Source organism: Serratia sp. CY47280 (genome assembly GCF_052168655.1).
GTDB lineage: Bacteria > Pseudomonadota > Gammaproteobacteria > Enterobacterales > Enterobacteriaceae > Serratia > Serratia bockelmannii.
The window spans coordinates 1,185,292-1,296,973 of the sequence record NZ_JBJNMG010000001.1 but is presented as its reverse complement, the minus strand read 5'-3'; the positions used below and the strand labels follow the sequence as shown (position 1 = coordinate 1,296,973).

The following is a 111,682-nucleotide window of genomic DNA, read 5'->3' as shown; positions in this document are numbered from 1 at the left end:
GGAAGCAGCAGAACGATTTATGCCATACGTTCACCTCTGCTCAATGGCTCGGGCGCCTTCGAGAGCATCGAACAATTGGCGGGAGAGTATCTGGCTTTGCTGAAGCCGCATCTTGAGCGAGGCGAATGTTGCCTGGCCGGTTCTTCGTTCGGCGGTATTATCGCGTTTGAAATGGCGCGGCAGTACCAAGAGGGAAAACATGTGTCTCTGCCGGTAGTGATGATTGATTCCCCAGGACAGGGAAATCTGCCTGCGGCCATGACGGATGAACAGATTTTGGACTACCTGCTTTCATTTGGCCTGGTGTCACTGGACATTGATTGGGATGCCTGGAAGGCGATGACCCAAATGGCGGATAAAATCCATTATTTATCTGAGATCACCAAAGGAACTGCGGCCGAAACGCTCTTTTCCTCGGCGTTCTTACCTCGTTACTTGAGCACCTGGCAACGGCATAACGTGATGATGCAGCGTTACCACCCGCATGCGTTGATGAGTGATGTGCTGTTTTTCTCTCACCGTGAGGTGATTGCAGATTTTCCTGAAAATCAAAGCAAGTTCTGGCATCCCTGGGTGTTGGGCCGCTTCGAGGTGCAGGTAATTCCGGGGAACCACCTGACGATGAACGCGGGAGAAGGCGCGGCAATGATGGCGGAAAAAATGACTTCGTGGTTAGGGCATTGGACGCTGGCTTGATGGCGCAGCGTGTTCGCTATACCTGAGGGGAAATCAGCGGGATAAACTATCCCGCTGATCCCGCTACGGTATTGATTTTGATTACGCCGCTCCCGTTCTCCGCGGTGGCGGATAGCGTCATATTCTTGCAAAGCAGAGGAAGCCGTATGTGGTTTGAGCAAATAAAAAGGGGTACCGGTGGGGATGATGAGCATATTTTATTTTGTTTCCCTTATGCCGCCGGAAATGCCGAGGTATTCGTGCCATTCTCTCACTACGTCAATAGCAATACGTCCGTGTACGCCATGCAACTGCCCGGCAATGGGCGCCGCTTTTCAGAGGCGTTGTGCAATGATGTCTACAAAATTTTGGATGAGGTTGAACGAGAAGCCACGAGCCTGATGTCGGGAAAACCGTACTCATTTCTTGGTCACAGCAATGGCGGATTATTCGCCTTTGAATTGGCGAGTCGTTTTATCGCTAAGGATAAACCGCCGGCGCGAATTTTTATCGCCGCAGAAGCACCGCCGCACATTACGGATTTTAAGCATGATCCGATGCATTCAGATGATGATGAAATGGCCGAAGTATTGCGTCGTTATGGCGGAACTCAACCTGATATTTTGGATGACGTTGATTTCAGAAGCTTATTTTTTCCTATTATACGCAACGAGCTGTCGATTAATTTTCATATGAAACGGGCGTTGAAGGAGAAGACAATCAATTATCCTTTGGTGTTGATTCACGGCAGCCGCGACAGCACTGTTTCCAAGACGGACATGGCGGCTTGGGCGCGCTATACAAGCGCGCATATCGGTCTGCACACCGTTTCGTCGGATCATTTCTTCATCAATCATCAGCCGAAAGAAGTGGCGGATATCGTGAATCAGCAGCTGGCGTAAAGCGCAGGTATGGCGGTTGGGGCACAACCGCCATTAACGCAATGGCGTCATCACACCACCGGCGCCACCGTCAGCAGCAGGTTGGCGAAGCGGCGCTGTTCGCCGGAGGCGATCACCAGCAACGTCCGATCCGATTTGACCGCGGCGTAAAACGCCTCGCGCGGCAGGTATTCGATCGGACAATGTTCTGGCAGCAGCTGCCGGTATTCGGCTTCGATAGTGTTGGTGAAGTCCGGCGGGCAGGCCATCAGCGCCGCGCTTTCCACGTTGATGCAGGCCAGCAGTTTTTCCAGGATCGGCGGAGCGGCGAGCGTGCCGGGCGCCAGGTTCAGATAGACCACGGTGGCGTCTTTCGGCGCGTGGGTCATGCAGGCGTAGTTGCCGTCGGCGATCAGCACCTGGGTTTTATGCCCGCATTGCGCCAGCGCGGCGAGCAGCGGCGGGTGGGTGATGGCGGATTTAATCATAAGGCGATACCTGAATAGGGGGCGGCAGCCGTGCCGCCCGCAGCTGAATTACATGCGGTAGATGCCGCCGTTGATATCAAGAGTGGCGCCGGAGATGAAGCCGTCGTATTCCGCTGCCAGAAAGGCGATGGCGCGCGCCACGTCGTCCGGCGTGCCTGCGCGGCCCAGCGGGATGGCGCGAACGGTTTCCTCCGCCGATTCTTGGGTGGTGTGGCGATTATGGAAGCGGGTGCCGAGGATCAGGCCGGGCGCCACCGCGTTTACCCGGATGCCGTGCTCGCCCAGCTCCGCCGCCAGCGAGCGCGTCCAGGTGAGCACCGCGCCCTTGGTGGCGGAATAGACCAGCGAGCCGGAGTGGCCGCCGGCGCGGCCGGCCTGCGAGGCCAGGTTGACGATGCTGGCGCCGTTTGCCGCCGCCTTCAGGAACGGTAGCGCGCTCTGCGTCACGTTCAGCATGGTGGTCATGTTCACGTCGATCACGGTTTGCCAGAAGGCGCGGTCGATCTCGCCCAGCCATTTGCGCCCGACGATGCCGCCGACGTTATTGACCAGAATATCGATGCCGCCGAGAAACTCGGCGCCGGCCGCGACGCAGCGCAGCGTTTCGTCGGTATCGATGAGATCGGCGTAGCCGTAAGCGGCTTTTTGCCCCAGAGAATGGGCCAGCGCCACCAGCGCCTTGGGGCCGCTTTCGTCGCTGTGATAGTGAAAATAGATGTCGCAACCGGCCTTGATCAGCCGCTCCGCAGTGGCGCGGCCAATGCCCTGTTCCGCTCCGGTGATAAAGACCTTTTTGCCCGCAAGATCGCCCATGATTGACTCCTTATTGGTTCGTTAAGAATTGATGACGCCTTCACGCTGTTTGGCGCAGTAGAAAATGCAGATCAGCCCGGTGGCCAGCAGGCACGAGGCCAGGAAAAACAGCCCCGGCGCGCTGCTGCCGGTCAGATCGTTCAGCACGCCCACCGCATAGGGGGCGACAAAACCGCCGATATTGCCGATGCAGCTGACCACCGCCAGCCCGGCGGCCGCAGCCGCGCCGGTGGAGATATTGGCGGGCATGGATAAAAACGGCGGCACGGCGGTGTAGATACCGATGGCGGCGATGCACAGGAACGACAGCGCGACGAGCGGGTCGTATTTAAAAAACGTCACCGCCCCCATCAGGCCGATGGCGGCAACCACCATGCTGAGGCCGGCAAATACGCCGAGCTTTTTGGTTTTGCTGGCCCACAGGCTCCACGGATAGACCAGCAGCGCGGCCAGGCCGTAGGGAATGAGCGCCAGTAGGCTGACGCGGAAGATATCGCCGCCGGAGAGGGCGCTGATGATCGACGGCAGCCAGGTGCCGAAGCCATAAATGCCGCACACCATGCCGAAGTTGAGCAGCGCGTAGAGCAGGTATTTCTTGTTTTTAATCCCCTTCAGGAAGTCAGCCAGCGTGATTTTAGAGCCGGATTTGGAGCGGCCGGCGTTGCTCATCAGCCAGGCTTTTTCCTCCACGTTCAGATAGCCGACGTCTTTGGGGGAGTTCTTGATCAGGAACGGGATCAGCAGGCCGATGACGATCGGCGGCAGCCCTTCGAGGATAAACAGCAGCTGCCAGGGGGCGAACCCGAACCAGTCATGCTGAATATTGAGAATAAAGCCGGAAATCGGCGAGCCGACCGCGTTGGACAGCGGCTGGACGATGATAAACATGCCGAGAATTTTGGTGCGGTATTTCTCCGGAAAGAAAACCGTGAAGTAATACACCACCGAGGGAAAGAAACCGGCTTCGCACACGCCCAGCATAAAACGGCAAATATACAGCTCCAGCGGCGTGCGCACAAAACCGAGCAGGGTCGCGAAGATGCCCCAGGAAATTAATATTCTGGCGAACCAGATGCGCGGGCCAAATTTAATGGTGCCGGCGTTGCTGGGTATTTCAAACAAGAAATAGCCGATAAAGAAAATCCCGGAGGCGAAGCCGAAAGCCGAGGCGGTCAATCCCAGATTATCTTCCAACGCTTTAGCGGCGTAGGCCATATTGTTGCGGTCGAGAAAGGCCAGGAAATACAATAAGATCATGAGGGGGACAATATGCAGCGTCAATTTCCTGATGGCGCTGCGTTCAATATCCGTTGGCATTGTTTTTTTCATCATGGTTTTTCCCATGTGGTTAATCGGAATAATAGCGGCCCAGCCCAAAGTCATGAGCGGCGTGCTGAATAACGACGTTGCGTGCATAAAAGCGTCGCGCCGTTTATTTATTGCGACGATTCTATTTTTTCTGCTTTTAGCTGCGACGATCCGGACGATGCCGGCTGCGCATCGTCTGGGAAAGTCGTTTTTACCGTATTAACCGGCGGTTTTGACCGAGCGCCGGCTGATGACCGACGGCGGGAAGAGAAACTCGCCGGGCGGTTGCAAATCATTGTTGATACGGCCGATCAGGCGTTCGACCATCAGCTGCGCCATCTCCGCCAGCGGTGGGCCAATCGACGTCAACCCCGGTTCGGCCAGGCCGGCCAGCGCGATATTATCGATGCCGATCACCGAGATGTCTGCGGGCACCTGGATGCCGGCGGCGCGCAGGCCCACCATCAGCCCGATGCCCAGCGCATCGTTAATCGCCACGATGCCGTCCGGGCGCGGTGCCAACGCGAGAACGCGCGGCGCCAGCGTCAGCCCCAATTCGAACATTTCCGTGTCGCCGTAGGCGCTGTTGGCTTTGCCTTCGATCACCCGTTGGCGTTCGCTCAGGCTGTGCCCCAGCGCGCTCAGAAAACCGTCGATCTTGTGGCTGCGCCCGACGGTTAGCGTCGCTTCGGTGGCGAACACGATGTGTCGGCAGCCGCGCTCGAGCAGGTGCTGCGCGGCCAGGCGCCCGGCGGCGATATTGTCCATCGACACGCTGTCGAACAGTCGGGTATCGGTGGCCATCGGCTCGGCGAACGGGCTGTCGTAGCTGACAATCTTCATGCCTCGCTCGGCGGCCCGAACAAAATGAGTCTGGCGAATGTCGCTCGCCGCTACGATGATGCCGCGCACGCCGTGCAGGAACATATCGTCGATAAACGCGGCTTCTTCCTGTTCCTGGCGGTAGGCGTTGCCGAGCAAAACGCGGTAACGGTGAACCCGCGCCGCGCCGTCGACCGCATGCGCCAGCGCCGAAAAGCTCGGGTTGACGATCGACGGCAGCAGCAGGCCGATGATCTTCGCCTGCGGCGCGGGCACCGCCGCTCGGGCCGGCCGGTATCCCAGGGTTTCCATCGCCCGTTCGATGCGCTCACGGGTCTGCGCGCTCATCTGGTGGCTGCGATTGTTCAGCAGGTTCGACACGCTGCTGATGGACACGCCGGCCAACCGCGCCACATCACGAATATTTGCCATTTGCCGATACCTTGCTGCCTGCCGTTAGCCTGCAATCTATAAGGGAAGCCGGCCGCAGGCAAGCTGGAACCGGGGCGCTGCGCACATGGGATTGCGCATTTGTGAGAATCGTCAGGCGGCAGCCGTGTTGTTTACTAAACAACACAGGGGGAGAGGGGCAATGTGTTAACGCAGATGAGTGAGATCTGCGAAGCACCTCTCGTTTATCGCCCTTCGGGGCGGCGGGTTCTGTACTATTGTTTTCTCTTTGCGGCACGTTCCAGGCCGATGGGGCGCTGGGCGCAACGGAGAGAACAGATGAACAAACGGGAATTAGAAAGCGCGATTGTCACCGATTTTTCCAAACGCATGAGCTATGGCGACTACCTGTGCCTGGACTCGCTGCTGGACTGCCAGCACCCACTCTCCAACCCGCCGCATCATGACGAAATGCTGTTCGTGATACAGCACCAAACCTCCGAGCTGTGGATGAAGCTGATGCTGCACGAGCTGCAGGCGGCGGTGCGGCTGGTGCAGCAGGACAAACTCAGCCACTGTTTCAAAATCCTCGCGCGCGTCAAACAGATCCAGCGGCTGCTGTTCGAACAGTGGGCGGTGCTGGAAACGCTGACGCCGTCGGAGTACGTCGAGTTTCGCGACGTGCTGGGCAGCTCATCGGGCTTCCAGTCGCACCAATACCGATCGATCGAGTTCCTGCTCGGCAACAAGAACGCCGCCATGCTGGCGGTGTTTAGCAGCGATGCGGAAAAGCACGCCGCGCTGAAGGCGATCCTCGAAGCGCCGAGCCTGTACGACGAATACTTGCTGTACCTGGCACGCCACGGCCTGCCGATCCCGCAGGAGTGCCTCGAGCGTGACTGGACGCAGCCCTACCAGCGCAACCCGGATCTGCTGCCGGCGTTCAAAGTGATCTACGACAACCCGCAGACCTACTGGGAAGCCTATGAAATGGCGGAGAAGCTGGTGGATATCGAGGAGAGTTTCCATCTGTGGCGTTTCCGCCATATGAAAACGGTGGAGCGGATCATTGGCTTTAAGTCAGGTACCGGCGGTTCCAGCGGCGTCAGCTTCCTGAAAAAGGCGTTGGATCTGACCTTTTTCCCCGAGCTGCTGGACGTGCGCACCGAAATCGGTGCCTGAAATAACGTGGGAGGATAAGGGCGATGAGCGTGAGGATTATCGATAAAGCGGCGGAGAAGGTGGTGGGAGTGAGAGTCGTGGGGCCGTATCCGCAGACCATCCCGCAGGGCTCGCAGCAACTGCTGGCATGGCGGAAACGCCAAGGCGTGCCGTTTGGCAAATGGCTGGTGCTGTATTGGGACGATCCGGCGGAAGTGGCGCCGGAAAAGCTGCGTGCCGACGTAGTGATAAGCGTGGCGGACGATTTCGCGCTGCCGGCGGGCAGCGAGGGCGTGACCGTGCAGACGCTGCCCGCCGGGCAGTATGCGGTCTACCACGTGCGCATCAGCGATGGCGATTTCGAGCGGGTGTGGGGCGAGTTCTATCAGAAGCTGCTGCCGGCCAGCGGCTACCAGCCGGTTGAGGGGGTGAGCTATGAGCACTATCTCAACGACTGCGAGGCCGACGGCTATTTCGACCTCGAGATTTACCAGACGGTGAAGAAGTGGTGAGGGGGCTAACGGCGCGGTAGCATATCAAAAGGCTCTTTGGGAGCCTTTTGATGGGATATTTAAAGATTCATTTAAAAGAGGAACAGTCATAAGATAATTATTCCATGTCTATATCATAGAATGTATATTTAAGGTTTTTATAAACCTACTGTTTTCAGCAAGCGCCCCTAATAGAGCGCTAGTGAAAAATGAAACCCAGCAACTTTATCTTATATCTTGCTGGTTGTGATTCACCCGTCGCCGTGATTATTGTTATTCTGTTTTTGTGCATTTCCGACTCTACTTTCTGAATATAGATATCCAGATTTTCATTTTTATATGAAGGTATTGGGTCATATGGGTACTCTATGACTTTTATCCCGCTTATTTTTTCTGCGATCGCCTTCCTGATGTTTTCATCTATATCCCATATGGGTATCGCAGAGCTGTTATCATAAAGTACTTTTTCGTTAGAGTTAGGGATGGATACTTCTTTTTTAAATAAACGAAACTGCTCTTCGTTACCATTAAACAGTTGGCTGTTTGATGGGGTAATGACAATTTTCTCTTTGTTCATAATATTTAAATAGATCTAATGAATAAATGATTCATGCCTTTATTGATTGTTAGTGTGCGAAGTGAAGATGTAATTATTTGCGATATTCGAGGGGGGGGTGAAAAATCACACACACTCTGCATTATGGAATGAGTGTGTGAATTTTATATAATATTGTGGATGAGTTTCCTCTTTTTTAATAAATTATGTTATTCCTTTTGCAATATTTTCGCCATTCATCCTCAGTATGAAATGCACTGCGATAGTTGCACACTATTGTTCCCGTTAAATTATGTGGGTCATAAGCAGCGTCAATATGCCCCCATGAACCACTAACTGGAAGTTGTATATGAGTTTTTTCATAAAACCATGTTCGAAGATTTTTGGTAATAGCACCTTCTACTTTTTTTTGTATTCCCATCATGAGTTTTTCAGGCGCAAAACGCCAACTGCAAAGCACTGCATCTGTAATGAAGGCCCCGGAGAAGTCGGCAATTATATATATATCGCCGGCTTTTTCTTTTTTTGTACTGATTATTGTTCTGTATGATGTAGTCCTACCATCTGACTTTTCTGGCCAACCCTCCCACAATCTGGAGCCTTTTATTAGCATTTCTCGGGTTGTCGCTGTACCTAGCGTTATTCCCGCGAGTTCTAGTGTTCCGTCATAAGTATCTAGTTGCATTTTACAATCCAATTTCAAAAGGCTTATCAATTGGCTCAAGAACAGTTTTATAGTTAGAAAGGAAAAATTGAGTTCCTCCGCCTTCGCCGAATCTCGTTGGGTCTTGAGATATCGCTTTACCTGTTCCTGCAATCGTTTCTCTTTTTACTCTATATGCTTGTATTTTAGATCTATAACCAAATTTTTCATGTGGAAGCACCTGCAAACTTTCCCATAGCTTGGCTCTACTGCCACCTGCAGCATCTAGCGTCGCCTTGTTGAAGTAAAAACCAGATTGCCCTGGAGCGCCGCCATAAACAATGTCACCTTCTTTCAACATGATATTTGACCAAGAGTCTCGTCCTTTGTAGATACCTCGACCTTGCCATTGTCGACCAAAAGCTGCCTGATTATGATCGTTGGCTTTGGTTGCTGCGCATCGTGGCTTCCATCCCCAAGGATCCACCCAACCCAGCGGATTCGGCGCGTATTGGTACAGGTTGATCCCGCCGGCCAAACCTATCGGATCGTGCTGGGTAAATCTGCCGATATCCGGATCGTAATAGCGGAACAAATTGTAGTGCAATCCCGTTTCCCGATCCAGGTATTGCCCCTGCAGGCGCAGGTTTTGGGAATAATCCAGATCTTGCTGATTTTCCTCATACTTTATGCGGCCCCAGGCGCTGCTGTGACTCTGCCAGCGCAGCGTTCCGTCGCTGTCGGTCAGGCTTTCCGGTTCGCCGTTCGGCGCCGTGTGGAAGTAAAATACTTGGGCCGGCGTGTGGCCGTCGATGCGCGCCAAAGGTTCATAGCTGCCCTGATCGGCATAGACATAGGTGAGGGGCATGCCGTCGCGAGTTTCCTGCAGCAGCCGGAAACCTTCCCACAAAAACGTGGTGGTTTGGCATTTGCCGGCCGGTTGGCGCAGATCCTGACTTTGCTGCCACACCCGCTTTTGCGTGCGCCGCCCGAGCGGATCATAGTGGAACTGCACATGCTGCTGGGCTTCGCTGCGATGTTGGCTGTAGCGCACCACCTCGCAGAGGCGATGATCGGCGTCGTAGAGATATTGCCAACGGTAGTGGCCTTTGCGTTTTTCCACCGTGCGGCCAAAGACATCGTATCGGTAATCAATTCCCTGATAATGCAGTACGCGGTTGTGCCGCTGGCGGAATTGCCCCTCATCCAGCAGGTTGGATGCCGGATCGTACCGGTAGCGCTCGGTATCCGGCAGCGTGCCGTCCCGGCTCAGCAATCGACAGGTGGCATCGTACTGATAACGCTGGTAGGAGAACGGGTTGGCGTTGTGTTCTTCGCGCGTCAGGTTGTTTTGATAGTCGTAGGACCACTGGCGCGAGCTGCTGGCCGGCGCCGGGCGCTGGCGGTTGTCATTGAAGATCTCCCGCCGGTCTTTGCGCCCCAGCCGATCATAATGCACTCGGCTGGTCAGGCGACCCTGCGTACGGCTCAGCTCGCGGTGCAGATTGTCACGCTCGAACTCGCTGAGGGTGATATCGTCCAGCGCCAGCTGCAGCAGGTGGCCGCTGCCGTAGTACAGCGCGCGCAGCGCGCGTCCGTCGGGCAAGGTGGTTTGCGTGCGGTTACCCATCGGATCGTAATCATAGCGCAGCGTACCGTTGGCACCTTGTTCACGGGTTACCCGCCCCAGCAAGTCATAGTCAAAACTGACCTCGCTCTGAGCCGTTGTCGGCTCGTCATGCCATGCGTTGCCGCGGTCACTGGCGGCATGCAGCAGTTGGCCGAGCGGACTGTAGCGGTAGCGGGTTTCTCCATCGGGCGTCTGTTTGCTCACCAGTTGGCCGGCGCCGTCATGGTTGAAATAGTGCGAGAAGGCGGCGGAGGTATTGGCGGCGAAGCGGCGCTCGACGACCCGGCGGCATTCGTCGTAACGATAGCGGGTGCTGACGCCGTCCAACCCGATTTCTTCCTGCAACAGATTGCAGGCCGTCCAATGGAACAGGTAACTTTCGGCATTCTCGTTGCGCAGCGCCGTTAATCTGCCGCGGGCGTCGTAGTGGCGCACCACCTCGCCATCGAGCGGATTGCGCGTGGCCAGCAGGCGGCCGGCTGCGTCATAGCGATAATGCGTCAGGCGCCCATCGGCCCCCTGATAGCGATCCAGCTGGCCCTGCGCGTTCCAGCTCAGCGTCTCTTGCCAGCCCTCGGCGCGCTGCAGCTGTGTCAGGCGGCCGGCGGCATCGTAGCGGTAATGGACGCGTTCGCCGGCGGCGTCGGTCACCTCGCTGAGCCAGCCTTGAGCCGTATATTTGTAGAGGGTTTGTTTGCCGGAGCAATCGCGGGCGCGCAATAATTGCCCGTGCTCATCATAAGCGAAATGGCTGATGCCGCCGTTGGCGTCGACGGCTTGCACCACCTGGCCATAGCCATCGCGCAGGTAGCGCTGGGTATGGCCGAGCGCATCGATCTCGGCAATCAAGGCATGGCGCTCGTCGTAGTAGAAATGCTGTGTGGCGCCGTTGGGCTCCTTGACGCTGATCGGCAGTGCGCGCTGCGGTAGCCAACCGGTGAGGCGGATATGGCCGAGCGGATCCTCTTCCTCGACCAGATTACCGGCTTCATCGTAGCGGAAATGCCAGCCGTGGCCGAGCGGATCGCGCGTGGCGATCAGCATGTCTTCGTCATTCCATTGGTAATGCCAGACCTCACCACGCTCGTCGGTATATTCGACGATCAGCCGTTGGGCGTTCCAGCGGTGCTGGTGCCGCAAGCCGTCATTCTCGGTGACCGTCGTTAACCCGGCGGCCAAATCGTAGTCGATTGTACAGCCGCCGCCGGCGCTGTCGCGGTGTTCCACCACGCGCCAGTCGTCGAACATCGCCCAGTGATACTCGAAGCTGGGCCCACCGGCCTGTTGGTGGCGGGTCAGCAGGTGTTGGGCGTTATAGTGAAATTCGCGTGTGACCAGGCCGCCGGCGTCGATCACCTGATGCAGATCGCCGCCGTCGTCATAACGGTAGCGCACGCGTGGTTCGTCGTTATGCCGCAAGGCGGTGACGCGATCGTCGAAGCGCGGATCGCCGTATTCCAGCCGCAATGTCATGGTGCCGGCGCTGTCGACGATGTGGCTCAGGCGCTGTCGTTCGTCGTAGTTCAGCAGCAGCGCATTATCGTACTCATCGCTCAACGACACCAGCCTCAGGCGGGAAGGGGTCTGCGGCAGCGGCACGAACAGCCGCCAGACGCTGCCGTCGGTGTCGGCGATCAGCAGCTGTCCCTCTTCACCGCGGCGGAACATCAGCCCTTCACCGGCGCTGAAGCTCGGCTGGTTCACCTCAGGCAGCGGGAAGCGTAGCTCACGACCGGTTTCATCATGCAGGCAACACTCAATGACGCCGTCCCGGTCGTTAAGATCGACCCAAATTTCAAAAGGCGTGCGCCAGCCGTGGCCAAACAGTCCCTGATAGCCATTGCGGCTGTTGTAATTGCGCTGCCAGATCAGCGGAAAGCGCGCCGGCAGCAACAGGTCCAGATCTTCTTCGTCGTTCAATACCTTGGCGCCGGTGGCGGCATGCACCGGGTTAAAGGCGGCGTGGATCGCTTCGCCGAGGGCGTTAACGCCCGCCGCCGCCAGACCGCCGCCGATCATGCAAGGCAGGTTCTTAACCAGCTTGGCCGGATTACCGAGCAGCAGCGGCAGCACGGTCAGCGCCAAACCGATACCCGGCAGCTTGCCGCTCTTGATGTCGCGTACCACCACCGTGCCGCCGCCGATCTGCACATTTTTGGAGACGTCGGTCGAGACTTTCGCCTCGCAGGTTGAACGGTCATTGCTGCGTACGGCCGGTTGGCCGTTGATAAATACTTTACTGGAGCCTTCCGCCAGGTATTGCGGAAGCGGGTGTTTGTCGCAGCTGATTTTATCTTCTTCCAGCGGTTGGCTGGGCTGGCTGGGGCCGGCGACGCCGGGCTGCCATAGCTGCGAGAGGATATTACCGCCGGCGGCCAGCAGCTCGGCGCCATAATCCCAGAAGCTTTGCGGCGGCTGTGGCGCCGGTAACGCTTTGATCTCTGCGGGCGTGAGTAAACGACCTGCGGCGCGTGCCGCCGGTTTGGCGTTGGTGAAGACGTTGGGGGAGCCCGTGAGAATGACGCCGGAGACGGAAGGCGGGAAGAGCCAGTTGGCCACGGCGTCGCAGCCGTTGCTGATATGTTCTCCGACGCCGGTCAGGCTGGTGGCAAAACCGACGATCAGCCCGGCGCCGACGCAGCCGGAGGCCGCCGTCGCCGCTGCGCCGAGCACCGCCACCCCTGCCAATGCCGGCGCTGCGGCGGCGGCGGCTGCGGACACGGCGGCGGTCGCCACCGCATACACCGCGACTTCGGCGACGGCGCTGGCGATGTCCGCCAACGCGCTGGTGTGGATCAGTTCATCATCCTTTCTTGCTGCCCAGATCTCAGCCATGGCTATTGTTCACTGTGTTCGGTCAAGACCAGCGACGCTTTCACCTGCTGCCAGTGAGCGTCATCCTCGGGGGTGAAGGGGCGCATGGCGGCATAGGTGACGATCAGTAACGTCTGGCTCTCGTCCGGCTGCACCGCCAACTGATGCTGATGATGGTGGTGTCCGGCGCGGATAAAGCGACTGGTGACTTCAATCGCCTTGAGATGGCCCTGCGGCCCGGCGCTGATGCGCCGGCGCGGCGACTGTTGCAAATCGCTGATCTGTGGCAGCAGTGCTTGCCACTGCTTCTCGAATTCGTCCTCCAGCGTGGCACCTTGCGGAATGATGCCGCGGGTGATGACCAGCGAGGCGCCGGTTTGCGGGTTTTTGAGAATATTGACCGTGCAGTCCTGCCAGGCGATGGCGGGGAGGGTGAAATGGCCTTCCTGGAAAAGGTAATCCATGGATGTCCTTGCAAGTAATCAGGGGAAAGGACGCGGCGCAGGGCCGCGTCGGCATCAGGATTTCGGGAACAGCTGATCGACGGCGCTCCGGATTGCCGCCTGATGGCCACCGCCCGGTGCGGCGGTGCGCGCGGCGCCGCCAGGCTGGTTGAGATCCAGCTGGCCGCCGGTATTGATCTCTCCGTCCTCTTTCACCGTGATATTGAAGCTGGTGCCGGTGATGTTGATTTGGCCGTTCGCCAGCAGTTCGATCACGCTTTCGCCGCACTCGAGCCGCAGCGATTCGCCGGAGCCGAGGGTAAAGGCGTTAACCACGGCGTCGCTGCGCGTTTTGCCGGTCAGCGCGGAGGATTCGCCTTTGACGCCGGTTGCCTGATTGAGCACCACCCGTTTGATCTGGTTACCGCCCACCAGATGCGTGTGGTCGTTAGCGATGGTGTGGCTTTCATCGTTTTTCACCTGGGTGTCCATGTTGCGCTCCGCCTGGATCCACACTTGTTCGGCGCCGGCCTTGTCTTCGAAACGCAGGGCGTTGGCGTTGTCGGCGGTGCCGTCCTTGGTGCGGCTCATAAAGCCCATCTGGGTGGCGGCGGCCGGCAGCGCCCACGGCGGCATGCTGGCTTCGTTATAGACGCGCCCGGTGACGATCGGCCGATCCGGATCGCCGTTGATAAAGTCCACCACCACTTCGTCGTTCACGCGCGGGATCTGCACGCCGCCGTAGCCTTGGCCGGCCCAGGCGCTGGAGACGCGCACCCAGCAGGAGCTGCCGTCGTCTTTCGGCCCGAAGCGGTCCCAGTGGAACTTCACCTTGATGCGGCCGTATTTGTCGGTCCAAATCGATTCGCCGGCCGGGCCGACCACCCGGGCGGTCTGCGGCCCGTGGGTTTTCGGCCAGGTAGCCTGCTGCGGCGGGTGCCAGGGCACGTCCGCCGGTAGCACGATGAAGTCGATACGGTGTTCGCTGCTCTGATCGTCGCCGCTGGCATAGCGGTTCTCTTTCAGATGGTAGTTGGCCTGCAGCGTCAGGTACTCGCGGTTGTCGTCGGCGTGCGGGGCGTTATACAGCGTAAAGGTGCTGCCGGGAGCAATGCCCAGCGCGGTGGCGGTACCGCGGATCTGCTGATGTTCGGCCTGCCAGGCCTCCTGGCGCACGCGGGCGTAGAACTCCCCCTGCTGATGCTCGGTGTAGCGGCCCGGCCAGTCGTAAACGTCGATCTGCCCCGGCGTCGGCGAGACCGGGTTTTGCCGTGCCTGGAACAGCCAGGCGTTCGGCTTGCGGAAATCGTAGTCGTCCAGGCTGTAGATACCCGGCGTGACGCGATCGGACAACGTCCACTGGCTGATGCCTTCCTCGCTGGTGCTGCCGCCGGACGGCGTCAGGTGGTAGGGGATCATCTCATAGCCGGGATAGGGCTGGTGGTGGTGGGGGGCGTCCCCGAGCACCAGCGTGTGTTTGCCCATCTCGTGTTTGAAATAATAATAGATGCCCTCCAGCTCCATCAGGCGGCTGATGAAGTTGAAACTGCTTTCGTTGTACTGCACGCAGTAGCTCCACAGGCGATAGTCGCCGGTCAGCTGATCTTCCAGCTGCACGTTGTGCTCCGCCAGCAGGGTCTTGACGATCTGCGGCACCGTCTGTTCCTGGAAGATGCGGAAGTTGCGGTCCTTGGTCATCGGCCAGAGATCCGGCTGCACGTGCAGGTTATACACCGCGTAGCGCGTGCCGCCGATCTCTTCGCTGCTGACGGCGATGGCGGTGATCTTGCCGTTCAGGTAGCGCGGGGCGCTGAGGAAGCCCTGGGTTGGGATCTCCAGCGTCAGCGGTTGGCCGAGCAGCGCTTTGCGATCGAGCCGCGCGTCGGTGCTCAGCAATTCAATAGAGAAGTCAAAAGGGGTGGAAAGCGCTTCGATACCGTCCAGTGAGCGGAACAACAGTTGCTCCTGGCCCAGCGGCGTGTGCGCAATAATGCGGTCCAACATGAGAACGTCCTCTGTGATTGACGTCATGCCCTGCATACTCCGGCGTTGCAGCGGCCTTGCCGCGCGGCCAATGAGGATGGGCAGTGGTGCGTCAGTCTCATGAAATAGGGAAACCCCGCCGCGGCGGAGTTTCAGAACGGGATTAACCGGCGGTGGCCGGATTGACCAGCCAGGTGCCGGCGGTGTCGATGCTGAGTTGCTGCCGGCGGAGTCGATCGTCGTGGCGGATTTCCAGCTGATAGCGGCCCGGCGCCAGGTTCAGGCTGGCGAAGCCGTTTGCGCCCGGCGTCACCTGCTGCGGCTTGCCGTCGAGGCTGACCTGTTCGCCCGGTTGCAGTTTGAAGTACACCAACGCCACCGGCTGCGGTGGCGGTGCCACCTTTTCAGGTTCCGCGGCTGCAGGCTGCGCGGTTTGCGGCGCGCTCGGCTGTTCCGCCAGGGTTTTCCGCGCCGGTGACGCCTCAGTGTTTTGGGTCACGGCCTGGGTATCGTCCTCGCCGCCGCTCAGCCAGGCGACGGCACCGATCACCAGCAGCGCAGCGACGCCGGCGCCGGCCATCATCGGCCGCGAGAATTGGGTGCCGCGCGCGGTAACGGCGCCGGCGGCGGCCGCAGCGGCAGCCGGGTTGGCGGCGACCAGCAGGTTCTCCGGTGCAGCCGCAGGGGTGCTGATGATTTCGTTCTCATCGGCGATTGGCAGATGCAGCAGCTCGGCCATTTCATCGATGGTCTGCGGGCGGTCTTCCGGCTTCAGCGCCAGCGCGCGATCGACGGTGCGCAGCAGCTCCGGCGAGTAACCGGCGGGGCGGCGCTCGGCCAGCGGCTGGTAGCTGTCTTCGATGCTGCGCACCACGCTGACCGGCGGCGGCGAACCGACGATCAGCGTGTGCAGCACGGCGCCCAGCGCGTAGATATCGGTCCAGGGCCCCTGTTCGCCGTCGCTGTTCTCGGTGTACTGCTCGATCGGCGCGAAGCCCGGTTTGAGCATGATCTCCGTTTCGTCTGACAGGTTGCCGATCTCTTTACGCGCCGATCCGAAGTCCAGCAGCACCGGCAGTTGGCTTTCCTGGATCTGGATGTTATCCAGCGAAATGTCGCGGTGCAGATAGCCTTCCTGGTGGATGGTGTTGATGGCGCTGAACAGCGGCGGCAGCAGCCGCCGGATCCACGCCTCGTCGATTTTCTCCGGTTGCTGCGCCTGCAGGTTCTTCAGCGTGGTGCCGCTGTAAAACTGGGTGCCCATGTAGGCGGTGCCGTTCTCTTCCCAGAAGCGCAACACGTGCAGCAGGCCGGGGTGCGAGAAGCGCGCCAGCAGACGCGCCTCCTGAATAAAGCTGTTCAGCCCGGCCTGGAAGGTTTTGCTGAAGCGTTCACCGCGCAGCCCGATGCTGAGATCGTCGTTGCGTTTCGCCAGCGAGGTTGGCATGTACTCCTTGATGGCGATGGTGCGTTCCAGTTGGTGATCGTAGGCGCGGTAGACGATGCCGAAGCCGCCTTCGCCGATCGCTTCCTGGATCTCGAATTCATTGAATCGATAGCCGCTCGGCAGGCTGTTCGAATTCGGTTTGGTTATCCCGGTTCCCGACATAGTGATGACTCTCTGTGTTCAAAGGGCCGCCGTCTCGGCGGCCGCGGCGTTATGCCTGAAATTGACAAATGAATTCGTGGTTCTGCAGCGCGATATGCAGCTGGCGATAGCGCTGGTCGTTGGCGCTGCCTGTCAGCAGGGTGTGGCTGATCTGCGGCAGCAGGGTGTTGGTCAGGATGGCGTCGACCATGCGGCCACCGGACTCCACCTCGGTGCAGCGGCTGACGATCTGCTCGATGACCGCGTCGTCGAAGGTGCAGACGATGTCGTGATTCTCCGCCAGGCGACGCTGGATGCGCCCCAGCTGCAGGCGCACGATGTTGCCCAGCGTGGCGTCGGTCAGCGGGTAATACGGCACCACCAGCAGGCGGCCGAGCAAGGCGGCCGGGAACACCGACAGCAGCGGTTGGCGCAGCGCGCCGCTCAGCGCTTCCGGCTCCGGCAGCAGCTCCGGATCGCTGCACAGCCCGGCGATCAGATCGGTGCCGACGTTGGAGGTCAGGATGATAATGGTGTTGCGGAAATCGATATGGCGGCCTTCGCCGTCCTCCATCCAGCCCTTGTCGAACACCTGGAAGAAGATCTCATGCACGTCCGGGTGCGCCTTCTCGATTTCGTCCAACAGCACCACGCTGTAAGGGCGGCGGCGCACCGCCTCGGTCAGCACGCCGCCTTCGCCGTAGCCGACATAGCCGGGGGGCGCGCCTTTGAGCGTCGAAACGGTGTGCGACTCCTGGAATTCGCTCATGTTGATGGTGATGACGTTCTGCTCGCCGCCGTACAGGGTTTCCGCCAGCGCCAGCGCGGTTTCGGTCTTGCCGACGCCGGACGGCCCGGCCAGCAGGAACACCCCGACCGGCTTGTTCGGATCGTCCAGCCGCGCCCGCGAAGTGCGCACCCGGCGGGCGATCAGATCCAGCGCATGGCGTTGGCCGATCACACGCTGGTTCAGGGTGTCGGAGAGCTGCAGCACCGCCTCAATCTCGTTTTTCACCATGCGGCCCAGCGGGATGCCGGTCCAGTCGGCCACTACCGCCGCCACGATGTTGGCGTCGACGGCGGCGAAGATCAGCGGCGCCTCGCCCTGCAGCGCGTTCAGCTGCTGCTGAAGTTCACCCAGCTGGGCGCGCAGCGCGTCGGCGTCAGGGGCCGCCTCTGTTTCTTCGCCGGTAGGCTCCGCTTCCTGCTGATGCAACTGGGCGCGCAGCGTGATGATCTCTTGGATCAGCGCCAGCTCCTGCTGCCAGCGGTCGGTCAGCTGTTCCAGCTCCTGGCGCAGCGCGGCCAGCTGAGTTTCAATCTCCTGCGGGCGCTGGGGATCGCCGATGCCGACTTTGGCCTCGCGGCGGGCGATATCCAACTCTATCTGCAGCGCATCGATGCGGTGGCGGCAGTCTTCGACCTGGGCAGGCTCGGCGTGTTGGCTGACCGCCACGCGCGCGCAGGCGGTATCCAACAGCGCCACCGCTTTGTCCGGCAGCTGGCGGGCAGGAATATAGCGATGCGACAGCCGCACCGCGGCGTCCACCGCTTCATCCAGCAGCAGCACGCGGTGGTGTTGTTCCAGCGGACTGACGGTGCTGCGCAGCATCAGCAGCGCCTTGTCTTCGCTTGGCTCGTGCACCTGCACCACCTGGAAACGGCGGGTGAGCGCCGGGTCTTTCTCGATGTATTTCTTGTATTCCGACCAGGTGGTGGCGCCGACAGTGCGCAGTTGGCCACGCGCCAGCGCCGGTTTCAGCAGGTTGGCGGCGTCGCCGGTGCCCTGGGTGCCGCCGGCGCCGATCAGGGTGTGAATTTCGTCGATAAACAGGATGATCGGCGTCGGGCTGGACTGCACTTCGTCGATCACCGCCTGCAGCCGTTTTTCAAACTCGCCTTTGACGCCGGCGCCGGCCTGCAGCATGCCGATGTCCAACAGGCACAGTTTCACGTCGCGCAGCTGCGGCGGTACGTCGCCGGCCACGATGCGCAGCGCCAGGCCTTCCACCACCGCGGTTTTGCCGACGCCCGCCTCGCCGGTCAGCAGCGGGTTGTTCTGGCGGCGGCGCATCAGGATATCGATGATTTGCCGGATTTCCTCATCGCGGCCGGCCACCGGGTCGATCTCGCCGTTGCGCGCTCTGGCGGTCAGATCCTGGGCATACTGCGCCAGCACGCTTTCACCGCTGCGCGGCGCGCCGGATACGTTCTCGGCGCCGCTTTCCGCCGGCGCATCCTGGGCGTTTTCCGCCGAGTGAGCGGTGATGGCGGCGAACTGATCCATCAACAGATCGGCGTTGATGCGCTCGAACTGCGGGGAAATGGCCTTCAGCAGATGGCGCAGGCTGTAGGTTTTCAGGATACCGAGCAGCAGGTGGCCGCCGCGGATGCGCGCCGCGCCGAATTTCAATGAGCCATAGACCCAGGCGCGTTCTACCGCGCTGTCGATGTGCTCGGACAGATCGGAAATGGCGCTGGCGCCGCGCGGCAGGCGATCGAGCGCCTCGACGATGTCGCGCGCCAATTGCGCCTCGTCCAGCGCGAAGTGGCGAACGATTTGCTGCAGATCGCCGTCCGGCGATTGCATCAGCTGATGCAGCCAGTGCGCCAGTTCGACGTAGGGGTTACCGCGCAGCTTGCAAAACGCCGTCGCACTTTCCAGAGAGGTGAATAACAGGCTATCCAGTTTGCCAAATAATACCGAGCGGCTGATTTCAGACATGGTTTTCCTCAGGTCTCAGAGTGGCCTGGCGCCGCAGGGCGCCGGCCGAAATAGGGTCAGAACGGGTTTTCCAGCGGTTCAGGGCTGAAGATCAGATCGTCGAGATCGCGCTGTCGCCGATGGTCGGCCAGCCAACTGCTCAGGCCCAACCGCTGCGCGCCGCCGAGCTGGATGCCGTGCGCCTGTTCCTTCGCCAGGATCAGGCGCACTTCCCAGACGAACTCGATGCCCAGGTATTGGCGCACCCAGTCGCGCAGTTGCCGGCACAGATCGGCGCCGGGCAGAAAGCGGTCATAGTCCCGCTGCGGCATCGGCCCCAGCTCGATGCGGAACTTGTGCTGGATATCCCGCACCGCGATGCCGAGAAAAGCCGACTCGCCGAGCCGTGGCGCGCCGCGTCCGGCCTTGAGCCGCGCCTGCTCGCGCGGTTCTACCCGCAGCCAGTGCGGCACGTTCTCGACGATGCGCACCGGCACCTTGAAATACTGCTGCAAAATCTTGCTCAGGCCTTCCGGATCGCGGCTGTGGCGAATCAGATGACCGGCCATAAAATGTTTGGCGTGGGCGTTGATGCTGTCGCGTTCCTGCTGCGCCGGCTGGCCGAGGCCGATCAGGCTCGACAGGTACTCGTCGAAGCGCCGGTTGTCCGGGCGATCCAGCGATACCGTCGGTTGCGCGTCGGCCCAGGCGCGGTAAAACAGCAGCGTCAGCCGGTGATGGAACAGATTGGTGAACGCCAGCAGGGTGGTGTCCTGATGGTGATACACCCGTTCGCGCACGTATTCGGTCAGGTGCAGCGGCAGCGGCCCGTTGGGGCCGAACAGACCGAAACTGAAGATCGAAACGTCGTGCAGCGGGCTGTTGGCGCGCGGCGTCACCTGCGCCAGCGTGGAGGGTGCGAACGACAGCGAAGGTTCCTGCCCCAGGCGCAGCATCTCGTGGCGCGGCAGCGGCGCGCGTCCCAGCAGGTAGGGCTGGCCGCCCTGGGCGTCGATGCGGCGCAGCAGCTGAAACAGATCGTGCTTGTAAGGCGCGCTGCGCAGCCGCGGCCAAAAGTCGTCCGGCAGGCGATACAGCGCGTTGATCTGCGGCGGCGCCAATTCGGTGGCGATCATCTCCGCGTTCATATCAGCGTCCTTTTGCCCATGCGCGCCTGCCAGTAGGCGATTTCGCCGCGTTGCTGGCTGGAGAGCGTCATCTCGGTGAAGGTGTTCATCGCCACCAGGCGCGAGAACAGGCGCTCCAGCACGCTGCCGAGCAGGTAAGGGCTGTTGCCCGAGAACGCCTGCTCATCGACCGTCAGATCGATGGCGATGCCGCGCGCGAACACGATGGGGCCGGGTTCAGGCACTCGCCGATAGACCGGCCGCAGGTTGCAGTGGCGCACGCCCTGGATCTGTTTGGCGATCGCCGGCTCGCTCAGGTTGCCATACAGCCCCAGCAACTGGCGCAGGCTGGCGGCGCCCTGTTCCGGATCGCCGTCCATCATGCTGAGGTAATTCAGCTGCAGCTGACTGATCAACCGCCAGGTGATCATCCCTTCGGCCAGCGCCGGGCGTGGCGGGGTGGGGCCTTTGCGCAGCGAGACCTGCTTGATCGGGATTGAATCGGGCATCACGAAGTTGCCCTGATCCTGCTGCAGCAACATCAACGGCAGGTCGCGGCTGGTGCACAACACGTCGGCGGTGAGGTATTTCAGATCGCTGTGCCACGGCGATTGCCGTTCGTCCACCAGCGATACGAACACTTCCGAACCGGCATAGCCGGTGCGGGTGCCATAGCGGCGGGCGTGTTCCGACAGGGTGCGCTGTTCGCGCCGCAGCGAGAAGTAGGCGCCATAGTTGCCGTCGTCCGCGCTCAGGGTGCTGTAAAACGGCCGAAACTCTTGCTCGTAGCGTTTTTCGCTGGCGCTGCCGCCGAGCCGCTGCACCGAGAACACTTCGTAATCCAGCGGCCGGATATTGTCGACCACCAGATGGTATTCGTGGTTTTTTTCGTTGATCGCGATGCGTTCGGCGATCTTCGGAAACAGGTTGATCACCGGCGTGCAGTGCAGCGCCAAATGGGCAACGTCGACCACCCGTTCTAGCGCGGCGTCGTGCCGATCCAGCAGCACCACGATCTCGAACTGGCGCAGCGCTTTTTTCCCTTCGCGCACGCTCTGCAGCAGCGGACGCAGGCCGTTGACGCTGAAAAACTGGAAGCGCGCCGGGAAGGCGAAATACTCCTGCAGCAGCCGGTAGCCTTCAAAGTTGCGCAGGTCGTTGGGCAGCAGCGCCTGCTCGGCGGCGAAGCCCTCCTGCCGCAGCCCGTCCAGCGCCAGCGCCCGCCGCTGCGGTTGCGCCTCCACCGTTTGGCAGACAAGCCCGACGCTGTGCTGCATCAGCAACTCCAGCAGCTGCTGCGCCTGCATGTCCGGCCCGGCCAGGTAAAACATCAATTGGTCCAACTGCAGGTTGTTGAGCGTTACGCTTTCGTAGCACTCGAGCCGAATGCGCAGCGCGCTGACGCAGCCGCTGTGCTGCAGCCCCAGCGAGGCCAGCGGGATATCGGCCGGAATGCCACCCAGCTCGACGCCGGCGATGCGCACCGGCTGCAGCGTGACGTCATGGGCGGTGGTGTAGCTGCAGGTGATGCCGCTTTTCTTCAGCGTCTGGCTGTCCATCATGGTGCCGCGCGGCACCACGAAACCGTTGCTGATGTCGCCTTTGCTGCTGTCCGGCTGCAGCTCGGCGATCGCCATCGACGGCGTCGGCGACAGGTAATTGGGGTAGATGATCTCCAGCAAGCGCTGAGAAAAGCGCGGGAACTCGGCGTCCATTTTCAGCTGCACGCGCGAGGTGAGGAAGGCGAAGCCTTCCATCAGGCGCTCGATATAAGGGTCCGCCACGTCGATGCCGCGCATGCCGAGACGGCCCGCGACCTTCGGGTACTGTTCGGCGAACTCGGCGCCCATCTCACGCAGATAGGCCAGCTCGCGGTTGTAATAGTCTAACAGTTTACTGTCCATCGCCTTACCCTATGTCTTTCAGATCGAAGTGGCCGTTTTCCAGATCCACGTCGGTACGGAACAGAAACTCCAGCGGATAGGGCACGCACCACAGGCGGCCCTTGATTTCGATCGACAGCACGTTGTGCAGTTCCAGCGAACCGGTGTCCGAGATGCAGCGCACCTGCAGCCCTTCGGGCAGAATGCGCGGTTCGAAATGGAGGATGGAATCGGTCAGCGCGCGCTGAATGTCGAGCCATTCGATGTCCGACATGCGCTTGCCCGCCAGCGAGGCGATGCCGTAATTCAGCGTGGAGCGCCGCACCTGCGGAAAATCGCCGAGATCCAGATTGGATTCGCTGTTGACGCAGTTGAACAGCCACTGCAAATCGCGCAGCACCCGACGGCGCAACTCGCTGTGCGACACCAGGTTGCGCACCTGCGCCTCCTGTTTTTTCTGCGGTTCGTCGTCGGTCAGCATGTCGAGCAGCACCGGCTGCATTTTGTCGCGTGAAGTCAGGCGCTCGCTGTCCTGACGATTGCGATAGCCCTGGCGGCGCAGATCGCCGCCGTCGTAGTGGGGTGGGCGTTTATCGTTCATGTTCAGGCGCTCGCGTCGAAGCTCAGCTGCCGCAGGCTGTGCAGCGGGAATTCGTCGCTTTCGCTGAGCCAGGTCTTCAGGCCTAGCCCCGCATAGTGGGTGCCGTCGCCCAGCGGTTGCCATTCGGTGCGTTTGCCCAGCAGCAGCGCGTCGTCGCTGCCTTCGGCCAGCGGGTAACGGGCGGGCAGTTGGCATACCTGTTCGCGGCCGTCGGTCAGGCGCACCAGTGCATGGCTCCACACCAGATCGATGGCGCTCTGCGGCGCCTGGAACTGGATCGCGGCGATATCGGCGAACGGCAGCCAGTAGTAAACGCCGTTCAGCGCCAGCTCGCATACCGGCCCGAGGCGGCCGTCACCGTCGGTCAGCCAGTCGAAACTCAGCTGCCGCTCTTGGTTCCCTTCAGCCAGCGTTAACTGCCCGGCGCCGGCCGGTGCGGCCTCCAGCGCTTCGTCGCGCAGCGTCTGGGCCTGTTCGGCCGCCCCTTGCGCATCCTGATGCAGCGCCTGCACCAGCAGTTGCAGCCAGGGCTGATCCTGCCGCAGCAGCGCCGGCGCGGCCGCGCCGGCAAACACCGCCTGGCGTTGCAGCTCGGCGTTGACCGACTGCATCAGCAGCAGCGTGGTCGGTTGAGCGATCGGTTTCAGCGCCTGCCAGGATTTCAGCTGCGCGTTGGCGCGCGTCCAGTTGCCGCTCAGGCACAGCAGTTGCACCAGCGCAGCGCGCAGGTCGGCATCCGCCGGTTTCGCCTTGATATCGTTTTCGACGGCGGTGATGGCCGCGGCGATCGACTGGCCTTGCAGCATGCTTGCTAATGATTTCACAGGCTTTCCTTATAATCAGTGAGTGGCGCCGTTAACCGACAGGTAGCTGCCGCTGGCAGGATCGACGCGGTCTGCGGCCAGCTTTTCCACCAGCTTGAAGGTCAGCGGGGCGGGGGCGCTTAGCAGCGGCTGCCAGGCGGTTTGCGCCTGCTGTACGCGCTGTTTGACCTTGTTCTCGTCGGCGGCATCGACGCGCGGCATTTCAACGATCGCTTCACCGTTGAACGCCCAGGCGTGCAGCTTCGGTTCGAAGCTCAGCAGCAGGAAGCTGCCCGGCGCCTGCGGGTTGCCGCCCAAAACCAGCCGTTGGGCGTTGGCGCTGACGACGGTCAGCGCGCGATCGCCGCCGTTCACCTTCGCCAGCGGGTAACCTTGCAGGAACCACAGCGTCGGCGAGAGGGTTTGGCCGCCCTGTTGCAGCGTGACCGCGCCGCTGCCCTGCAGCCAGCCGTCCTCGCCGCAGCGCAGCGCTTCACCAGCGGGAATGAATAGCGCGCCGCCGTTGGCTTCGTCACCCCAGAAGGTGCGGAAGTGGCAGCCCTGCGGCAGGCTGAAACGCTGAGGCGGCGCGGTGTCCGCCTGCGGAGAAGTCACGGCCACTGCAGCAGGGATAGCCGGCTGCGGCGGGGTTTCCGGCTGCTCGACGGCCTCCTGTTTGACCACCGGTTTCCAGCCGCGCGCTTTGGCGGCTTCGCCGCTGGCCAGCTTCTCACCGCGCTTGTCGGTCAGCGTCCAGGGCAGGTGGCCGGCTTTCGGGCACTGCTTTTCCAACAGATTGCCGACGCGCGGCAGGAAGTCGTTCAGCACCGCCGGATCCTGGCTTTGCGCCGAGACGATGCGCAGCGGGATGCTCTTGCCGCACCAGCTTGCCGGATTGCTGTTTTTGACGTCATCGATAAACACTTCCAGCTTCTGGCTGGGGGAGTAAACCAGGCGATAGTTCATCGCCTGCGCGGTCGGCACCGCCATCAGGGCGACGAGCCCCGGCATCCAATATTTCATAGTGAACCTTGCTGTGAATGTGCGCTGCTCAGTCGCGGCTCAGAAACCGCTCCGCATCCGCCAGCGAATGCAGCAGGGTGGTTTCCTGCGGTGAGCCAATCCAGACGGCGATAGCGCTGTAGTTATCGCTGTTATTGTTTTTCTTCCATGCCTGCTGCATCAGGGCGATCCACTCGCTGGGGGAGTTGACCATATGCAGCGACTGTTCCAGTTCGGCCTGGCTGAAGCTGTGCCAGAAGCCGTCGGTGCACAGCAGGAAAACGTCGCCGTCTTCCAGCTGCAGCACGTCGCTGTAGGTGGCGTCGCGCTCTTCGTTGAGCCCCAGCGCGAAATACAGCAGGTTGCTGTTGATGCCGTTGGTCTGGTAGCCGGCGTCCTGCATCTGTTGGATCAGGCTGTGGTCGGTGGTGACGGTATGCAGGTAGCCGCGGCGGAACAGGTACAGGCGGCTGTCGCCGGCGTGCGCCCAGTAGGCCAGCTGGTAATCGCGATCGATAAACAGACTGACCAGCGTGGTGCCCATCTTGCTGTATTCGTCCGACTGCCGCTGCTGCTGGTGGATGGCGGCGTTGGCGCTGGTGATGTGCTGGCGAATGCTCTGGGCGTTCAGGTGCTTTTCGCCGTCGAAGTTTTGCAAAATGGTGTCGCGTGCCAGTTTGGCGGCGATATCGCCGCCCGGAAAACCGGCGATGCCGTCGCACACCACGAAGCAGGCGGCGCGGTTGCCGAGCACCTCGCCGGTCTGATCCTGGTTGGAGGCGCGGCCGCCCTGGTTGGAGGTAGAGGCTATGGTGATATTCATTACGCGTCCGGTTTGGTCTGTGAGTCTTTGTATTGATTCACTTCAACGTCATAGGCGTGCAGGAAGGCTTCGCCGAACAGGGTGTGGAAATCGTCCTCGATTTCGCCGGAGGTTTGCTGATAGTTCTTCACGAAGTAGTCCCACAGCGCGGCCTTGCGGTTGGCGGGCAGCGACAGACGCGGCGCCACGCCTTCCTTGCGCGCTTCTTCTTCGAGACGCTCCGGGTTGAACGACTGCAGCATGGCGGCGATGATGGCGCGAATACCGGCGATCATCCCCAGCTGGTGCGCCTGCAGGTCGATCAGCGCGTCACGCACCGCCTGTTCCGGCGGCATAAAGCCCGGCATCTGGCTACCGAACATCTGCATCAGCACCGTTTTTCCCGAAGGCAGCAGCTTGAACGGGTTGTTGGCTTCGTCGAGGATCATGGTCATCTCGGCCTTCACGCCGCGCTTGAGGATCGAGCGGGATGAGAGCAGGGCGACGGTGCCTTGCGAGAACAGGCTCAGCAGGCGACCGGCCTGGCGGATCTGTTGTTCGTCAAAGTGAGGCTGCGGTTGCAGATCGTCGAGACCGATGCCTTGCAGCAGCGCCGCCAGCAACGGCCCTTCCAATGCGTCGCCACTTGGCGCGGCGGCGTGCTGCCGCTGGGCAGACTGGTAGGCAACTGGATCGATGCCCAGGCGGTTGCCCTGGCGCGGGCGCGGCGGCTGTGCAGGCGGTTCCTGCTGGCTGAACTGCGGCGCAGGTTGGGGCTGTGGCTCAGGCGTCTGCACGGGCGGCGGCGTCGGCTGTGGGCGCAGCGCCTCCGGTTGTGCGGCGATCGGCGCCGGTGACGGCGGTGCGGGCGGCTGTACCGGCTCCTCCGGCTGGGCCAGCGGCACGGCGCCGCCCATCAGCAGCCCCAGCGGATCGTTGCTGTTTAACGTCTCTGGCGAAGCGGGCGCGGATGAACCGCCGAACAGCGCCAGTGGATCCAGCTCTTGTTCCGGTTGCTGCGCATTCTGGACGGGGGGAGCCGGGCGCGGTGGCGCAGCCTGCTCCGCCAGCAGCGCGCTGGGGGTGGTGTCGGCCAGAATGTGTTCGCGCTCAAAGGTGGTGTCGGTGTTGAACAGCGCCGCCGGATCGGTTTGTTGCTGCTGCAGCTGGCGCAGATCGACCTCGCCCGCCAGCTGCGCCAGCGGATCGGCCGGGTTCAGCTCGCGAGCGGGGGTCTCCAGCAGCGGATGATTGTCCGGATTGGTGATCGGCGACGGTATGACGGCGGCCGGCGCGTTCGGCGTAAATTCTTCCACCAGGCTGTCCCAGATTTCGTTGGGGATCGGCGCGGCGGATTTTTCTTTGGCGGCGGCTGCAGGGGCCGCAGCCGCGGCAACGGCCTTGGCCACCGGTTGAGCCTGCGGCGCGGCGTGCTGTTGCAGCGCGCTGACTTCAATCTGGTAATCGTCGATGCCGAGCACGTCGCCGTCCTGCAGTTCAACCTGGCGGCCACGTTCCAGCGGAATGTCGTTCAGCAGCACGCGGGTAACGTTGCCGCGATTGGTGATGCGGCATTCGCCGTCAGCAGAAATGTGCACGATCGCCTGCAGGCGGGAAATGGCGCGCTCTTCGTCCGGCAGCACCAGGTTGTTGTCCACGCTGCGGCCGATGGTGCCGCCCGGCGGCAGAAAATCGCAACTGCTCTGCGGCGGAACCTGGCCGCTTTTATTTTTTACAATGGAAAATCGCATAAGGCATTCCTGCTGATGGGGATTGTAGACTGCTTTGGGCGTATGTTGATTTAGTCATCTAATCTGATGGCTAACTTCTATTCTGTTCTTTTTTGTAATAGGTGTTTTTTGGTAGTTGAGTTAAGTAGATAAAGGTGAATATCAAACTGCCATAGTGTATAGAGTCATAGTCATCGTTGCCTAGTGGGTAGAAGAGATTAAGAAAATCATTCCCGTATGCAAAAATTGAGAGCTGTATGACGCCCATGACAACTACAATGAGACAGTTGAAAACAAAAAATGGATAATTGTGTTTGCGAGCCGATAATTTTTTTAAGTAATATAATGCCACTAAAATTATGAGTGACAATGAAAAATAGGAAGGTAAGAATCCATATGAGTAAGTTGATAGCGTGACGTCTGGAGTCATGTTAATAATCAATAAGTTTTAATTCTCTTGAGTTGATAACTTTATGAAATTGGATTCAACAATCCTGACTATTACTTAGAGTAACGTTCAAAAATGGTTTCAGCTTCACTGGCGTTCTGCAGTGAAAGACAATCTAAAGTATGGTAAGTCCCTTGAACTGAGCCTTGGCTATTTTTATTTGCGTACTGTTCAGCCAGTTTTTCACCTTGTTCAAATGCATCCATCGGCAGTTTACTCAATTCTAAATAGGCGGAAGCGGAACGGAAGGCGTCTTGCTTGGTTCTTTCTGAGTCAGTGGACTTCCCAATGCAGCGGCTGGTTAACCAATTTTTATAAAGTGCCTCTTGCGATAAAGCATTGAGCGAGTTTTCAGCAAGGACTACATGGCTTCCGAGCAGCAGAGACATTAAAAAGTACGTGTATCTTCTCATCCGAGATAACCTTTGATATGAGCCGTCGTTTGAGCAACTCTGATATCAGTTGTCGTCTTTTCCTTGGTATTTCTTGATGATGGCTTGCAGCTCTTGGCTGTGTACAAGATCGATGCACTTGGCCATCGTCATCGGCTCCCCTGACATACTGTCATAGGGCTTTGCCAGAAATTCTTTTGCCAGCGCCCTGACGGCGGTATGCGCTTCCAGAGAATAATCGCCGAATTCCGTGTAACCCCGAGCGGCGGCGGCGGCATCGTTTTTGACTTCTTTTGCTGAGTACCCCTCGGCGATGCAAACGCTAAGCGCGTAGTTTTTTAGGTACTCTTCGGGGGTATAGGTTTCTTTGGCTTGAGCCGATTGAATACATCCCAAAAATATCATGCTTGCAACACACAGGGATTTTATTTTAGTAACCATATAGATGCCTCGCTGGATTTTGGAAAGTAACAATGATCTGAGCAGGTTGTACCGTTCCATAATGTTGCGTGTCCGCTGGCATCATTCCATCCTGGAACAGTGAAAACCAATATCCCTTTGTCTTTTGAAAAATCACTAGGGGTAGGGTTTTTAATCGTTTTATCAGGTTTGCCGAACTTATAATTCAAAAAGTTAATAATATCTCTGACGCGATAAATGTACCAATTTTTATCTTTGCCTGAAACGGTCTTCCACGCTCCTCGTTCAACTTTAAAACCAGAATAATTGAGCGTGTAACTCATGCGTATTGCGCAGGCATTGGTGAATCCTTGCAATGGGTCATTGACGCCAAGCTCAATGTTAAGACCTACATTTCCACCTATCTTTTTGCCAACGTCAGTAATATCTACGTTGATTTCGCTAAATCGTTGCCACGCTTGCTGGAATGAAGGGCGACTCATTATAACGTCCTCTGTTGATAGATGCCCCTAAGTCGGGGCATCTGTGTGGGAAGATTAAGCTTCGCGGTTTTCCTTGATGTTCCAACCTGCGCTGCTTTCGGCGCCTTTGCCGCCTTTGTCGCTCTGCTCCCAGTATTGCTGTTTCACTTTCGCCGCCTGGAAGGAGTAGGTGACGCCCACGGTGTCTTCGCCGCCTGCGCCGGTGTACTGCACGGCGGTGACCAGCACGTCGTCCAGGGTGATTTTAACGTACTCAACCTGAGTACCGCCCGCCTTGCAGACAGACAACTCAACCTTGGTCAGATGCTTACCGCTGGAGCAGTGCTTCAGCAGCGCCGGGGTTGACTTGTCGACCAGCGCGTTAACGTGCAGATCGTTGAAGCACACTTTGCCGGCGCCACCGCCGCCGCCAACGCCCATATTGCCCGGTTGAGAAGCGCCCCAGGAGAAAGAAGTAATGTCGGTCCAGCCTTTGTGATTCGAATCTTTGGATTCGCCGCTGGCACCTTCAACTTTCAGGAACATATCAATAGCCATAGTTTCTTCACTCTTTATTAAGGGTTAACAGTAGTATTAACGTTACGTTGAAAAACTCAGGTAATAGCAGCAGGAATTGCAAGTGTGGTAATGCATTACCAATTTATATCCTTGTGCCATGCACCTTCTTAAATACCGAAAACTATCGGTACGGGTTACCGAGCCACTATTAAGTGCTAATGGCTCAATGCTTAATTATTTCGCGTTATCTTGATTCCACGTGCGATCTGGGTTGCCTGCTATGAGCTGTCGAGAAAGCTTGTCCAATTCAGGGCTATGGTACAACCGCAGGCAGTTTAGGGTGACACCTTGACTCTTGTCTTTAGTTTCGCTGTGAAACTCATTGATTCTGGATTTATATTTGTCGATGAGAACATTGATTTTCTCATCACCTGATTCGATATCGAATGGCATCCATTCTCTCATCGCATTCGCCGTTCTGGCTGCATCAAGAGAGAATGCTTTATCCGAATCGGAGACCTGTGCCAGGCAGCGTGACAATGCCAGTTCTTTTACGACCTGGTGATAAGGCATCTGTTTGATAAATGCCACCGGATCCTGAATCGGCGCTGCTTGCAGCCTTAATGAGGTGATAAGCAAGCATGCAGTTAAACCAAACCTCATGCATTTACTGATAAGCCGATGGAACACTAGCTCAACTCCCAAAACCAGACCTCTTTGCAGTTAAAATAGCAATGGGAATGGCAGGTTAATAGCGAGTTTTCTGGTTCGATAAGATCAATGTGTCCGCCATCATAGTTGGTGATCTTATTGAAGAACACGACTCCTTTTTTATTGCCAATACCTTTCTCTGCATCTGGAGCATTAAAGAAAATTTTGGCTTTGCCAAAACTACTGGAGCGATGCAACTGATCGGCCAGCAATTTGGCTCCCGGTTCAATCGTTTTACCCTTATAGGCGCCTTTCTTGATTGGCAGGCGGCCTTTGAAGCTGATACCGGTTTTCAACAGCGCCAGGCTCATGCGGACGGCACAGGTATTGGCATAACCAGGATTTTGCTTTAGAAGCGTATCAAGCTCATAGCCAATCTCAGCGTAAACGGCTTCTGCTGCCAAATATCCCGGGCTAGAGTAATCAGAGGAGTAATGGCTGCTTTTTAGCTGACGATATAAAGGTTTCATGCTTTGCCTCCTTTGCAGGGGAAGCGAGTCGCCAGAGCCTCTTCAATCAGGGGGGCAGCCCTTTCGTGCAGGCGCGCAGCGGGAAGTTTATTAAAGAATTCGAACACAAACTCCTGCAGAGTGACGGTTTGTAGCTGGCTGTATTGGCACCAGCTTTTTCCTTCCGTCGCGTCCAGCACGCCCAGCAAATAAATCCGCGCTTTCTCTTTTTCCTGTTTATCTGCACTGCGATAGAAACGGAAAAAGTCGCTGCCTGGCAGATTGACATCATCGGACGTCAAATGCGCTATCGATGTCTGCTCTGCGAAAGCTGGCGGCGCGGCGGAGAGCGAGCAGACGACTGCCAACAGCGATGCCAGATAAAACCGTTTTGTCTTCATCTTTCTTTCCCTGTGATGAGGTTAATGTATCAGCCAGGCCGCACTACCGCGGCCTGACTTCAGCCCATCAGGACGCGTCGTTTTGTTTCAGCGAAGGCAGCTTCGACACCAGGCGCAGGGAGACGGTCAGGCCTTCCAACTGGTAGTGCGGGCGCAGGAAGAACTTGGCACTGTAATAGCCCGGGTTGTCTTCGATCTCTTCCACCTGCACTTCCGCCGCGGCCAGCGGTTTGCGCGACTTGGTTTCCTGCGAGGAGTTGGCCGGATCGCCGTCCACGTAGTTCATGATCCAGTCGTTCAGCCAGCGCTCCATGTCGTCGCGCTCGCGGAAGGAACCAATTTTGTCGCGCACGATGCACTTCAGATAGTGCGCGAAGCGGCAGCAGGCGAACAGGTACGGCAGGCGCGCGGAAAGCTGGGCGTTGGCGGAGGCGTCGGCGTCGTAGTATTCCGCCGGCTTCTGCAGCGACTGCGCGCCGATAAAGGCGGCGAAGTCGGAGTTTTTGCGGTGCACCAGCGGCATAAAGCCGTTTTTGGCCAGCTCGGCTTCGCGGCGATCGCTGATGGCGATCTCGGTCGGGCACTTCATGTCCACGCCGCCGTCGTCGCTCGGGAAGGTGTGGCACGGCAGATTCTCCACCGCGCCGCCGGATTCCACCCCGCGAATGGCGGTGCACCAGCCGAACTCTTTGAACGAACGGTTGATGTTGGCGGCCATGGCGTAGGCGGCGTTGGTCCAGGTGTAATTGCCGTGGGTCGCGCCGTCGGTGTCTTCTTCGAAGTCAAACTCGTCCACCGGGTTGGTGCGGATGCCATACGGCAGGCGCGCCAGGAAGCGCGGCATCACCAGCCCCAGGTAGCGCGCGTCTTCCGATTCGCGCAGGCTGCGCCAGGCGGCGTACTCGGTGTTCTGGAAAATCTTGGTCAGATCGCGCGGGTTGGAGAGCTCCTGCCAGGACTCCATCTGCATCACGCTCGGCGCGGTACCGGCGATGAACGGGCAGTGCGAGGCGGCGCCGATCTTGGCCATTTCGCCCAGCAGCTCCACGTCCTGCGGGCTGTGATCGAAGTAGTAGTCGCCCACCAGGCAGCCGAACGGTTCGCCGCCGAACTGGCCATACTCTTCTTCGTAGACTTTCTTGAAGATCGGGCTCTGGTCCCAACCCACGCCTTTATAGCGCTTCAGCGTGCGGCCCAGCTCCTGCTTGGAAATGCTCATGAAGCGGATCTTCAGCATCTCGTCGGTTTCGGAGTTGTTGACCAGATAATGCAGGCCGTGCCAGGCGCCTTCCAGCTTCTGGAAGTCGTCGTGGTGAATGATCTGGTTGATCTGCTGCGACAGCTTTTCGTCGATTTCCGCGATCAGCGCCTGGATGGTGCGATAGGCGTCGGAAGAAACGGTGACGGTGTTTTCCAGCGCCTGCTGCGCCAGGGTTTTCACCGCGTTCTCGACCGCTTCTTTGGCCTGATCGGTCTTCGGCCGGAACTCTTTGTTCAGCAGCGCGCTGAACTCATCGCTGGAAAAAGTCTCGGTGGTTTGCAACGCATTCTGTTGCTGAGGCGAGTTGCTCATCGATTAATCCTCACGCTCGTTGTTGTCGTCGTTAACCGCCGGCTTCGGCGCGTCGGTCAGGGATTGCAGCAGCGCCGGGTTTTGCAGGATCTTGGAGATCAGCTCTTCGGCGCCGTTCTTGCCGTCCATGTAGGACAGCAGGTTGGAAAGCTGGGTGCGGGCGTCCAGCAGATTGTCCAGCGCGTCGACCTTGCGGGCGATAGCGGCGGGGGAGAAGTCTTCCATGCTTTCGAAGGTCAGATCGATGTTCAGCTTGCCTTCGCCGGTCAGGGTGTTGTCGACCTGGTAAGCGACGCGCGGCTTCAGCGATTTCATACGCTCGTCGAAGTTGTCGACGTCGATTTCCATGAATTTGCGCTCTTCCACGCTGGCTTGCGGGTCGACCGCTTTCCCCACCAGATCCGCCATCACGCCCATCACGAACGGCAGCTGGATTTTGCGCTCTGCGCCATAAATTTCGACATCGTATTCAATCTGTACGCGCGGCGCGCGGTTGCGGGCGATGAATTTCTGCCCGCTGCGGGATTTCGAGTTTGACATGATTTACTCCATCTAATGGCGATTGGGAACGCGCCTCGTCCGGCTGGGAGAGTCAGGTTCTGATTCGGGTCTGCGCAGGGCAGACGGTATCGGATGCGTCAAGAGAACAAAGGTCGGCGGCTAGCTGTTCTCCTCGTTGTCGGGGCGACCGAGAATGGTCTCCAGTTGGTTAAGCCCATCGGGCGCCAAATCGCGGACGATTTGCATAAAGTCCAGCGTAATCAGTCGCTGGACTCGATCGATCATCAGTGGCGCCGGGTGGCTCGGCTCATGAAGACGAAAATAGTTTTTCACCTTGTCCAGCATCAACTGGGCGTCGTCGCGCGACTGGATCTGCGCGCTGCGCCAGTTGAGTGGAGCGGTGGCGCTCTGTACGGCGGCCGGTTGCTGCATGGCAGCCGCTTCAGGCGTCGCGTCTGGTTCGTCGGCGGCCGGGGCATCGCTCTGGCCGGCGAGCGCCACCAGAGAAAACACCTTGGTCAGCGCGCTCATTTCCGGCAGCGCGCTTTCCCCCAGATGGCGGGTCACTTCGCTGCGAATGGCGCTCAGGGTGTTGGCGATGCGCGTCACCAGGGCGCCTTCGGGGCGATCCTGCTGCGCCAGTTCATCCTGCAGCCGCGCACGGCCGCCGGGAAAGTTGGGGCACTCCTGTTTGCTGCCGTCGAGCAGGGCACCGGCATCGCGCAGCGAGATTTCTCCGGCGGCGCTTTTCAGCAGCGGCGCGGCGCGTACGCTGGCGGCCAGCGCCGCTTTGTCGCCAAGGTCGGCCAGCGCGTTGATGCGAAACAGCGGATCGGCTTCTCCATCGAACTCCAGCGGCGGCTGCAGGGTGTTCCAGTAACGGGTCATCGACTGGTGGACCAGCGTCAGCCCGTCGGCGTAGCCCGGCAACCCGCGCAGCTGGGTCCAGGCGCGGGTGAGATACAGCATGATGCGCAGGTCTTTGGTGCGCGTTAGCAGCGAGGTCGCGAGGCGCTCGACCTGCACCCAATCCGGCGCTTCTTCCGGAATGATGGTGCTGCCGAACTGTTGTTCGGCCTTGCCGGTGGCGGCTTGTTCCATCGCCAGAAAGTCGGCGTCGTATTCCAGGTTGTCGCCGCAGGGATTGTCCGCGTCAACCGGGGCCAGCAGGGTATCGGTATCGATAGCCATAGAATTTCCTTCAACGAACGATGTTAATCAAACATTTGCGGGTACTGGCCGCCGCGGCCGGGGCGCGCCCAGCCGTTGGGTTCGAACAGCAGTGAAAACAGCTGCACGGTGAGGTTGCCGCTGTGCACGTGGGTGTAGAGCGGATGTCCGTCGGCCTGATTGGTCCACCAGAAGCTGGTGTACTGCGCCGGATCGAAGCAGTCGGCGGCCTGTTGCCAGCCGAGGCCCGGTACGTCCGGATGCTGGAAACCGATAATCGACAATATCTCGGAATCCGCTTCCGCCGGTGGGCTGGGCAGCGCCGGGATCGCCTGCAACGTGCGGTCGATCTGCTCGGCGGAGAAACCGTTGCGCACGCCGTTCAGCAGGGTATGGCCGAGCTGTTGATACCAGCTCGCCGCCATGTTCAGCTGTTGCGGGCGCCATTCTTGCAGGCTGAACAGGCGCAGTGCGCAGATGGGGTAGCGCCGCCCGACGCGATCGCGCGCCGGCAACAGGCAACCCATCTGCACGTACGGGCTGCCGAGCGTGGCGGGGATCACGAAGTTCCACACCGGTGCGTTGCTGAACGGGTGGCCGTTCGGCCCCTGTGCATCGCGCTGTAAATTCACCAGCCCGTTATGGAACCAGTGGGCCCAGTTGTTGACCACCGGGTCAGGCAAACGGCGTTGCAGGAAGTCACCGGCGGAAGGAAGTTTGCCGTACCAGCCGATGCTCGTCGGGGCGCTTGAATCAGTGCTCATGGTCATGTCCTTTCGGGGCTACGGGCACGAGAAGGCCGGCAGTTGGAACGGATTGCGGATGCTGTTGGGCGTGAACTCCAGCGTGATGCGGTGGCCGTCGAGATTAAACGTCGCCTGGCGGCCGAGGCCGCCGGTGCCCGACGATTGCGCCATGTCGACCAGGCGATTCAGCGCCCATGGTCCGCTGGTCACCAGGCTGGCGGTGGTGCCGTTGGCCAGCGCCAGCTGCAGATGCACCTGGTTGGTATTGCGGGTGCCCGGCCAACTGACCACCAGCGGTACCTGTGGGCCGTGGCTGTATTTGAACAGCTGCCCGTCGATATCCAGCGTCAGGTTGAGGATGTCGTTATCCATCCGCACCGGCCGCACGGTCACGCGGTAGGAGGGCGTCGCCGTGCCGTTGGCGAAAAAGGCGTCGCGGATGCGCTGCGCCTGCTGGAACGACCGCAGGATGCCTTCGCCGCCGGGCAGCGTCTTGCCGTCCACGCCGGGCGTGAAACGCCAGTTGGCGCGGGTGGTATCGACCTTGCCCTGCAGATTGTCGCGGAAGAAGCTGTCCATCAGCCCGCTGTTCGGCGCGAACATGCGCGCCAGATCGTCCGGCGTCACTTCCTGCCGCGCCCGGGCCACCAGCGGATAACGGCCGGCGATCGCCTGGCGGCAGAAGCTACCGACCTCGAAGCTGATGCGCTTTTTCACGTTCTCCATCTCTTTGCGCTGGGTATCGCTGCTGGCGCCGATCGCCAGCGACAGCAGCATCTGTTTGAACGGCACCGGCAAGCGGCCGGATTCGGCCTGCAGACGCGGGATAATGTCGCTCGGCGGCGCCGACATGCCGCTGTTGGCCGCGCCCTGCACCGCCGTCAGGTAACTGTACAGTTCATCGACCTGTTTCAGCACGCTGTCGAAAGGGATCGCCTTATTGCCTTCGCCCTGGCTTTGCGCCAGCTCCAGCAGCGGCGCGAAGTGCGCCATCACCAGCTGTTCCGGCTGGGCCGACACGTCACCGTCGGCGTTGGCCGGTCGGTTGGTGAACAGCGCTTCCAGCGTGCGGTTGGCATTTTGGTTCAGCTTATCTTCGGTTTTTGCCAGCAGCGAGCGCGAATCGGCGTCGTTTTTTTCGTCGCGCAGGGTGACGTTTTTGCTGACGTTGACCAGCAGATTGCGCATTGGCGACGGGTTGCCGGACAGCAGGCGCGCGCTGCTGATGCGCTGGGTCAGGTTGCCGATGTTGGCCAGTTGGATATCCCCCAGCAGCTCATCCCAGGCGCTGATGAAATCTTGCATGTACAGCTGGCGGATGGTCTTGGTCAGATCGGCGCTTTTCTGCTCCGGCGTCTGGCTGTTCAACACCCAGACGTCTTCCTTGCGCAAGGTGTCGGTCACCGGGTCGATGTTGTCGTTGAACGCTTTCCAGTACCCTTGTGAGGTGAACAGGCCCGGTACGCCGTCGGTGACCGGTTTGCCGCTTTTGCGGCTGAACGCCAGTTCGGTCTGCGGGCCGGCCAAATCGACCAGGCTGACCGGCTTGATGTCGGTCTGTTTCAGCAGCAGGCGCTTGAGGCGGCCATAGACGCGCTGCGACAGCGGCGCCCGATTGAGTGCGGCCTGCGCCTGCGCCACCAGCTGTTCGTCTTTGGCGTAAGGCGAGGCCTGGATCTGCGCATCCAGCAGTTGGCTGAGGTGCCATTCGATCTGCTGCAGCTGTTTCTGCGTGCTGCCCTGCGGCAGGTTGCGTTGCAGGTTGAGCATCACCCAGGCGCGCAGGAATTTACCGTCGTACTGCTTTGGCAGATACAGCATCTGATAGGCCTTCAGCGCTTCGTAGCTGAAGTCCGCGTCGCCGTGGTTGTCGTTGCGCAGCGTGGTGGCGATCTGTTGCGCCACCTGCGGCAGCAGCAGCTCTTTCAGCGCTTTTTGGTACAACGCATTGCCGGCGTCGCCCACCTGATCGCCGCGGAACAGCCCCATGCGGTAGGTGAACGGCGGATCGTCCAGCGAAAAGTTCTGGCTGTCCGGCAGATGCAGCAGGCTGTTGAGGAACGGCAGCAGCGAGAACATGTCGCCGTTGCCCAACGGGGTCAGGCTTTGCCCCTGTCGCTCGACGCCGGGCACCTTGGCGGCCACTTCCGCCAGATAGGCCTTGTTGTTGCCGTAGCTGGTGAACCACAACATCGCCAGCACCGCCAGGATCACCGCCAGCGCGATGTACCCTGCCCAGTGCAGGGCGCGGTTGCGGTATTCCCACCAGCGGTTGCTGCCCGCCAGCCCGGACTCCTGGAAGACCACCGATTCCAGCGTCTCTTTCAGGAAGAAGCTCTGGCCTTTGGCTGCCGGGATCGGCGTTTCCTGCCCCACGCTGTCCCAGGCCGCGTTGGCCTGCACCCCTGAGTTGGCCGTCGGCAGCTGCAGGTAGCGGTTCAGTTCGCCCATCACCCGGTCAAACGGCAGACCTTCCTGCGTGCCGCTGGTGAAATAGATGCCGCGCGGGGTAAAGCGGGTTTCAAAACTGGAGGTGGCGAACACCTGTTCCAGATATTGGCCGAGCAGCGGGCGCAGCGCGGCGAACTCCTGCGGGAACAGGTAGCTTTCGGCGCGTTGGCGCGCGTCGTGCTCCATCAGCAGCGTATCCGGCAGCGCCGCATCCAGCCGTTGTTGCAGCAGGGCGTATTGTTGTTCGAAGGCGGCGTTCAGGTTGAAGTCCGGCTGCCGTGAGCGCTCGTAAGGGAAGGTGAATCCCCAGATCTGGTCGCGCTGCGCTTTATCGAAGCTGCCGAAGTAGGCCATAAAGCCGTTGAGCAGGTCGGTTTTGGTCACCAGCACATAGACCGGGAAGTGAATGCCCAACTGTTCGTGCAGTTCAATCAGGCGTTTGCGCAGTGCGCTGGCCTGGGCGGCGCGTGCTTCGGCGCTGTCGCTCAGCAGATCGGCGACGCTGATGGTCACCATCACGCCGTTGATCGGCTGGCGGGTGCGGTATTTTTTCAGCAGCGCGACGAAGCTTTGCCATTCACCGGCGTCTTCTTCGCGCTGGCTTTCCTGGGTGGTGTAGCGGCCGGCGGTGTCGAGCAGCACGGCGTCGTTGGTAAACCACCAGTCGCAGTTGCGGGTGCCGCCCACGCCGCGCAGCGCGGCTTTGCCGAAGCGATCCGCCAGTGGGAAGTGCAGGCCGGAGTTGACCAGCGCGGTGGTTTTGCCGGCGCCGGGTGCGCCGATGATCACATACCACGGCAACTGGTACAGATATTGACGGCTGAAGCGGGTCATCCAGCGATGTTTACCGTCGCCCTGGCCCGGTGCGAAGCGCGCCTTTTTCAGCAGCTGCGCCGCTTCGTCGAAACGCTGCGCCAACTGATCGTCTTGTTTGACCTCGGGCTTGCCGTCTTCCGCCGGCACCGCTTCGGCGGCGCGCAGATTGCTCAGCAGGCGGCTGTTGAACCAGGCACTGTAGAGGCGCGGGATCAGGCGGCACAGGAACCAGATCAGGTAAATCACGCCGATGGCGATCTGGCGGTTGAGTTCCGGCTCCAGCGGGCGATAGTCGCCGATGGCCACCAGCGGGCCGATCGTCCAGATGATGAACGCCAGCGCGGTGATGCCGACAAAGCCCCACAGCAGGCGGCTGGTGATGATGGAGAATAACGTACTGAGCATTACTTTCCGGTTCCTTGCGGCAAGCCGTTGATTTCCGCCTGGGTATTTTCAGGGGCGACCAACAGCGTAATTTCTACCCGGCGGTTCAACGCGCGGTTCACTTTGTTATCGTTCGGCGCGACGGGGTTGCTCTCGCCGCGGCCCTCGGCCTTGACTCGCTGCGGGTTGGCGAGGTGTTTTTGCAAGCGGGCGCTGACCGCTTCGGCGCGCGCCAGCGACAGCTCCCAGTTGGAGGCGAAACGGGCGCTGCGGATCGGCACGTTGTCGCTGTAGCCGGTGACCAGGATCTTGCCGCTGACGCCGTTCATGGCGGCGGCGATGCGGTCGATGACCGGAATATAGTTGGCGCGTACCGTGGTGGCGGCAGAGTCGAACAGCCCGTCGCCTTTGAGGATCACCACGCTTTGCTGCGCTTCGTCGCGCACCACCACCAACCCCTCGGCGATCTCTTTACGCAGGAAACTTTTCAGGCTCAGCGTCGGCGGCGCGGCCGGCGCCGGGTTACCGATCGCCACCTGCGGCAGATTGGTTTGGTAAATCGCCGCCAGCACCGGGCTGGTGTTGTCGCCCAGTCGCCAGTTGAGGGCGATGAACAGCAGCGAAGCCAGGAAGCCGGTCAGCGCCACGCAGGCCCACAGCGGCACCAGCGGCCGCCACAGCTTCTGCTGTACCGGCAGATCCAGCGCATGAGGCGACAGCGGCGGGGCATAGCCGCCACGAACCGACCGGATCAGTTGCAGCAGGCGCTGCTTCATGGTTTCCAGCTGTGAGCGGCCGTTTTCCATCACCCGGTAGCGGCCTTCAAAGCCCAACAGCAGGCAATAATTGATCAGCTCCAGCAGGTTGATGTGCTCGCGCGGGCTTTGCGACAGCTTGGCCAGCAGCTGGAAAAACTTCTCGCCGCCCCAGGTTTCGTTATGGAAAGTCACCAGCAGCCCGCTGCCGGACCACACGCTGTTGCTGCCCCACGGGGTCAGCGCCGCCGCTTCATCCAGCGCGGTGCACAGACAATAACGCGCGCCGATGATCACCTCGTAAGGCAGGTTGGCGCGTTGGCCGCGGATCTCGAAGCGGCGCATTTCGTCAATCAGCTGTTGGCGCAGCTGCGCCGGGTTGGCGTGCGTGGCCGATTGGCGGATCTGCGAAATGGCGTTCAGCAGCGGGTTGGCGGCGTCTACCAGCGGGTTGGCCGCCGGCGCCATGCTATTTTCCTGAGTCATAGGTTACCGGTCCGTATGGCTGCGAATCGCCCAAAATTCCATGTCCAGCCCCGGGAATTCGCCGGCCAGGTGCAGGGCGAAGGCGCTGGATTTTTCCATCTGTTTCCACAGGTCGCCGCCTTTTTCCAGCTCGAAGTAGGTGTAGCCGGCGTGATAGGGGATCTGGCGCGGCGCAGCGGGCATGGTGCGCAGACCGATGCCCGGCAGCTGCAGCTGCACCAGATCGCGGATGCGCGTGACCGGGGCGATCTTCATCTGCGCCGGGAAGTGGGTCAGCAACACCTCGGCGGCCACGTCGGCGCGCACTGCCAGCACGAAGCCAAAATCGCGCATCATTTTGGCGTCCTGCACGGTGGCGACGTTCAGCCCGTGGGAGCGTTCGACCAGCGTCAGCTGAATGGCGTTGTCTTCCAGCACCACCGACAGCCCCTGACGCAGCAGCAGCATCAGCTTGCCGAAGCACAGCGCCAGGTTGTCGTGGTCATACACCGGCAGGCGGCCTTCCGGGGTGCGCTGCGCCGAGAAGCTGGCGAGCTCGGTGGCGAACTGCAGCCAATCGGCGAACAGGCGCTCCGGGTGCAGATGATCGAGGTGGTAGGCGTGGCTCACCTGGCCGAGATGGCGGTTGATCAGCTGCAGCAGCATGAAATCGACCATTTCGGAACTGCCGCCGCGGCCCGGCTGCAGCAGGCGCTGGCTCATCTGCTGGCTGCGCTGTTGCAGCAGGCCCTGCAGATCGTTGATGAAGGTTTTCAGTACCGGGTTGCCCTGGCAGTTCAGCATCGGCGGGATCTGCGTGGTATCGAGACGCAGGCTGTTGTCGCCGCGCTTTTCCAGCACGCGGGTAACGCCGAGCGCCGTCCATTCGGCGTTGAGCTCACTCTCCAGCATCAGCCGCAGGCGCAGGCGACCGAACTGCAAGGCCGCGCTGCCCACCGAGACGGCGTTGAGATCGTCGACTTCGTTCTCATAAGCCAGATAGCGCGCCAGCGCCTCCGGGCTTTCCTGAAAGATCACGTCTTCACGCCCCGCGCGGTAGGTCGGCAGAGCCAGCACCACGTTTTCACCGGTCTTGTTTTCAGCGATGGTCAGCGGCGCGGGCGCCTGCTGGGCGCCGGAGAAGCGAAACGGCGTGCCGTCCGGCATGATGCCGCTGGCGGCGTTGAGCGCAATCTTGCCCTGGCGCAGCAGCGTTTGGTCCAGATCCAGGGTGAGGAACCCCCAGAAACAGCCGCTGTGGGCCTGGCCCCAGTTGCGCATATAGCCTTCGAGATAGTTTTCCGCCTGCTGGAAATGGTGAGGGCGCAAAAACATCCCCTCAGTCCAGACAACCTTATGAGCATCTTTCATCATCACACCTATAGTTACTTCGCTTCAGCGCAGCGGTAGGTCAGTCGACCTTTTTTACGGGGCGCAGGCCACTCACGCCCGCGACGATATGCGCTTCCAGCTCATCCGGCGAGAATTGCCATACCTTGTAGAAATTGGTTTCGGTAGGTTCCGGCAGCGGCAGTGACATGCGCCAGGTCTTGCCGTCCAGATTTTGATATTCGGCGATCACGCCGATGTAACGTGCGTCCAATGCGCTTTGCCCACCGAGCTTCTTGCCGGTCTGGCCTGGCGTCAGGAAGAACTGATCGCTGTCCAGCAGGCTGTTGCCGAGCACGCTTTTGGCGTCGTTTTGCAGACTGAAGAAGTCGGCATCCATGAATTCCGCATCCGAGCGCAGCAGCAGCACGCGAATTTTGATCGGCGCAGGTTGCGCGCCGGCGGCGGCGTTGACCTGGCGGTCAGCGTCAAACACCAGACTGTAACGCGATGGCACGCTTTTGGCGGAAGACATGCAGCCGCCGAGCGCCAGCGCGCCCAGCAGCAGAAACAGCATCCCGCACCAGCGGGAAGCGATAGGGGTCGTCATCATAGGAATCTCGTCGCCCGCAGGCGTGCTGACTACTGGAGGATCCAGGTGGCTGAGCCGGCGTTTTTACACGCCTTGCTGTCGCCGCCGACTTTGACGCAGTCCTGTTTGGCGGCGCGCGCGCGACGCGGCAGATCTTTGCGCAGCGTTGATTTGTAGCGCGCTTCCGGCACGCCGGCGTTGGCCTGGATATACCCCATCAGATCGCCCCCGCGGATGGCGGAGATCGCCAGCCAGTTGTTTTCCACTTCGCCCAGCGCATAGAACGCGGCGGCGTTGTCCAGGCTGCCGACGGCGGTGCCGGTATAATTCGGGCTACTCATGATGCTGGCGGCATACAGGCTGCGGTACTCCTCACCGATCGGCTTGAACTGTTTCGGCGCGCTTACCGCGGCGCGGTGCTGCAGGGTGACGCCGTTGACTTCACTGCTGATGAGGGCGTCGTTATTGAGCGCCGGCGGCGGTGGCGGCGGGGTGGAACAACCGGCAAGCGTCAGGGCGGTCAGCAGCGTCAGGGTAATCCGTGTTTTCACAATGTCCTCTTTTTCTTGATTGAATGGCTGTGTAATAAGGCGCCGTCATCAGGGCGCAAGCAGCAACACTTTTAATTGGCTCGGCACGATGCGCATGCCGAGCGCGTTGGTGGAATTCTGCAGGCTGAGGCTGGTCAGCCGGGTGGCCGGAGTGCCTTTGAGCAACACGGTAAAGGCGCCGGTCAGGTGGCGGGATGGCCCCATCACCGTCCCGGAAGCGACACCGGTGGCTACGCCGGGGTTGTCGCCGTTGGTCAGGGGCGTTACCGTCGCCATGTTGTGCGCCGGGGTACCGACGAACAGAATGTTGAACGCGTTCGGGATGGCGGTCGGCGCGAGGGCGATATCCGGGTAGGGTACGGGCACCGGCGCCGGGCTTGGCGTCAGACAGACGTCGGGAAACGCCAGGTCCACGCCGATCATTTGGCTGTTGGCAAACATAAAAGGCCTCCGCAGGTTATCCGACGTGGATTTGTTCCGAATCCAGCTTGGTGATGTCTTTTGAGGTAATGAGCGTGTTGCGGGCATGAATGCGGGCGTAATCTTCCGCCTGATAATCCAGCTGCCCGGCGCGCACGTGCTCGGTTTGGCGCACTTTGCGGAACAGCGAATGGCTGATCTGGCTGACCGAATGCCACAGCGACTCGCAGCGTTTACCGACCAAACGGCTGATGCTGACGAAGGCCGACAGCTCTTCGCCGCTGTATTTCATCTTGTCGACGTGGCAGTCGCCGCTGTTCGCCTGCAGCGTCATGGCGTCGCCGCTCAGTTTCAGCGCCTGCGCGCTGTGCAACGACAGCGAGCCGTTCGGCGTTTCAATCTGCAGATCGCCTGCGACGCAGAGCCGCGCCGTGCTTTGCGGCTCTGCCCGCTCGAGGACGGCGATCGCCCACAGCTGGTGGCCGCAGCCGGCGACCAGCACGTTATCGCCGAGGGCCGGCGTCAGCAGGCAGCTCGCCGCCCGGCGACAATGCCAGCCACGACCTTCACATTCCACCACCAGACTGCCGTCCGGCAACAGGTTGACGACCTGGCCAGCGGCCTGTTGGGGCGGTGCGATGTTGACGGCGCGAGTTGTGTTGGCAACGCTCATGGTGATCCCCTCGTGAAGTGGTCAATGCATTCAGATTCGGCTCTGGCGCTGTGCGCTCCAGGTTTCGGCGGCGTACAGCTCTTCGTCGCTCTCGAGGATCCCGCTGCGATCGCTCCAGCGCGTTTGCTGCTGGTGGGCGCGATGCATACGGGTGCGCATAAAGCGCGCGCGCCGGAAATCGGCGGCGCCAATGTCGGCATAACAGAAGTCGGCGTAGGTCAGGTCGCTGTCGCTGAAATCACAACGCGCCGATCGGCTGTGCTGAAATACGCATTGATACAGGCGCGCCTGGCTGAAGTTGGCGGCATCCAACGTCGCTTCGCTGAAGATCGCCTGATCGAACTGCCCGCCGCGACACTGCGCCTGAGTCAGATTGGCCTCCAGCCACAGCGACTGCTGCGCCTGTACGCTGGTCAGGTTGGCGCGCCGCAGCGAAGCGCCCTTGAAATTGCTCTGGCGCAGCGTCGCCTGGCTGAAGTCGACGTCGTCCAATTGGTTATCGGTAAACTGGCAGGCGATCAGGCTCTGCCCGGCGTAACTTTTGCCGCGGTGGTCACATTCGAAAAACGTGACGCGGTCGAAGTTCACGCCTTCAAACTGCGTTTTACAGAGATTTAATCGAAAGAACGTGACAAGGCATAAGCGCGCCTGATTCAACATGACGCCGTCGAGCGGGCTTTCGTAAAAGGTAGTGCGATCGTGCTGAGTGGCGGAAAAATTCGCGCCGGCCAATTGGCACGACATCCAGTGACTTTGGTTGAGCGACAGCCGGCTGAAGTCGCTCTGTTCAAGCCGACAATCGTTGAACATCGTCAGTTCGATATGGCTCTCGTTGAAGCGGCTGGCCGACATGGCGCACTGATTGAAGGCCGTTTGCTTCAGATCCGCCCGCGTAAATTGTGCGTGTTCGAGCTGGCAATCGCTGAAAACGCTGTCGCGCAGATCGCAGTCAGAGAAGTTCACGCCGTTCAGGTTCAGTTCGTTGAACATGCCGCCGGCCAAATCCAGACCGGCGAATGACAGACCGTGCAAGTCCTCTCCGGCGATCGGCTCGCCGCGTTTTACGCGCTGGCGTATCTGCTCTGGTTTTGAGGTCATACTTCCTTCCCGTTGTGGCGAGGCAATGTTTTCACCCTGGCGGTATAGGCGCTCTCGAGCCGGGTTGCCTGATCTACTTGCGACTGCGACAGGTCAGCCCGGAACAGATTGGCGCCCTGCAGGTCGGCGCCTGACAGCACGCATTTTTGCAGGATAGCCGCAATGAAATTGGCATCGCGCAGGCTGGCGCGAGACAAATCGCTGCGGATGAACAGGCTGCCACTGCCGTTGGCCTGGCGGAAATCGGCCTCGTTCAATCGGGTTTCCGACAGATCGCAATTATTGAGACGCGCCCGACTAAAATTGGCCCGCTGCAACGGCATCTGGCGTAAATTGCACTGGTTTAGCGTCGCGTCGCTGAAATCCGCCTGCGGCAACAGTGTCTTCGCTGCAAAGGCGCAGGCCGTGAGACGTGCGGCGTGGAAGCTGAGGCTTTGCGTCTCGGTGTCAACCCAGGCGCAACTTTCCAGCCGCGCCTGACTGAAGTTCACCGCCAGCAACCGGCATTTGACGAAGCTGACTTTGTCGAGCCGGGCGTGGCTGAATGTCAGCTGCTCCAGCTGCAGTTCCATCAGGGTAATGTTGGCCAGCGTGGCGCGGCTGAAATCACATTGTCCGAGCAAGGTTTCGTATCCCAGCAAATCGCGTAATGACGCCATCGTGAAATCGCAGCGTTGAAACAACGTTTGCTGAATATTGGTCTCATGCAGCTGCGCGCCGCCGAAATCTGTCGCTTCGCATTTCGCCAGGGCCAAAGAGGCGTGGCTCAGATCGGCCTGCTGCAAGACGGCGCCGCTGAGATCGGCGCGCGCCAACATCGCCTCGCGAAGATCGCAACCCACCAGTCGGGTTTGGCGTAGATTGGCGTTTTCCAATAAAGCGCCGCGTAAGTTAGCCTGGCAGAGATCCATGCCGGACAGATCGGCGCCGGTGAGATCAAGGCCGCTGAGATCTTTATCGCGCAGCATGGCGGCGGCGACGCGTTGGCGAATGATTTGCGCCAGATCGCCACTTAAGCGCAGTGCAGGGCTTTGCGCCTGCGCTGACATTAAATACATTTGGTGCAGCGCGCGCTCGCTTTCCCCCAGCTGCTTCTCGCTGAACGCGTCGGGATGCTGGCGCGCCTCCTGGAACAGCAGATCGCGCTGCTGCTGGTAGCTTTCCGCACCGGAGGGCGACACGTGATCCCCTCCGGGGTTAAGCGGGTCGATACCCTCGGCGTGCGCCAGCTTGAGCATGTCCTGATACTGCACCTCGGCCTGGCTTTCCAGACGCTCGACGAATTCGGCGAGTTGGTCCAGCTTCGGCGGCGCTTCTTGCGACGGTAGCGGGAACAGTTCATCGATGTCCTGGCCTTCACGCAGCAGGCGCTGGCGATGCTCTTCGCGCTGCTGGTGCTCGTAGGCGGCGATATTTTCCGCCATTGGGCTTTGCTGCGTCGGCGTTTCCGTATCCAGCCAGGCACCGATGCACGCCTCCGGCAGCAATTCTTGTTCGCGAAAAGCGTGCAAAGCACCCTGTTCTTTATCCAGCCGCTGGGCCAACACCTGCCGATAATGCGCGGTGGAACGGGGCTCCCCTTCGGTTTCCAGGGCCGGCATCAGTTGCATCACGTCGGCGGCATCGTCCTCATTGATGCGCGAGCTACCCTGATAGATCAACAGCATCTGTTCCCGATGCGGGAAGAACCAGACGGTGGTATGGCGCATCGCGATCTCTTCGAAATGCGTTTCACCGCCGCGCAGTCGGTTGATGAAGCAGCGCGCGCGCCACGGCGGTAAATGCCCTTGCTGCACCGGTTCTGAAGGGTGCATATTCCAAATCCGATAGGCAGCCCGCGGCGGCAAGCTATCACGTTGAGGAAACTGCTGATCGCTTTCTGCCATGTTGAACAGGCGCCAGTCGATATCGTTGGCGAAGCCGGGAAAGCCGTGCTTCAACCAGTCGGCGTCGTAGTTTTTACCGATGCGGGAGAAGCGACGCGGCCAGGTGATATCCAGCGCGTCAAAGCTTGCCGGCTGGGCGCTTTGCCGAGGAGACGCAAGGCGTCCCTGCAGCGGTTCAACATTGGGTAGGCGATGGATGCGGCCCTGTGGAAATGTTTCGGGAGTGGCGCCGATGCCGTGCGGATTATCGGCGAACTGAGTACCGCCGTAAGCCCGGCGCCAGTCCAGACGCATTTCTGCAAAGGGTAGAGGCGTGGAGGGACGATCGTTGATCCAATGGCGATCGCCGAAAACCACCAGCGTTTTCTCCAGCGAATCAAACTGGATCTTCACGGCGCAGGCGGTTTTGTCTTGTTGATGGTGGGTGTAGGCGTTGCCAGTGGCGAGAAACTCCGCACAGGCTTTTGGGATAGCCAGATCGAGCACGCCGCCACTTAACGTAAGTTCGTCGGCGGCCAACTGCCACAGTTCCGGTTCGGGGCGCAGACGCGGGGAGGCCCCCATGTCGGCCAAGGCCAAAACGGAAACGCCCAGATGATTTTGCCCTTGCCAAGAGAAGGGGCGATGAAGCGCGCTGAGGCGCAGAGGTTTTACGACTTTCATTGTGTGTGTAAAGCTTCCTGTGGATATCAGCTGGCAGCCAGGCTGCTTGCTCAAAAACAATCCGTTTTTCGGTTTAATAGATATCAGGCTATGTCACAACAGATGAAGAAAACGATGCGGCGTTCAGCGCCGATCGCTAATGCGGGGAGAGTCCCACTTCGAAATGGATGATCAAGAGGACAGTGCGTTGTCCTTCCCGTTTATTCCGCGAGCCAGCAGCACGGCGGCGACGGACAATGACGCGGCGATCGCCTTGGCGGTAAATTGGCCGGTGCTCTCCAGGTGATAGGGCGCAAAAAATCCGATGCCGGCGGTGCTCAGAACCAGCAGCGCGACGAGCGCCGCAAAACAGGGCAACTCTATCGCCAGCGTCAGTCTGCCGGGTGTCGCCGCACCGAGGTAACGCATCAAAAAACCGGGCAAAATCAGGAACCCGATCAGCTCTGCGGGAGCATTCACCGCAGACATCACCTGCTGATTGTATTTCAGGAGCGCCAGCATCAGCGCGACAAAGATCAGCAACCGCATGGGTAAGGCGGCCGCTCGGCTTGCCGACAAAAAGGTTTTGCCGATCGCAGCGAGCAATACGCAGCCGACCAGGATGCCAAAGACGGTAAACAGGATCTGTCCCCAGAGGCTGTCCTGCGTCGAAAAGGCAATGAACGCGCCCATCGTGACACTTCCTTATGCAAGGTGATTTAGCGAACTGATGAACGATAAGCCGTTTGCAGAACGTTGAAATCGGATCGCGTGATTGAGGGATCCTTTTCGCTTAAAGCCGGGAAAGCTCTTCGATCACCGCTTTTTTGGGGTTCTTCGGGTCGTACTTTATCGCGGTGAAATGGCCCGGTTGATAACGCGGCAGATCCACGACGCTGATCGGGCCTTTCGCCACGGCCGTATGGTTTTTTCCGTCTTGGGCGATGTACTTGACTTCGACTTCGCAGACCGGCCGATTTCCGTCCCACAGGTTGGTCTGGCGAATGCTGACGATTTGCCCGGAAGCGGAAATACCGTTCTCCATCACGCTGAGGGAAGAACCGATATGTTTGAAATAACCCCAGATATCGACCGTGATGAATTTGAAAAAACCCACCAGACTGAGGATGGGAGCCAATAAAATCAACCCGATAACGGTGAAAACATTTTTGGCCTTCGACATGGGAGTCCCTTTACAAGAAGATCGCCAGCGCCTTGGTGCTCAATCGTAAGGCACCGTTGGTGACCAGCGCGCCAAGCTGAGTGAACGTCATGGGATCATTACTGAGCTTGAAATTGGTTTTGCTGATCGACAGCGGGTTATGCGAGATATCCAGCATCGTGTGTTTAAGGCTGGTCGCCGTCAACGACAGATTGGAGCCGTAGAAGGCAAAATTGGCCCCGGTCGCCACCCATTTCCAGCCGTGGCAGTTATCTTTCCAGTTCGGCGTTTGTACCGAGACGCCGTCCGCACTGGTGATATCAATGGTTTTCGCCTTGATGGTCAGCGTGCCGGTGATCGTCGTGTTCTGGTTATTATTATAGGTTTCGGTGACATCCCCGGTCACGGTAGCGGTCTGGCCGCCCGCTTCAATCGTCAGGACTTGCCCGCCGGCAGTAATGGTGGTGTGCTGACCGCCGGCGGTGATGTTGACGGTCTGCCCCTGCTTGATGGTGCTGGTCTGTTGCCCTTCGGTAATGTCGAGGGTCTGGTTGCCTTTCACCGTGACATGCTGGGTTTGCGTAATGTTTTGCGTCTGCGCGCCGTCAAGCTTGAAAGACTGATTGCCGGTGATGTCGATTTTATCGCCGCCGTCGATAATCGTCAGGTCGCGGCCGCCTTTGATGTTCACCGTCTGGTGAGCGTTCAGGTTGGCGGTGTCCAGCCCATTGACGGTCGTCGTGCGTTTCGCTTTGTACAGGAACGTGGCGTCGCCGGTGACGGTGTCGTCCTGCTGGCGGCCGATGGTGGTGGTGCGACTGCCGTCAATATTGACGTTCTTGTCGTTTTCCACCGTCATGTTCATGTTGCGTTCGGCATGCATGTCGAACGATTCGTTGCCGGGCGAGTCTTCCAGGAACAGGAAGCTGGCGTTGTCGGCGCCGCCGCCTTTACTGCGGCTCATAAAGCCCATTTTAGTGGCGTCGCCGGGCAGATCCCACGGCGGCATGCTGTCTTCGTTGTAAACGCGGCCGGTGATGATAGGGCGATCCGGATCGCCGTTGATAAAGTCGACCACCACTTCCTCACCCACGCGCGGGATCTGGATCCCACCGTATTTCCAGCCGGCCCAGGCGCTCGAGACGCGCACCCAACAGGAACTGGTTTCATTGCCGCTGCCGTGGCGATCCCAACGGAATTTGAGTTTCACCCGGCCATATTTATCGGTCCAGATGCTTTCGCCTTCCGGGCCCACTACTTCGGCAGTTTGCGGGCCGTGGGTTTTCGGCCAAGGCGTGGTGCGCGCCGGGCGCCAATTGATGTCCGCCGGAACGACCTGAAATTCGGTTCGCTGCTCGCCAACATCATTATCGTTGCTGGCGTAGCTGTTTTCCTGCATGAAGTACTGCGCGCTGACCACCAGGTAGGCGCGGTTGTCTTCCATACGCGGCGCCTGGGTCAGTTGAAAACGGTAGCCGGGCGCAATGCCCTGCGAATTGCCTTCGCCGCTCATCTGCTCGTGCTGCGCTTCGAACTCCTGTTGGCGAACCTTGACGTAAAACTGGCCGTGGGCGTGATCGGTATAGCGACCGGGCCAGTCGAACACCTCGGCTTTGTCCTGCGCGAACGAGGCGGGATTCTGCCGGGCCTCCAGCAACCGCGCGCGTGGCTTACGAAAATCGTAGTCATCCAGGCTATAGAGGCTGGGCGTGATGGCGTCAGAAACGCTCCAGCTATTGATGCTGTCCTTGTTTTCCACCAGGCCGCCTTCCGCGAGCTGGTAGGGAATGCTGGCGTAGCCGGCGAGTTCCTGATGGGCCGCCGGCGCGTCAGCCAGCACCAGCGTATGGCCGTCTTGCTGGTGCGTGAAATAATAATAGATGCCTTCGTGTTCCATCAGACGGCTGATGAAATCGAAATCGCTCTCCTGATACTGCACGCAGTATCCCCAGATGCGGTAGTCGTAACTCAGGCGGTTATCGATTTTCACCTGATACTGCCCCAGCACCTGAGTCAGGATGTCGGGAACGGTTTTTTCCTGGTGGATGCGAAAATCGCGGTTTTGCGTCAGATACCACAGCGTGGGGCGCAGCACGGCGCGGTAGATATAGTAACGGTTGCCGCCAGCTTCTCGGCCGGAGAGGGTCATGCGCGTGATATTGCCGTTGAGATAACGCGGTGCCAACGGATTGCCCCGCAGCTCCAGCGTGATTTTTTGTCCCAGCAGCGCTTTCAGATCGAGCCGATTGTCGGGGCTGAGCAACTCGACGTCGAACTCGAACAATCCGGCCAGTTTTTCCTCGCCGGAAAGGCTTCTGAACAACAGCTGATGGGAGGGCAAGGGCGTGTGCGCAATGATAAGACGATCCATACTATTCCCCGCTTTAGGCATAGCTACCGCACGAGAATTGACGCGCGATCCCGATGGCGTATCTGTCACGAATAGAGACAGGAACTGACGAAAGATTTAACAAAGTTTACACAAAGGCACGATTTGTGCAGTCTACAATAGAGCTCTGCATTTGCAAAATAGCCTTGTGGATCAATGCTCAATTCGTTAACTTGCTCACGATCTTGTTTTTTATTATCTAAAACATATAGATGCGAGCAGATCATTTTTTATCTCAAATTATTGGGAAATTGGTAATACCAAAGAATAAATGTGTAACACATAAGTCAACGTGCTTATAAAACAACTCTTTTTTTACGTAAAAAAAGTCGCTGACTGTTTTTTATCCTTACCATTTGCCAGTTAAAGATGATCAAATATATAAATTTGGCGAATGTTAATTCGGATGATTCCTATTTGGTGGGCGTCCCAGGGCCCACCGACGGGCCTGGGAACATGCGTTTGAACGGTTGAAAATGCAGCGAATACCGTCGTTAACGTGGAGAGGAGTCGAAGGAGAGTTGACCTACCAGCTCGCAGAGCCAGATTAACGCCGGGTCGCGTTGCGCCTGCCGGCCGGCGATCAGCTCAATGGGGAAAGGCGCGATGGCCAACTCGTCAGGCAGCGGGAGAATGCGTACGCGTTGCGGATCGGAAAAATGCCGGGCCGCGCTGGCGGCCAGCGTGGCGATCAGATCGCTGTCGGCGACCACGGCCGGCAGAGCGGCAATATGTGAAAAGGTCACGGCGACGCGCCGCTGACCGCCGATTTCCGCCAGACGCCGGTCGACCAGCCCTCTGGCAGAGCCATCGTCTGCCGGTGCGTACAGCCCATGCGGCAGGCTGAGGTAGCGTGCCAGATCCCAGCGGCCATCCGCCAGCTGGGGGTGTGAACGGCTGGCGATACACACCAGGTGCTCTTCAAACAACGTGCGCACATAGTGGCTTTCCGCACCGGAAAGGTGCCCTCCCAGCGCGATATCCACCTCGCCGCGATCCAGTTGCCGATAAATATTGTGGCGATCCAGACGCGAAACGCGAATATCGATGCCGGGGGCGGTCTGACGCAACCGGCTGATGAGGGTGGGCAGCAGCAAGATATCGGCATAGTCGCCGGCCGCCAGCGTAAAACGCCGCTGCCCGGCGGTGGCCGGATCGAAACGGGCAGGGGGGGCCAACGCCAGATGGATCTGTTCAAGCACCTGCTGTATTTGCGGCATCAATTGGTGGGCGCGCGGCGTGGGTGACATGCCGCCGCCGCTGCGCACAAACAGGGGATCGTTGAGAAGAATGCGCAGCCGCGCCAATGCATTGCTGACGGAGGGCTGAGCGCGGTTAAGACGCCGGCCTGCGGCGGTGACGTTGCGCGTCTGATACAACGCCTCAAACACCACCAGCAAGTTGAGATCGACGCTGGCTAAATTCATTTTATGAATACTCTATATACAGATAATCCATTTCCAGAATCATACTGTGTTCTTTAGGCTGAAAGCACACAAATTTAGCCTTCAATCAGGGGAAATGATGAACAAAGTCTTGGTCACCGGCATTGAGCCGTTCGATGGCGATGCGGTGAATCCTTCCTGGCAAATTGCGCAGGCGCTGGCCGGTGAACATATTGCCGGCGCGGAGATCGCGGTGCTCGAGCTGCCCTGCGTATTGGGCGTGGCCAATCAGCAATTGATCGCGGCGATTGAGGCGCTGCAGCCGCTGGCGGTGATTTGTCTGGGCCTGGCCGGCGGCCGGGCCGAGATTTCGCTGGAACGGGTGGCCATCAATCTGATCGATGCCCGCATTCCCGACAATGCCGGTAAACAGCCGATCGACGTACCGGTGGTGGCGGGCGGGCCGGTAGGGTATTTTAGCACGTTGCCGGTGAAGGCCGCAGTGCAGCAGCTGCGCCGACAGGGGATCCCGGCGGCTGTCTCTTATACGGCAGGTACCTATAACTGCAACCATATTTTTTACGGTCTGCGGCACTATCTGGAGACGCAGCACGTGAGTGTCAGGGGGGGATTCGTACATATTCCGTACAGTCATGAACTGGCGGCGTCCCATCCGGGCAAGCCGAGCATGGCGCTGGCGACGATGGTGGAAGCGGTGCGCACGGTCGTACAGGTGACGCTGACGGTAGAGGAAGATGTGCGATTCGGCGACGGCGCCGTACATTAAAAGCAGGGCGTGGTGTACCACGCCCTGCTACGGGTTATTCGTCGGCGACGCGGATCACCAGTTTGCCGAAGTTTTTGCCCTGCAGCAGGCCGATAAACGCCTGCGGCGCCTGCTCCAGCCCATCAACGATGTCCTCGCGGAACTTGATTTTCCCCTGTTCGACCCAACTGCTCATTTGTTGCAAGAATTCGTCAAAGCGTGAGCCGTAGTCGTCGAAGATGATAAAGCCCTGCATACGGATGCGTTTGCGCAGGATCAGCCCTTCCAGCAGGGGCAAGCGGTCCGGCCCCGCAGGTAATCCGGTGGCATTGTAATGGGCGATGATGCCGCACACCGGAATGCGTGCTTTGGTGTTCAACAGCGGCAGCACGGCGTCGAACACCGCCCCACCGACGTTTTCGTAATAGATGTCGATGCCTTTTGGGCAGGCGGCCGCCAGCTGTTCGGCAAAGTCAGGGGCGCGGTGATCGAGACAGGCGTCGAAACCCAACTCTTCCACCACATAGCGGCATTTTTCCGCACCGCCGGCGACGCCGACGACGCGGCAGCCTTTCAGCTTCCCGATTTGGCCGACCACCGAACCGACCGCACCGCTGGCGGCGGCGACCACCAGCGTTTCACCTGCCTGCGGTTGGCCGATGTCGAGCAACCCCATGTAAGCGGTAAATCCCGGCATGCCCAGCACGCCCAGCAGGCGGGAAGGATGCGGCAGGTGCGGGCCTAGGTTGCGCAGGCCGCTGCCGTCAGACAGGGCGTAATCCTGCCAGCCGTCATAACCCAACACCCAATCGCCGACGTTGAAATCGGGATGCTGTGAAGCCGCCACGCGCGATACCGTACCGCCCACCATGACCTGACCGATCTCCACCGGCGGCGCGTAGGAGGGGGCATCGCTCATGCGCCCGCGCATATAAGGATCCAGCGACAGATAAACAGTGCGCAGCACCAGCTGCCCGGCGGCGGGCTGCGGTGCGGGGACGGTATCGAGACGGAAGTTGGCCGCCGTCGGTTCGCCGTGCGGACGCGAAGCCAGCAGGAAGCGGCGGTTCTGTTGAGAAGGGGACATCGAAAGCTCCTTTGCGTTGCGACAAACAAGATTCGTTAAGCCTAGTCCAGGGGCGGCAAGGCAACGTTACCGAATGTGCTTAGCCTTAGAGCGGAACGATCAGCACGTCGATATGGCTGATATTGATAAAGCGGGCGGCGGAACAGGAGACCTTATTCATCATGCCGTCGCGATGGTTGCCGCAGAGCAGCAGGTCGAACGGCTGACGGCGGCTGGCGTATTCCAGGCTATCACCCAGCTCGCCGTGCACGATCAACGTATCGGCGATCGGGTAACCGGCGCGTTGACGCAGTTCCTCCATAAACAGCCGGGTTTCCTCCTCCATCAACGTGCGTAAATCGCCCAGCATTGGCCCGGCGAAATTATTGTACATTTCCGGGTTGGCGAGCGTGCTCAGCAAGGTGATGCTGCCGCTGTAAGGGCGGACGATGGAGACGGCCTTTTCCACCAGACGGTGGCTGTCAGGGGCAACGGCAACGGTGACCAGAACGTTTTGATACCCCATATCCTACTCCTTGTTGTATCCATCGTGTTTCAGGCTGCCGCATCGGTGGCCTTGGTGGAAGTCTTGCGTCGGATAAAGGGTAGAACCTGGCGGGTGGAATAAATGTGTTTCGCATCACGCGCGGCAATAAAAGCTGAATTTGCACCGGTTATATAGCAATAAAAGATAAAACCGTTGCCGCACGTAATTTCACTGAATTAAAGCACCTGCGTCCACAGCGTTTTCGGCACCTTGCCCAGATCGAACAGTTTACCGGCAACCAGCTCAGCGCGACGGTGGTCGGCAGCGCGGTACATATTGCTCATTTCTGTATCATTTTCAATGGAGTAGTTCAGTTTGTCGTACACCTTCTCCAGGCTGTCCAAAGAGGAGCATTTACGGAATGTCAGCAGATATTCGAGCGTATCGGTCATGATTAAAATATAGCCTGTTAATAGTTAAAGCCGGGTGAATAACACATCGGCGGCTCACGGCGACGCCGTCGAGGTAGCGATGTACGACCTGACAAAAATCATTTCAAGTAGATAAATTGCACTGGGTAATGATGTCACGCCGCCCGTAGCGACGCTTTGATAAATCATAATATGCCCGTGCGCCGTCAGCAATCTCATCCTGCTGATAAATGGAGAAATAGGGAAAGTCTCAGGGTGGCTGACGGCAGACGCGTCGTCGTCGCTGCTGTGCACAAGCACGCGCCGCCGTGCCAGGCCTCATTCTGCAGTGATTTTTTCACCCAGCCGCGGCATTGGGGGGTGTTTTTCGCCGCCGCTGACGTTAAAACGCCGTTTTTCTCTATGGAGAAATATGAAGAGTAAAACAAAACTGCGTTTTATTTTATGACCATAAGGGGATGAAATCGTAAGCCATGTAAATAATCATCTGGGGATGAGGGGAAATTATCACGACGACAAAAAAGAAATAAAAAGCATTAAAGTTTTATGGCGTGCTGCCGATATATCGTTTTGGCGGAATTTAACGCAAAAAAAGTATTCTTGCATCGTGCTAATACGGAAACATATCGTTACGTCTGTGAGCTTGTTCACTACGCCCGCGAGTCATTGATAAGCCATAATCACCTGATGTTGAAAATTAAAACAGCCTCAGGCTGGGGGCTTAAGTCAAATCCGATAGCTAATAACCTTATAGTTTACACTGGTTATTTTTCAGCTTGGATATTTTTTAGTAACTCAACTGGTTATTTATACTGAGTTTGTTGCCTATATACAGATTTTTGTTCTGTTATTTTGGTTTGGTGATGCTTTTGTTCGAATTGATCTAAAAAAGATAATTTTTTGGCGGATAAACATTGTTTTTAAGACGTTTTTTTACCTATGGTTGTTTTGTGTACAAAATGGCGGTCAATAAGTGAGCGTATTTGGGGGTGTTTGGCTTAATTATTTTTTATTTTTGTGATCTATGTCACATTGTATTTAAAATTGCCTCTCACTTACATTGTGTGTGCTAATGGTTCGGGGGTAGAGTTGCGCTGCTTTAGGAATAATCTTATTAAATTTGTAAAAATAGTTTCATGGTGACTAAACACTATCGAAGCAGAATGCTGTACATCCATACACGTAGGTTTACGCTCGTAGCAAATACTGAACAGTGGTCGAATTTAGCGATTGTAGAAAATTATAGCAGTCGTTTTTGAGAGATTAATTTGCCAACTTTGGGAAACAACCCAAGTCACGGGCGATAAAATTTATCACCCAGCGTATGTTTTTAAACATAGTCTGTCGGGATGGGGAATATGGGTACGTCTGAATTACTTAAGCATATTTATGACATCAATTTGTCATATTTACTTTTAGCACAGCGTTTGATCAACGATGAAAAAGCGTCCGCGATGTTCCGCCTGGGTATTGATGAAACCATGGCCGATGCGCTGGCGCAGCTGACTTTGCCGCAAATGGTCAAACTGGCCGAGACCAACCAGCTGGTTTGCCACTTCCGCTTTAACGAAAGCCAGACCATCGAACGCCTGACCAAAGAGTCGCGCGTCGACGATCTGCAACAAATCCATACCGGCATTTTGCTATCAAGCCATTTACTGCAAGAGCTATCGAGTAAAGACGCTAGCCCGACGAAGAAAAGAGCCTGATGATGGTTGAGAAAAGTATCGTTCAAGAAGCCAAGGACATTCAGCTCGCTATGGAGCTGATTTCGCTGGGAGCCCGACTGCAGATGCTGGAGAGTGAAACTCAGCTCAGCCGCGGGCGCTTGATTAAACTTTACAAGGAGTTACGCGGCAGCCCGCCGCCAAAAGGAATGTTACCGTTCTCAACCGACTGGTTTATGACCTGGGAACAAAATATTCACTCGTCGATGTTTTACAACGCCTACCTGTTTCTGATGAAAAGCGGGCAGTGCAGCGGAGTGGAGGCGGTGATCAAAGCCTATCGCCTCTATCTCGAGCAGTGTCCGCAGCAGGCCGGTGAGGCGCCGCTGCTGGCGCTGACCCGTGCCTGGACGCTGGTGCGTTTCGTCGATAGCGGCATGTTGCAGCTCTCCGCCTGCAGCTGCTGCGGCGGCGCATTTATCACTCATGCGCATCAGCCGCTGAATGGTTTCATCTGCAGTTTATGCCAACCTCCATCCCGCGCCGTAAAAAGACGTAAACTTTCGCCGCAACTGGCCGATATTATTCCTCAACTGCTGGACGAGCAGGTCAAACGCGCCATTTGAGCCGCCACGTTGCCGGCTCTCGGCAATGAATACCGACGTGTGATACGCAGGGGCGGCATGCCGCCCCCAGACACGCAGCCTGGTCTGTCGCGCCAGGGCGCGTTTGCCCCACCTTCCATCCACATTGTTAATTTAAGGAATGCGTGTGCTAGTTATTTTGGGTTATCTCGTGGTATTGGGTGCGGTGTTTGGCGGCTACCTGATCGTGGGCGGTCATCTCGGTGCGTTATACCAACCGGCGGAGTTTCTGATTATCGGCGGGGCGGGTGTCGGCGCTTTCATCGTCGGCAACAACGGCAAGGCGATCAAGGCCACGCTGCGCGCGCTGCCGCGGCTGATGCGCCGTTCCAAATACAACAAAGATCTGTACATGGATCTGATGGCGCTGTTGTTCCGCCTGCTGGCCAAATCGCGTCAGCAAGGCATGCTGTCGCTCGAGTTCGACATCGATAATCCGCAAGAAAGTGAAATTTTCTCTAATTATCCGCGCATCCTTGCCGATAACACCCTGGTGGAGTTCATTACCGACTATTTACGGCTGATGGTGAGCGGCAATATGAATGCGTTCGAGATCGAAGCGCTGATGGACGAAGAGATCGAAACCTACGAGCAGGAAAGCGAAGTGCCCGCCGGCAGTTTGGCGATGGTGGGTGACTCCTTGCCTGCGTTCGGTATCGTCGCGGCGGTGATGGGGGTGGTACACGCCCTGGCTTCGGCCGATCGGCCGGCTGCGGAACTGGGGGCGCTCATCGCTAACGCCATGGTTGGTACTTTCCTCGGTATTCTGCTGGCCTACGGCTTCATCTCGCCGCTGGCCACGTTGCTGCGCCAGAAGAGCGCCGAAAACGTCAAGATGATGCAGTGCATCAAGGTCACGCTGCTGTCGAGCCTGAACGGATACGCACCGCAGATCGCGGTCGAGTTTGGCCGCAAAACGCTGTATACCACCGAACGTCCTTCTTTCGTTGAGCTGGAAGAACACGTGCGCCGCGTGAAAGCGCCGGCGCAGCAGGCGACGGAAGAAGAAGAAGCATGAAACAGAATCATCCGGTCGTTCTGGTCAGAAAGCGCAAGTCGCATCATGCCGCCCATCACGGCGGCTCCTGGAAGATCGCTTATGCCGACTTTATGACGGCGATGATGGCGTTCTTCCTGGTGATGTGGCTGCTGGCGATCGCCAGCCCGCAGGAGCTGACGCAAATCGCCGAATATTTCCGCACGCCGCTCAAGGTTGCCCTCACCAGCGGCGACAAGAGCAGTTCCGAAAGCAGCCCAATCCCGGGCGGCGGCGACGATCCTACGCAACAGCATGGCCTGGTGAGAAAGCAGGTCGACTCGCCGGACTCGCGCGCCGAAGAGCTGCGCCTAAACAAGCTGCGCGAAAAGCTGGATGAGTTGATTGAGTCCGATCCGCGCCTGAAGGCGCTGCGTCCGCATCTGTTGATCAACATGATGGATGAGGGGCTGCGCATTCAGATTATCGATAGCCAGAACCGGCCGATGTTCAAAACCGGCAGCGCGCAGGTCGAGAGTTATATGCGCGATATTCTGCGGGCGATAGCGCCGATCCTCAACGACCTGCCGAACAAGATCAGCCTGTCCGGCCACACCGATGATATCCCTTACGCCACCGGCGAGCGCGGCTACAGCAACTGGGAACTGTCGGCCGATCGCGCCAACGCCTCCCGACGCGAGCTGATTGCCGGCGGCCTGGCGGAAGGCAAGGTGCTGCGGGTGGTGGGCATGGCGGCCACCATGAGCCTTAAACAGCACGGCGCCGATGATGCGATCAACCGTCGTATCACCGTGCTGGTGCTGAACAAGCAAACGCAAGAGGGCATCGAACACGAAAATGCCGAAAGCAACGCGATGGATATCGCCCAGCCGGATAGCCTGAAGCAGCTGGCGCCGTCGGCGACTGCGCCGGCCAGCCAAACGCCGGAACCCCAGGCGGTAACGCCGACCGATCAAGCGACGCCGCCGGCGATGGACCCTGCCGCCCAATCGCAGACATCCCCGGCGATAGCCCCGGCCGGCCAAACGCCGGAACAATCGGCGGCTGCGCCCGCACCGACTAACCGCGACTCACAGCCAGAGGTGACCCCGTGAGCATGGACATTAGCGATTTTTATCAGACCTTCTTTGATGAGGCGGACGAGTTGCTGGCCGACATGGAGCAACACCTGCTGGAGCTGGATCCGCTGGCCCCCGATATCGAGCCGTTGAACGCCATCTTCCGCGCGGCACACTCGATCAAGGGCGGTGCGGCGACCTTTGGCTTTTCGGTGCTGCAGGAAACTACCCACCTGCTGGAGAACCTGCTGGACGGTGCAAGACGCCAGGAAATGAGCCTGAGCACCGAGATTATCAACCTGTTTCTGGAAACCAAAGACATTATGCAGGAGCAACTGGACGCCTATAAAACCTCGCAACAGCCTGACGCCGAAAGCTTTGAATACATTTGCCAGGCGCTGCGCCAGCTGGCGTTGGAAGCGCAACAGCAGCAGGAGGCGCCCGCGGTTCAACCGGCCGTTCAGCAGCCCGTTGTTCAGCACGCAGCCGCGCCGGCGGCGATCGAAGGCGGCATGCGCATCAGCCTGAACGGGCTAAAAGCCAGTGAAATCCCCTTGATGTTGGAAGAGCTGGGCAACCTCGGCGAGGTTAAAGACCCGCATCAGACGGAACACAGTCTGGACGTGACGTTGCTCACCTCCGCCAGCGAAGACGACATCAGCGCCGTGCTGTGCTTCGTGTTGGAACCGGAACAAATCAGCTTCTCGACGCCGACGCAAAGCGAACCGGCCGCCGTGGAAGCGAGCTTACCGGAAGCGGTCGCCGTGCCGGAACCTGCGCCAGCGCCGGTCGCCAGCGCCGTGCCGCCCGCCACTAAACCGGCCGCCGCAGCGGCGGAAGCGCCAAAAGCGCGCGCCAAGGCGAGCGAATCCACCAGCATTCGCGTGGCGGTGGAAAAAGTGGATCAGCTGATCAACCTGGTGGGCGAACTGGTGATCACCCAGTCGATGCTGGCGCAACGCTCCGGCACGCTGGATCCGGTGAACCACGGCGATCTGCTGAACAGCATGAGCCAGCTGGAGCGTAACGCGCGCGATCTTCAAGAGTCGGTCATGTCGATCCGCATGATGCCGATGGAATATGTCTTCAGCCGCTACCCGCGCCTGGTGCGCGATTTGGCCGGCAAGCTGAACAAGCAGGTGGAACTGACGCTGCAGGGCAGCTCCACCGAACTGGACAAGAGCCTGATCGAACGGATTATCGATCCGTTGACGCACCTGGTGCGCAACAGCCTCGATCACGGTATCGAAGAACCGGCCACCCGCATCGCCGCCGGTAAATCGGCGGTGGGCAATCTGGTGCTGTCGGCCGAACATCAGGGTGGCAACATCTGTATTGAGGTCATCGACGATGGCGCCGGCCTGAACCGCGAAAAAATTCTCGCCAAGGCCGCGTCGCAAGGGCTGGCGGTCAGCGACAGCATGAGCGACGAAGAGGTCGGCATGCTGATCTTTGCTCCGGGCTTCTCTACCGCCGAGCAGGTGACCGACGTTTCCGGCCGTGGCGTCGGCATGGACGTGGTGAAACGGAATATTCAGGAGATGGGCGGCCACGTCGAGATCCGTTCACAGGCCGGTAAAGGCACCACCATCCGCATCCTGCTGCCGTTGACGCTGGCGATCCTTGACGGCATGTCGGTCAAGGTGAACGACGAAGTCTTCATTCTGCCGCTGAACGCGGTGATGGAATCGCTGCAGCCGCAGGCGGAAGATCTTCATCCGTTGGCCGGCGGCGAACGCGTGCTGCAGGTGCGCGGCGAATACCTGCCGCTGGTAGAACTGTATCGGGTATTTGAAGTGGAAGGCGCCAAAACCGACGCTACGCAGGGCATCGTCGTCATCCTGCAAAGTGCCGGCCGCCGCTATGCGCTGCTGGTGGATCAGCTGATCGGCCAGCATCAGGTGGTGGTGAAGAATCTGGAAAGCAACTACCGCAAAGTGCCGGGCATCTCCGCCGCGACCATTTTGGGCGACGGCAGCGTGGCCTTGATCGTCGATGTCTCGGCGTTGCAAACCTTGAACCGTGAAAAGCGTCTGACGGACGCCGCCGCATAATAATGAGTTTATTGATTTAAAAGGTGAATGATATGGCAGGATTGGCAGCCGTCAGCAAATTGGCTGGCGAAACGGTAGGGCAAGAGTTTCTGATTTTCACCCTGGGCAACGAGGAGTACGGCATCGATATCCTCAAGGTGCAGGAAATTCGCGGCTACGATCAGGTGACCCGCATCGCCAACACCCCGGCGTTCATCAAGGGGGTCACTAACCTGCGCGGCGTGATCGTCCCGATCATCGATCTGCGGGTGAAATTCTCCCAGCAAAGCGTGTCTTACGATGAGAACACCGTGGTGATCGTACTGAACTTTGGCCAGCGCGTGGTGGGTATCGTGGTCGACGGCGTTTCCGACGTGCTGTCATTGACCGCCGAGCAGATTCGCCCGGCGCCGGAGTTCGCGGTGACGCTGGCGACTGAATACCTGACCGGCCTCGGTTCGCTGGGCGAGCGCATGTTGATCCTGGTGGATATCGAAAAGCTGCTGAGCAGCGAAGAGATGTCGCTGGTCGACAGCGTGGCGAAAAGCGTCTGATTCATGACCTCAGGGGGGCAGGGCGCTGCCCCCTTCATCCATCACTCTTCCTGACCTGTCGCGATGCCGCAGACCGTGCCCGGAACCCCCACTAAAAATAGTTACTTTCCCGCATAAAGTTTTGCCGCACGGCGCCGATAACTCTCACATTCAACGTCATCAGAGCCTGTCTGCGCGGGCTTCAACAAGGGAAATCATGTTAAATCGTATGAAGGTGGTCACCAGCCTGTTGCTGGTGTTGGTGCTGTTTGGCGCCTTGCAGTTGATTTCGGGCGGACTCTTTTTCTCCTCGCTGAAAAGCGATAAGGAAAACTTTACCGTCCTGCAAACTATCCGCCAGCAGCAGCTGCAGCTGAGTGAAAGCCGCGTTGACCTGCTGCAGGCGCGCAACTCCCTGAACCGTGCCGGTATTCGCTACATGATGGATACCAACAAGATCGGCAGCGGCGCCACCATTGATGAACTGCTGGCCAAGGCGAAAGAAGAGCTGGGCGAAGCGGAAAGACACTACGCCGCGTACGAGAAAATCCCTCAGGATCCGCGCCAGGATCCTCAGGCGGCGGAGCGCCTCAAGCATCAGTACGATGTGCTGTACGGCGCGCTCTCCGAGCTGATCCAACTGTTGGGCGAAGGCAAAATCAACGCGTTCTTCGATCAGCCTACGCAGAGCTACCAGGACAACTTTGAGCAGAGCTACAACGTTTACCTGGAGCAAAACGGCAAGCTGTACCAGATCGCAGTCGACGGCAGCAACAGCTCCTATAACTCGGCCATCTGGACGCTGATCGTGATCCTGGTGGTGGTGCTGGCGGTGATCGTGCTGGTCTGGACCGGTATCCATCACATCCTGGTGCGCCCGCTGAACCGCATGATCGATCACATCAAACAGATCGCCGCCGGCGACCTGACTCAGCAGATCGTCGTCAACAGCCGCAACGAAATGGGCGTGCTGGCGGCCAGCCTGAAACACATGCAAGGCGAACTGATTGAAACCGTCAGCGGCGTACGTCAGGGCGCGGATGCCATCTACAGCGGCGCGTCAGAAATCGCTGCGGGCAACAACGATCTCTCCTCCCGCACCGAGCAGCAGGCAGCGTCGCTGGAAGAGACCGCCGCCAGCATGGAACAGCTGACCGCGACGGTGAAACAGAACGCCGAAAACGCCCGTCAGGCTTCACAGCTGGCGTTGAGCGCCTCCGAAACCGCACAGAAAGGCGGCAAGGTTGTGGCCAACGTGGTGCAGACCATGCATGACATCGCCGGCAGCTCGCAGAAAATTGCCGATATCACCGGCGTGATCGACGGTATCGCCTTCCAGACCAACATCCTGGCGTTGAACGCCGCGGTGGAAGCGGCGCGTGCCGGCGAGCAGGGCCGCGGCTTCGCGGTGGTGGCCGGCGAAGTGCGTAACCTGGCGCAGCGCAGCGCGCAGGCGGCGAAAGAGATCAAAGGCCTGATCGAAGATTCGGTCAGCCGCGTCGATATGGGCTCTGTGCTGGTCGAAAGCGCCGGTGAAACCATGGGCGACATCGTCAATGCCGTCACCCGCGTGACCGACATCATGGGCGAAATCGCCTCGGCGTCGGACGAGCAGAGCCGCGGTATCGATCAGGTTGGCCAGGCGGTAGCGGAAATGGACCGCGTCACCCAGCAGAACGCCTCGTTGGTGGAAGAATCCGCCTCGGCGGCGGCGGCGCTGGAAGAACAGGCCAGCATGCTGACCCAGTCGGTGGCGGTATTCCGCCTGAGGCAGGAAGGCCAGGAAGAGTTTAAAGCGCCTGTCACCAGCAAGGCGACGGTAACACCGGTAATCAATCATAAGAAAATGAACGCCAGCGATCTGCAGGATAACTGGGAAACGTTCTGACCGGTATCGGGCCTCTCTCGCAGGGGCCCTTTTCCCTACGTAGGCCGGTCGCCGGCCGGCTGCAAGGAGGTTCACAGTGTTTAACCGAATCCGTATCTCTACCAGCTTATTCCTGTTGTTGATGACCTTCTGCGTTCTGCAGTTGGCCAGCAGCGGCCTGTCGTATTCCGCGTTTCGCTCCGATAACCACAACCTCGACATCATCACCCTCGGCAGCCAGCAGCGCGATTCGCTCAGCCTGAGTTGGGTGTCGCTGTTGCAGGCGCGCAATACGCTGAACCGCGCCGGCACCCGCGCGGCGCTGAAGCTGCCGCAGGAGCAGGTGAACGAACTGATGAGCAGCGCCCGCAGTTCGCTGCAGAAGGCCGATCTCTATTTCAATCAGTTCATGGCGGTTGAACGCAGCAGTGAACAGCAAAGCCAGCAGACGGCCACCACCAAGGCCAGCTACGAGCGGCTGCGCGGCGCGCTGCGTGAACTGATCGGTTTCCTGGAAAAGGGCGAGCTGCAGGCGTTTATGGATCAGCCGACGCAGAAAACCCAGGACCTGTTCGAGGCCGACTTCGTGCAGTACCTGCAGTTGGTCAACGGCGACATCAGCGAAGCCAGGGACGCCAACCAGTTCTCCTTCACGCTGGCGGGCCTGATGCTGGCGGGGGCGGTCTTGATGCTGATCGTGGTGACCGGCAGCGCCATGTGGTGGTTGCGCACCATGTTGGTACAGCCGTTGAACCAAATCCGCAGCCACTTTGAACGCATCGCCGCCGGCGATTTGGCGACGCCGATTCAGGTGTACGGCCGCAATGAAATCAGCATGCTGTTCGCCAGCCTGCAACGCACGCAGCAGTCGCTGATCGGCACCGTCGGCGCGGTGCGCGACGGGGCGGAGTCGATTCTGATCGGCCTGCAGGAAATCTCCGAAGGCAATAACGATCTGTCTTCCCGCACCGAGCAGCAGGCCGCTTCGCTGGAAGAGACCGCCGCCAGCATGGAACAGCTGACCGCGACGGTGAAACAGAACGCCGACAATGCGCGGCAGGCCTCTCAGCTGGCGCGTGACGCCTCGGCCACCGCGGCCAAGGGCGGCGAGCTGGCCGGCGATGTGGTCACCACCATGCACGATATCGCCAACAGTTCGCAGAAAATCGGCGCCATCACCAGCGTGATTGACGGCATCGCCTTCCAGACCAACATTCTGGCGCTCAATGCGGCGGTGGAAGCGGCGCGCGCCGGTGAACAAGGGCGCGGTTTCGCCGTGGTCGCCGGCGAAGTGCGCAACCTGGCGAGCCGCAGCGCGCAGGCGGCGAAAGAGATCAAGGGGCTGATCGACGAATCGGTCAGCCGCGTCAAACACGGCTCGGTGCTGGTGGAAAACTCCGGCGCCACCATGCAGGACATTGTGCGTTCGGTGACCCGCGTGACCGACATCATGGGCGAGATCGCGTCGGCGTCGGATGAACAGAGCCGCGGCATCGAGCAGGTGACGCAGGCGGTGACCCAGATGGATCAGGTCACCCAGCAGAACGCCGCGTTGGTGGAAGAGTCCGCTTCTGCCGCCACCGCGCTGGAAGAGCAGGCCATTACCCTGGCCGACGCGGTCGCGGTATTCCGTCTGGCGGACGATAACTTCGTCGCGCCAGGTAACAGCAGCAACGCAGTTTCACCCGTGGTAAAGGAAGCCCAAGATTGTTAAACCGCATAAGCAGCACGTTTTTCTCCGGTGAAGCGGCATGAAACAGGCGCCGTCAACTTCTAACCGGGATACAGCGTCGATGTTGACGCAAATGGTGCAGCGTCTGCCGCTGTCGGACGTGCATTTTCGCCGTATCAGCCAGTTGATTTATCAACGCGCCGGCATTGTGCTGGCGGAGCATAAGCGCGAGATGGTTTACAACCGCCTGGTGCGCCGGCTGCGGCTGTTGGGATTGCACGATTTCGGCGACTACTTGGCGCTGCTGGAAAGCGATCCGAACAGCGCGGAGTGGCAGGCGTTCATCAACGCGTTGACCACCAACCTGACGGCCTTTTTCCGCGAGGCGCATCACTTCCCGATCCTGGCGGAGCATGCGCGCTCGCGGCCGAACGGCTACAGCGTCTGGAGCACCGCGGCCTCGACCGGTGAAGAGCCGTATTCGATCGCCATCACGCTGAGCGATGCATTGGGCCAGCGGGCCGGCAGTTGCCAGGTCTGGGCCAGCGACATCGACACGCAGGTGCTGGAAAAAGCGGAAGCGGGCGTTTACCGCCAGGAAGATCTGCGCACCCTGACGCCGACCCAAATGCAGCGCTATTTCCTGCGTGGCACCGGGCCGCATCAGGGGCTGGTGCGCGTGCGGCCGGAGCTGGCGGCGCGGGTGAACTTCCAGCCGCTGAACCTGCTGGCGCCGGAGTGGGCGCTGCCGGGGCAATTCGACGCCATTTTTTGCCGCAACGTCATGATCTATTTCGATAAGGCGACGCAGGAGCGCATCCTGCGCCGCTTCGTTCCCTTGCTTAAGCCGGGGGGGCTGATGTTCGCTGGCCACTCCGAGAACTTCAGCCAGATCAGCCGGGATTTCTACTTGCGTGGGCAGACCGTGTATGGGCTGACCAAGGAGAGGTAATGAGTAAAATCAGAGTGTTATGCGTAGACGATTCTGCACTGATGCGTCAGCTGATGACGGAAATCGTGAACGGCCATCCCGACATGGAAATGGTGGCGACTGCGCCGGATCCGCTGGTGGCGCGCGATCTGATCAAAAAATTTAATCCTCAGGTGCTGACGCTGGACGTCGAGATGCCGCGCATGGACGGGCTGGATTTCCTCGAGAAGCTGATGCGCCTGCGGCCGATGCCGGTGGTGATGGTCTCTTCGCTGACCGGCAAAGGCTCGGAAATCACGCTGCGTGCGCTGGAGCTGGGCGCGGTGGATTTCGTCACCAAACCGCAGCTCGGTATCCGTGAGGGCATGTTGGCCTACAGCGAACTGATTGCCGAGAAGATCCGCACCGCCGCCAGAGCGCGCCTGCCGCAGCGTTCCAACAGCCCGGCGCCGGCGATCCTCAGCCACGCGCCGCTGCTGAGCAGTGAAAAATTGATCGCCATCGGCGCTTCCACCGGCGGTACCGAAGCGATCCGCCAGGTACTGCAGCCGCTGCCGGCCACCAGCCCGGCGCTGCTGATCACCCAGCACATGCCGCCCGGTTTCACCCGTTCGTTCGCCGAACGGCTGAACAAACTGTGCCAGATCACGGTGAAAGAAGCGGAGGACGGCGAGCGCGTGCTGCCGGGCCATGCCTACATCGCACCGGGGGACCGCCACCTGGAGCTGGCGCGCAGCGGCGCCAACTATCAGGTGAAGCTGCATGACGGTCCGGCGGTCAACCGCCATCGTCCGTCTGTCGACGTGCTGTTCCGTTCGGTGGCGCAATATGCCGGCCGCAATGCGGTGGGGGTGATCCTCACCGGCATGGGGAACGACGGTGCGGCGGGGATGCTGGAGATGCACCGCGCCGGGGCCTATACCCTGGCGCAGAACGAGGCGAGCTGCGTGGTGTTCGGCATGCCGCGCGAGGCGATCGCCAGCGGCGGCGTCAGCGAAGTGGTTGAGTTGGACAGGATGAGCCAGCGCATGTTGGCGCAGATTTCCGGCGGCCAGGCATTGCGCATTTAATTTTAGTCCGCAGGGTTTACCCGGCGGCGATATGACCCTGGTTCGCCGCGCGGCGGCCTGCGGTTTTGCATCATTAAACGGTTAACTATTTCAGGAGTAACAATGGCAGACAAGAACCTCAGATTTCTGGTTGTGGACGACTTTTCCACCATGCGCCGCATCGTCAGAAATTTGCTCAAAGAGCTGGGCTTCAACAACGTCGAAGAAGCTGAAGATGGCGCGGATGCGCTGAACAAGCTGCGCGCCGGCGGTTTCGACTTCGTGGTGTCCGATTGGAACATGCCGAACATGGACGGACTCGAACTGTTACAGACCATTCGCGCCGATAGCGCGCTGGCCGCGATGCCGGTACTGATGGTGACGGCGGAAGCCAAGAAAGAAAATATCATCGCGGCGGCGCAGGCCGGCGCCAGCGGTTATGTAGTGAAACCATTTACGGCGGCGACGCTGGAAGAAAAGCTCAACAAGATTTTTGAAAAATTGGGCATGTAAGGAGAGGGCGATGAGAGACATTCCAATGCCTGCCAGCGATGCAGCGACCGCGGGAGAGATCATCTCCCGCATCGGCCAACTGACCCGAATGCTGCGCGACAGCATGCGCGAACTGGGGCTCGATCAGGCGATCGCCCAGGCGGCAGAGGCGATCCCGGATGCGCGCGACCGTCTTGACTATGTCGTAACCATGACGGCGCAGGCGGCGGAACGGGCGTTGAACTGCGTGGAGGCAGCGCAACCGCGCCAGGCGGAGCTGGAATCCGGCGCCAACGCGTTGAAAGGGCGCTGGGACGAGTGGTTCGCCAATCCCATCGAACTGGACGATGCGCGTTCTCTGGTCAACGACACGCGCCAGTATCTGGATCAGGTGCCGGGCCATACGGCCTTCACCAACGCACAGCTGCTGGAAATCATGATGGCGCAGGACTTCCAGGATCTGACCGGTCAGGTGATCAAGCGCATGATGGATGTGGTGCAGGAGATCGAAAAGCAGCTGCTGATGGTGCTGATGGAAAACATGCCGGAGCAGCCGGTGAAGGAAAAACGGCCGAACGACAGCCTGCTGAACGGCCCGCAGCTCGACCAGAACGGCGTCGGCGTCATCGCCAACCAGGCGCAGGTCGACGATCTGCTCGACAGCCTCGGTTTCTGAGGCTTTTCGGGGCGCGCGACGGCGCGCCCCGAAAGTTGCGCGGTGTCCCGCAAAGATTAATGTATATAGCATTACTATATACATCATGGCGGTTATAATTTGTACTCCAATTTAAGGAGGTCGCCATGACGTTAGGTTCTGTCTTTACCAATAATCGGACACAGGCTGTACGCTTGCCCGCAGAGGTGCGTTTCCCTGATACCGTTTCTAAAGTGACCGTTCGCGTAGTGGGCAAAGAGCGCATTCTTGCCCCCCTGGAGAATACTTGGGACAGTTTCTTCTGTGCGGCAAATGAGGTGAGCGATGATTTCCTCAATGAACGTGCAGGACAGCACCAGGGTGAGCGGGAAGATTTTTGATGTTCAGTCATATGCTGGACACCAACATTGTTATCTATGTCATCAAGCGCCGGCCGCTGGAAGTGCTGGAGGCATTCAATCGCTATGCAGGTAAAATGGTCATTTCGTCGATCACCTATGGCGAATTGGTTCACGGGTGGAGAAAAGCGCTCGTCCAGCGGTGAACGCCAGAGTCGTTGAAGATTTTGTCTCCCGATTGGACATTCTCGATTACAGCGCCAAAGCGGCATCGCACTATGGCAATATCCGGGCTGCGCTGGAACGCCAGGGAACGCCTATTGGCGTAAACGATCTACATATCGCCGGGCATGCGCGCAGCGAAGGATTGATCCTGGTGACCAATAATCGACGCGAACTTGAGTGCGTTGAGGGGTTGCGGCTGGAAAATTGGTTGTAACGTCTCCCTGATGGGCTCATCCCCTAAATAACCCGCCTTTTTCCCCGTTGTTCCGCCAATGACATCGCCAATTTTTTGGCATGCTGACCGCCATTCTTTACCCTCCCGACACAGGAACGGCGTTTCGTGGCTGAAGACAGCGATCTGGAAAAAAGCGAGGCCCCCACGCCCCACCGGCTGGAGAAGGCGCGTGAAGACGGCCAGATCCCGCGCTCCCGCGAGCTGACCTCGGTACTGATGCTGCTCTCGGGCCTCGCGATCATCCTGATGTCCGGCAGCAACATGGCGCAACAGCTGGCGGCGATGCTCACGCAGGGGTTGAACTTCGACCATGGCATGGTCAGCAACGATAAACAGATGGTACGCCAACTCGGCATGCTGCTGCGCCAGGCGGTGCTGGCGCTGTTGCCGATCATGGCGGGGCTGGTACTGGTGGCGCTCGCCGCGCCGATGCTGCTGGGGGGCATTTTGTTCAGCGGCAAGTCGATTAAATTCGACTTGAAGCGGTTGAACCCGCTGTCCGGGTTGAAGCGCATCTTTTCCACCCAGGTGCTGGCCGAGCTGCTGAAAGGGATCCTGAAAGCGACGCTGGTCGGTTGGGTGACCGGTCTTTATCTGTGGCACAACTGGGCGGCGATGCTGCATCTGATGACTCAGCAGCCGCTCGACGCGTTGGGCAATGCGCTGCAGATGATCCTGTTCTGCGGTTTTCTGGTGGTGCTGGGATTGACGCCGATGGTGGCGTTCGACGTGTTCTACCAGCTGTGGAGCCACTTCAAGAAGCTGAAGATGACCAAGCAGGATATTCGCGACGAATTCAAAGACCAGGAAGGGGACCCGCACGTTAAGGGGCGTATTCGCCAGCAGCAGCGGGCGATCGCCCGGCGCCGCATGATGGCCGACGTGCCTAAGGCGGACGTGATCGTCACCAACCCGACGCACTACGCCGTCGCGTTGCAGTACAACGACAAAAAAATGAGTGCGCCGAAAGTGCTGGCCAAAGGGGCCGGCGAAATCGCCTTGCGCATTCGTGAGCTCGGTGCGGAGCACCGCATTCCGATGCTGGAGGCGCCGCCGCTGGCGCGTGCGCTGTATCGGCACAGCGAGATTGGACAACATATTCCGGCCACCCTGTATGCCGCCGTCGCCGAAGTGCTGGCCTGGGTGTACCAGCTGCGCCGCTGGCGGCGCGAGGGCGGCCTGATCCCGAAAAAACCTGAACGTTTACCGGTGCCGGAAGCACTGGATTTTGCAAGAGAGAGTGACTCTGATGGCTAATTTGGCCTCCCTGCTTCGTTTGCCGGGCAATTTTAAAGATACGCAGTGGCAGGTGTTGGCCGGCCCGGTGCTGATCCTGTTGATCCTGTCGATGATGGTGCTGCCGCTGCCGGCGTTTATCCTCGATCTGCTGTTTACCTTCAACATCGCGCTGTCAATCATGGTGCTGCTGGTGGCGATGTTCACCCAGCGCACGCTCGAATTCGCCGCCTTCCCGACCATTCTGCTGTTCTCCACGCTGCTGCGTTTGTCGCTCAACGTCGCGTCGACGCGCATCATCTTGCTGGAGGGCCACACCGGTTCCGCCGCCGCCGGGCGCGTGGTGGAAGCCTTTGGCCACTTCCTGGTGGGGGGCAACTTCGCCATCGGCATCGTGGTGTTCATCATCCTGGTGCTGATCAACTTTATGGTAATTACCAAAGGTGCAGGGCGTATCGCCGAAGTGGGCGCGCGCTTCGTGCTGGACGGCATGCCGGGTAAACAGATGGCGATCGACGCCGACCTGAACGCCGGGCTGATCGGTGAAGACGAAGCGAAGAAACGCCGCGCTGAAGTGACCCAGGAGGCCGATTTCTACGGCTCGATGGACGGTGCCAGTAAATTCGTACGTGGCGATGCCATTGCCGGCCTGATGATCATGGTGCTGAACGTCGTCGGCGGCCTGTTGGTCGGTGTCGTGCAGCATGGCATGGAGCTGGGGGCGGCGGCGGAAAGCTATACGCTGCTGACCATCGGTGACGGCCTGGTGGCGCAGATCCCAGCGCTGGTGATCTCCACCGCCGCCGGCGTCATCGTCACCCGCGTCGCGACCGATCAGGACGTCGGCGAGCAGATGGTGGGCCAGCTGTTCAACAATCCGCGCGTGATGTTGCTGAGCGCCGGAGTACTGGGGCTGTTGGGCCTGGTGCCGGGCATGCCGAACCTGGTGTTCCTGCTGTTTACCGCCGCTTTGCTGGGCCTGGCCTGGTGGCTGCGTGGCCGTGAACAACAGGCACCGAAAACGGTGGAAGAACCGGCGATGCCGGAGAATCCGCAGGCCGCCGAGGCCAGCTGGGCCGACGTGCAGTTGGAAGATCCGCTGGGGATGGAAGTGGGCTACCGGCTGATTCCGATGGTCGATTTTCAACAGAACGGCGAGCTGCTGGGGCGTATCCGCGGGATCCGCAAGAAATTCGCGCAGGACATGGGCTATTTGCCGCCGGTGGTACACATCCGCGACAATCTGGAACTGCCGCCAGCCAGCTACCGCATCCTGATGAAAGGCGTTGAGATCGGCAGCGGTGAAGCGCAGCCGGGCCGTTGGCTGGCGATCAACCCCGGCAATGCCGTGGGCGAGCTGGCGGGAGACAAAACCGTCGATCCCGCCTTTGGGCTCGAGGCGGTATGGATCGACAGCGCCTTGCGCGAGCAGGCGCAGATCCAGGGCTTTACCGTGGTGGAAGCCAGTACCGTAGTGGCGACGCACCTTAATCACCTGATCGGCCAGTTTGCCAGCGAGCTGTTTGGCCGCCAGGAAACTCAGCAGCTGCTGGACCGTGTTTCACAAGAGATGCCGAAGCTGACCGAAGACTTCGTGCCGGGCGTGGTGTCGCTGACGACGCTGCACAAAGTGCTGCAAAACCTGTTGGCCGAACGCGTTTCTATCCGCGATATGCGCACCATCGTCGAAACGCTGGCGGAACATGCCCCGGCGCAAAGCGATCCTTATGAGCTGACGACCGTGGTGCGGGTGGCGCTGGGCCGGGCGATCACGCAGCAGTGGTTCCCGGGCAACGGCGAAATTCAGGTTATCGGTTTGGATACCCAGCTGGAGCGCCTGTTGCTGCAGGCGTTGCAGGGCGGCGGCGGTCTGGAGCCGGGGCTGGCCGACCGCCTGCTGGAACAGGCGCGTCAAGCGCTGCAACGGCAAGAGATGCTCAGCGCGCCGCCGGTGCTGTTGGTTAACCATGCGCTGCGTCCTTTACTGGCGCGCTTCCTGCGCCGCAGCCTGCCGCAGCTCGTGGTGCTGTCCAACCTGGAGATTAACGACGATCGCCAGATTCGCATGACGTCGACCATTGGAGCCGCCTGATGAAACGCTGTCTGTTCGTGTTGTGTTTGCTGGCGCCGTTAACCGCCGGCGCGGTGTCCGGCTCCTGGGTGGCCGAAGGGGCGGGCGTGACGTTGGAACAGGGCGGCATGCGCGATGAGTCCGCCGGTTTGCGGCCGCCGAACGCGTTGCCGGATGCCAATGCGCGCATCACCCGCGTCAGCTGGCGCTACCGTTTGCTGGGGCCTGAACCAGTGGGGCTGCAGGCGCAGCTTTGCACGGTCAACCGCTGCATTCCGCTGGGCGGCGGCAGCGGCAGCAGCAACGGTCTGCAGGGCGAGCCGGCCAATGCGGAATTGCGTTTCGTCTATTACGTGCAGTCGCAAGGCGGGTTGAACCCGCCGCTGCGGGTGATTGGCAATCAGGTGATCGTCAATTATCAGTAAGATCAGGCCAGAATTTGCAGGCCGTTGCGTTCCACCAGCGTCAGCAGCTTCATCGCGGCGGAGTTCGGTTGCGCTTCGCCGCGCTCCCATTTCTGTACCGCCTTTTTGCTGACGTTGAGATACAGCGCAAACACCGGCTGACTGACGTTTTCCCGTTCGCGCAGCGCGCGGATCTCGGCCGGCCCGAACTGCTTCACCGGCCGCAGGCACAGCATGTCGAAGGTACGCATGGTCACGTCGTCGACGAAACCGGCGCGGTGCAGGCCCTGAACTTCCTGGTGGATCTCGGCAAGAATTTTACTCATCGCTTAGCCTCCGTAACTCCCTGTTGTTGACCAGCTGGTAGAGTCTGAATGGCGAATAATCCAGATACAGCGCAGCCAGATGTTTCAATCCCTGTAACTCATCCGCACTGATGTTTTCTCTCTCGCTTTTGGCAAAGCCGCGCATAAAAAACAGGCGGTCTTCATCGCGAAAAACGATCAGCACCCGATAGCCGCCACGTTTGCCCGCACCAGCCCGAGCGATGCGCTTTTTGTATACGCAACCGCCAAGATTGGCGTCGTACCGCTGATGCTGCATTTCTCGCGCCGCTTTCACTATCGTGGCGTCGCTAATGCGCTCGCGTGCGGCAAAACCCTGAAAGGTTTTGGTGAGATAGATATCAGCCATTCGCTCTCCCTGCGAATCTATACCCGTTAAGGGTATATTTCAAGTGATTTAAAAATCACCACAGGGTGACAAGTGGCCAAAGGGAAAGAAACAGCTAAATTCACGTTCTGCGCAGCCTGACGCATAACGTTAAGGGAACTCAGGAGGTGATGAGGTGAAAATGCGAGGGGATGCGCAAAAGTCGGCTAACGCGTGCCCGGTGATAGGCTCACCGGGCGAAATGAGTCAGGTCAGACGCCGATTTTTCTGCCGAGCAGGCTGCCGGCGTGCGACTGGCCGTCCGGGCCATACAGCGATTTGTTGTTCTTACTGAGGATAGCCAGCGCCTGAGCGTTGTGGTCGATCTGCTGATTGAGCAGCAGGCCGTTGTGCTGGTTCTTCTCACGCAGCGTTTGGCTCAGCAACTGAACGCGTTGCCAGCGATCGGCCAGAGGCGCATGGCTGGCATAGGGCGCGCGTTGCCCGCAGGTTTTTTCCTGCCCCAGGCGCTGTTGCTCGAGGTAAGCGACCGTCGCCAGCAGTTGGCTTTTGGCATCGGTGACGCGCTGCAAGGCCACGCCGGGCAACTGGCCGGAACACAGCAAGTCGTGCTCTTCCTCCAGCACGCCATTGAGCGCCTGCAGTGTTTCCAACAGTTTGTCCAGCAGTTGTACCAGCTTTTCCATAGTGATGACTTATCCTTTATCGCTACCCGCCGCCGCGTTGTCAGTCGCGTCCGGCGATCCATTGAACATCGCTCTGCGCGTCTTGCAGCAGTGCGTCGGCGATTTTGCCGGCGTCCATCTTCAGTTCACCGTTGCGGATCGCCTGTTTGATGGCCTCGACCCGGCCCATATCGATATCCTGGGTGCCCGGTTGCATCAGGCGCGCCTGCGCCTCGCTCAGTTTGACCTGTGTGCCGCTGACGGCGGTTTCGGCCACGGCGGCCTTGCGCGGTTGGAGCGGGTTGTCGGCCGGGGTTTCACGCGGTTGCACAGTGGAAACCGGCTGTAACCGCTGGGTGCGATCGATACTCATGGTCCATCTCCGTTTACGCCGTGGCCGCTCGGGGGCGACGACGCTGCAATGAAAGTTTTGCGGCCCTGGTGGCCAATAAAATGCTGCTTGATTTGTCTTATCGGCAAGGTTTGCGGAACCTTTACTTTTTTATAACGTAATGCGGATCGCGCCGTCGTCCCCGACCACGCCGCTGACGATCTGCCCGGACGCCATGCGCACCCGCACGCTGTCTTCGGCGGCGGCGTTGTTCATCGCCTTACCCGCACCGCTGATGCTGAATCCTTCGCCCTGTGCATTGACCTGTACCGATTGCCCGGCCTTGATAATCCAGGCGCGGCGCAGCATGGCGAGGGTCAGCGGCTGACCGGGGCTAATGTTGCGCAGGCTGACGGCACCTAACGCTTTGCTCGCTTCGGTCAGCGCACGCGGCGGCAGGGTATCGAGCCGACCTGCTTTCAACGTCAGATCCGCCGCCGTCAACCGGCTGCCGGCGCTGATGCCGCGCGCCGAAACGAGATAGCGGCCAAACACCTGCACCTGCGTCTGGATAAAACGCCGCTCCTGGCCACAGCGCGCCGAAATGCTGACGTTGCCGCCGATCCGCGCGTTGGGCGGCAGCGACAGCTGCGGCAGTTCGCAAGCGGGCCATTGGTTCGGCGGCGTGCGCACCCGCACTTTTACCTGTACCGGTTCGCCGCTGAACTTGCCTTGGATGAAGCTTTCGATTTGCGTCGCCAGATCGTCGGCGCGCGCGTTCAGACTGCACAGCAGGCCGATAAGCAGCAGCATTTTACCTTTCATCGTCATCTTCTCAAGCTTCATCGGGATACGCGTAAGTGTACCCGCAGCGCGCGCAGGCTAAGCAGATAAATAGCGCCCCATTTTGCGTTTATTCCCGCGATAGGGTAGCGCGGGGGGCGTTTATGCTGTCGACTCCAAATTCTAACCTCGCGGAGGGAGCATGCTCGACAAACTGGACGCGGCTCTGCGCTTTGGCCAAGAGGCGCTGAACTTGCGCGCCCAGCGGCAGGAAATTCTGGCCGCCAACATCGCCAACGCAGACACACCGGGTTATCAGGCGCGGGATATCGATTTCGCCAGCCAATTGAACAAAGTGATGGAGCAGGGGCGCGTCAGCGGCAACGGCATGTCGCTGAACCTGACGGCGGCGCGCCACATCCCGGCGCAGACCCTGCAGCCGCCGCAGCTCGATCTGCTGTTCCGGGTGCCTGATCAGCCGTCGATGGACGGCAACACGGTGGACATGGATCGCGAACGCACCAACTTTGCCGATAACAGCCTGAAATATCAGACCGACCTGACGCTGCTCAACGGTCAGATCAAAGGGATGATGTCCGTGCTGCAACAAGGATAAGGCGCATGTCTTTACTGAATATTTTTGATATCTCCGGCTCGGCGTTATCGGCGCAATCCCAGCGCATGAACGTCAGCGCCAGCAACATGGCCAACGCCGACAGCGTGACCGGTCCGGACGGCGAGCCTTACCGCGCCAAGCAGGTGGTGTTCCAGGTCGCGGCGGCCCCCGGGCAGCCGACCGGCGGCGTACGCGTCGCTCAGGTGGTGGACGATCCGGCGCCCGAGCGTCTGGTCTATCAACCGGGCAACCCGCTGGCGGACGCCAAGGGCTACGTGCGCATGCCGAACGTCGACGTGGTGGGTGAAATGGTCAACACCATCTCCGCTTCCCGCAGCTACCAGGCCAATGTCGAGGTGCTCAACACCACCAAGTCGATGATGATGAAAACCCTGACGTTGGGTCAGTAACCGGAGGTTCCCATGGCTATCGCCGCAACCACGAACGAGTCGTTGGACAACACCGTCATCGGTAACAACAGCAAAAATACCAACAGCCAGGATCTGCACAACAGTTTCCTGACGCTGCTGGTGGCGCAGTTGAAAAACCAGGATCCGACCAATCCGATGCAGAACAACGAACTGACCTCGCAGCTAGCGCAGATCAACACCGTGCAGGGCATCGAAAAACTCAACACCACGCTGGGGTCGATCTCCGGCCAGATCAACAGCAACCAGTCGCTGCAAGCCACTGCGCTGATCGGCCACGGCGTGATGGTGCCGGGCAATAACATTCTGGTCGGCAGCAAGGACGGCAAGGTCAGCACGACGCCGTTCGGCGTGGAACTGGAGCGCGCCGCCGATCAGGTGACCGCTACCATCACCAACGCCAGTGGGCAGGTGGTGCGCACCATCGAAATCGGCGGCCTGACCGCCGGTGTGCATGCCTTCACCTGGGACGGTTCGCTGGATGACGGCTCTACCGCACCCGACGGCGCCTACAAAGTGGCGATTAACGCCAAAGGCAATGGCGAGCAACTGGTGGCGCGCAGCCTGCACTTCGGCCTGGTGAACGGCGTGATCCGCGACGGCAACGGCGCCAAGCTGGATCTCGGTCTGGCGGGCAACGCCACCCTGGAAGACGTGCGACAGATCTTATAACCCTAAGCATCAGGCTCAATCGGACGATAGCCTGACCACTATTCGGAGAATAACATGGCCTTTTCTCAGGCAGTCAGCGGCTTGAACGCGGCAGCAACCAACCTGGACGTGATCGGTAACAACATCGCCAACTCCGCGACTGCGGGCTTCAAATCCGGCAGCGTCTCCTTTGCCGATATGTTCGCCGGTTCACAGGTCGGTCTGGGCGTCAAAGTGTCCGGCATCACCCAGAACTTCAAGGGTGGCACCACCACCGGTACCAGCCGTGCGCTGGATGTGGCCATCAACGGCAACGGTTTTTTCCGCATGCAGGATAAAGACGGCGGCATCTTCTATACCCGCAACGGTCAGTTCAAGCTGGACGAGAACCGCAACCTGACCAACATGCAGGGGCTGCAGCTGACCGGCTACCCGGCGGCCGGTTCTCCGCCGACCATCCAACAGGGTGCCAACCCGGTGCCGTTGAGCATTCCTGAAGGTATGATGAACGCCAAGGCATCCACCTCCGGCGAGATGGTGGCCAACCTGAAGTCCACCCATAAAGTGCCGGAGAACAAGACCTTCGATCCGACCAAACAGGACAGCTACAACTACGTCAACACCATCACCGCTTACGACTCGCTGGGTAACGCGCACAACATCAACGCCTACTTCGTGAAGACGGAAGACAATAAATGGCAGGTCTACACCCAGGACGGCAGCGCCGCGCCAGTGAACGCCGGCACCATGGAGTTCAGCACCAGCGGCAACCTGGTGAAAACCACCAGCACCAACGGCGCGCCGGGCGAGTTCAGCATGGTGATCCCGATGACCGCCAAAGACGGCGCACCGGCGCAAAACTTCACCCTGAGCTTCGCCGGCAGCATGCAGCAGAACGTGGGCAGCGACTCGGTGAGCAAGGTATCGCAAGACGGCTATGCCGCCGGTGAATACACCAACTTCCAGATCAACAACGACGGCACAGTGGTGGGCATCTACTCCAACCAGCAGACTCAGGTGCTGGGCCAGATCGTCATGGCCAACTTCTCCAACCCGGAAGGGCTGGCGTCGCAGGGCGATAACGTGTGGCAGGAAACCGGTGCGTCCGGTCAGCCGCGCGTTGGTCTGTCGGGCGGCGGCGGCTTCGGTAAGCTGACCAGCGGCGCGCTGGAGTCTTCCAACGTCGATCTGAGCCAGGAGCTGGTGAACATGATCGTCGCACAGCGTAACTACCAGTCCAACGCCCAGACCATCAAGACGCAGGACTCCATCCTGCAGACGTTGGTTAGCCTGCGCTAATAAGGCCGAGTTATGGATCACGCGATTTATACCGCGATGGGCGCGGCGCGCCAAACGCTGGAACAGCAGTCCATTACCGCCAACAACCTGGCCAATGCGTCGACGCCGGGCTTTCGCGCCCAGCTCGCCGCATTGCGCGCGGTGCCGGTCGACGGGCCGAGCATGGCGACGCGCACCTTGGTGACCGCGTCGACGCCGGGCGCCGATATGAGCCAGGGGGCGCTGAACTACACGGCGCGTCCGCTGGACGTGGCGCTGCAGCAGGACGGTTTCCTGGCGGTGAGCCTGCCGGGTGGGGGGGAAGCCTATACCCGCAACGGCAACATTCAGATCTCCTCCACCGGGCAGTTGACGGTGCAGGGATTGCCGGTGATGGGTGACGGCGGCCCGATCGAGGTGCCGCCGTCGGCGGAGATCACCATCGCGGCCGACGGTACCATTTCGGCGCTGAACGCCGGCGATCCGCCGAACACCATCGCGCAGATTGGCCGTCTGAAGCTGGTGAAAGCCGATGCGCGCGAAGTGATGCGCGGTGACGACGGGCTGTTCCGCCTGACGCCGGAAACTCAACAGCAGCGCGGCAATCAGTTGCAAAACGATCCGCAGGTGCGGGTGATGCCGGGCGTGCTGGAGGGCAGCAACGTCAAGCCGATGGAGACCATGGTCGACATGATCGCCAACGCCCGCCGTTTTGAAATGCAAATGAAAGTCATCCACAGCGTGGATGAAAACGAACAGCGTGCCAACTCACTGCTCTCAATGAGTTAAGCAGCAAGGAAATAACCGATGATTCCATCCTTATGGATTGCCAAAACCGGTCTGGACGCGCAGCAGACCAACATGGACGTGATCGCCAACAACCTGGCGAACGTCAGCACCAACGGCTTCAAACGCCAGCGTGCGGTATTTGAAGATCTGCTGTACCAGACCATGCGTCAGCCGGGGGCACAGTCCTCCGAACAGACCACGCTGCCTTCCGGTCTGCAGATCGGCACCGGCGTGCGTCCGGTGGCGACCGAGCGTCTGCACAGCCAGGGCAACCTGTCGCAGACCAACAACAGTAAAGACGTCGCCATCAAGGGGCAGGGTTTCTTCCAGGTGATGCTGCCGGACGGCACCCAGGCCTACACGCGCGACGGCTCGTTCCAGATCGATCAGAACGGCCAGCTGGTCACATCCAGCGGTTTCCAGGTGCAGCCGGCGATCACCATTCCGGCGAACGCGCTGTCCATCACCGTCGGCCGCGACGGCATCGTCAGCGTCACCCAGCAGGGGCAAACCGCCGCCCAGCAGGTGGGTCAACTGACGCTGACGACCTTTGTCAACGACAGCGGTCTGGAGAGCGTGGGCGAGAACCTGTATCAGGAAACCGAAAGCTCGGGCGCGCCGAACGAGAGCACGCCGGGGCTGAACGGCGCCGGTCTGCTGTATCAGGGCTACGTGGAGACCTCCAACGTTAACGTGGCGGAAGAGCTGGTCAACATGATCCAGACTCAGCGCGCTTACGAGATCAACAGCAAAGCGGTTTCGACTTCCGATCAGATGCTGCAAAAGCTGACGCAACTGTAATCTGTCATTGACGGGCCCGGCTTGCCGCGCCCGTCATTCTCTTTCGTGAAACAAAGGCGATACCCGTGGTAACCACATATTCGATGGCAATCCTGCCGCGGCAGGGACAACGCTGGCTGGCGGGAATGGTGATGCTGACGCTGAGCGGCTGCGCTTATATTCCGCATAAACCGCTGGTGGACGGTGCGACCACGGCGCAGCCCGCGCCGGCCAGCGCGCCGATGCCGAACGGCTCGATCTTCCAGACGGTGCAGCCGATGAACTACGGCTATCAGCCGCTGTTCGAAGACCGCCGTCCGCGCAACGTCGGTGACACCCTGACCATCGTGCTGCAGGAAAACGTCAGCGCCAGCAAGAGCTCTTCCGCCAACGCCAGCCGCAACGGCGCCAGCAAGTTCGGCGTCGCCACCTCGCCGCGTTACCTCGACGGTCTGTTGGGCAATGCGCGCGCCGATATGGACATTTCCGGCGACAGCACCTTCGGTGGCAAGGGCGGCGCCAACGCCAACAACACCTTCAACGGCACCATTACGGTGACGGTCAACCAGGTGCTGGCCAACGGCAACCTGCACGTGGTGGGGGAAAAGCAGATCGCCATCAACCAGGGCACCGAATTCATTCGCTTCTCCGGCGTCGTTAACCCGCGCACCATCAGCGGCAACAACTCGGTCACCTCGACGCAGGTGGCGGACGCGCGTATCGAATACGTCGGCAATGGCTATATCAACGAAGCGCAGACCATGGGCTGGCTGCAGCGCTTCTTCTTAAATGTTTCACCGTTCTAAGGATTGACTGATGCTGAAAAAATGGTTTATCGCGCTGTGCGTCGGGCTGGTGTGCTTGCCGGCGGTGGCGGAGCGCATCCGCGATCTGGTGACGGTGCAGGGCGTGCGAGACAACGCCCTGATCGGCTACGGCCTGGTGGTGGGGCTGGACGGTTCCGGCGACCAGACCATGCAGACGCCGTTCACCACCCAAAGTCTGAGTAACATGCTGTCGCAGTTGGGCATCACCGTGCCGCCGGGCACTAACATGCAGCTGAAAAACGTGGCGGCGGTGATGGTGACCGCCAAACTGCCGCCGTTCTCGCGCGCCGGGCAGAACATCGACGTGGTGGTTTCATCGATGGGCAACGCCAAGAGCCTGCGCGGCGGCACCTTGCTGATGACGCCGCTCAAAGGCGTGGATAACCAGGTCTATGCGCTGGCGCAGGGCAACGTGCTGGTCGGCGGCGCGGGCGCGGCGGCCGGCGGCAGCAGCGTGCAGGTCAACCAGCTGGCGGGCGGGCGCATCAGCAACGGCGCCACCATTGAGCGCGAGCTGCCGACCACCTTCGGCAGCGGCGGCGTACTCAACCTGCAGCTGAACGACGAAGACTTCACGCTGGCGCAGCAGATCAGCGACGCCATCAACCGCCAACGCGGCGGCGGCACCGCGACGCCGCTCGACGCCCGCACGATCCAGGTGCTGGTGCCGCAGGGCAACAGCTCTCAGGTGCGTTTCCTGGCGGAGATTCAAAACATCACCGTCAACGTCGGCGCGATGGACGCCAAAGTGATCATCAACTCGCGCACCGGGTCGGTGGTGATGAACCGCGATGTGATCCTCGATTCCTGCGCCGTCGCCCAGGGCAACCTGTCGGTGGTGGTCGATCGGCAGAACACCGTCAGCCAACCGACGACGCCGTTCGGCGGCGGCCAGACGGTGGTGACGCCAAACACCCAGATCTCGGTGCAACAGCAGGGCGGATCGCTGCAGAAGGTGAACGCCAGCGCCAACCTGAACAACGTCATTCGCGCGCTGAACGCGCTGGGCGCCACGCCGATCGATCTGATGTCGATCCTGCAGGCGATGCAGAGCGCCGGCTGCCTGCGCGCCAAGCTGGAAATCATCTGATGGCCGGCGATCTGATGGCAATGTCGGGTGCGGCCTATGACGCCCAGGCGCTGAACGGTCTGAAGCGCGATGCGGCGGCCGACCCGCAGGGCAACCTCAAGCAGGTGGCCCAGCAGGTAGAAGGCATGTTCGTGCAGATGATGCTGAAAAGCATGCGATCCGCCTTGCCGCAGGACGGGGTATTGAGCAGCGATCAAACGCGGCTCTATACCTCGATGTACGACCAGCAAATCGCCCAGCAGATGTCGCAAAAAGGGCTGGGGCTGGCCGACATGATGGTCAAGCAGATGAGCAACGCCAACGCGGTGCCGAGTGAAACGGCGGGCCTGTCGCCGATGGCGCTGGACAACGAGGTGCTGCAAACGCTGCCGAACCAGGCGCTGGAGCAGATGGTGCGCCGCGCGATGCCGAAAGCCCCGCCGGCCGCCGCGCCACTGTCGCTCAACAACGGCAACTTCGTCGCTCGCCTGTCGATCCCGGCGAAGGTCGCCAGCCAGCAGAGCGGCATTCCGCATCAGCTGATCGTCGCGCAGGCGGCGCTGGAGTCCGGCTGGGGGCAGCGCGAGATCCCGACCTCAGACGGCACGCCGAGCTACAACCTGTTCGGCATCAAGGCCGGCGGCAGCTGGAACGGGCCGGTGACGGAGATCACCACCACCGAGTTCGAACAGGGCGCGGCGAAGAAGGTGAAGGCGAAGTTCCGCGTCTACGGGTCGTATGTCGAAGCGATTGCCGACTACGTCAAACTGCTGACCAACAACCCGCGCTATGCCGACGTGGCCGCCGCGCGCAGCCCGGAGCAGGCGGCGCATGCGCTGCAACGCGCCGGGTACGCCACCGATCCGCAGTACGCCAGCAAACTGGTCAGCGTGATTCAGCAGATGAAGAGCGCGGGGGAACAGGCGGTGAAAGCTTACACCCACGATCTGAAAGATTTGTTCTAAATCCCCGTCATTCTTGACGCCGCAGCGGCGTTGACTGCACAAGCTCGCCCCGGTCACTTGGCTTAACCAAGCGCTCGGGGACGCCCTTGCTTGTCGCCTTGCTGCGACGCCAATTATTTAGGGGATAGGCGGTAACGAAGGCTAGCTGGATGCTGACCGCGTTGCCGCTTTTTTTCCTCAAGTTCTTCTCATTTTGGCCGATAACCGAAACAGGCTGAGCGAACAGGCTCAGCAGCTCAATTAAGAACCCTGTGGGCCACCGGCGCCGCAGCATAAGGAATTCCGATGTCCAATAGCTTAATCAATACCGCGATGAGCGGGCTGAATGCGGCTCAGGTGGCGCTCAGTACCGTCAGCAACAACATCTCCAACTACAACGTGGCGGGCTACAACCGCCAGACCGCGATCCTGGCGCAGAACGGCGGCATGGCCACCATGAGCGGCTTTATCGGCAACGGCGTGACCGTCACCAGCGTTAACCGCGAGTACAACCAGTTCATCACCAACCAGCTGCGCGGCGCACAAAGCGCGTTCGGGGCGCAGAACGCCTATTACGAGAAGATTTCGCAGATCGACAATCTGTTGGCGAGCAAGACCAACCCGCTGTCGACCAACATGCAGGATTTCTTTACCAACCTGCAGAACCTGGTGAGCAACGCCGGTGATGATGCCGCGCGCCAAACGGTGCTGGGCAAGGCCAACGGCCTGGTGAACCAGTTCAACAACACCGACAAATTTCTGCGCGACATGGACAACGGCGTTAATCAGCAGATCAGCGATACGGCGCAGCAGATCAACAGCTACGGCCAGCAGATCGCCAAGCTGAACGATGAGATCACCCGTTTGCGCGGCAGCGCCGGCGGCGAGCCAAATGCGTTGCTGGATCAGCGCGATCAGCTGGTCACCGAATTGAACCAACTGGTGGGCGTACAGGTCACGCAACAGGACGGCGACGCCTATACCGTCTCCTTCGCCAACGGCTTGACGCTGGTGCAGGGCAGCAATACGTATCAGGTGGAAGCCGTGCCTTCCAGCAGCGATCCTTCCCGTCTGACTATCGGCTATAACCGCGGCAACGGCGCCAGCGAAGTGCCGGAAGGCCAGATCACCAGCGGCACGCTGAGCGGCGTGCTGAAATTCCGCAGCGAAACGCTGGACGGCGTGCGCAATCAGCTGGGCCAGTTGGCGCTGGCGATGGCGGACAGCTTTAACCAACAGCATCGCGCCGGCTTCGATCTGAACGGTGACGCAGGCGGCGACTTCTTCAGCTTCAGCGGCGGCCGGGTGGTGGATAACACCCGCAACACCGGCGACGCGTCGCTGTCGGTTTCTTACACCGATACCGGCAAGGTGAAGGCTAACGATTATCGCGTTGAGTTCGACGGCAGCAACTGGCAGGTCAGCCGCCTGCCGGACAATGTGAAAGTCAACGCCACGCCGGGCACCAGCGCCGACGGCAAACCGACGCTGAACTTCGACGGGTTGGAAGTGAGCATCGACGGCAATGCGCAGGCCAAAGACAGCTTCACCGTGAAGCCGGTCAGCGACGTGGCGGGCAACCTGAAAGTGGCCATCACCGATTCGTCCAAGATCGCCGCCGCCGGTAAAGACGACAGCGGCCGCGGCGATAACGAGAACGCCAAGAAGCTGCTGGATCTGCAAACCAAAAACCTGGTGGACGGCAAAGCGACCCTGAGCGGCGCTTACGCCGGCATCGTCAGCGGCGTCGGCAACCAGACCGCCGCCGCCAAGGCCATCGCTACCTCGCAGGCCAAAATCGTCACGCAGCTGGGCGCGCAACAGCAGTCGATGTCCGGCGTCAACCTTGACGAAGAGTACGGTGAACTGCTGCGTTTTCAGCAGTACTACATGGCCAACGCGCAGGTGATTCAGACCGCCAGCTCGCTGTTCGACGCGCTGCTGAATATTCGTTGATTTCATTGTTAATCGGCGCCGATAACGGCGCCGGTCGCTCAGAGTAAGGAACCCACAGCATGCGCATGAGCACCAGCATGATGTACCAACAGAACATGAACGGCATCACGGGCAACCAGTCGCTGTTCATGAAGGCGGCCGAGCAGCTTTCCTCGGGCAAGCGGGTGATCAACCCGTCCGACGATCCGCTGGCGGCGTCGCGCGCGGTGATGTTGTCGCAGTCGCAGGCGGAAAACAGCCAGTACACCCTGGCGCGCACCTTCGCTCGTCAGAACGTGTCGATGGAAGAAACGGTATTGGCCGGCGCGACGTCCACCATCGCGGATATGAAGGCGCTGATCGTCAACGCCGGCGGCACCGAAAGCGATAACGATCGCCAGTCGCTGGCCACCCAACTGCAGGGGCTGAAAGATCAGCTGCTGAACCAGGCCAACAGCACCGACGGCAACGGCCGCTATATGTTCGGCGGATACGTGAACGACAAGGCGCCGTTCGTCGATAACGGCGGCACCGTCAGTTATCAGGGCGGGGACAAGACGGTTCAGCAGAAAGTGGACGCCAACCGCACCATGACCATCGGCCATACCGGCAACGCGGTGTTCATGTCGTTGACCAGCAATCCGAAGCCCGAGCCGGACGGCAGCGCGCCGGTCAGCAACGTATTCGAGAGCATCGATATTGCGCTGAACGCGTTGAAAACCCCGCTGCAGGGCGCCGATGAGGCCACCAAGCAGCAGGTGAACGATGCCTTGGCGAAAGCCAACCGCGGTCTGGACAACTCCTACAACAACGTGTTGAGCGTGCGCGCCGAGCTGGGCAGTCAGCTGCAGGAAATGGATCAGCTGGACAGCATCGGTAAAGAGCGTGACATGACCAACCAGATCCAGATGAGCGCGTTGACGGATGCCGATCTGGCCGAGTCTATCTCGTCTTATTTCATGCAGCAGGCAGCGCTGCAGGCGTCGTATAAAACCTTCAGCGATATGCAGGGCATGTCGCTGTTCCAGATGAATCGTTAAGAGCAATACCCCGTTGCCTGACCGCGACGGGTTTCCCTTTAGTGCGCTTAGAAAATGCCTTCTCCGCCTCGCGGGGAGGGAGGCTTCTTGAAACCGGGTGCACTCGTTTGGCGCGTCGCTCGTTCTCCCACTACTGACTGAGTGACGCGCCTTTTTTTCATCAGGAAAGAAATAATACGATTGTCACCCCTGTTTAATGCGCAATGGCATTATTGAAATCAGCGGTGGAAGAATCGCGATGGATATTATTTCCCTGACGATAAATAGCGCTGCTATTTCTTTTTCTTCTCCACTTTCCATTTTCCGCCGTCGGCCGTCTCGGTAAACGAAACTCTAAACTTGTTGCTTTTCCAGTGGGTCAGACCGAATAACCGGCGTGCTTTGCGGTTGCTTTTCGCTTTAATCATGAACTCGCTCCTGTGGTTAGCAAAGGTCGATGCTGCGCCCTGCAGCCGGTAGGCGCCGGACGCATTTATTCAGGGTGTAAGTTATCTGTCGCGCATTTTACCCTGCGTGACTGCGTTATTTTTTATTTCCAATTGGGAGTCAGCGTTTTTATCGCCGCTGATGACTAGCGTGGTACAAGCGATATTTCTGTTGCCGGGTCTATTCTAGGTCGGGGTTTTATTTATTCAAGCCGCCGGAGACATTTGAACCTTAATCCGGATAAAAGGCGTTTCTCAGGCTTTTGTCCCAAGAAAGCGTTTTTATTGCCATTTTGTCTCAGGCAGATAAGGGGGAAAGGGAGGGGCGTTGCAGGGGCTTAGAAGGTCATGCCGCCGATCACCGCCGCCAGTCGATCGAAGATTTCACCGAACAGATGTTCACAGAACGGCGCCAGCATCGGCATCATCATACCCAGCGTCATGATGCCGAAGGTCATGGTGACCGGGAAACCGATCACGAAGACCGACAGCTGCGGGGTCATGCGATTGAGCAGGCCGAGCGCCATGTTCAGCGTCAACAGCAGGCAGATCAGCGGCAGCGCCAGCATCATGCCGTTGATGAAAATCAGCGAGCCAACCTGGGTCAACACCAGGAAGCCGTTGCCGTTCAGCGGCTGCGTTTGGATAGGCAGGGTATGGAAGCTGTCCGCCAGCAGTGAAATCAGCCACAGATGGCCGTCGAAGCTGAGGAACAGCAGCATCGCCAGCAGGTTAAGCAGGCGCGCCAGCACCGGCATGTTCGGGCCGCCGCTGGGATCGAAGAAGGTGGCGAACGACAGGCCCATCTGCATGCCGATCACTTCGCCCGCCAGGCGCACCGCCGCGAAGGCGAACTGCATGGTCAATCCCAGCGCCACGCCGATCAGAATCTGTTGAACCGCCAGCCACAGGCCGGCGGCGGAGAAGATCGGGATATTGCTGGCGGGCAGCGTCGGCGCGATCAGGATGACGATCAGCCCGCCAAGGCCGATTTTGACCTTTTTGCTGATTTGTTTTTCGCTGAATATCGGCGCGGTGCTGATCAGCGCCAGAATGCGCAGCAGCGGCCAAAAATAGTGGCTGAGCCAGACGGTGAGCTGGGCGCTGTCGAAGGTGAGCACGGTCAGCCGATCAGGGTGGGCAGGTTGCTGAACAGAGTGCGCATGTAGTCCAGCAACAGATTCAACATCCAGGGACCGGCGATGATGATGGTGGCCACCACCGCCAGAATTTTAGGGATGAACGACAGCGTCATTTCGTTGATCTGGGTGGCGGCCTGCAGCAGGCTGACGACCAGGCCGCTGATCAGCGCCGCCAGCAGCAGCGGGGCGGCCAGCGCCAGCGCGACTTTCATCGCTTCGGTGCCGAGCGCCATAACCGATTCAGGTGTCATCTCGCGTTCTCCGGTCAGGGGTTACGAATAGAAGCTCTGCGCCAGCGAGCCGAGCAGCAGCTGCCAGCCATCGACCAGCACGAACAGCATCAGCTTGAACGGCAGCGAGATGGTGGCGGGCGGCACCATCATCATCCCCAGCGCCATCAGCACGCTGGCGACCACCAGGTCGATAATCAGGAACGGAATGAACACCGTAAAGCCGATCTGGAAGGCGGTTTTCAGTTCGCTGGTGACGTAGGCGGGCAGCAGGATGCGCATCGGCACCGCCTCCGGGCCGGCCAGCGGCGGCTGATTGGCCAATCTGGCGTACAGCGCGAGATCGGTTTCGCGCGTTTGGCGCAGCATGAATTCGCGCAGCGGCTGCGCGCCTTTATCCAGCGCGACTTCCAGCCCGATTTTGTCCTGGCTGAACGGCAGGTAGGCATCCTGATAAACCTTGTCGAACACCGGCGACATGATGAAGAAGGTCAGGAACAACGCCAGCCCCAGCATCACCTGGTTCGGTGGCGCCGACGGCGTGCCCAGCGCGTTGCGCAGCAGGCCGAGCACGATGATGATGCGGGTGAAGCTGGTCATCATCAGCAGCATGGCCGGCAGGAAGGTCAGCGAGGTCAACAGAACCAGCGTCTGCACCGGCAGCGACCAGCTTTGGCCGCCGTTGGCCAGCGGCTGACTGATCAGCCCCGGCAGTTGTGCCAAAGCAGCCGGGCTGATGAACAGCAGGGCGGCAGGGAGCCAAACCGCCGGACGGCGGACGAGGGTATGAAGAGTCGAGGTCATGCCGATTTTTCCGGGCGTTTCAGAACTTTTTGCATCAGTTGGCGGAAGTCCGCCGGCGTCGCCACGTCGGCCGCGCCCTCGTCTTTCGGCGGGGCGGGCAGGGTGTGCAGCGGGGTGATCTGCTGGGCGGTGACGCCCAGTACCAGCAAGGTGTCATCGACTTCCACCACCACCACGCGCTCGCGCTGCCCGACCTGGCAACTGGCGCGCAGGTTGAGCAGCTTGTTGTTGCGCGCCTGCGGGGCGAAACCCAGCCGACGGAACAGCCAACCGGCCAGCAGGATCAGCAGCAGAATGCCGCCGAGCGCGCTGCTGACCTGCATCAACACCGAACCGGCCGGCAAGGCCGGCGCGGCGGGGGATTGGCTGCTTTGGACGGTAACGGGCGCCGCAACGGTCATCAGCGGCTCAGTCGACGCATGCGTTCGGACGGGGTGATAATGTCGGTGATGCGCACGCCGAACTTGTCGGCCACCACCACCACTTCACCTTGTGCGATCAGGTAACCGTTGATCAGGATGTCCAGCGGTTCGCCGGCCAGGCCGTCCAGCGCCACCACCGAGCCTTGCGACAGGCGCAGCAGCTCTTTGATGGTCATTTTTGTGCGCCCCAGTTCCACGGTCAGCTTGACCGGAATATCCAGGATCAGGTCGATATCCTGCAGGCTGCCGAGCGCATCCTGAGCTTCCAGCGACTTGAACACCCCTTCGGTGCTCGCGCCGGATTTCTCTGAAGACTGCTGCTCGTTAAACGCATCAGCCCACAGATCGTCTACGGATTCCTTTCCTTCGCCAGACGGTTGCTTAGGATCACTCATTGGGCTGTTCCTCACTCAGAGCATTCAAAATAGGGTTAATCAAATGTTCAACACGCAGGGCATATTGCCCGTTCAACGTGCCGTATTGGCTGGTCAGAACCGGTACGCCGTCCACATGGGCGATCAGGCGTTCCGGCTTGTCTATCGGTAATACATCGCCCGGTTGCAGCTTCAGGACTTTCGACAGCCGCATCGGGATATCGACGAAGTTGGCGATCAGCTCCAGTTCGGAGTGCTGCACCTGCTTCACCAGCGTTTCGCGCCAGTGGCTGTCTTCCTGCCGCGAATTTTCCAGCGGCGGGTTGGTCAACAGCTCGCGCAGCGGTTCGATCATCGCGAACGGAATGCAGATGTTGAACTCGCCGGTCAGCGCGCCGATCTCTACCTGGAACGGCGTGGTGACCACGATGTCGTTCGGCGAGGTGGTGATGTTGGTGAACTTCACCTGCATTTCGGCGCGCACGTATTCCACGTCGATCTTGTAAATGGCGCTCCAGGCGTCGCCATAGGCGTCCAGCGCCAGACGCAGCATGCGTTTGATCACCCGCTGTTCGGTCGGGGTGAATTCGCGGCCTTCGACTTTGGTCGGGAAGCGGCCGTCGCCGCCGAACAGGTTGTCGACGGCGATGAACACCAGACTCGGCGCGAACACGAACAGGGCAGTGCCGCGCAGCGGATTCAGATGCACCAGGTTCAGGTTGGTCGGCACCGGCAGGTTGCGGGCGAACTCGTGATACGGCTGGATTTTGATCGGGCCGACGGTAATGTCCGGGCTGCGGCGCAGCAGGTTGAACAACCCCATGCGGAACTGCCGGGCAAAACGTTCGTTGATGATTTCCAGCGCGTGCAGACGCTCGCGCACCACGCGGCGCTGGGTGTTCGGATCGTAAGGCTTGACCTCGCTCTCTTTGCCGACTATCGCTTCGGGTTCATCACCCGCGCTGTCGCCGTTGAGCAAGGCGTCGATCTCTGCCTGTGAAAGAATGCTATCGCCCATAGTGATTACCGCAGTATGAAGGCGGTGAACAGCACGTCGCTGACCACCTGCTTCGGTTGTCCCTTAACCAGCGGCGGGCTGAGCACGTCCTTAATCTGCGCCACCAGCTGTTGCTTCCCTTGTTCATTGGCCAGCTGGCCCGCTTCCTGACGGGAGAGCAGCATCAGCAAGCGGCTGCGCACTTCCGGCAGAAAATCGTTCAGCTGACGGCGGGTACTTTCGTCCGGCAGACGCAGCGTGAGGCCGATATACAGCACGCGATCCGGGTTGTTGTCCGGCGTCACCAGGTTGACGGTAAAGGTGTCGAGCGGCATGAACACCGGCGCGGCCGGCGGTTGCTGTTTGACGGCGGCCGGTTCGGCGCCGTTTTTATGCTGTTGCAGCAGCCACCAGCTGTAGCCCGCGGCGCCACAGGCGACGACGCTGATCAATACCAGCAGGATGACCAGAAGGGAGCGTTTCGGTGCTGCCGGAAGGGTGTTCTGAGACATAGCCAAATCTAATTCCTGTTGTTCCACCCGCAGCCTGCGAGGCGGCGGGCATGGCGCGCGGCAAAGCCGCACGCATGACATGTAAAGGTATTATCGCGTCTATCACGGCGTGCAATAGCCTGAATAGACGCGCAAATGGGTGCCAGCTTGGGCGTTTGCGGCGGCTCAGGCGAAAATATCGACGCCGTTGACCGCACTGGCCATGCGCTGCAGCGCCACCGGCGCGCTGACGCCGTCGGCGGCCGCAGCCTCACCGCCAGCATGTTCAGCATAGCTGGAACGCCCCTGGCCGTTGGACGCCTGCTGCTGCCCCTGTTGCCATTGCGGGGTGGACTCGCCGCCCACGCTGCTTTGCCCCAGGTTGATGCCGCTCTCCGCCAGCGCGTGACGCAGCTGCGGCATCGCTGCTTCCACCGCCGCGCGCACCTGACCGTGGGCGGAGGCAATGTGCAATTGCGCCTGCTGATCGTCCAGTTTCAGCGTGATCTGCAAGGCGCCCAGCTCCTGCGGGTGCAGGCGCAGCTCGGCACTTTGCTGGCCGTTGCGGTGGAACATCAGCACCTGTTGGTTCAACGCCTGCTGCCATTCCGGGCTGCCCAGCTGCGCGTTGAGCTGCGGCGTAGGCGGTGCGGTCACCAGTGCGCTGGCCGGTGCGGCCGTTTGCGTTGGGCTGGCGGCGGCCAGGGCGACGGCGTGGTTGAGCGTCGGTTGCTGCTGTGCATCGCTCGCCGGCAGCGGCTGTGCGGCACTTGCGCGCTCACCGCTGGTCGGTTGCGGGAGCGCCGCCTTGGCATTATCGTCGCCGGTGGCCGGCGTTTTCGCCCCTGTCAGCGACGGAGCAGGGGATGCCGATGAACGCGCGGCGGTTTTATCACCGGCCGCCGCAATGTTCAGCAGGCCATTGCCGGGCTGCAGTGCAGTCGCCTCGTCAGCGCTTTCCACCGGCAGCGAACGTTGGCCTTCGGTCGGTTGCGCCTGGGCGACGAGCGCGGCCGGCAGCATGGCGTACAGCGCCTGCAGCGTTGCGGCATCCAGCTCTTTGGCGGCGGCGATCGGTGGTTGCGCCGATTTGTCGCCGGCGATGGGCGCCTCGGCTTCGGCGCCTTCAGGTGAAAGCGCATCGGCTGGGGTGGCCGGGTTCTGCAGCAGGCCGCCGCGCTCGCCGAAGGTGGCTAGCAGTTGATTGAGCTGGTTGCGGCTCAGGGCCGGGGCGCGTTCCTCGTCCGCGCTCAGCGCGACCGGCGGCTGTTTGCCATCGGCGGCGGGCGCGAAACGTGCGCCGAGCAGCTGGGCGAAGGCCGATGACAACTGGCTCTCATCCAGCGCCGACGTCAGTTCGGCCAGGCCGCCGGCATCGCCGGGTAAGGCCAGGCCGGGCAGGGCGTTCAGATTCATGGGTTGATATTCCTTTGTGCACTGCGTTGAGCGAACTCATCCATCAGTTTTTGATCCCGTTTGTTCTCCTGCTGCTGCTCCGCATTTAAGGCGCGGGTATGCAGGGTCTCGAAAGCGTTCAGCCGCTGTTGTTTGTCTTGCCATTGCTTCACCGCATGATCCACTTTCTGCCCCCACTGCAGCAGCTGCTGGCGGTGCTGGTCGATGGCCTGTTCCAGCGTGCCGATAAACTGCTGGTAGTTTTGCCAGCTAGAGCTGTCCATGCCGTCGCAAAGTGTATGATTCAGCTTCTGGCGGTATTCGTCCTGATAGTTGAGCAGCATCGACAGCTGTTGCTCTGCCGCCTGCTGCGCCTGCCGTACCTGGCCCAGCTGTTGCGCGGCCTGTTCCACCGCATCCTGCGCCAGATCTCGCAGGGTAATCAGGGGAGATTGTGATTTCATCGCTGTGCGCCTCTGGTGACGTTAAACAATCAACTGCTGCAGCTGTTGACAGGCTTCATCGTAGCCGCTGCGTTCAAAGATGCCCTGTTGCAGGTACGCTTCCATCTGCGGGTACAGCGTCATCGCTTTGTCCAGCAACGGATCGCTGCCGGCCGCGTAGGCGCCGACGCTGATCAGATCGCGGTTGCGCTGATAGCTGGCCAGCATCTGCTTGAAGGTGCGTACCCGGCGATAATGCTCTTCGTCGATCAGCGACGTCATGGCGCGGCTGATTGACGCTTCGATGTCGATAGCCGGGTAATGGCCGGCTTCCGCCAGGCGCCGGGACAGCACCACGTGGCCGTCGAGGATGGCGCGCGCCGAGTCGGCGATCGGGTCTTGCTGATCGTCCCCTTCGGTCAATACGGTGTAGAAGGCGGTAATGGAACCGCCGCCGCTGATGCCGTTGCCCGCGCGTTCCACCAGCGCAGGCAGTTTGGCGAAGACCGAAGGCGGATAGCCTTTGGTCGCCGGCGGTTCGCCGATGGCCAGGGCGATCTCACGCTGCGCCATGGCGTAGCGGGTAAGGGAGTCCATGATCAGCAACACGTGCTGCCCGCGATCGCGGAAATCTTCGGCGATGCGGGTGGCGTAGGCCGCCCCCTGCATGCGCAGCAACGGCGATACGTCCGCCGGCGCAGCGATCACCACCGAGCGCGCCCGGCCTTCGGCACCGAGAATGTTCTCGATAAAGTCTTTGACCTCGCGGCCGCGCTCGCCGATCAGGCCAACGACGATCACATCTGCCTGGGTATAACGGGCCATCATGCCGAGCAACACGCTCTTGCCGACGCCGGAGCCGGCGAACAGGCCCATGCGCTGGCCGCGACCGACGGTCAGCAGACCGTTGATGGTGCGCACCCCCACGTCCAGCACCTGCTCGATCGGCGTGCGCTGCAAGGGGTTGAACGGCGCGGTGATCAGTGGCGCGCGGTAACCGGTTTCCGGTGAAGGCAGGCCGTCGAGCGGTTTGGCGCTGCCGTCCAGCACCCGTCCCAACAGGGCTGGGCCGAGCGGCAGCTGTTTGCCGGCGCTTTGGCCTTCCGGCGCGATGCGGGCGTAAACCCGCGCGCCCGGCACGATGCCTTCGACTTCTTCCAGCGGCATCAGGAACAGCCGCTGGCCGTTGAAGCCGACCACTTCGCTTTCCACTTCCTGCACTTCACCGGCGTCGTGCCGTTCGATGAGGCAGGTCGCGCCGAGCGGCAGCTGCAGGCCGGTAGCCTCCAGCACCAGCCCGGTGGCGCGGGTCAGGCGGCCGTAGCGGCGCACCGTCGGCGCGCGGGCGATGCGTTTTTCCAGCGTATCCAGAGAACTCAGCCAGCGGCCGAGACGCGCGGTCATCAGACTTCTCCCGGTGCCGCCAGGCGGCACAGTTCATGCCAGCGCGTCGCCAGGCTGGCGTCGAGATCGCCTTCCTCGGCGCTGACCTTGCAGCCGCCCGGATGTAGTTCGCCGTCCGCCAACAGGCGCCAGCCGTGCAGGCTGAGGGTAACCCCCAACTGTTGCTCGACGCGGGGGTAGTCGTCCGGGTGGACCCGCAGCTGCGGCTTGCCGTTGAACATCGGCTCCTGCTGGATCAGCTGTTGGATCTGCGCGAGCAGGGCGGTGCCGTCGCACACCGGCGGCTGGCCCAGCACCTGTTTGGCGGCGGTCAACGCCAGCTGCGTCAACCGTGAAGCGATCACGCTGTCGAGCGCGTCCAGCGTGTGCTGGAATTCGGTAACCAACTGCTGCCAGTGGGCGGTCAGCGGCTGTTGCCGCTGCTGCGCTTCCAGCAGCCCTTGCTGACGGCCTTCTTCCAGACCGGACTGAAAACCGGCTTCATAGCCTTTTTGCTGGCCGTCGGCATAGCCCAACTGCTGGCCCTGTTGCTCAGCCTGCAGCCGCAGCGTCGCCAACTGCTGTTGCAATTCGGCCTGCGCGTCCGGCGACGGATCGCTTTGTTCGAGATCCGGCAGCGGCGGCAGGTCGAACGCCGGTTTCTGTTCGCCCAAATCGTTGAGCGACCAGGGCTGCCAGGGCAGGGTGTTAATGCGATCAGACATAGGTGTCCTCGCCGCCGCCAATGATCATTTCGCCGGTTTCCGCCAGGCGTCTTACCACCAACAGGATGGCTTTCTGCTCGTTCTCCACCTGCGACATGCGCACCGGCCCACGGTTGGCCAGATCGTCGCGCAGGATGTCGGCGGCGCGTTGCGACATGTTCTTGAGGAACTTCTCGCGCAGCGGCTGTTCGGCGCCTTTCAATGCGATCAGCAGCGACTCGCCTTCCACTTCCTGCAGCAGACGCTGGATGCTGCGATCGTCGACTTCCACCAGGTTTTCGAACAGGAACATCTCGTCGATGATCTTCTGCGCCAGCTCGCCGTCGTATTCGCGCATCGCGTCGATGACCGCTTCTTCCTGCTGGGTTTTCATCAGGTTGATGATCTCGGCGGCGGTGCGCACCCCGCCCATTTTGCTGCGCTTGAGGTTCTGGCCGTCGAGCAGGTTGTTCAGCACTTCGGTCAGCTCCGCCAACGCCGCCGGCTGCACGCCGCCGAAGGTGGCGATACGCAGCATCACGTCGTTGCGCAGACGTTCGTCGAACAGGGCCAGGATATCCGCCGCCTGGCCGCGTTTGAGGTGCACCAGAATAGTGGCGATGATCTGCGGGTGTTCGTCGCGGATCAGATCGGCAGCGCTCTGCGGCTCCATAAAGTTGAGCGTTTCCATGCCGGTGGTGGTCTCGCGCGATTCGAGAATGTCTTCCAGCAGGCTGGCGGCGCGCTCTTCGCCCAGGGCCTTGACCAGCACCGAGCGCAGATAGTCGCTGGCGTTGACGCTCAGCGCCGCGTATTGCTCGGCGTCGTCTTCAAACTCGGTCAGTACTTCGCCGAGCTGTTTGTGCGAAACCTGGCTCATGCCGGCCATGGTGCCGCTCAGCAGCTGTACTTCGCGCGAGGAGAGGTGCTTGAACACCTCCGCCGCGCGATCTTCACCCAGCGTCATCAGCAAGATGGCGCTTTTGTCGGTTCCGGTCAGGCTCATATCTCGTTACTCATCCATTGGCGGATTACCAGAGCGACCACGCGTGGGTCTTTATCAGCCAGATCGCGGATCCGCTGGCTCTGGACTTCTGCGCTGACGCGCTGCTGCGATTTACGACGCTGCGCCAGCTCCTCGTTGCTCGGTTTGCCGCTGTCGGCCGGTTTGGCGGCAGGGGCATTGGCGGCGGCGATGGCGGCCTGTTGCGCCGCCTGGCGCTGTTGCAGCTGTGGCCGCACCAGTTTGCGCCACAGCAGCCAGGCCACCAGCAGCACCAGCAGATAGCGGCCCGCGTCGATCAGGCGATCGATAAACGACTGGCTTTGCCAGAACGGCAGTTCGCCACCGGTCACCTGACTGTCGGTAAACGGCGTGTTGACCACGTTCAGGGTATCGCCACGGCTGCTGGAGTAGCCCATCGCTTCACGCACCAGCGCTTCGATCTGCGCCAACTGCTCTTTGCTCATCGGCTGCGGTTTGCCGTCTTTATCTACGCCGAGGTAGTTGACTACCACGGCGACCGACAGACGCTGCACGGTGCCGGCTTTTTGCTGGGTGTGGCGAATGGTGCGGTCGAGTTCGTAGTTGGTAGTCGCGTCGCGACGGGTATTTTGCGGTACGCCGTTGGCCGCCGCGCTGCGGGTGGTTGCGGCGTTTTGCGCGGTGGCATTGGCATTGTTGCCTGCGGCGTTGGCCGGCTTGGCGGTCTCAATCGGCGCGGTGGCCGGTGCGCTTGGCTGATTGGACAGCGCGCCTGGCACGCCGCCCACCTGTGGCCCGCCGATCTGCTCGCTCAGGCTGGTTTGCTGAGAGCGAATAGCGGCTTTGTCAGGCTGTTGGTTAGGTTGGTACTGTTCATCGGTTTGTTCGCGCGTGGCGAAGTCGATCTGCGCCGTGACCTGCGCGCGCACGTTGGCGCTGCCGACCACCGGGGCGAGGATCGCCTCGATGCGGCGCTGGAAGCCGTTTTCCACTTCGTTGGCGTATTTCAGCTGCGAGGCGTTGAGATCGCGCCCGGTGCCGTCGGACTGCGTCAGCAGGCGGCCAGCCTGGTCGACCACGGTCACGTTGCCCGGCGGCAGGCCGGCGACGCTGCTCGACACCATATAAACGATGGCGTTGATCTGGCCGTCGTCCAGCGCACGGCCGGGTTGCAGGGTCAGCGTCACCGACGCGGAAGGGGATTTCTGTTCGCGTACGAACAGCGAAGGTTTCGGCAACGCCAGGTGAACGCGGGCGTTTTGCACCGGCCCCAGCGACTCGATGGTGCGCGACAGCTCGCCTTCAAGGGCGCGCTGATAGTTGATCTGCTCGCTGAACTGGCTGATGCCGAATTTTTCCTGATCCAGCAGTTCGAAACCGACGGCGCCGCCTTTCGGCAGCCCTTGCTGCGCGAGGCGCAGACGGGTTTCATGCACTTTTTCCGCCGGGATCAGCAGCGCTGCGCCATTTTCGGCAAAGCGATAAGGGATATTCATCTGCGTCAGCTGGGTGACGATGGCGCCGCCGTCGCGGTCGTTCAGATTGCTGTACAGCACGCGGTAGTCGGGGCTTTTCACCCACAACAGCAGCGCGACGACGATCGCGATCGCGGCGGAAGCGGCGACCAGCAACGGAATTTTCGGGTTGGCGCGCAGACGATTCCAGATGGCTTGCAGGCCGTTGTCGCGGCTTTCGCCGGCGGTTATCGAAGCACTCATTTTAGGTCTCGTCCTTCAATGGCGCTCACGATCCCGTATGGGCGGCTGAGCAGCTCCCTGCCAGGCTGATGAACGGTATGGTTAGCGTTGTGTGACAAAACAGACTCCCTGATACACATATCTTCTAAATAGCGGCGCTCCCATTTCTGGGCAGGCCATTATTCGCCTTATCAGACGATTCCGATTGCCCGATAAGCCGGGTTTTTTGCAGTTAATTAACCGCTTTAGGTCTGAAAACGCTGTGCTAGGGTGTGCATCATTGGAGAAGTGCAGGGTGAAAACGTTACCCGGCGAGACGAGATGATTGAGGATCAGATGGCGATTCAGGGCATTGAAGGGGTACTGCAGCAGATGCAGACCATGGCGGTTCAGGCCGGCAAGATGGGGCAGAATGCGGCGCCGCAGGGCGTCAGCTTCGCCAGCGAACTGACCGCGGCGCTCGGCAAGATCAGCGAGACCCAGCAAACGGCGCGCAAACAGGCGCAGGATTTCGAACTGGGCGTGCCGGGCATCAGCCTGAACGATGTGATGGTCGATCTGCAGAAATCGTCGGTGTCTTTACAGCTGGGCGTACAGGTGCGCAACAAGCTGGTGGCGGCCTACCAGGATATTATGAATATGCCGGTGTGATGAACGTGCCGATCATTTTTCAGTGAAATTTGGGTCGGCGCTGTTACCCTATAGCGACGGTCATTTATCGGGATAGGATGATGTACAAATCGCTGTATCTTGCTCTGGGTATCATGGCGTTGTCTGGATGCGCCGGGCAAAACGATGACTATTCATCGGCACAAAAAAACGCGGCTCATCAGGACGCCGGCAAAGAATGGAAAGCGTTTGTCGCGCCACTGTCGGTGAAAACGCAGTCGCCCGGCGAGCGAGAAATGAAACGCGCTGCCCGGCAATACTGAAGTCACGACTTCAGCCAATAGGCAAAAAAAACCAGCTATCGAAATAGCTGGCTGAAGGTGCGATAAAACATTTATGTATGTGATGTAGGAGCGTCGACGCCCGCTCGAAGTGGTGCCGACGCGGTTATCATATTTGTTATGTTATAACAAATCAATGCTGCTGTGCGTTTGCTTCAGCCTGCCAATTCTGCGATCCGCTCGCGGGCGTTCGCCAACCCCTGAGCGAGGCCGTGCGGTTTCATATCCAGCCCTTCGGCATAGATAAATTGCACGTCGCCGATCCCCATCAACCCCAGCACCGATCGCAGGTAGGGTGTCACGGCATCGGTCGGCTGGCCGGCGTGTACGCCGCCGCGTGAACTGAATACCAGCGCATTGACGCCCTCGACCAACCCGACCGGGTAGGTGGCGGTATAGTTGAACGTTACCCGGGCGCGGGCCACCAGATCGAACCAGTTTTTCAGCTGGGTTGGTACATTGAGGTTGTACATTGGTGCCCCGATCAGCAGCATATCGCTCCCTTTCAGTTCGGCAATCAGCCGATCGGAAAGCGCCACCGCCGCTTTGGCGCGTTGACTGGTGTTTTCTGCGCCTCGCAGCGCATCGAACAGCTCGCCGTCCAATACCGGCAGATCCAAGGCCGTCAAATCGTGTTCGACGATCTGATCTTCATATCCTTTGGCCCGACGCGCCGCCAGATAGTGGTCAATCAGGTTATTGGTCTGCGAGTCGTTTCCCATAATGCTGGATTTGAGTACCAGTATTTTTTTCATGCTGTTGTCCTCTGACGGTAATCTGTGGTTTTCACCGGGACTCCGGAATGACTGCAGGTTACCATTGCCTGATGCTCACCAGTGGTGATAGGTTTTCACTTAATTGATTCCAATTTGGAAGCATTAAGATGAAAAGCGATCTCAGCGCACTGCCGGCGTTTGTTGCCGTAGCGGAAGGCGGCAGTTTTGCCGCCGCCGCAGAAAAACTGCATCTGACACGTTCTGCGGTCAGCAAAATCGTGTCGCGTCTGGAGGCGCGGCTGGGCGTGATGTTGTTTATGCGCACGACGCGCAGCCTGAGCCTGACGGATGAAGGGGCGTTGTACTACGAGCACTGCCGGCAGGCGTTGGCGAACGTTCAGGCGGCGGAAAACCAGTTGGACAGTGGCAAGATGCAGGTCCGAGGCCGGCTCAGGATCTCGATGCCGGTGTTGTTCGGCCATCTGTGCATTGCACCCTTGATGACGGCACTGGCGAATGAGCATCCCTTACTGACGCTGGAAATTTCGTTCAACGACCGCAGGATCGATCTGATCGATGAGGGGTTCGATCTGGCGGTTCGCATCGGCGAACTGGCGGACAGCGGCAGTTTGGTTGCCCGGCGCTTGGGCGAACACGGCATGCTGCTGTGCGCCTCGCCCGACTACCTGCGGCGCAGTGGTGAACCGAGCACGCTGGACGCGTTAAGCCAACACCAGGCGGTGGGGTATCTGCACGCCGGCGCCGTGTTGCCCTGGCAACTTCGCGGCGAAAACGGTGAGCTGCAGTCGTTCAGGCCACCGGCCAAGATGATGATGGATGACATGCAGGGGATCGTCGATGCCGTTTCCGCCGGAGCCGGTATTGCCTGGCTGCCGGAGTGGCTGGTGCGCGAGCGGCTGATGGCAGGGACGCTGGTGGAAATCATGCGCGGTGGATCCAGCCTCAGTTTTCCGGTGAATGCCGTGTGGCCCTATATGCCTTACCAGCCGCTCAAGGTGCGGCTGGCGGTGGAAAAACTGGTGGCGGAGCTACCGGGGAAATTGGCGCTTGTGGCACCACCGGTATTGCCGTGCTAATGGCCGGTGTCGCAACCGACAAGGAATGGGCGCTAATCTACCGAATAGAGGGGCGAAAACGGTGCTGTCAGGCTTATTGAATACGCAGGTGACCGTTTATTATAGCCTGATTAGTAGGGTTATTATTCGAGGCAGGTCAATGAGCACGAAAAGCGAATCCAGATGGCGTCTGATCAGTATTTTAATGCTGACGGTACTTGCCGTATTAATTGGCGTTCTGGTTAAACTGGACTGAAGTCTGACCAGGCGATAAAAAGCCTGGCCGTTTTATTGTGCGGCAAGTAAACGCATCATGTCTTCTTCATACAACAATACCAACAGCCACAGCCCCAACAACGTGATTGCTAGAGAAAATAATCGCTTTTCATTACGCATCATTTATTTCGCTCTTCGGCGGATGAACGTTGCGTAGCGTATCTCGGCGGTGTGACAATCGTTAGGGATCTGTGTCAAATAAAGCCATTTTGTTACGCGTCTATTTAGGTTTCTCCGGCGACCAGCGACTCAATGCCTTGAGAGCCGGGTTCCATAATCCTTTGATGACCGCGAATAGCGGTAGGGGCGAAACCGAAACGTTTGCGAAAACGTTCGGCGAAACGTGATGCGCTTTCATAGCCGACATGTTGCGCAATGGCGGAGATCGGCCAGTCGGTCGACTGCAGCAGGGCCAGCGCGCTACTCATGCGCACGTCGATCATCAGATTACGCAATGCGGTATTTTCCATCGACAGTTTGCGGCGCAGCATCACTTCACTCATCGACAGGCTCTCCGCCACTTTGGCCGCCGTCCAAATGCTGTGCGGATCGGTTGCCAGGCAGCGACGCACGCGTTGGGTGAGGTCTTTGGCTTCGTTGTGGATGAAGCGAATGCCGAACTGGGCCAGCCACAGCAGAATTTCCAGCATTTTGTGCCGCACGATGATGGTGGGAAACCGCTGCCGGAGCGCCAGCGCCAGGCTGGTCGTCTCAAAACTGTGCTTCAGGGCGCAAGGCAGGTTGCGCAGCGCCAGGACGGCATCGAACGGCATTGGCGTCGGCGCTTCCTCAGCCGGAGGCTGAATCGTGAGCAGCCGTGGATCGCAGGTCAGCAACTGGCAGCTGAAAACACCTTCTGCGGATGGGCCATTAATAATATCCACCGTTTGCCCCCCGTCGATAATCAACAGCTCGCCGGCATGAGCCACCACCTCGTGTTGTTGCCAGCGTACGCGCTTATGGCCTTGTTGTATCAGATACAGATGTGGTTGCTCAAAATAGACTGAAGGGAATAATAATTCAGTATGCTGAATGATGTGCGCTGAGGCGCCAATTCCTGGACAGAGATTAATTGTACGTTCCATCGATATTCATTTCGCAGCCATTATCTGAGAATATCTTTACGCTTTGATCCGCGTTGGAGCAACATTTTTCCATGGGCCGTGAAACACAGCGGCGTGTTTTATCTATCAAAAATCAATTTCCTGCTGAACAGAAAACGTCCGTGTCGGGATAATGTTTATCCATTAAAGTGAGAGCCAGGCTCGAAGCGCGCATTTTACCAATTACCCATAAACTGAATAATTCAAATGCCATAGATTAATATCCTAACGTAACCCGAGAGTAATAGCGCATAGTGCTATTTAATCCATTTTCGTCAGTATTGTCGATCTTATCGGACCTGTGGTTCCCCCAGCAACAGCGCACGATCATGAAACTGGCCGTAGGTATTGTTGACCACGTTCTGGCGCGTGGACTGTTCGATCAGCATCTTCAGCTCATCCATCCGCTGCTGTAACAGACGTTTGAGCTCGGTTTCGTTGTCGAGGATCTGTTGCAGCTTATTGCGCAGCATTTCCTGCAGCGCCATTGACGGGCCGGCTTGCCCGGTGAAGGCGGCGGTTTTTTCCACCGCCGTCACGTAAGCGAATTCGAGCTCGACGAGCTCCTCCCAGCGCCCGGTTTGCGCCAGCGCGATCATCTGGCTGCTCAGGCTATAAATTTGTTGATAAGCGGCTAACAGCTGCTGTTGACGTTCCATTACATGGCGTCCTGCGAAGGTTGGTAGTTAGGGCCAATCTGGCGCCAGGCGTCGGCGATGTTTTCCAGCAGTTTGACCACTTCGGCGATCGCCGCTTCGTCGTTGTGCAGGTTGGCCTGCATCAGCCGACGCTTCATATAGTCGTACAACGCCGCCAGGTTTTCGGCGATCTCACCACCCTGCTGAGGGTCGAGGCCGCTTTTCAGGCCGTTGTCGATGATATTGATGGCTTTGGACAGCGCCATACCTTTGCCGGCGATATCGCCCTGGTTCATCAGGATGCGTGCGCGAAGCAGGGCGCTGAGCGCCCCGTCGAACAACATCACGATTAACTGGTGCGGGCTGGCGCTCATGGCGCCGCTTTCCAGACTGACCTGCGCATAGGCCTGAGTGCCGCTTCTGTTATACATGTTGTTTCTTTACCTGTTACCTGGTTAAGGGATCACTTTGCCGAGAACTGCTGTTGTAAATAGTTACCTGTGCTGCTCAATTTGGACATCATGGTATCCAACTGAACGAACTGCTGCTTATAGCGGTCGATGGTGTTCTGAATGCTGGCCGTGACCGTGGTTATCTGGATGTTCAGGCGATCGAGATTGGTATTGATGCTCTTGGTCGAGTTCTCGATGATGCCGCCGGCCTTGATGTAATTTTGGATCTCGTTGTGGATCTCGGTGGCCATACCGGTGTCTTTGCCGTTACCGGCGAAGAAGTTGGCGATTTGTTCCGGTTTTTCGTCGATGGCTTTGTTCAGCTTGGTGCTGTCGATTTCCAGCTTGCCGGTTTTGGTGTTGGTGGAAATGCCGAGGTTGCCCAGGCCTTTCAACTCCGGGTTGTCTTGAGCCGAGCTGAGAGCGCTTTTGATCGAGGACTGAATACCGCGCAGGGTGTTGTCGCCCAGCAGCGCGCCGTTCTTGGCATTCTGTGCTTCACCGGGTTTGACCGGAGTGTATTTGGTTAACGAATTAAAGGTGTCCAGCAGCGAGTTATAGCTGTCGACCCACTCTTTAATCTTGTTGGCGCTGCCGCTCTTGTCGATACCGATCACCAGGTTTTGCGGTTCACCGGCCTTGGTGGTGGTTTTCAGGTCGAGCGTGACACCCTGCAGGGCATCGGCGATCGAGTTGGTGCTGCGCTTGATGGTGGTGCCGTTAACGACGATTTCCGCATCCTGGCCGGGCACCGTTTGCTTCATCGCGGTGCTGCCATCTTTCGGCGGGTTTTTAGGATCGTAGTTGAGGATAGCGCCGAGCTTGTCGTCGTTATTGACCTGCACTGCAATGGTGCTTTTTTCGCCTGGCGTGGTGGAGCTCAATGCCAGTTGATAGTCATTGTCGCCGACGCGCATGATGCTGGCGGTAACGCCGGATTTCGATTTGTTGATGGCGTCGCGCATTTCGACCAGCGAGGTCTGATCGTCGCCGAGCGGGATCTTGGTTTCTTTCGGCGGGTTGCCGGCGGTGATGCTGATGGAACGATCGCTGCTGCCCGGCGTGCCCAGCTTGGCCTGTTGATCGGTAATCGTCGCTTTAGTGGTCAACGTTTGCGGCTGCGCCAGTTTCAGCACCTCGATGGAGTAGTTGCCCGGAACCGACTTGTCGGTGGTGGTCACGGTAAACTGATCGTGCTTGGTGGCGGTGGTACTGTTGAAGAACTCTGGCTTGGCCAGATCTTTGCTCAGATTGTCAAACTTCTCCAGCGCGCCCTTCAACGTGCCGTAACCGGTCAACTGGGCGTTATAGCTAGTCTGCTGGGTGGTGTAAGGCGTAAGGCGCTGCTGTTCCGCTTTGGTCAGTTTGTCGAGCAAACCGTTAAGGTCGAGTCCTGAGCCGATGCCTAATGAACTGATCGATGCCATTCGTGCTTCTCCTTGGTAATGACTTTATTCGCTTTACGCGTTATCGGCTCAGTGATGAAAAAGTTTACCGAAAAAAACAAAAAATCGATGGCGCAATAGAGGAGGGAAAAACCGCGTTATTTCCGCCATTGCCGGCGATGCAAAAAAAATTAAAAAAATTCTAAAGGTTGTTAGGGGAGGGCCGATACCTGAGGGGACGGTGGTTGACGCCGTGGGCAAACAAGCCCGAACCTTTTAACCGTGTTGCGAAGAACGCAACTGACTCGTAAGGAAAGCAAACAATGGCACAAGTAATCAACACTAACAGCCTGTCGCTGATGGCGCAGAACAACCTGAACAAATCTCAGTCTTCTCTGGGCACTGCGATTGAGCGTCTGTCTTCCGGTCTGCGTATCAACAGCGCGAAAGACGATGCTGCGGGTCAGGCGATCTCCAACCGTTTCACCGCGAACATCAAAGGCCTGACTCAGGCTTCTCGCAACGCCAACGACGGTATCTCTCTGGCGCAGACCACTGAAGGCGCACTGAACGAAGTTAACGACAACCTGCAGAACATCCGTCGTCTGACCGTACAGGCGCAGAACGGTTCTAACTCCACCAGCGACCTGAACTCTATCCAGGACGAAATCACTCAGCGCCTGAAAGAGATCAACCGTATCTCCGAACAAACTGACTTCAACGGCGTGAAAGTGCTGAGCAGCGAGCAGAAACTGACCATCCAGGTTGGCGCTAACGACGGTGAAACCATCGATATCGATCTGAAAAAGATCAATGCCGAAGAACTGGGTCTGAAAGACTTCAGCGTTGCGAATGCAGGCAACAAAGTGGGCGCTGCGATCGCCGACAAAGCTAGCATTAAGTACGACAATGGTACTACCGTTACTGACAATACCACTGTTGATGCATCAGGCTTGGCTACAGGTGATAAATTAGTATCTGGCACGGATAAAAATGGTAAGACCATGTATATGGTTGAGTCTACTGATGCTGATGGCAAAAAGACTTACGCCAAAGCGGAAGCCGCGTTTACTGCGGCAGTAGCTGCCGATCCAACCGCGACTCCTCCTGTCGTTGCCGCTCCTGCAAAAGTAGTCTTTACTAAGGGTACTGACGCTGTAGACATGTCGACCCCGACTGCGAACCCACTGGATACTTTGGACAAAGCGCTGTCTCAAGTCGACAACCTGCGTTCTTCCCTGGGTGCGGTACAGAACCGTTTCGATTCTGTTATCAACAACCTGAACAGCACCGTGAACAACCTGTCCGCTTCTCAGTCCCGTATCCAGGATGCTGACTACGCGACCGAAGTGTCCAACATGAGCCGTGCCAACATCCTGCAACAGGCTGGTACCTCTGTTCTGGCACAGGCTAACCAGTCTACTCAGAACGTTCTGTCCCTGCTGCGTTAATCGTCTCTCCCGATTAACTGTCGCAAAGAAACCCCGCTTCGGCGGGGTTTTTTTATGCTCGCGCACCGCGCGGTTATTACATGGCGCAAATAAAGCCTGTTTTGTGCGACTGTTCAGCCGATTGGCATTTCGCCCCCTACGCATAATAGCGCTGACTCTCTTATCCGCAGGTTTAAGACATAGTGAGCGATCTGTATACCGCCGAAGGCGTGATGGACAAAAATTCTCTCTGGCTGCGCTACGTGCCGTTAGTGCGCCACGAGGCGTTGCGCCTGCAGGTCAGGCTGCCCGCCAGCGTGGAGCTTGACGACCTGCTGCAGGCCGGGGGAATCGGGCTATTGAACGCCGTTGAGCGTTATGACGCCCTACAGGGAACCGCCTTTACCACCTATGCGGTGCAGCGCATTCGCGGCGCGATGCTCGACGAGCTGCGCAGCCGCGACTGGGTGCCGCGCAGCGTGCGACGCCATGCGCGTGAGGTCGCGCAGGTGATGCGGCAACTGGAACAGCGTTACGGCCGCCCGGCGAGCGAGACGGAAGTGGCGCAGACGCTGAATATCTCGCTGGATGAGTACCGTCAAATTCTGTTGGACACCAATAACAGCCAGCTTTTCTCCTACGACGAATGGCGCGAGGAGCATGGCGAGAACGCGGAACCGATGCTGGAAGGGCATGAAGAGGCCAACCCGCTGCATCACCTGTTGGAAGGCAGCCTGCGCCAGCGAGTGATCGACGCCATCGAGGCGTTGCCGGAGCGCGAAAAAATGGTGCTGACGCTGTATTACCAGGAAGAGTTGAATCTCAAAGAGATCGGCGCCGTGCTGGACGTCGGGGAATCCCGCGTCAGCCAACTGCACAGTCAGGCGATCAAACGGCTGCGTGCGCGGCTGGCGAACGATACCTGACGGCGGCCCGCCGCCCCTCAACTTGATGACCCATGCGACAACCGGACTGCCCCTTATGCCAGGAATACTGTTAAAGAAACGGCCGCTTAGCCGTTACCTGAAAGACTACAAGCACAGCCAGACCCATTGCTCCCAGTGCGGCAAACTGTTGGACCGCATGGCGCTGGTGTTTCGCGGCAAGATTATCAATAAAGAAGCCATCGCGCGCATGGATCAGCCGATCGACGATGCGGTCTGGCAAAACGTGCAGCACGAGCTGACCGCGCTGTGCCGCTTTTGCAGCGAGATCTCCTGTAACAGCCACCCGAGCTATTTCGACATCATGGCGTTCAAGCAGTATCTGTTCGAACAGACCGAGATGAGCCACAGCACCATCCGCGAGTATGTGGTGCGGCTGCGCCGGCTGGACGAAATGCTGGTGGCGCGCAACTATCCGGCGGATAAATTCGCCAGCAGCGCCAGCCATCAGCGCATTATCGACGATCTGCCTACCGCGGCGCACAACAACTACCGCATTGCGCTGCGCAAATACGATCAGTATCTCGCCTGGCAGCGCAGCTACTGAGATTTTCCCCGGCCGCTGGGCCGGGGTCTGCGGATCCCCCCGTGATAAAGGATGATTATTCAGTTCACATCTGCTAAATCTATCGGTTATCAGATGTTGATATTCGATTCCCTGGGGGGAAGTAGTGAACCTGCAACAACAACTGGCGCAATTTCCGCGTCTGGATCTGGTTGGCACCGCCACACCGCTCGAAAAGCTGTCCCGTCTCTCCGATTACCTCGGCCGCGAAATCTACCTTAAACGTGACGATGTCACTCCAATGGCCATGGGCGGCAACAAGCTGAGAAAGCTCGAGTTTCTGGCCGCCGATGCGCTGAGGCAAGGCGCCGATACGCTGGTCACCGCCGGCGCCATTCAATCCAACCACGTGCGCCAGACGGCGGCGGTGGCGGCGAAACTCGGCCTGCACTGCGTCGCGCTGCTGGAAAACCCTATCGACACCCGCGCGGAAAACTACCTGACCAACGGCAACCGCCTGTTGCTCGGCCTGTTCAACGCCGAGGTGGTGATGTGCGAAGCGCTGCACGATCCGCAGCAACAGCTGGCAGAACTGGCGACGCGCCTTGAGGCGCAGGGGTTCCGGCCTTACGTGGTGCCGGTGGGCGGCTCCAATGCCCTGGGCGCGCTGGGATATGTGCAGTGCGCATTGGAAATCGCCGAACAGAGCCAACGCAGCAACGTGGCGTTCAGTTCTGTGGTGGTGGCGTCCGGCAGCGCCGGCACTCACGCCGGGCTGGCGGTGGGGTTGCAACAGCTGCTGCCGGAAACCGAGTTGATCGGCGTGACGGTCTCGCGCACCGTGATCGATCAACTGCCTAAGGTGGAGCAGATCCAGAAAGCCCTGGCTTGTTCGCTGAATATCGACGAGCTGGCGCCGATCGCGCTGTGGGACGATTATTTCGCGCCGCAGTACGGCATGCCGAACGAAGAGGGCATGGCGGCCGTGCAGCTGCTGGCGCAGCAAGAGGGCGTGTTGCTGGATCCGGTATACACCGGCAAAGCGATGGCCGGTTTGATCGACGGCATCGCCCAGCGGCGCTTCCGCGATGAGGGCCCTATTCTGTTCGTTCACACCGGTGGTGCGCCGGCGCTGTTCGCCTACCATCCGCAGGTGTAAAAACCGCTTGTTATTCCATTTTGAACTATATTTATAAAGTTATATTCCTTTATGCGGGCGGTCGCACTGTTAAAGTGCTGATATCAAAAAAGATAAATAACACACAGGGGTGTTTATGATGTTTGCGAAAGTTCGTCGTCAATGGTTGTTGGGCGTGGTGGGTATTGCGTTGGCCGCCGGTGTGACGACTCAAACCTACGCCGCTGATAACCTGCTGCTGCAGGTGAAACAGCGCGGCACGCTGATCGTCGGGCTGGAAGGCACCTATCCGCCGTTCAGCTTCCAGGGTGAAGACGGCAAGCTGACCGGTTTTGAAGTGGATTTCGCCAACGCGCTGGCGGAACATCTGGGCGTGAAAGCCAAGCTGAACCCGACCAAGTGGGACGGCATGCTGGCGTCGCTGGACTCGAAACGTATCGACGTGGTTATCAACCAGGTGACGCTCTCCGATGAGCGCAAGAAGAAATATGACTTCTCCACTCCGTATACCGTTTCCGGTATTCAGGCGCTGGTGAAAAAGGGTAACGAAGGCACCATCACCAAGCCGGAAGACCTGAAGGGCAAGAAGGTCGGCGTTGGCCTGGGCACCAACTATGAGCAATGGCTGCGCGAGAACGTGCAGGGCGTAGACGTGCGCACCTACGACGACGATCCGACCAAGTATCAGGATCTGCGCGTTGGCCGCATCAACGCCATTCTGGTGGATCGCCTGGCGGCGCTGGATCTGGTGAAGAAAACCGGCGATACGCTGGCGGTAGCCGGCCCGGCGTTCTCTCGCCAGGAATCCGGCGTGGCGCTGCGCAAGAACAACCCAGAGCTGCTGGCCGCGATTGACCAGGCGATCGCCGAGATGCAAAAAGACGGCACGCTGGCGAAGATCTCCGAGAAATGGTTTGGCGCGGACGTAACTAAATAATGCACGAAAGTATTCAACTGGCGCTGGATTCAGCGCCATTTTTATTGAAGGGCGCAATACTGACGCTTCAGCTCAGCCTGGGCGGTATGGCGCTAGGCTTGTTGCTCGGTTTTCTGCTGGCGCTGATGCGCCTTTCGCCGCTGTGGCCGCTGTCGTGGCTGTCGCGTATTTACGTGTCGCTGTTCCGCGGCACGCCGTTGATTGCCCAGCTGTTTATGATCTATTACGGTCTGCCGCAGTTCGGCATCGAATTCGACCCTTTCCCGGCGGCGCTGATTGGCCTGTCGCTCAATACCGCCGCCTACACCTCGGAAACGCTGCGCGCGGCGATTTCGTCGATCGATAAAGGGCAGTGGGAAGCCGCCGCCAGCATCGGCATGACCCGTTGGCAAACCCTGCGCCGGGTGATCCTGCCGCAGGCGGCGCGCACCGCCTTGCCGCCGCTGGGCAACAGCTTTATCGGCCTGGTGAAGGACACCTCGCTAGCCGCCACCATTCAGGTGCCGGAACTGTTCCGCCAGGCGCAGCTGATCACCTCGCGCACGCTGGAAGTGTTCACCATGTACCTGGCGGCATCGCTGATTTACTGGGTGATGGCGACCCTGCTTTCCGCACTGCAAAACCGTCTGGAAGCCCACGTTAATCGCCAGGATCAGGAGTAACGCATGAGTGCCATTGAAGTTAAGCAATTGACCAAGCAGTTCAAGGGTCAGACGGTGCTGCATGGGATCGATCTGGCGGTGGACGCCGGTGAAGTGGTGGCGATCATCGGGCCGAGCGGTTCGGGGAAAACCACCTTGTTGCGCTGCATCAATCTGCTGGAGGAGCCGGATTCCGGCACTATTCGCGTCGGCGATATTCAGATCGACGGCAGCAAGCCGCTGAGCAAACAGAAAAATCAGGTGCGCGCGCTGCGTCAGCAGGTCGGTTTCGTGTTCCAGAACTTCAACCTGTTTCCGCACCGTTCGGTGCTGGAAAACATCATCGAAGGGCCGGTTATCGTTAAAGGCGAGGCGAAAGCCAGCGCTGAACAGCGCGCCCGCGCGTTGCTGGCCAAAGTGGGCCTGAGCGGCAAAGAGGCGGCTTATCCGCGGCGTCTGTCCGGCGGGCAGCAGCAGCGGGTGGCGATCGCGCGCGCGCTGGCGATGCAGCCGGAGGTGATTTTGTTCGACGAGCCGACGTCGGCGCTCGATCCCGAGCTGGTGGGGGAAGTGCTCAATACCATGCGCTCACTGGCGGAAGAGAAACGCACCATGGTGATCGTCACCCATGAGATGAGCTTCGCCCGCGACGTGGCCGACCGGGTTATCTTTATGGATCACGGCCGCATTGTTGAACAGGGCCCGGCCAAAGCGCTGTTCGCCAATCCGCAGCATCAGCGCACCCAGCAATTCCTCGACAAGTTCCGGAATCAATAAGGCGTCGGGGGCGTTTCCCCCGACCGCATTCACTCCGCTTTCAACCATTCGTTTCGCGCGGCGGCGGCGAGAAATTCGCTGCGGCTGCCGTATTCCGAATATTGCCGATCCCGAAAGTCAATGCGTCTCGTAGCGCTCTGACGCGGCTTTCAAACAGAATAATCCGTCTATGTTGTTATCGTCCAAGAGCGACGCTCCACCCTGTAAGGATAATAAGGCGCTAACGGCTGATCGGCCTGCGGGCAATAAAAAACCCTGCACGAGTGCAGGGTTTGCGTAGCGGTGAGCAAGTCAGGCGGCGATGCATGGCCGCCTTGGCGATGCGTTAACCGATGGTCATCAGGCTGGCGTTACCGCCGGCGGCGGCGGTGTTGACGCTCAGCGAACGTTCGATCAGCAGGCGTTCCAACAGGATGTTGGTTTCACCGTGGGCGAAGCCCTGCACCGAAACGATGGCGCCGCCGCGCTGCGCGATCTGCTCGCACAGGGTGCGCAGCTGGTCGGCATCGCCGTGGTAGATGGCGGCGTCGAACTCGACCTTATCCTGCTGCCAGTCTTTGCTGAAGGCGATGCGCGCCTGCACATCGTTCGGCAAGCGGCGGAACAGATTGCGCTGCAGTTCCGCTTCCGGCCACAGCACGCAGCTGCCAACCGCCAGCACGGCGGCCAGCTGGGTCAGCGCGTCGGTTTCGTTATCCGCCAGGCACAGCACGCGTTCACGCGGCAACAGGGCATAGGTATTGCGCTCGCCGGTTGGGCCCGGCAGCGGGCGTACGGTGCCGCCCTGGCCCAGTTCCGCATAGCGCTGCGCCAATGCCGCCAGTTCGCCGTGTTGGCTGGTGACCGCCCATTTCTCCAGCGATTGCAGCGCACCCAGCAGCTGCGGCCGTGCGGTGGCTTCCATCGGGCGCTCTTCGTCCTGACGGTGCAGCGTACGTTGCAGCGCGTCGTCCGGGCGGTTGGCCAGCAGACGGTACAGGTACAGCGGACCGCCGGCTTTCGGGCCGGTGCCTGACAGGCCTTCGCCGCCGAACGGCTGCACGCCGACCACTGCGCCGACCATGTTGCGGTTGACGTACAGGTTGCCGACCTTGGCACGTTCGGTCACCCGGGCGATGGTTTCATCGATACGGGTGTGAATGCCCAGCGTCAGGCCATAACCGGCGGCGTTGATCTGATCGACCAGCGCGTCCAGATTGTTGCGCTGGAAGCGCACCACGTGCAACACCGGGCCGAAGATCTCTTTCTGCAGCTCGTCGAAGCTGTCGAGCTCGATCAGCGTCGGCTTGATGAAGGTGCCGCGCGCCCACTCTTTCTCATCCTGCGCGCTGCCTTTGGCGGCCTGGTACACCTTGCGGCCTTTGGCACGCATCGCTTGGATGTGGCGTTCGATGCCGGTTTTGGCTTCGGCGTCGATCACCGGCCCCACG

General features: G+C 59.6%; 113 protein-coding genes and 1 pseudogene (2 of these 114 running past the window's edge). 44 read left to right on the top strand and 70 right to left on the bottom strand.

Going from position 1 to position 111,682, the window contains the following annotated elements:
* Both ACJ8J4_RS06310 and ACJ8J4_RS06305 read left to right on the top strand, forming a co-directional pair.
* Positions 1 to 696, top strand: the 3' end of a protein-coding gene (locus ACJ8J4_RS06310; RefSeq protein WP_442516030.1) for an amino acid adenylation domain-containing protein. It extends 15,351 nt beyond the left edge of the window; 696 of the gene's 16,047 nt are visible here — the last part of the coding sequence; its start codon lies beyond the left edge, outside the window; it ends in the stop codon at positions 694 to 696.
* A gap of 146 nt (positions 697 to 842) precedes the next feature.
* Positions 843 to 1,577: a thioesterase II family protein gene (locus tag ACJ8J4_RS06305; protein ID WP_164067359.1), complete on the top strand. Its 735-nt coding sequence runs from the start codon at positions 843 to 845 to the stop codon at positions 1,575 to 1,577.
* Positions 1,578 to 1,627: 50 nt separating this feature from the next.
* Here ACJ8J4_RS06305 and ACJ8J4_RS06300 read toward each other — a convergent pair whose 3' ends face one another.
* The 4 genes from ACJ8J4_RS06300 to ACJ8J4_RS06285 form a co-directional block, all read right to left on the bottom strand.
* Entirely contained in the window at positions 1,628 to 2,044 is a 417-nt protein-coding gene (locus tag ACJ8J4_RS06300; protein WP_043138738.1) for an RbsD/FucU domain-containing protein, read from the bottom strand.
* 48 nt (positions 2,045 to 2,092) lie between these two features.
* Positions 2,093 to 2,857, bottom strand: coding sequence for an SDR family NAD(P)-dependent oxidoreductase (locus ACJ8J4_RS06295; RefSeq protein ID WP_043138736.1), 765 nt, complete (start codon positions 2,855 to 2,857; stop codon positions 2,093 to 2,095).
* A gap of 21 nt (positions 2,858 to 2,878) precedes the next feature.
* On the bottom strand, positions 2,879 to 4,114 hold the full coding sequence (locus ACJ8J4_RS06290) for an MFS transporter (protein WP_016927236.1): 1,236 nt from the start codon (positions 4,112 to 4,114) through the stop codon (positions 2,879 to 2,881).
* Positions 4,115 to 4,384: 270 nt separating this feature from the next.
* Positions 4,385 to 5,419 (bottom strand): LacI family DNA-binding transcriptional regulator, encoded by a 1,035-nt coding sequence (locus ACJ8J4_RS06285; RefSeq protein ID WP_025303312.1) that lies wholly within the window; start codon positions 5,417 to 5,419, stop codon positions 4,385 to 4,387.
* 297 nt (positions 5,420 to 5,716) lie between these two features.
* On the opposite strand from ACJ8J4_RS06285, the gene kynA reads away from it, so the two are divergent.
* Positions 5,717 to 6,559 carry a tryptophan 2,3-dioxygenase gene (kynA, locus tag ACJ8J4_RS06280; protein WP_025303311.1) on the top strand — a complete coding sequence of 281 codons (843 nt, stop codon included), beginning with the start codon at positions 5,717 to 5,719 and terminating at the stop codon, positions 6,557 to 6,559.
* A gap of 23 nt (positions 6,560 to 6,582) precedes the next feature.
* Positions 6,583 to 7,050 carry a DNA gyrase inhibitor SbmC gene (gene sbmC, locus ACJ8J4_RS06275; protein WP_043138732.1) on the top strand — a complete coding sequence of 156 codons (468 nt, stop codon included), beginning with the start codon at positions 6,583 to 6,585 and terminating at the stop codon, positions 7,048 to 7,050.
* A gap of 178 nt (positions 7,051 to 7,228) precedes the next feature.
* Here the strand turns inward: sbmC and ACJ8J4_RS06270 are convergent, their stop codons facing one another.
* The 38 genes from ACJ8J4_RS06270 to ACJ8J4_RS06085 all read right to left on the bottom strand — a co-directional run bounded on the left by ACJ8J4_RS06270 (position 7,229) and on the right by ACJ8J4_RS06085 (position 52,169).
* The gene (locus tag ACJ8J4_RS06270; RefSeq protein WP_197836133.1) at positions 7,229 to 7,606 is read right to left on the bottom strand and encodes a hypothetical protein; all 378 of its coding nucleotides are present in this window, start codon (positions 7,604 to 7,606) and stop codon (positions 7,229 to 7,231) included.
* Between the two features lie 175 nt (positions 7,607 to 7,781).
* A complete protein-coding gene (locus tag ACJ8J4_RS06265) occupies positions 7,782 to 8,270 on the bottom strand; it encodes a hypothetical protein (RefSeq protein WP_071826121.1) in 489 nt (162 codons plus the stop codon).
* Position 8,271: 1 nt separating this feature from the next.
* On the bottom strand, positions 8,272 to 12,693 hold the full coding sequence (locus ACJ8J4_RS06260; protein WP_264383600.1) for an RHS repeat-associated core domain-containing protein: 4,422 nt from the start codon (positions 12,691 to 12,693) through the stop codon (positions 8,272 to 8,274).
* A gap of 2 nt (positions 12,694 to 12,695) precedes the next feature.
* On the bottom strand, positions 12,696 to 13,136 hold the full coding sequence (locus ACJ8J4_RS06255) for a DcrB-related protein (RefSeq protein WP_025303306.1): 441 nt from the start codon (positions 13,134 to 13,136) through the stop codon (positions 12,696 to 12,698).
* A gap of 54 nt (positions 13,137 to 13,190) precedes the next feature.
* Complete coding sequence (locus tag ACJ8J4_RS06250; RefSeq protein ID WP_197836137.1) at positions 13,191 to 15,119, bottom strand: type VI secretion system Vgr family protein; 1,929 nt, start codon at positions 15,117 to 15,119, stop codon at positions 13,191 to 13,193.
* Positions 15,120 to 15,261: 142 nt separating this feature from the next.
* The gene (locus ACJ8J4_RS06245; RefSeq protein WP_197836140.1) at positions 15,262 to 16,707 is read right to left on the bottom strand and encodes a serine/threonine protein kinase; all 1,446 of its coding nucleotides are present in this window, start codon (positions 16,705 to 16,707) and stop codon (positions 15,262 to 15,264) included.
* Positions 16,708 to 16,756: 49 nt separating this feature from the next.
* On the bottom strand, positions 16,757 to 19,411 hold the full coding sequence (tssH, locus tag ACJ8J4_RS06240; protein ID WP_197836141.1) for a type VI secretion system ATPase TssH: 2,655 nt from the start codon (positions 19,409 to 19,411) through the stop codon (positions 16,757 to 16,759).
* 56 nt (positions 19,412 to 19,467) lie between these two features.
* Complete coding sequence (gene tssG, locus ACJ8J4_RS06235) at positions 19,468 to 20,538, bottom strand: type VI secretion system baseplate subunit TssG (protein ID WP_049206010.1); 1,071 nt, start codon at positions 20,536 to 20,538, stop codon at positions 19,468 to 19,470.
* A complete protein-coding gene (gene tssF / locus ACJ8J4_RS06230) occupies positions 20,535 to 22,421 on the bottom strand; it encodes a type VI secretion system baseplate subunit TssF (RefSeq protein WP_025303301.1) in 1,887 nt (628 codons plus the stop codon). Before tssF ends, tssG begins: the two co-directional genes overlap by 4 nt.
* A gap of 4 nt (positions 22,422 to 22,425) precedes the next feature.
* Positions 22,426 to 23,001, bottom strand: a complete 576-nt coding sequence (locus tag ACJ8J4_RS06225) for a type VI secretion system baseplate subunit TssE (protein WP_043138711.1) — start codon at positions 22,999 to 23,001, stop codon at positions 22,426 to 22,428.
* 2 nt (positions 23,002 to 23,003) lie between these two features.
* Positions 23,004 to 23,825 carry a type VI secretion system accessory protein TagJ gene (locus tag ACJ8J4_RS06220; protein WP_043138708.1) on the bottom strand — a complete coding sequence of 274 codons (822 nt, stop codon included), beginning with the start codon at positions 23,823 to 23,825 and terminating at the stop codon, positions 23,004 to 23,006.
* A 15-nt stretch (positions 23,826 to 23,840) separates the two neighbouring features.
* A complete protein-coding gene (locus ACJ8J4_RS06215; protein ID WP_043138706.1) occupies positions 23,841 to 24,827 on the bottom strand; it encodes a hypothetical protein in 987 nt (328 codons plus the stop codon).
* Between the two features lie 28 nt (positions 24,828 to 24,855).
* Positions 24,856 to 25,629, bottom strand: coding sequence for a PP2C family protein-serine/threonine phosphatase (locus ACJ8J4_RS06210; protein ID WP_025303297.1), 774 nt, complete (start codon positions 25,627 to 25,629; stop codon positions 24,856 to 24,858).
* On the bottom strand, positions 25,629 to 27,359 hold the full coding sequence (tagH, locus tag ACJ8J4_RS06205; RefSeq protein ID WP_151429314.1) for a type VI secretion system-associated FHA domain protein TagH: 1,731 nt from the start codon (positions 27,357 to 27,359) through the stop codon (positions 25,629 to 25,631). Before tagH ends, ACJ8J4_RS06210 begins: the two co-directional genes overlap by 1 nt.
* Positions 27,360 to 27,839: 480 nt before the next feature.
* A complete protein-coding gene (locus ACJ8J4_RS06200) occupies positions 27,840 to 28,175 on the bottom strand; it encodes a T6SS amidase immunity protein Tai4 family protein (RefSeq protein ID WP_227255704.1) in 336 nt (111 codons plus the stop codon).
* 69 nt (positions 28,176 to 28,244) lie between these two features.
* Positions 28,245 to 28,583: a T6SS amidase immunity protein Tai4 family protein gene (locus ACJ8J4_RS06195; protein WP_227255705.1), complete on the bottom strand. Its 339-nt coding sequence runs from the start codon at positions 28,581 to 28,583 to the stop codon at positions 28,245 to 28,247.
* 20 nt (positions 28,584 to 28,603) lie between these two features.
* Positions 28,604 to 29,083: a type VI secretion system amidase effector protein Tae4 gene (locus ACJ8J4_RS06190; RefSeq protein WP_089180537.1), complete on the bottom strand. Its 480-nt coding sequence runs from the start codon at positions 29,081 to 29,083 to the stop codon at positions 28,604 to 28,606.
* Positions 29,084 to 29,134: 51 nt separating this feature from the next.
* A complete protein-coding gene (locus tag ACJ8J4_RS06185; RefSeq protein ID WP_004961372.1) occupies positions 29,135 to 29,617 on the bottom strand; it encodes an Hcp family type VI secretion system effector in 483 nt (160 codons plus the stop codon).
* 195 nt (positions 29,618 to 29,812) lie between these two features.
* Complete coding sequence (locus ACJ8J4_RS06180; protein ID WP_025303294.1) at positions 29,813 to 30,241, bottom strand: T6SS amidase immunity protein Tai4 family protein; 429 nt, start codon at positions 30,239 to 30,241, stop codon at positions 29,813 to 29,815.
* Between the two features lie 26 nt (positions 30,242 to 30,267).
* Positions 30,268 to 30,759, bottom strand: a complete 492-nt coding sequence (locus ACJ8J4_RS06175; protein ID WP_025303293.1) for a T6SS effector amidase Tae4 family protein — start codon at positions 30,757 to 30,759, stop codon at positions 30,268 to 30,270.
* Positions 30,756 to 31,139, bottom strand: coding sequence for a Rap1a/Tai family immunity protein (locus ACJ8J4_RS06170; protein ID WP_025303292.1), 384 nt, complete (start codon positions 31,137 to 31,139; stop codon positions 30,756 to 30,758). The genes ACJ8J4_RS06175 and ACJ8J4_RS06170 overlap by 4 nt, the downstream gene beginning before the upstream one ends.
* A 67-nt stretch (positions 31,140 to 31,206) precedes the next feature.
* The gene (tssC, locus tag ACJ8J4_RS06165) at positions 31,207 to 32,712 is read right to left on the bottom strand and encodes a type VI secretion system contractile sheath large subunit (RefSeq protein WP_016927259.1); all 1,506 of its coding nucleotides are present in this window, start codon (positions 32,710 to 32,712) and stop codon (positions 31,207 to 31,209) included.
* Between the two features lie 3 nt (positions 32,713 to 32,715).
* Positions 32,716 to 33,252: a type VI secretion system contractile sheath small subunit gene (tssB, locus tag ACJ8J4_RS06160; protein WP_016927260.1), complete on the bottom strand. Its 537-nt coding sequence runs from the start codon at positions 33,250 to 33,252 to the stop codon at positions 32,716 to 32,718.
* A 120-nt stretch (positions 33,253 to 33,372) separates the two neighbouring features.
* Complete coding sequence (gene tssA, locus ACJ8J4_RS06155; protein ID WP_038629525.1) at positions 33,373 to 34,404, bottom strand: type VI secretion system protein TssA; 1,032 nt, start codon at positions 34,402 to 34,404, stop codon at positions 33,373 to 33,375.
* 23 nt (positions 34,405 to 34,427) lie between these two features.
* Positions 34,428 to 35,147 (bottom strand): type VI secretion system-associated protein TagF, encoded by a 720-nt coding sequence (gene tagF / locus ACJ8J4_RS06150; RefSeq protein WP_025303290.1) that lies wholly within the window; start codon positions 35,145 to 35,147, stop codon positions 34,428 to 34,430.
* An 18-nt stretch (positions 35,148 to 35,165) separates the two neighbouring features.
* Entirely contained in the window at positions 35,166 to 38,801 is a 3,636-nt protein-coding gene (tssM, locus tag ACJ8J4_RS06145; RefSeq protein WP_442516029.1) for a type VI secretion system membrane subunit TssM, read from the bottom strand.
* Positions 38,801 to 40,003 carry a DotU family type VI secretion system protein gene (locus ACJ8J4_RS06140; protein WP_049272050.1) on the bottom strand — a complete coding sequence of 401 codons (1,203 nt, stop codon included), beginning with the start codon at positions 40,001 to 40,003 and terminating at the stop codon, positions 38,801 to 38,803. Before ACJ8J4_RS06140 ends, tssM begins: the two co-directional genes overlap by 1 nt.
* A gap of 21 nt (positions 40,004 to 40,024) precedes the next feature.
* Positions 40,025 to 41,371: a type VI secretion system baseplate subunit TssK gene (tssK, locus tag ACJ8J4_RS06135; RefSeq protein ID WP_025303287.1), complete on the bottom strand. Its 1,347-nt coding sequence runs from the start codon at positions 41,369 to 41,371 to the stop codon at positions 40,025 to 40,027.
* Between the two features lie 40 nt (positions 41,372 to 41,411).
* Positions 41,412 to 41,942 carry a type VI secretion system lipoprotein TssJ gene (gene tssJ / locus ACJ8J4_RS06130; RefSeq protein ID WP_049209066.1) on the bottom strand — a complete coding sequence of 177 codons (531 nt, stop codon included), beginning with the start codon at positions 41,940 to 41,942 and terminating at the stop codon, positions 41,412 to 41,414.
* Between the two features lie 29 nt (positions 41,943 to 41,971).
* Complete coding sequence (tagV, locus tag ACJ8J4_RS06125) at positions 41,972 to 42,472, bottom strand: type VI secretion system accessory protein TagV (RefSeq protein ID WP_025303285.1); 501 nt, start codon at positions 42,470 to 42,472, stop codon at positions 41,972 to 41,974.
* Between the two features lie 48 nt (positions 42,473 to 42,520).
* The gene (locus ACJ8J4_RS06120; RefSeq protein WP_004934933.1) at positions 42,521 to 42,913 is read right to left on the bottom strand and encodes a DUF4150 domain-containing protein; all 393 of its coding nucleotides are present in this window, start codon (positions 42,911 to 42,913) and stop codon (positions 42,521 to 42,523) included.
* Between the two features lie 16 nt (positions 42,914 to 42,929).
* Positions 42,930 to 43,565, bottom strand: a complete 636-nt coding sequence (locus tag ACJ8J4_RS06115; protein ID WP_025303284.1) for a DUF3540 domain-containing protein — start codon at positions 43,563 to 43,565, stop codon at positions 42,930 to 42,932.
* 30 nt (positions 43,566 to 43,595) lie between these two features.
* Positions 43,596 to 44,663, bottom strand: a complete 1,068-nt coding sequence (locus ACJ8J4_RS06110; RefSeq protein ID WP_197836143.1) for a pentapeptide repeat-containing protein — start codon at positions 44,661 to 44,663, stop codon at positions 43,596 to 43,598.
* Positions 44,660 to 47,212, bottom strand: coding sequence for a DUF2169 family type VI secretion system accessory protein (locus ACJ8J4_RS06105; protein WP_197836145.1), 2,553 nt, complete (start codon positions 47,210 to 47,212; stop codon positions 44,660 to 44,662). Before ACJ8J4_RS06105 ends, ACJ8J4_RS06110 begins: the two co-directional genes overlap by 4 nt.
* A gap of 171 nt (positions 47,213 to 47,383) precedes the next feature.
* Positions 47,384 to 47,884, bottom strand: a complete 501-nt coding sequence (locus tag ACJ8J4_RS06100; protein WP_127146021.1) for a hypothetical protein — start codon at positions 47,882 to 47,884, stop codon at positions 47,384 to 47,386.
* Between the two features lie 100 nt (positions 47,885 to 47,984).
* On the bottom strand, positions 47,985 to 48,374 hold the full coding sequence (locus ACJ8J4_RS06095; RefSeq protein WP_025303280.1) for a DUF3592 domain-containing protein: 390 nt from the start codon (positions 48,372 to 48,374) through the stop codon (positions 47,985 to 47,987).
* A gap of 10 nt (positions 48,375 to 48,384) precedes the next feature.
* Positions 48,385 to 50,724, bottom strand: coding sequence for a type VI secretion system Vgr family protein (locus ACJ8J4_RS06090; protein WP_025303279.1), 2,340 nt, complete (start codon positions 50,722 to 50,724; stop codon positions 48,385 to 48,387).
* A gap of 512 nt (positions 50,725 to 51,236) precedes the next feature.
* A complete protein-coding gene (locus ACJ8J4_RS06085) occupies positions 51,237 to 52,169 on the bottom strand; it encodes a LysR family transcriptional regulator (RefSeq protein ID WP_025303278.1) in 933 nt (310 codons plus the stop codon).
* A 97-nt stretch (positions 52,170 to 52,266) separates the two neighbouring features.
* On the opposite strand from ACJ8J4_RS06085, the gene pcp reads away from it, so the two are divergent.
* On the top strand, positions 52,267 to 52,914 hold the full coding sequence (gene pcp / locus ACJ8J4_RS06080; RefSeq protein ID WP_025303277.1) for a pyroglutamyl-peptidase I: 648 nt from the start codon (positions 52,267 to 52,269) through the stop codon (positions 52,912 to 52,914).
* A gap of 34 nt (positions 52,915 to 52,948) precedes the next feature.
* Here pcp and ACJ8J4_RS06075 read toward each other — a convergent pair whose 3' ends face one another.
* From ACJ8J4_RS06075 to ydgT, 3 genes are all read right to left on the bottom strand, one after another.
* Positions 52,949 to 53,980, bottom strand: a complete 1,032-nt coding sequence (locus ACJ8J4_RS06075; RefSeq protein ID WP_025303276.1) for an NADP-dependent oxidoreductase — start codon at positions 53,978 to 53,980, stop codon at positions 52,949 to 52,951.
* Between the two features lie 85 nt (positions 53,981 to 54,065).
* Positions 54,066 to 54,485, bottom strand: a complete 420-nt coding sequence (gene uspC / locus ACJ8J4_RS06070) for a universal stress protein UspC (protein WP_025303275.1) — start codon at positions 54,483 to 54,485, stop codon at positions 54,066 to 54,068.
* A gap of 197 nt (positions 54,486 to 54,682) precedes the next feature.
* Positions 54,683 to 54,898 (bottom strand): transcription modulator YdgT, encoded by a 216-nt coding sequence (gene ydgT / locus ACJ8J4_RS06065; protein ID WP_025303274.1) that lies wholly within the window; start codon positions 54,896 to 54,898, stop codon positions 54,683 to 54,685.
* A 1,337-nt stretch (positions 54,899 to 56,235) separates the two neighbouring features.
* Here ydgT and flhD point away from each other — a divergent pair.
* The 17 genes and pseudogenes from flhD to ACJ8J4_RS05980 all read left to right on the top strand — a co-directional run bounded on the left by flhD (position 56,236) and on the right by ACJ8J4_RS05980 (position 73,005).
* On the top strand, positions 56,236 to 56,586 hold the full coding sequence (gene flhD / locus ACJ8J4_RS06060) for a flagellar transcriptional regulator FlhD (RefSeq protein ID WP_004934891.1): 351 nt from the start codon (positions 56,236 to 56,238) through the stop codon (positions 56,584 to 56,586).
* Complete coding sequence (gene flhC, locus ACJ8J4_RS06055; RefSeq protein WP_016927281.1) at positions 56,586 to 57,170, top strand: flagellar transcriptional regulator FlhC; 585 nt, start codon at positions 56,586 to 56,588, stop codon at positions 57,168 to 57,170. The genes flhD and flhC overlap by 1 nt, the downstream gene beginning before the upstream one ends.
* Before the next feature lie 145 nt (positions 57,171 to 57,315).
* Positions 57,316 to 58,206, top strand: a complete 891-nt coding sequence (gene motA / locus ACJ8J4_RS06050) for a flagellar motor stator protein MotA (protein ID WP_015378266.1) — start codon at positions 57,316 to 57,318, stop codon at positions 58,204 to 58,206.
* Positions 58,203 to 59,279 carry a flagellar motor protein MotB gene (gene motB, locus ACJ8J4_RS06045; RefSeq protein ID WP_043138656.1) on the top strand — a complete coding sequence of 359 codons (1,077 nt, stop codon included), beginning with the start codon at positions 58,203 to 58,205 and terminating at the stop codon, positions 59,277 to 59,279. Before motA ends, motB begins: the two co-directional genes overlap by 4 nt.
* The gene (gene cheA / locus ACJ8J4_RS06040; RefSeq protein ID WP_049206033.1) at positions 59,276 to 61,297 is read left to right on the top strand and encodes a chemotaxis protein CheA; all 2,022 of its coding nucleotides are present in this window, start codon (positions 59,276 to 59,278) and stop codon (positions 61,295 to 61,297) included. Before motB ends, cheA begins: the two co-directional genes overlap by 4 nt.
* Before the next feature lie 32 nt (positions 61,298 to 61,329).
* Entirely contained in the window at positions 61,330 to 61,830 is a 501-nt protein-coding gene (gene cheW, locus ACJ8J4_RS06035) for a chemotaxis protein CheW (RefSeq protein ID WP_025303271.1), read from the top strand.
* A 196-nt stretch (positions 61,831 to 62,026) separates the two neighbouring features.
* Positions 62,027 to 63,697 (top strand): methyl-accepting chemotaxis protein, encoded by a 1,671-nt coding sequence (tsr, locus tag ACJ8J4_RS06030; RefSeq protein ID WP_043138649.1) that lies wholly within the window; start codon positions 62,027 to 62,029, stop codon positions 63,695 to 63,697.
* Between the two features lie 76 nt (positions 63,698 to 63,773).
* Positions 63,774 to 65,390, top strand: coding sequence for a methyl-accepting chemotaxis protein (locus ACJ8J4_RS06025; protein WP_038629515.1), 1,617 nt, complete (start codon positions 63,774 to 63,776; stop codon positions 65,388 to 65,390).
* A gap of 37 nt (positions 65,391 to 65,427) precedes the next feature.
* Entirely contained in the window at positions 65,428 to 66,300 is an 873-nt protein-coding gene (gene cheR, locus ACJ8J4_RS06020) for a protein-glutamate O-methyltransferase CheR (protein ID WP_025159837.1), read from the top strand.
* The gene (locus ACJ8J4_RS06015; protein WP_025303269.1) at positions 66,300 to 67,349 is read left to right on the top strand and encodes a protein-glutamate methylesterase/protein-glutamine glutaminase; all 1,050 of its coding nucleotides are present in this window, start codon (positions 66,300 to 66,302) and stop codon (positions 67,347 to 67,349) included. The genes cheR and ACJ8J4_RS06015 overlap by 1 nt, the downstream gene beginning before the upstream one ends.
* Positions 67,350 to 67,451: 102 nt before the next feature.
* Positions 67,452 to 67,841, top strand: coding sequence for a chemotaxis response regulator CheY (gene cheY, locus ACJ8J4_RS06010; RefSeq protein ID WP_004934862.1), 390 nt, complete (start codon positions 67,452 to 67,454; stop codon positions 67,839 to 67,841).
* A gap of 10 nt (positions 67,842 to 67,851) precedes the next feature.
* On the top strand, positions 67,852 to 68,496 hold the full coding sequence (gene cheZ / locus ACJ8J4_RS06005; protein WP_004934858.1) for a protein phosphatase CheZ: 645 nt from the start codon (positions 67,852 to 67,854) through the stop codon (positions 68,494 to 68,496).
* Positions 68,497 to 68,621: 125 nt separating this feature from the next.
* Entirely contained in the window at positions 68,622 to 68,855 is a 234-nt protein-coding gene (gene vapB, locus ACJ8J4_RS06000) for a type II toxin-antitoxin system VapB family antitoxin (RefSeq protein ID WP_089195989.1), read from the top strand.
* Positions 68,855 to 69,252: pseudogene (vapC, locus tag ACJ8J4_RS05995) on the top strand (type II toxin-antitoxin system tRNA(fMet)-specific endonuclease VapC). The gene vapB and the pseudogene vapC overlap by 1 nt, the downstream one beginning before the upstream one ends.
* Before the next feature lie 126 nt (positions 69,253 to 69,378).
* Positions 69,379 to 70,530: a flagellar biosynthesis protein FlhB gene (flhB, locus tag ACJ8J4_RS05990; protein WP_043138644.1), complete on the top strand. Its 1,152-nt coding sequence runs from the start codon at positions 69,379 to 69,381 to the stop codon at positions 70,528 to 70,530.
* Entirely contained in the window at positions 70,523 to 72,601 is a 2,079-nt protein-coding gene (gene flhA / locus ACJ8J4_RS05985) for a flagellar biosynthesis protein FlhA (protein WP_025303268.1), read from the top strand. The genes flhB and flhA overlap by 8 nt, the downstream gene beginning before the upstream one ends.
* Positions 72,601 to 73,005: a flagellar protein FlhE gene (locus ACJ8J4_RS05980; protein ID WP_038629510.1), complete on the top strand. Its 405-nt coding sequence runs from the start codon at positions 72,601 to 72,603 to the stop codon at positions 73,003 to 73,005. The genes flhA and ACJ8J4_RS05980 overlap by 1 nt, the downstream gene beginning before the upstream one ends.
* 2 nt (positions 73,006 to 73,007) lie before the next feature.
* Here the strand turns inward: ACJ8J4_RS05980 and ACJ8J4_RS05975 are convergent, their stop codons facing one another.
* From ACJ8J4_RS05975 to flgA, 5 genes are all read right to left on the bottom strand, one after another.
* Complete coding sequence (locus ACJ8J4_RS05975) at positions 73,008 to 73,310, bottom strand: helix-turn-helix domain-containing protein (protein WP_015378258.1); 303 nt, start codon at positions 73,308 to 73,310, stop codon at positions 73,008 to 73,010.
* Positions 73,303 to 73,677, bottom strand: coding sequence for a type II toxin-antitoxin system RelE/ParE family toxin (locus ACJ8J4_RS05970; protein ID WP_025303266.1), 375 nt, complete (start codon positions 73,675 to 73,677; stop codon positions 73,303 to 73,305). Before ACJ8J4_RS05970 ends, ACJ8J4_RS05975 begins: the two co-directional genes overlap by 8 nt.
* A 230-nt stretch (positions 73,678 to 73,907) precedes the next feature.
* Positions 73,908 to 74,342 (bottom strand): flagella synthesis protein FlgN, encoded by a 435-nt coding sequence (locus tag ACJ8J4_RS05965; protein ID WP_025303265.1) that lies wholly within the window; start codon positions 74,340 to 74,342, stop codon positions 73,908 to 73,910.
* Positions 74,343 to 74,382: 40 nt separating this feature from the next.
* A complete protein-coding gene (flgM, locus tag ACJ8J4_RS05960) occupies positions 74,383 to 74,694 on the bottom strand; it encodes a flagellar biosynthesis anti-sigma factor FlgM (protein WP_004934832.1) in 312 nt (103 codons plus the stop codon).
* A 129-nt stretch (positions 74,695 to 74,823) separates the two neighbouring features.
* Complete coding sequence (gene flgA / locus ACJ8J4_RS05955; protein WP_025303264.1) at positions 74,824 to 75,477, bottom strand: flagellar basal body P-ring formation chaperone FlgA; 654 nt, start codon at positions 75,475 to 75,477, stop codon at positions 74,824 to 74,826.
* Between the two features lie 160 nt (positions 75,478 to 75,637).
* Here flgA and flgB point away from each other — a divergent pair, with 160 nt between their 5' ends.
* From flgB to flgL, 11 genes are all read left to right on the top strand, one after another.
* On the top strand, positions 75,638 to 76,051 hold the full coding sequence (flgB, locus tag ACJ8J4_RS05950; protein ID WP_025303263.1) for a flagellar basal body rod protein FlgB: 414 nt from the start codon (positions 75,638 to 75,640) through the stop codon (positions 76,049 to 76,051).
* 5 nt (positions 76,052 to 76,056) lie between these two features.
* Entirely contained in the window at positions 76,057 to 76,461 is a 405-nt protein-coding gene (flgC, locus tag ACJ8J4_RS05945; RefSeq protein ID WP_004934826.1) for a flagellar basal body rod protein FlgC, read from the top strand.
* 12 nt (positions 76,462 to 76,473) lie between these two features.
* Entirely contained in the window at positions 76,474 to 77,151 is a 678-nt protein-coding gene (gene flgD / locus ACJ8J4_RS05940; RefSeq protein ID WP_016927297.1) for a flagellar hook assembly protein FlgD, read from the top strand.
* Between the two features lie 54 nt (positions 77,152 to 77,205).
* On the top strand, positions 77,206 to 78,429 hold the full coding sequence (gene flgE / locus ACJ8J4_RS05935) for a flagellar hook protein FlgE (RefSeq protein ID WP_099817138.1): 1,224 nt from the start codon (positions 77,206 to 77,208) through the stop codon (positions 78,427 to 78,429).
* 12 nt (positions 78,430 to 78,441) lie between these two features.
* Positions 78,442 to 79,197 carry a flagellar basal body rod protein FlgF gene (locus ACJ8J4_RS05930; RefSeq protein ID WP_043138634.1) on the top strand — a complete coding sequence of 252 codons (756 nt, stop codon included), beginning with the start codon at positions 78,442 to 78,444 and terminating at the stop codon, positions 79,195 to 79,197.
* Positions 79,198 to 79,215: 18 nt separating this feature from the next.
* Complete coding sequence (flgG, locus tag ACJ8J4_RS05925) at positions 79,216 to 79,998, top strand: flagellar basal-body rod protein FlgG (protein WP_004934819.1); 783 nt, start codon at positions 79,216 to 79,218, stop codon at positions 79,996 to 79,998.
* An 83-nt stretch (positions 79,999 to 80,081) separates the two neighbouring features.
* Complete coding sequence (gene flgH / locus ACJ8J4_RS05920; RefSeq protein WP_004934817.1) at positions 80,082 to 80,783, top strand: flagellar basal body L-ring protein FlgH; 702 nt, start codon at positions 80,082 to 80,084, stop codon at positions 80,781 to 80,783.
* Positions 80,784 to 80,793: 10 nt separating this feature from the next.
* Positions 80,794 to 81,894: a flagellar basal body P-ring protein FlgI gene (locus ACJ8J4_RS05915; protein WP_099817139.1), complete on the top strand. Its 1,101-nt coding sequence runs from the start codon at positions 80,794 to 80,796 to the stop codon at positions 81,892 to 81,894.
* Positions 81,894 to 82,838 carry a flagellar assembly peptidoglycan hydrolase FlgJ gene (gene flgJ / locus ACJ8J4_RS05910; protein ID WP_004934815.1) on the top strand — a complete coding sequence of 315 codons (945 nt, stop codon included), beginning with the start codon at positions 81,894 to 81,896 and terminating at the stop codon, positions 82,836 to 82,838. The genes ACJ8J4_RS05915 and flgJ overlap by 1 nt, the downstream gene beginning before the upstream one ends.
* A 285-nt stretch (positions 82,839 to 83,123) precedes the next feature.
* Positions 83,124 to 84,773, top strand: coding sequence for a flagellar hook-associated protein FlgK (flgK, locus tag ACJ8J4_RS05905; RefSeq protein WP_033643519.1), 1,650 nt, complete (start codon positions 83,124 to 83,126; stop codon positions 84,771 to 84,773).
* A gap of 59 nt (positions 84,774 to 84,832) precedes the next feature.
* Positions 84,833 to 85,792 (top strand): flagellar hook-associated protein FlgL, encoded by a 960-nt coding sequence (gene flgL / locus ACJ8J4_RS05900; protein ID WP_016927302.1) that lies wholly within the window; start codon positions 84,833 to 84,835, stop codon positions 85,790 to 85,792.
* Positions 85,793 to 86,064: 272 nt separating this feature from the next.
* Here the strand turns inward: flgL and sra are convergent, their stop codons facing one another.
* The 14 genes from sra to fliF all read right to left on the bottom strand — a co-directional run bounded on the left by sra (position 86,065) and on the right by fliF (position 97,305).
* A complete protein-coding gene (gene sra, locus ACJ8J4_RS05895) occupies positions 86,065 to 86,199 on the bottom strand; it encodes a stationary-phase-induced ribosome-associated protein (RefSeq protein WP_087763075.1) in 135 nt (44 codons plus the stop codon).
* Positions 86,200 to 86,555: 356 nt separating this feature from the next.
* On the bottom strand, positions 86,556 to 87,338 hold the full coding sequence (gene fliR, locus ACJ8J4_RS05890) for a flagellar biosynthetic protein FliR (RefSeq protein WP_043138626.1): 783 nt from the start codon (positions 87,336 to 87,338) through the stop codon (positions 86,556 to 86,558).
* Between the two features lie 2 nt (positions 87,339 to 87,340).
* Positions 87,341 to 87,610 (bottom strand): flagellar biosynthesis protein FliQ, encoded by a 270-nt coding sequence (fliQ, locus tag ACJ8J4_RS05885; RefSeq protein ID WP_004934803.1) that lies wholly within the window; start codon positions 87,608 to 87,610, stop codon positions 87,341 to 87,343.
* 21 nt (positions 87,611 to 87,631) lie between these two features.
* Positions 87,632 to 88,393, bottom strand: coding sequence for a flagellar type III secretion system pore protein FliP (gene fliP / locus ACJ8J4_RS05880; protein WP_025303257.1), 762 nt, complete (start codon positions 88,391 to 88,393; stop codon positions 87,632 to 87,634).
* The gene (gene fliO / locus ACJ8J4_RS05875; protein ID WP_025303256.1) at positions 88,390 to 88,794 is read right to left on the bottom strand and encodes a flagellar biosynthetic protein FliO; all 405 of its coding nucleotides are present in this window, start codon (positions 88,792 to 88,794) and stop codon (positions 88,390 to 88,392) included. The genes fliP and fliO overlap by 4 nt, the downstream gene beginning before the upstream one ends.
* A complete protein-coding gene (fliN, locus tag ACJ8J4_RS05870; protein ID WP_004934799.1) occupies positions 88,794 to 89,210 on the bottom strand; it encodes a flagellar motor switch protein FliN in 417 nt (138 codons plus the stop codon). Before fliN ends, fliO begins: the two co-directional genes overlap by 1 nt.
* Positions 89,203 to 90,207 (bottom strand): flagellar motor switch protein FliM, encoded by a 1,005-nt coding sequence (fliM, locus tag ACJ8J4_RS05865; RefSeq protein ID WP_025303254.1) that lies wholly within the window; start codon positions 90,205 to 90,207, stop codon positions 89,203 to 89,205. The genes fliN and fliM overlap by 8 nt, the downstream gene beginning before the upstream one ends.
* Before the next feature lie 5 nt (positions 90,208 to 90,212).
* Positions 90,213 to 90,698, bottom strand: a complete 486-nt coding sequence (gene fliL, locus ACJ8J4_RS05860) for a flagellar basal body-associated protein FliL (protein WP_025303253.1) — start codon at positions 90,696 to 90,698, stop codon at positions 90,213 to 90,215.
* A gap of 165 nt (positions 90,699 to 90,863) precedes the next feature.
* Positions 90,864 to 92,093: a flagellar hook-length control protein FliK gene (locus ACJ8J4_RS05855; RefSeq protein WP_149570838.1), complete on the bottom strand. Its 1,230-nt coding sequence runs from the start codon at positions 92,091 to 92,093 to the stop codon at positions 90,864 to 90,866.
* Positions 92,090 to 92,536 (bottom strand): flagellar export protein FliJ, encoded by a 447-nt coding sequence (gene fliJ, locus ACJ8J4_RS05850; RefSeq protein WP_043138615.1) that lies wholly within the window; start codon positions 92,534 to 92,536, stop codon positions 92,090 to 92,092. The genes ACJ8J4_RS05855 and fliJ overlap by 4 nt, the downstream gene beginning before the upstream one ends.
* 21 nt (positions 92,537 to 92,557) lie before the next feature.
* Complete coding sequence (gene fliI / locus ACJ8J4_RS05845) at positions 92,558 to 93,919, bottom strand: flagellar protein export ATPase FliI (RefSeq protein ID WP_004934781.1); 1,362 nt, start codon at positions 93,917 to 93,919, stop codon at positions 92,558 to 92,560.
* On the bottom strand, positions 93,919 to 94,623 hold the full coding sequence (gene fliH, locus ACJ8J4_RS05840) for a flagellar assembly protein FliH (RefSeq protein ID WP_264383598.1): 705 nt from the start codon (positions 94,621 to 94,623) through the stop codon (positions 93,919 to 93,921). The genes fliI and fliH overlap by 1 nt, the downstream gene beginning before the upstream one ends.
* On the bottom strand, positions 94,616 to 95,608 hold the full coding sequence (gene fliG, locus ACJ8J4_RS05835; protein ID WP_025303249.1) for a flagellar motor switch protein FliG: 993 nt from the start codon (positions 95,606 to 95,608) through the stop codon (positions 94,616 to 94,618). Before fliG ends, fliH begins: the two co-directional genes overlap by 8 nt.
* Entirely contained in the window at positions 95,605 to 97,305 is a 1,701-nt protein-coding gene (gene fliF, locus ACJ8J4_RS05830) for a flagellar basal-body MS-ring/collar protein FliF (RefSeq protein ID WP_043138608.1), read from the bottom strand. The genes fliG and fliF overlap by 4 nt, the downstream gene beginning before the upstream one ends.
* A gap of 315 nt (positions 97,306 to 97,620) precedes the next feature.
* On the opposite strand from fliF, the gene fliE reads away from it, so the two are divergent.
* Together fliE and ACJ8J4_RS05820 are read left to right on the top strand one after the other, a co-directional pair.
* Positions 97,621 to 97,935: a flagellar hook-basal body complex protein FliE gene (fliE, locus tag ACJ8J4_RS05825; RefSeq protein ID WP_025159836.1), complete on the top strand. Its 315-nt coding sequence runs from the start codon at positions 97,621 to 97,623 to the stop codon at positions 97,933 to 97,935.
* Between the two features lie 80 nt (positions 97,936 to 98,015).
* A complete protein-coding gene (locus ACJ8J4_RS05820) occupies positions 98,016 to 98,216 on the top strand; it encodes a hypothetical protein (RefSeq protein WP_025303247.1) in 201 nt (66 codons plus the stop codon).
* A gap of 173 nt (positions 98,217 to 98,389) precedes the next feature.
* Here ACJ8J4_RS05820 and ACJ8J4_RS05815 read toward each other — a convergent pair whose 3' ends face one another.
* Positions 98,390 to 98,989 (bottom strand): FMN-dependent NADH-azoreductase, encoded by a 600-nt coding sequence (locus ACJ8J4_RS05815; protein ID WP_197835013.1) that lies wholly within the window; start codon positions 98,987 to 98,989, stop codon positions 98,390 to 98,392.
* Between the two features lie 128 nt (positions 98,990 to 99,117).
* Between ACJ8J4_RS05815 and ACJ8J4_RS05810 the strand changes: the two genes are divergently transcribed.
* Complete coding sequence (locus ACJ8J4_RS05810) at positions 99,118 to 100,047, top strand: LysR family transcriptional regulator (protein ID WP_025303245.1); 930 nt, start codon at positions 99,118 to 99,120, stop codon at positions 100,045 to 100,047.
* Between the two features lie 479 nt (positions 100,048 to 100,526).
* Here ACJ8J4_RS05810 and ACJ8J4_RS05805 read toward each other — a convergent pair whose 3' ends face one another.
* The 4 genes from ACJ8J4_RS05805 to fliD form a co-directional block, all read right to left on the bottom strand.
* Positions 100,527 to 101,387 (bottom strand): helix-turn-helix transcriptional regulator, encoded by an 861-nt coding sequence (locus ACJ8J4_RS05805; RefSeq protein WP_025303244.1) that lies wholly within the window; start codon positions 101,385 to 101,387, stop codon positions 100,527 to 100,529.
* A 308-nt stretch (positions 101,388 to 101,695) separates the two neighbouring features.
* Positions 101,696 to 102,064: a flagella biosynthesis regulatory protein FliT gene (gene fliT, locus ACJ8J4_RS05800; protein ID WP_004934765.1), complete on the bottom strand. Its 369-nt coding sequence runs from the start codon at positions 102,062 to 102,064 to the stop codon at positions 101,696 to 101,698.
* Positions 102,064 to 102,474, bottom strand: a complete 411-nt coding sequence (gene fliS / locus ACJ8J4_RS05795) for a flagellar export chaperone FliS (protein WP_025303243.1) — start codon at positions 102,472 to 102,474, stop codon at positions 102,064 to 102,066. Before fliS ends, fliT begins: the two co-directional genes overlap by 1 nt.
* A gap of 32 nt (positions 102,475 to 102,506) precedes the next feature.
* Positions 102,507 to 103,922, bottom strand: a complete 1,416-nt coding sequence (gene fliD, locus ACJ8J4_RS05790; protein ID WP_089181028.1) for a flagellar filament capping protein FliD — start codon at positions 103,920 to 103,922, stop codon at positions 102,507 to 102,509.
* Here fliD and ACJ8J4_RS05785 point away from each other — a divergent pair.
* From ACJ8J4_RS05785 to tcyN, 8 genes are all read left to right on the top strand, one after another.
* Positions 103,916 to 104,086, top strand: a complete 171-nt coding sequence (locus ACJ8J4_RS05785; RefSeq protein ID WP_233494396.1) for a hypothetical protein — start codon at positions 103,916 to 103,918, stop codon at positions 104,084 to 104,086. The genes fliD and ACJ8J4_RS05785 overlap by 7 nt on opposite strands.
* 117 nt (positions 104,087 to 104,203) lie before the next feature.
* Positions 104,204 to 105,331 carry a flagellin FliC gene (locus ACJ8J4_RS05780; RefSeq protein WP_049209051.1) on the top strand — a complete coding sequence of 376 codons (1,128 nt, stop codon included), beginning with the start codon at positions 104,204 to 104,206 and terminating at the stop codon, positions 105,329 to 105,331.
* A 182-nt stretch (positions 105,332 to 105,513) separates the two neighbouring features.
* Positions 105,514 to 106,236, top strand: a complete 723-nt coding sequence (locus ACJ8J4_RS05775) for an RNA polymerase sigma factor FliA (protein ID WP_004934752.1) — start codon at positions 105,514 to 105,516, stop codon at positions 106,234 to 106,236.
* A gap of 55 nt (positions 106,237 to 106,291) precedes the next feature.
* Positions 106,292 to 106,801, top strand: coding sequence for a flagella biosynthesis regulatory protein FliZ (fliZ, locus tag ACJ8J4_RS05770; protein ID WP_025303240.1), 510 nt, complete (start codon positions 106,292 to 106,294; stop codon positions 106,799 to 106,801).
* Positions 106,802 to 106,925: 124 nt separating this feature from the next.
* A complete protein-coding gene (locus tag ACJ8J4_RS05765; RefSeq protein ID WP_025303239.1) occupies positions 106,926 to 107,918 on the top strand; it encodes a D-cysteine desulfhydrase in 993 nt (330 codons plus the stop codon).
* Positions 107,919 to 108,033: 115 nt separating this feature from the next.
* Positions 108,034 to 108,834: a cystine ABC transporter substrate-binding protein gene (gene tcyJ, locus ACJ8J4_RS05760; RefSeq protein WP_197836153.1), complete on the top strand. Its 801-nt coding sequence runs from the start codon at positions 108,034 to 108,036 to the stop codon at positions 108,832 to 108,834.
* On the top strand, positions 108,834 to 109,496 hold the full coding sequence (gene tcyL / locus ACJ8J4_RS05755) for a cystine ABC transporter permease (RefSeq protein ID WP_025303237.1): 663 nt from the start codon (positions 108,834 to 108,836) through the stop codon (positions 109,494 to 109,496). The genes tcyJ and tcyL overlap by 1 nt, the downstream gene beginning before the upstream one ends.
* Before the next feature lie 3 nt (positions 109,497 to 109,499).
* Positions 109,500 to 110,252 (top strand): L-cystine ABC transporter ATP-binding protein TcyN, encoded by a 753-nt coding sequence (tcyN, locus tag ACJ8J4_RS05750; RefSeq protein WP_025303236.1) that lies wholly within the window; start codon positions 109,500 to 109,502, stop codon positions 110,250 to 110,252.
* A 325-nt stretch (positions 110,253 to 110,577) separates the two neighbouring features.
* Here tcyN and putA read toward each other — a convergent pair whose 3' ends face one another.
* On the bottom strand, positions 110,578 to 111,682 hold the end of the coding sequence (putA, locus tag ACJ8J4_RS05745) for a trifunctional transcriptional regulator/proline dehydrogenase/L-glutamate gamma-semialdehyde dehydrogenase (protein WP_025303235.1). It continues 2,867 nt past the right edge of the window; 1,105 of the gene's 3,972 nt are visible here — the last part of the coding sequence; its start codon lies off the right edge, out of view; its stop codon occupies positions 110,578 to 110,580.

Excerpts from the sequence above, each read along its gene's own strand:
- ACJ8J4_RS05785 (WP_233494396.1), top strand. The coding sequence starts at position 103,916 with ATGCCATTCGTGCTTCTCCTTGGTAATGACTTTATTCGCTTTACGCGT.
- pcp (WP_025303277.1), top strand. The coding sequence starts at position 52,267 with ATGAACAAAGTCTTGGTCACCGGCATTGAGCCGTTCGATGGCGATGCG.
- tcyJ (WP_197836153.1), top strand. The coding sequence starts at position 108,034 with ATGATGTTTGCGAAAGTTCGTCGTCAATGGTTGTTGGGCGTGGTGGGT.
- flgD (WP_016927297.1), top strand. The coding sequence starts at position 76,474 with ATGGCTATCGCCGCAACCACGAACGAGTCGTTGGACAACACCGTCATC.
- tssG (WP_049206010.1), bottom strand. The coding sequence starts at position 20,538 with ATGAACGCGGAGATGATCGCCACCGAATTGGCGCCGCCGCAGATCAAC.
- fliM (WP_025303254.1), bottom strand. The coding sequence starts at position 90,207 with ATGGGCGATAGCATTCTTTCACAGGCAGAGATCGACGCCTTGCTCAAC.
- ACJ8J4_RS05930 (WP_043138634.1), top strand. The coding sequence starts at position 78,442 with ATGGATCACGCGATTTATACCGCGATGGGCGCGGCGCGCCAAACGCTG.
- fliI (WP_004934781.1), bottom strand. The coding sequence starts at position 93,919 with ATGACCGCGCGTCTCGGCCGCTGGCTGAGTTCTCTGGATACGCTGGAA.
- tsr (WP_043138649.1), top strand. The coding sequence starts at position 62,027 with ATGTTAAATCGTATGAAGGTGGTCACCAGCCTGTTGCTGGTGTTGGTG.
- ACJ8J4_RS06285 (WP_025303312.1), bottom strand. The coding sequence starts at position 5,419 with ATGGCAAATATTCGTGATGTGGCGCGGTTGGCCGGCGTGTCCATCAGC.
- ACJ8J4_RS06095 (WP_025303280.1), bottom strand. The coding sequence starts at position 48,374 with ATGTCGAAGGCCAAAAATGTTTTCACCGTTATCGGGTTGATTTTATTG.
- ACJ8J4_RS06250 (WP_197836137.1), bottom strand. The coding sequence starts at position 15,119 with ATGTTGGACCGCATTATTGCGCACACGCCGCTGGGCCAGGAGCAACTG.
- fliS (WP_025303243.1), bottom strand. The coding sequence starts at position 102,474 with ATGTATAACAGAAGCGGCACTCAGGCCTATGCGCAGGTCAGTCTGGAA.
- ACJ8J4_RS06265 (WP_071826121.1), bottom strand. The coding sequence starts at position 8,270 with ATGCAACTAGATACTTATGACGGAACACTAGAACTCGCGGGAATAACG.
- ACJ8J4_RS06185 (WP_004961372.1), bottom strand. The coding sequence starts at position 29,617 with ATGGCTATTGATATGTTCCTGAAAGTTGAAGGTGCCAGCGGCGAATCC.
- cheZ (WP_004934858.1), top strand. The coding sequence starts at position 67,852 with ATGAGAGACATTCCAATGCCTGCCAGCGATGCAGCGACCGCGGGAGAG.
- tagF (WP_025303290.1), bottom strand. The coding sequence starts at position 35,147 with ATGAGCACTGATTCAAGCGCCCCGACGAGCATCGGCTGGTACGGCAAA.
- tcyN (WP_025303236.1), top strand. The coding sequence starts at position 109,500 with ATGAGTGCCATTGAAGTTAAGCAATTGACCAAGCAGTTCAAGGGTCAG.
- flgH (WP_004934817.1), top strand. The coding sequence starts at position 80,082 with ATGGCAATCCTGCCGCGGCAGGGACAACGCTGGCTGGCGGGAATGGTG.
- ACJ8J4_RS06210 (WP_025303297.1), bottom strand. The coding sequence starts at position 25,629 with ATGAATATCACCATAGCCTCTACCTCCAACCAGGGCGGCCGCGCCTCC.
- ACJ8J4_RS06085 (WP_025303278.1), bottom strand. The coding sequence starts at position 52,169 with ATGAATTTAGCCAGCGTCGATCTCAACTTGCTGGTGGTGTTTGAGGCG.
- cheR (WP_025159837.1), top strand. The coding sequence starts at position 65,428 with ATGAAACAGGCGCCGTCAACTTCTAACCGGGATACAGCGTCGATGTTG.
- tcyL (WP_025303237.1), top strand. The coding sequence starts at position 108,834 with ATGCACGAAAGTATTCAACTGGCGCTGGATTCAGCGCCATTTTTATTG.
- ACJ8J4_RS05965 (WP_025303265.1), bottom strand. The coding sequence starts at position 74,342 with ATGGAAAAGCTGGTACAACTGCTGGACAAACTGTTGGAAACACTGCAG.
- flgE (WP_099817138.1), top strand. The coding sequence starts at position 77,206 with ATGGCCTTTTCTCAGGCAGTCAGCGGCTTGAACGCGGCAGCAACCAAC.
- ACJ8J4_RS06255 (WP_025303306.1), bottom strand. The coding sequence starts at position 13,136 with ATGGATTACCTTTTCCAGGAAGGCCATTTCACCCTCCCCGCCATCGCC.
- ACJ8J4_RS06175 (WP_025303293.1), bottom strand. The coding sequence starts at position 30,759 with ATGAAACCTTTATATCGTCAGCTAAAAAGCAGCCATTACTCCTCTGAT.
- flhC (WP_016927281.1), top strand. The coding sequence starts at position 56,586 with ATGATGGTTGAGAAAAGTATCGTTCAAGAAGCCAAGGACATTCAGCTC.
- ACJ8J4_RS06120 (WP_004934933.1), bottom strand. The coding sequence starts at position 42,913 with ATGTTTGCCAACAGCCAAATGATCGGCGTGGACCTGGCGTTTCCCGAC.
- fliT (WP_004934765.1), bottom strand. The coding sequence starts at position 102,064 with ATGGAACGTCAACAGCAGCTGTTAGCCGCTTATCAACAAATTTATAGC.
- ACJ8J4_RS05980 (WP_038629510.1), top strand. The coding sequence starts at position 72,601 with ATGAAACGCTGTCTGTTCGTGTTGTGTTTGCTGGCGCCGTTAACCGCC.
- flhD (WP_004934891.1), top strand. The coding sequence starts at position 56,236 with ATGGGTACGTCTGAATTACTTAAGCATATTTATGACATCAATTTGTCA.
- fliE (WP_025159836.1), top strand. The coding sequence starts at position 97,621 with ATGGCGATTCAGGGCATTGAAGGGGTACTGCAGCAGATGCAGACCATG.
- ACJ8J4_RS06300 (WP_043138738.1), bottom strand. The coding sequence starts at position 2,044 with ATGATTAAATCCGCCATCACCCACCCGCCGCTGCTCGCCGCGCTGGCG.
- cheY (WP_004934862.1), top strand. The coding sequence starts at position 67,452 with ATGGCAGACAAGAACCTCAGATTTCTGGTTGTGGACGACTTTTCCACC.
- ACJ8J4_RS06140 (WP_049272050.1), bottom strand. The coding sequence starts at position 40,003 with ATGGCGCCGGCGGCCAACCCGCTGGTAGACGCCGCCAACCCGCTGCTG.
- flgK (WP_033643519.1), top strand. The coding sequence starts at position 83,124 with ATGTCCAATAGCTTAATCAATACCGCGATGAGCGGGCTGAATGCGGCT.
- ACJ8J4_RS05970 (WP_025303266.1), bottom strand. The coding sequence starts at position 73,677 with ATGGCTGATATCTATCTCACCAAAACCTTTCAGGGTTTTGCCGCACGC.
- ACJ8J4_RS06270 (WP_197836133.1), bottom strand. The coding sequence starts at position 7,606 with ATGAACAAAGAGAAAATTGTCATTACCCCATCAAACAGCCAACTGTTT.
- ACJ8J4_RS06200 (WP_227255704.1), bottom strand. The coding sequence starts at position 28,175 with ATGTCTCTGCTGCTCGGAAGCCATGTAGTCCTTGCTGAAAACTCGCTC.
- sbmC (WP_043138732.1), top strand. The coding sequence starts at position 6,583 with ATGAGCGTGAGGATTATCGATAAAGCGGCGGAGAAGGTGGTGGGAGTG.
- fliQ (WP_004934803.1), bottom strand. The coding sequence starts at position 87,610 with ATGACACCTGAATCGGTTATGGCGCTCGGCACCGAAGCGATGAAAGTC.
- fliO (WP_025303256.1), bottom strand. The coding sequence starts at position 88,794 with ATGACCGTTGCGGCGCCCGTTACCGTCCAAAGCAGCCAATCCCCCGCC.
- fliZ (WP_025303240.1), top strand. The coding sequence starts at position 106,292 with ATGCCAGGAATACTGTTAAAGAAACGGCCGCTTAGCCGTTACCTGAAA.
- flgA (WP_025303264.1), bottom strand. The coding sequence starts at position 75,477 with ATGAAAGGTAAAATGCTGCTGCTTATCGGCCTGCTGTGCAGTCTGAAC.
- ACJ8J4_RS05975 (WP_015378258.1), bottom strand. The coding sequence starts at position 73,310 with ATGAGTAAAATTCTTGCCGAGATCCACCAGGAAGTTCAGGGCCTGCAC.
- ACJ8J4_RS06260 (WP_264383600.1), bottom strand. The coding sequence starts at position 12,693 with ATGGCTGAGATCTGGGCAGCAAGAAAGGATGATGAACTGATCCACACC.
- kynA (WP_025303311.1), top strand. The coding sequence starts at position 5,717 with ATGAACAAACGGGAATTAGAAAGCGCGATTGTCACCGATTTTTCCAAA.
- ACJ8J4_RS06110 (WP_197836143.1), bottom strand. The coding sequence starts at position 44,663 with ATGACCTCAAAACCAGAGCAGATACGCCAGCGCGTAAAACGCGGCGAG.
- tssF (WP_025303301.1), bottom strand. The coding sequence starts at position 22,421 with ATGGACAGTAAACTGTTAGACTATTACAACCGCGAGCTGGCCTATCTG.
- ydgT (WP_025303274.1), bottom strand. The coding sequence starts at position 54,898 with ATGACCGATACGCTCGAATATCTGCTGACATTCCGTAAATGCTCCTCT.
- tssM (WP_442516029.1), bottom strand. The coding sequence starts at position 38,801 with ATGCTCAGTACGTTATTCTCCATCATCACCAGCCGCCTGCTGTGGGGC.
- flgJ (WP_004934815.1), top strand. The coding sequence starts at position 81,894 with ATGGCCGGCGATCTGATGGCAATGTCGGGTGCGGCCTATGACGCCCAG.
- flgB (WP_025303263.1), top strand. The coding sequence starts at position 75,638 with ATGCTCGACAAACTGGACGCGGCTCTGCGCTTTGGCCAAGAGGCGCTG.
- fliF (WP_043138608.1), bottom strand. The coding sequence starts at position 97,305 with ATGAGTGCTTCGATAACCGCCGGCGAAAGCCGCGACAACGGCCTGCAA.
- ACJ8J4_RS06115 (WP_025303284.1), bottom strand. The coding sequence starts at position 43,565 with ATGAGCGTTGCCAACACAACTCGCGCCGTCAACATCGCACCGCCCCAA.
- ACJ8J4_RS06100 (WP_127146021.1), bottom strand. The coding sequence starts at position 47,884 with ATGGGCGCGTTCATTGCCTTTTCGACGCAGGACAGCCTCTGGGGACAG.
- ACJ8J4_RS06195 (WP_227255705.1), bottom strand. The coding sequence starts at position 28,583 with ATGATATTTTTGGGATGTATTCAATCGGCTCAAGCCAAAGAAACCTAT.
- uspC (WP_025303275.1), bottom strand. The coding sequence starts at position 54,485 with ATGGGGTATCAAAACGTTCTGGTCACCGTTGCCGTTGCCCCTGACAGC.
- flgL (WP_016927302.1), top strand. The coding sequence starts at position 84,833 with ATGCGCATGAGCACCAGCATGATGTACCAACAGAACATGAACGGCATC.
- ACJ8J4_RS06215 (WP_043138706.1), bottom strand. The coding sequence starts at position 24,827 with ATGAAATATTGGATGCCGGGGCTCGTCGCCCTGATGGCGGTGCCGACC.
- flhA (WP_025303268.1), top strand. The coding sequence starts at position 70,523 with ATGGCTAATTTGGCCTCCCTGCTTCGTTTGCCGGGCAATTTTAAAGAT.
- fliN (WP_004934799.1), bottom strand. The coding sequence starts at position 89,210 with ATGAGTGATCCTAAGCAACCGTCTGGCGAAGGAAAGGAATCCGTAGAC.
- ACJ8J4_RS06245 (WP_197836140.1), bottom strand. The coding sequence starts at position 16,707 with ATGTCGGGAACCGGGATAACCAAACCGAATTCGAACAGCCTGCCGAGC.
- ACJ8J4_RS05805 (WP_025303244.1), bottom strand. The coding sequence starts at position 101,387 with ATGGAACGTACAATTAATCTCTGTCCAGGAATTGGCGCCTCAGCGCAC.
- motB (WP_043138656.1), top strand. The coding sequence starts at position 58,203 with ATGAAACAGAATCATCCGGTCGTTCTGGTCAGAAAGCGCAAGTCGCAT.
- fliD (WP_089181028.1), bottom strand. The coding sequence starts at position 103,922 with ATGGCATCGATCAGTTCATTAGGCATCGGCTCAGGACTCGACCTTAAC.
- fliH (WP_264383598.1), bottom strand. The coding sequence starts at position 94,623 with ATGTCTGATCGCATTAACACCCTGCCCTGGCAGCCCTGGTCGCTCAAC.
- ACJ8J4_RS06180 (WP_025303294.1), bottom strand. The coding sequence starts at position 30,241 with ATGAGGTTTGGTTTAACTGCATGCTTGCTTATCACCTCATTAAGGCTG.
- fliP (WP_025303257.1), bottom strand. The coding sequence starts at position 88,393 with ATGACCTCGACTCTTCATACCCTCGTCCGCCGTCCGGCGGTTTGGCTC.
- fliG (WP_025303249.1), bottom strand. The coding sequence starts at position 95,608 with ATGAGCCTGACCGGAACCGACAAAAGCGCCATCTTGCTGATGACGCTG.
- fliL (WP_025303253.1), bottom strand. The coding sequence starts at position 90,698 with ATGTCTCAGAACACCCTTCCGGCAGCACCGAAACGCTCCCTTCTGGTC.
- ACJ8J4_RS06225 (WP_043138711.1), bottom strand. The coding sequence starts at position 23,001 with ATGAACGATAAACGCCCACCCCACTACGACGGCGGCGATCTGCGCCGC.
- tssA (WP_038629525.1), bottom strand. The coding sequence starts at position 34,404 with ATGGCTATCGATACCGATACCCTGCTGGCCCCGGTTGACGCGGACAAT.
- ACJ8J4_RS05915 (WP_099817139.1), top strand. The coding sequence starts at position 80,794 with ATGCTGAAAAAATGGTTTATCGCGCTGTGCGTCGGGCTGGTGTGCTTG.
- ACJ8J4_RS06305 (WP_164067359.1), top strand. The coding sequence starts at position 843 with ATGTGGTTTGAGCAAATAAAAAGGGGTACCGGTGGGGATGATGAGCAT.
- tssJ (WP_049209066.1), bottom strand. The coding sequence starts at position 41,942 with ATGATGACGACCCCTATCGCTTCCCGCTGGTGCGGGATGCTGTTTCTG.
- ACJ8J4_RS06075 (WP_025303276.1), bottom strand. The coding sequence starts at position 53,980 with ATGTCCCCTTCTCAACAGAACCGCCGCTTCCTGCTGGCTTCGCGTCCG.
- flgG (WP_004934819.1), top strand. The coding sequence starts at position 79,216 with ATGATTCCATCCTTATGGATTGCCAAAACCGGTCTGGACGCGCAGCAG.
- ACJ8J4_RS05820 (WP_025303247.1), top strand. The coding sequence starts at position 98,016 with ATGTACAAATCGCTGTATCTTGCTCTGGGTATCATGGCGTTGTCTGGA.
- tssH (WP_197836141.1), bottom strand. The coding sequence starts at position 19,411 with ATGTCTGAAATCAGCCGCTCGGTATTATTTGGCAAACTGGATAGCCTG.
- vapB (WP_089195989.1), top strand. The coding sequence starts at position 68,622 with ATGACGTTAGGTTCTGTCTTTACCAATAATCGGACACAGGCTGTACGC.
- ACJ8J4_RS06290 (WP_016927236.1), bottom strand. The coding sequence starts at position 4,114 with ATGATCTTATTGTATTTCCTGGCCTTTCTCGACCGCAACAATATGGCC.
- tssB (WP_016927260.1), bottom strand. The coding sequence starts at position 33,252 with ATGTCAAACTCGAAATCCCGCAGCGGGCAGAAATTCATCGCCCGCAAC.
- ACJ8J4_RS05815 (WP_197835013.1), bottom strand. The coding sequence starts at position 98,989 with ATGAAAAAAATACTGGTACTCAAATCCAGCATTATGGGAAACGACTCG.
- ACJ8J4_RS06170 (WP_025303292.1), bottom strand. The coding sequence starts at position 31,139 with ATGAAGACAAAACGGTTTTATCTGGCATCGCTGTTGGCAGTCGTCTGC.
- flgM (WP_004934832.1), bottom strand. The coding sequence starts at position 74,694 with ATGAGTATCGATCGCACCCAGCGGTTACAGCCGGTTTCCACTGTGCAA.
- tagH (WP_151429314.1), bottom strand. The coding sequence starts at position 27,359 with ATGCGATTTTCCATTGTAAAAAATAAAAGCGGCCAGGTTCCGCCGCAG.
- ACJ8J4_RS06105 (WP_197836145.1), bottom strand. The coding sequence starts at position 47,212 with ATGAAAGTCGTAAAACCTCTGCGCCTCAGCGCGCTTCATCGCCCCTTC.
- ACJ8J4_RS06015 (WP_025303269.1), top strand. The coding sequence starts at position 66,300 with ATGAGTAAAATCAGAGTGTTATGCGTAGACGATTCTGCACTGATGCGT.
- sra (WP_087763075.1), bottom strand. The coding sequence starts at position 86,199 with ATGATTAAAGCGAAAAGCAACCGCAAAGCACGCCGGTTATTCGGTCTG.
- ACJ8J4_RS06295 (WP_043138736.1), bottom strand. The coding sequence starts at position 2,857 with ATGGGCGATCTTGCGGGCAAAAAGGTCTTTATCACCGGAGCGGAACAG.
- ACJ8J4_RS05810 (WP_025303245.1), top strand. The coding sequence starts at position 99,118 with ATGAAAAGCGATCTCAGCGCACTGCCGGCGTTTGTTGCCGTAGCGGAA.
- ACJ8J4_RS06090 (WP_025303279.1), bottom strand. The coding sequence starts at position 50,724 with ATGGATCGTCTTATCATTGCGCACACGCCCTTGCCCTCCCATCAGCTG.
- flgC (WP_004934826.1), top strand. The coding sequence starts at position 76,057 with ATGTCTTTACTGAATATTTTTGATATCTCCGGCTCGGCGTTATCGGCG.
- fliJ (WP_043138615.1), bottom strand. The coding sequence starts at position 92,536 with ATGAAATCACAATCTCCCCTGATTACCCTGCGAGATCTGGCGCAGGAT.
- cheW (WP_025303271.1), top strand. The coding sequence starts at position 61,330 with ATGGCAGGATTGGCAGCCGTCAGCAAATTGGCTGGCGAAACGGTAGGG.
- tssK (WP_025303287.1), bottom strand. The coding sequence starts at position 41,371 with ATGAAAGATGCTCATAAGGTTGTCTGGACTGAGGGGATGTTTTTGCGC.
- tssC (WP_016927259.1), bottom strand. The coding sequence starts at position 32,712 with ATGAGCAACTCGCCTCAGCAACAGAATGCGTTGCAAACCACCGAGACT.
- ACJ8J4_RS05855 (WP_149570838.1), bottom strand. The coding sequence starts at position 92,093 with ATGAATCTGAACGCCCTGCCCGGCCTGGCCTTACCCGGCGATGCCGGC.
- ACJ8J4_RS05780 (WP_049209051.1), top strand. The coding sequence starts at position 104,204 with ATGGCACAAGTAATCAACACTAACAGCCTGTCGCTGATGGCGCAGAAC.